This is a genomic window from Streptomyces albiaxialis (genome assembly GCF_039530985.1).
Lineage (GTDB): Bacteria > Actinomycetota > Actinomycetes > Streptomycetales > Streptomycetaceae > Streptomyces > Streptomyces albiaxialis.
In genome coordinates, this window is record NZ_BAAAPE010000013.1 from 549,923 (window position 1) to 665,265 (window position 115,343).

Sequence of the window (115,343 nt, forward strand, 5' to 3'; positions counted from 1 at the left end):
CGTGGCCTTCACCGTCAGCGACACGGGCATCGGCATCGCGCCCGAGCGGCTGGCGCGGATCTTCGAGGCGTTCCAGCAGGGCGACCGCTCCACGCACCGTACGTACGGCGGCACGGGCCTCGGCCTCTCCATCAGCCAGGAGATCGCCACCCTGCTCGGCGGCCGGATCACGGTGGAGAGCGCGCAGGACGAGGGCAGCACCTTCACGTTCACCGTCCCCGCGGCGCTGCCCGAGGGCGGCGGCCTCCCGGATCCGGTCGTGAACGGTGTCCTGGGCAGAGCCGTCCGCGGCGACAGGCCCGCGGAAGCCGGGAACGGCGCCGGAGATGGGCCCCGGGGTGGTTCCGGGGGTGGTCCCGGGGAGCGCGGCGTCGCGAGTCTCGCTCCCTGGCAACAGGGACGGGCGAGCGAGGTACTGTCGGGCGTACGGGTGCTCGTCGTGGACGACGACATCCGCAACGTCTTCGCGCTCACGCACGTGTTGGGCCGCGTCGGCATGTCCGTGCGCTACGCGGAGAACGGCCGCGAGGGCATCGAGACCCTGGTGGCGGACCCCGCCGTGGATCTCGTGCTGATGGACATCATGATGCCGGAGCTGGACGGCTACGAGGCGATCCGTACGCTCCGCGCCGACCCGCGCTTCGCCCATCTGCCCGTCGTCGCGCTCACCGCGCAGGCCATGCCGGGCGACGACGAGCAGTCACTGACCTCCGGGGCGTCCGCGTACGTGCCCAAGCCTGTTGACATCGACCGGCTGCTGGGTACGGTGCTCGCCCTGCTCGATCCACACTCCTCCACGGAGAGGCGATGACCACCGGTATCACCGGCCGTACGGCCCCCCGCGACCTGGACGCCAGCATCCTGCTGGTCGACGACATGGAGGACAATCTCGTCGCGCTGGAGGCGGTGCTCGCCGCGCTCCAGGTGCCCCTGGTGCGCGCGGAATCGGGCGAGGAGGCGATGAAGGCGCTGCTGCGGCAGGACTTCGCCGTCGTCCTTCTGGATGTCCTGATGCCGGGGATGAACGGCTTCGAGACCGCCTCGCACATCAAGCGGCTCGACCAGACCAAGGACATCCCGATCATCTTCCTGACCGGCGCCGAGACGGCGAACGACCCGGGATACGCGTTCCGGGGGTACGCGACGGGGGCGGTGGACTACCTCACCAAGCCCTTCGACCCCTGGGTGCTGCGCACCAAGGTCGCCGTCTTCCTCGAACTGCACCGCAAGAACCGCCAGTTGCAGGAGCTGCTCGACGACGAGCAGCACCGGCTGGACGAGTTCGCGCGGCGCCTGGCGGACGTCGAGCGGCAGCTCGCGGAGGACACGGAGACCGCGGCGCTCGCCGGAAGCATCGCCGAACTGGCCGACGCGCTGCACGAACTGCGCGGCGAGGACCGCTGAGAGTTCCCCGCCGCGCTGGGCGTGCGGCTACTTCTCGCGCGCGCCCTCGTACATCTCCTCGATCAGCCCGGCGAACTCCCGCTCGACCACGGGCCGCTTGAGCTTGAGGCTCGGGGTCAGCTCGCCGTGCTCGATGTCGAGGTCGCGCGGCAGGACGCGGAACTTCTTGATCGTCTGCCACCGCTGGAGCCCGGCGTTCAGCTCCTCGACGTAGCCGTCGATGAGCGAGCGCACCTCCTCGGAGGCCACGACCTCCGCGTACGGCTTGCCCTTGAGGGCCTCCTGCTGCTCCGCCCAGCTCATCAGGGACGGCTCGTCGAGGGCGATGAGCGCGGTGCAGTAGTTCCGGTCGGCGCCGTGGACGAGGATGTTGGAGACGTACGGACAGATCGCCTTGAACTGCCCCTCGACCTCGGTGGGCGCGATGTACTTGCCGCCGGAGGTCTTGATCAGGTCCTTCTTGCGGTCGGTGATCTTGAGGTAGCCGTCGTCGGACAGCTCGCCGATGTCGCCGGTGTGGAACCAGCCGTCCTCCTCCAGGACCTCGGCGGTCTTCTCCGGCAGCCCGTGGTAGCCCTGCATGATGCTGGCGCCGCGCAGCAGGATCTCGCCGTCGTCGGCGATGCGCACCTCGACGCCGGGGAACGGCTTGCCGACGGTGCCCGTGCGGTACGTGTCGTGGCGGTTGGCGAAGCTCGCGGCGGAGCTCTCGGTGAGCCCGTAGGCCTCCAGGACGGGGACTCCGGCGCCGGCGAAGAAGTAGCCCAGGTCGGGCGCGAGCGCGGCGGAGCCGGAGATGCAGCCGACCATGCGGCCGCCGAACGCCTCGCGCAGCTTGCTGTAGACCAGCCGGTCGGCGATGGCGTGCTTCATCTTCAGCCCGGTGGGGGCGACGGGCTCGCCGGTGCGGCGCTGGTTGTCCTGGACGGTCTTCGCGTACTCGCGGGCGACCTCGGCGGCCCACTGGAAGATCTTGTACTTCGCGTTGCCCCCGGCGCGGGCCTTCTGCGCGACGCCGTTGTAGACCTTCTCGAAGATCCGCGGGACGCCGCACATCTTCGTCGGCTGGACGACCGGCAGATTCTCGATGATCTTGTCGATCCGGCCGTCGACGGCCATGACATGGCCGACCTCGATGTGCGCGGAGATCAGCACCTTGCCGAAGACGTGCGCGAGCGGCAGCCACAGGTACTGCACGTCCTCGGGGCCGATCAGCTCGGTCTGCCGGATCGACTTGGCCATGAACGACCAGGCATCGTGCGGCAGCCGTACGCCCTTGGGCTTGCCGGTGGTGCCCGAGGTGTAGATGAGGGTGGCGAGCTGGTCCGCGCGGAGCGCGCGGCAGGTGTCGCGGACGGCGTCCGGGCTCTTCTCCAGGTACGCGGCGCCGCGCCGCTCCAGCTCGGCGAGGCTGAGCGCCCAGCCGTCCCGCGCGTCCTCCTCCGGGACCTCGCCCTCGATCAGCACGACGTGGGCCAGGTCGGGAAGGTCGGCGCGGTGCGCGCGGACCTTGGCGAGCTGCGCCACGTTCTCCGCGAGCAGCACCCGGCTCTCGGAGTCGGAGAGGATGTAGACCGTCTCCTCCTCGTTGGTGCTCGGGTAGACGGTGGTCGTGGCCGCGCCCGCGCACAGGATGCCGAGGTCGCATAGGATCCACTCGACGCGGGTGGCACAGGCGATGCCGACCCGCTCCTCGGGCCGTACGCCCAGGTCCATCAGCCCGGCCGCGATGGCGAACACGCGCTCGGCGGCCTGGCTCCAGGAGTACGAACGCCACTCGTCGGGCCCCTCGCCCGAGGCCGGGGGCACGGGATAGCGGAACGACTCGGCGTCGGGGGTGGCCTCGACGCGTTCCAGGAAGAGCGTCGCCACGGAGGGCGGCCGGTTCTCGATCAGGGACTGTGTGTCGCTCACGCCATCCTCCGGGGCCCGCATCCTGTCTGGTTGACTCAGGCTAATTGACTCACGAGTAACTACTGAGCAGTGATCAGACTAGAGGCCGCAGCCCCCGTACGTAAGGGGCTGCGGCCGGGTCTGTGAAGGGCGTGCCGAACGAGGCGACTACTTCTGCGGCTACTTCTTCGCCTTGGCCTCGCCGGCGCTGTCGTCGGACGAGAGCGCCGCGATGAACGCCTCCTGGGGCACCTCCACGCGCCCCACGACCTTCATCCGCTTCTTGCCTTCCTTCTGCTTCTCCAGCAGCTTCCGCTTACGGGAGATGTCACCGCCGTAGCACTTCGCGAGGACGTCCTTGCGGATGGCGCGGATGGTCTCGCGGGCGATCACGCGGGCGCCGATGGCCGCCTGGATGGGCACCTCGAACTGCTGCCGGGGGATCAGTTCCCGCAGCTTGTTCGCCATCCGCGTCCCGTACGCGTACGCCTTCTCCTTGTGGACGATCGCGGAGAACGCGTCGACCTTGTCGCCCTGGAGCAGGATGTCGACCTTGACCAGGTCGGCGGTCTGCTCGCCCGTCGGCTCGTAGTCCAGCGAGGCGTAGCCGCGGGTCTTGGACTTCAGCGCGTCGAAGAAGTCGAAGACGATCTCGGCGAGCGGCAGCGTGTAGCGCAGCTCGACGCGGTCCTCGGAGAGATAGTCCATCCCGAGCATGCTGCCGCGCCGCCCCTGGCACAGCTCCATGATCGCGCCGATGAACTCGCTGGGCGCGATGAGCGTGGCCTTCACGACCGGCTCGTGCACCGTGTCGATCTTGCCGGTGGGGAACTCGCTGGGGTTGGTCACCAGGTGCTCGGTGCCGTCCTCCATGTCCACGCGGTAGATCACGTTGGGCGCGGTGGCGATCAGGTCGAGGCCGAACTCGCGCTCCAGGCGCTCACGGATGACCTCCAGGTGCAGCAGGCCGAGGAAGCCCACGCGGAAGCCGAAGCCGAGCGCCGCCGAGGTCTCGGGCTCGTACGTCAGCGCCGCGTCGTTGAGCAGCAGCTTGTCGAGCGCGTCGCGCAGCTCGGGGTAGTCCGAGCCGTCGAGCGGATACAGGCCCGAGAAGACCATCGGCTTCGGGTCCTTGTAACCCGGCAGCGGGTTCTCGGCGCCCTTGGAGAGCTGGGTGATCGTGTCGCCGACCTTGGACTGACGGACGTCCTTCACGCCGGTGATCAGATAGCCGACCTCGCCCACGCCCAGGCCGTCGGCCGGGGTCATCTCCGGGGAGTTCGTCCCGATCTCCAGCAGCTCGTGGGTGGCGCCCGTCGACATCATCCGGATGCGCTCGCGCTTGCTGAGCTTGCCGTCGACAACCTTCACGTACGTGACCACGCCCCGGTACGCGTCGTAGACCGAGTCGAAGATCATCGCGCGGGCCGGCGCGTCCGCGACGCCGACCGGCGGCGTGACCTGGCGCACGACCTCGTCGAGCAGCTCCTCGACGCCCTCGCCCGTCTTCGCGGAGACCTTCAGCACGTCCCCGGGCTCGCAGCCGATGAGGTGCGCCAGCTCGGCGGCGAACTTCTCGGGCTGCGCGGCCGGAAGATCGATCTTGTTGAGCACCGGGATGATCGTGAGGTCGTGCTCCATCGCCAGGTACAGATTCGCGAGGGTCTGCGCCTCGATGCCCTGCGCAGCGTCGACCAGCAGGATGCAGCCCTCACAGGCCGCGAGGGAACGCGAGACCTCGTAGGTGAAGTCGACGTGCCCCGGGGTGTCGATCATGTTGAGGATGTGCGGCGTCCCCGCGTCCTCGCTCGGCGCCCACGGCATCCGTACCGCCTGGGACTTGATCGTGATGCCGCGCTCGCGCTCGATGTCCATGCGGTCGAGGTACTGCGCGCGCATCTGCCGCTGCTCGACCACGCCCGTGAGCTGGAGCATCCGGTCAGCAAGCGTCGACTTTCCGTGGTCGATGTGCGCGATGATGCAGAAATTACGGATCAGCGCCGGGTCGGTACGGCTCGGCTCCGGCGCGTTCGAAGGGGTCGCGGGCACGCAGTGTCCTGTCGGGTCTGGTCTGTCGGGTCGGGGCTGTGATGCTGTATGGAGCTGTATGTCGCCCCTCCATCGTCCCATGCGCCGGGGGCGCGGACCGGATTGGGAGGGTGGAAGCCCTGCTGGTAGCCTGGGCGACTGTGCCTTATGGCACTCACCAGGTGCCTCGTCCGTCAGGACGGGGTGCCGAGACGGAAGAATCCCGAACCGTAAAGGCTCATTCGTGGCGAACATCAAGTCCCAGATCAAGCGGATCAAGACCAACGAGAAGGCCCGCCAGCGCAACAAGGCGGTCAAGTCCGAGCTGAAGACCGCGATCCGTCGCACCCGCGAGGCCGTGGCCGCCGGTGACGCGACCAAGGCCGCCGAGGCGCAGAAGGTCGCGGCGAAGAAGCTCGACAAGGCCGCCAGCAAGGGTGTGCTGCACAAGAACAACGCGGCCAACAAGAAGGCGGCGCTCGCCAAGCACGTCGCCTCGCTCAACGGCTGACCTTCCGCTTGCCGCTCCGGCACACCTCCGGCGGGCCCTCTCTCATCCGCCCCGTGCCCGAGCTCGTGATCGACCCGGCACCGCACGCGGCCTGCGTTCGCCACGCGGGTGCGGTGTCCACAGCGTGACCCCGAGACCCCGTCTCCGCCCTTTCCCCAGGGCTGGAGGCGGGGTCTCGGGCATGCGTGGGTACGTTTACTGTCATGTCGCATCCGGGGGAGCATCCGCATTCGGGCCGACCGGACGAGCCGGACCGGCCGGGCCGCCATGGCGGTGGGCCGGACCGTGCCGGTGGGCCGGGGCAGGCCGGGAGGCCGGGGGGTGCCGGTGGACCGGACCATGCCGGGGGGCCGGGAATGGCTGGTCAGCCGGGCCGGACCGGAGGGCCGGAGCCCACCGGGCAGCCGAGCTATCTGGGGCCGCCGCTCCAGCAGGGGCCGCCGCTCCAGCAGGGGCCGCCGGGGCATCCGGGCCAGGCCGGGCAGACCGGGGGGCCGGAGCCCACGGGACAGCCGAGCTACCTGGGGCCGCCCCTTCAGCCAGGTCAGGGGCAGGGTCAGCAGGGGCAGCCGAGTGCCGGGAACCCCTACACACAGCCGCTGGGCCAGGCCGTGGCCGCACCGGGCGGGCCTCAGCAGACGCCGCTCCCCGGAGCGCCGCCGGGCCCCTACGGTCCGTACACCGGCTCCCAGGCGGCGTACGCGCAGGGCTCCCCCGGAACGGTGCCGCTGGCGGCCGTACGCTCGCGCCGGAAGGTGCCCGGCTGGGCCTGGGCGCTCGGCGGAGCGCTGCTCGCCTCGGCCGTGTGGGCCGGGTCCCTGCTGGCGACCGGCGGCTTCGAGGAGAGCGGCTCCGGGGACGGCAAGGCCGACCTCGCCGGATACTCCTTCCCCTCCGACATGTGCGAGCCCTTCGACCGCTCGGCCCTCGCCGCCCGCTACTCGGAGGAGAGCGGCGACCCCACCTCGTACCGCTCGAAGGACCCCGCGCTCTCCTCCGCCTACTGCGGCGTCACGTTGAAGTCCTCGGGCTCGGACACCGCACGCACCTATGTGAACTTCACCGGCGACTGGCACAAGAAGACCGACCCCGAGCCGGAGTTCGCCCCCCGTCTGAAGGCGTACACGGACCGGAGCGACGACACCTCGGTCTACCGGGTCCGGCAGATCGGCGGGATCGGCGACGAGGCGTTCCTGGTCGTGGACAAGTCGCAGGGCGGGGACACCGTGCGCTGGGCCCGGCTCGCCGTACGGGACGGCTGGTTCGAGGGCGCCCTGGAGTGGAGCAACTACGCGTCGGGCCCCAATGACGGGGAGTCGCTCTCCGAGACGGAGCTGCGGACGCTGATGACCACCGACATGAAGGCGACACTGGACGCCCTCAAGAAGTGACGCCGCCCGCACCCGGAGCGCCGGCCCACGGACCGCCCGCGCCACCGCCTCTGCCGCCGTGTCCGCCGCTGCCGCCGCCTCCGGCGTGAGCGGCGGGGCGACGCCCCGGCTCAGCGCGAACGGGCCGCGCCCGCGATCGTGACGACCGCACGCTCCAGCGCGTACTCGGGGTCGCTCGCGGCCCCCTTCACCGCGGCGTCGGCCTCGGCCACGGCACGCAGAGCCGTCGCCACCCCGTCCGCCGACCAGCCCCGCATCTGCTGCCGGACCCGGTCGATCTTCCAGGGCGGCATGCCCAGCTCGCGCGCGAGGTCGCCGGGGCGGGCGCCGCGCGGGGCCGAGGCGAGCTTGCCGATGGAACGGACCCCCTGCGCGAGGGCGCTGGTGATCAGCACGGGCGCGACGCCCGTCGCCAGAGCCCAGCGGAGCGTCTCCAGGGCCTCGGCGGCACGGCCCTCTACCGCGCGGTCGGCCACGGTGAAACTGGAGGCCTCGGCCCTTCCCGTGTAGTACCGCCCGACGACCGCGTCGTCGATCGTGCCCTCCACATCCGCCGTGAGCTGCGCACAGGCGGAGGCCAGCTCGCGCAGGTCGCTGCCGATCGCGTCGACCAGCGCCTGGCACGCCTCCGGCGTCGCGGACCGGCCCAGCGTGCGGAACTCTCCCCGCACGAACGCCAGTCTGTCGGCCGGCTTGGTCATCTTCGGGCACTCGACCTCGCGCGCCCCCGACTTGCGGGCCGCGTCCAGCAGGGCCTTGCCCTTGGCACCACCGGCGTGCACCAGGACCAGGGTGATCTCCTCGGCGGGGGCGCCGAGATACGCCTTCACGTCCTTGACCGTGTCCGCCGACAGGTCCTGCGCGGCCCGCACGACGACGACCTTCCGCTCCGCGAAGAGCGAGGGGCTGGTCAGCTCGGCGAGGGTGCCGGGCTGCAGCTCCCCGGAGGCGAGGTCCCGCACGTCCGTGTCCGCGTCGGCGGCACGGGCCGCGGCGACGACCTGCTGCACGGCACGGTCGATCAGCAGCTCCTCCTGCCCCACCGTCAGGGTCACGGGAGCGAGCGGGTCCTCTGTCGTCTTCTTTCGCGCAGCCATCGCGGTCAAGCATCCCACGCCCCACCGACAGCCCCGCCCGGAGTGGGCCAGCCCCGAGGCGCCCGGCCCCGAGGCGCCCGGTCCCGAGGCGCGCGGTCCCGAGCAGCCGGGCCCCGGGGCGCCCGGCCCCGAGCCGCTCCTCCGGGGCGGAGCGGCCCTGCGAGAATGCCCGGGTGAGCGACGTACGACATGTGCTGGTGCTTCCGGACCGGGACGCGGCGGAAGAGGTGGCGGAGGAGCTGGAGGACCTCCTCGGGCTGGCGGAGGAGCCGCAGCTCGTACGGGAGGCGCTGGCGGGCGAGGACGACGCGGAGGACGCGCAGTGGCTCGTCGTCCTGGAGGACCCCCGCGGCACGTACGACCCCGAGAAGCTCGACGCCCTCGCCGCCACCCACGACGGCTGGCTCGAACGGGACTGACGCGCTCCGGCCGCACTCCGGTCACGCGCCGGGCACGCCCCGTCGACGCGACGGCGACCGCCCGGCGAACTTCCGCTGACGGCGGGGGATTTCGCGCCCGCCGAGCCTGACCGGCTCGTACCTTGACATCTCCCGGACCGGTCATTCGTGCGAGGCCCCTCATGGACTGGCTCAGCCCCGAGAACGTGCTGGCGGCGCTCGGTGTGCTCGCCACCTTCGGGGTGCTCTGGTACGAGCGGCTCATGCCGGGCCAGAAGCGGATCGGCTACCGCGTCCAGATGGACACCCTCATCGACAACGACTCCACCAACGGACGCGGCGCCCAGCGCCTCAGCCTCCTGGAGACGGCGCCCGACATGACCGGCGCCTCGCTGGTCCTGCTGCGCATCGAGAACGACGGCTTCCGCACCGTCGACAACGGCGACTACTTCACCACCCCCGAGGGCGAGCACGCGGGCCTCACGGCCACCTTCCCCGACCGCACTGTCCGCGAGGTCGCCGTCACCGAGCCGAGCCACCACGACCTGCTCCACCACCTCAGCCCGCCCGCCCCCGGCACCAACGGCGCCCCGCCCGACAGCGACAGCCTCGACGCCCCCGACAGCCCCTCCAGTCCTTCCACCCCCGACAATCCCGGGCTGCGCTACGACGGCAACCAGATCTCCATCCCCAAGGTCCCGCTCAACCGGGGCGAGCACTTCAAGCTGCTCGTCCTCCTCACCGGCCCCGGCGTCCGCAGCAAGCCCGAGGTGAGCGGCCGCATCAAGGAGGGGAAGGTCCGGGAGAACCAGAAGAACCCGCGCCCCAGCAACCGCGTCCTCGGCCTCGTCCTGGGCCTCGTGCTCCTCCTCGTCTTCGAACCCATCGGCATCCGCATCTGGGGCGACTCCCCTCCCCCGCCGCGCGGCTGCGCCCAGGGCGCCCTGACGGTCCTGGGCTCCACGGCCTTCGCCCCCGTCATGAAGGACCTCTCCAAGGCCTACGAGAAGGAGTGCCCCGGCGTCGACATCTCCGTGGCCGCGCAGGGCAGCGGCGCCGGGATCCGCGAGCTCCAGCAGGCGGGCGAGGACGCGAAGGGCGACTTCCCCGCGCGCCTCGCGCTCTCCGACGGCCCCAAGCCGGACGGCTACCCGAAGCTCAAGGAGCACAAGACCGCGCTCTCCGTCTTCACCCTCGTCGTCAACGAGAAGGTCAGCCCCCGCCCGCTGAGCCTCGACCGCGCCGACGTCCGCCGCCTCTACGAGGGCAAGGTCACCAACTGGGAGCAGCTCGGCGGCCCCTCCCTCCCCGTCCGCCTCGTCAGCAGGAACGCCGGCTCCGGGACGCGCGGGGTCTTCCAGAGCCGCGTACTGGGACGGCTGGAGCCCGCCTACTCCTCGCGCGACTGCCGCCGCAAGGACTCGCCCGAGGCCCCCGTCATCCGCTGCGAACTGGACAGCACCACCCAGGTGCTGCGCACCGTCCGCCAGGTCCCCGGCGCGATCGGCTACGCCGAACTGCGCTCCGCCTCCCGCGCCGACGGCATCCGCCTCGCCGGACTCGACGGGCACCAGCCGTCCCCGGACGCCGTCCGCAAGGGCGCGTACCCCTTCTGGGAACCCGAGCACGCCTACACCTACGGCTCGCCGCCCTCCAGCTCCCTCACCTCGAAGTTCCTCGACTACATGAACGGCGACACCGGCCGCAACCTCATGGAAAAGCACGGACACCTCCCTTGCGCTCCTCTGGAGAACCAACGCGTCTGCCAACGGACCCCGTGAGGCTCCGCCCCCGGATCCGCACCCCGGAACCTCCGTCAGGCATCAGGGCCCCCTCGCACGCGGGCTGCCCCGCTCCGTGACCACCGCCGGGGAACCGTCGTCCCTCCGCACCAGCGCCAGCGCCCCGTTCTCATCCGTCCGCCCCACCACGGCCCCCGCGTCCCGCAGCGCCCGCAACGTCTGCGGCGACGGATGCCCGTACGGGTTGTCCGCGCCCGCCGATACGAGCGCCACCCGGGGACGCGTCCTGGCGAGCAGCGCCGGGTCCTGGAACCGCGAACCGTGATGCGCCACCTTCAGCACATCGACGGGCGGCAACCCCGGCCAGGCGGCCAGCATCCGCTGCTGCGCGGCCGGTTCGAGATCACCGGCCAGCAGCAGGCTGATCCCCGCCGTGCGGACGAGGAGCGCGACACTCGCATCGTTGGCACCTTCGCCGCTCACGTCCGGGACCCCGGCACCTCGGCCCCCGGAGTCGGGCGGCCACAGCACCTCCCACCGCAGGTCTCCCGCGCGGCGCCGCTCCCCCGCCGCCGCGGTGACCACGGGAACGCGCGCCCGCCGCGCCGTCTCCCGCACGAACCCGGCCTGCCCGGGCGGCTCTTCGAGCGTGGTCGTCTGGATCGCCCCGACCGCCCGGCCCCGCAGCACTCCTGAGAGACCCGCCACATGGTCGGCGTGGAAGTGCGTCAGCACGAGCAACGGGATCTCCCGCACGCCCAGTTCGCGCAGACAACGGTCGGCCTCGGCGGGATCGGGCCCCGCGTCCACCACCACGGCGCCCCCTCCCCCGCCCTCCTTCCCGTCCACGGCCAGCGCGAGGGCGTCGCCCTGCCCGACGTCGCACACCACCAGGCGCCAGCCCGGCGGCGGCCAGCCGGTCAGCGGCCGGACGAGCGGCACGGGCCGCGCCACGGCCAGCACCAGCAGCAGGGCGCACGCGGCACACCACCACGGGCGGTACGGCAGCCTCAGCCGCGCCGCGAGGCCCAGCAGCGTGACCGTGAGCAACGCCAGCAGCGCGGCTCCCGCCCAGGAGCCCGGCCAGTCGATCTCGGCGCCGGGCAGCCGCGCCCCGGTGCGTGCGAGGGTGGCGATCGCCTCGACCGGCCAGCTCGCCAGCCAGGCGAGGGCCTCGGCGAGCGGCATCGCGAACGGCGCCGCGCCCAGCGCCGCGAACCCCAGCACCGTCGCGGGCGCCACCGCGAACTCGGCCAGCAGATTGCAGGGAACGGCCACGAGGCTGACGTGCGCCGCCAGCACCGCCACCACCGGAGCGCACACCATCTGCGCCGCCCCCGCCGCGGCCAACGCCTCCGCGAGCCGCCCCGGAACGCCCCTGCGGCGCAGGGCCTCGCTCCACCGCGGCGCCACCGTCAGCAGCGAACCGGTGGCCAGCACCGACAGCAGGAACCCGAAGTCCCGCGCGAGCCACGGATCGTAGAGCACCAGCGCGAGCACGGCCCCGGCCAGCGCGGGGAGCAGCGAACGCCGTCTGCCCGTGGCGAGCGCGAGCACGGTGATCAGCCCGCATGCCGCCGCACGCAGCACGCTGGGCTCCGGGCGGCACACGACCACGAACGCGAGCGTGAGCAGCGCGCCCAGCACCGCCGTGCTCCGCAGCGGGACCCCCAGCCGAGGCGCCAGCCCACGCCGCTCGACCCGGTGCGCGAGCCCGGGAGGGCCGATGACCAGCACCAACAAGATCGTGAGGTTGGCGCCGCTGACCGCGAGCAGGTGCGTCATATCCGTGGTCCTGAACGCCTCGTCCAGCGCGGGCGACATCCGCGAGGTGTCCCCCACGACCAGGCCCGGCAGCAGGCCCCGGGCGTCGGCGCCGAGCCCGGCGCTCGCGGTGCGCAGTCCGGCCCGCAGCTCTCCGGCGAGGACCTGCGCCGTGCTGGGCCCGGTGACCACGCGGGGCGCCTCCTCGCCCCGTACGCGCAGCACGGCCGCGATGTCCTGACCACCCGGCCCGTCCCGCGCGGGCGGCGCCAGGCGAGCCTCCACCTCGATCCGGGTGGACGGAAGGAGCCGCAGCCAGGAGGCCCGTCCCCGGGCCGTGTCCTTGCCCTCTTCGGCGTGCTGGGTGTCCGTGACGAGGAGCAGCACAGGAGCCCGCTGCACCGTGCCGGCCCCGTCGCCCGTCTTCGTCCGGACCGTCTCGGCGGGGATCACGACGAGGCGCTCGGCCTGCTGTGCTCCGCGCACGCGGGGCCGGGAGAGCCGTGGGTCACCGGTGACCTCGACCTCGGCGGTGGCCTGCCCGAACCGCTCCGCCTGCTGCGGCAGCGGGCCCCTGCGCAGATCCGCCGCGTACAACCCCGCGGCGGCGCCTCCGGCCGCGGCGCACAGCAACGTCACCGCCGCCCCCACCAGCACCGCCCCGTGCCGTCCGCCGCGTCCCCCGGCGCCGTGCGCCCCGACGGGCCCGCCGCGGGCGGCCACGACGAGCAGCGGCACCGCCGTCGCGCAGCACAGGGCCGCTCCGACGGCCGTCACGGTGCCGGAGACCCCGAGCGCGACGGCCGCCGCGCCCCACGCGGCGAGCGCGGGCGGCACGAGCCGCAGGTCCCTGGGCCCGCCCTGCCGGGGATCGGCGGCGCCCAGCGGGCGCGGTGCCGCCGCGTGAACGGCCGCCCTGGTTCTCGCGGGGGTCGCGGGCGCCCCGGGGACCAGGGGCCTTCGGGGAGTCACGGCGTCACCCGGGGCTTCATGTCGGCGAAGCGCTTCTCACCGATCCCGTTGACCTCGCGGAGCTGGTCGATGGAGGTGAACCCGCCGTGCTCGGTGCGGAATTCGATGATGTGCTGGGCCAGCACGGGCCCGACCCCGGGCAGGGTCTCCAACTGCTCCGGCGTCGCGGAGTTCAGACTCACCGGGCCGCCGGACGCCGCCCCGGCCCCGCTCCCGTCCGGGCCCGCCGTGCCGCCCGGCGCCGCCGGGGCCCCCGGACTGGGTGCGGGCATCGCCGCGGCGCCCCCTTTGCCGCGCCCCGCGACGACGATCTGCTCGCCGTCGACGAGGAGCCGGGCCCGGTTCAGCGTGCCGGTGTCGGCGCCCTTCCGCAGTCCGCCCGCCGCGCGCAGGGCGTCGGCGACGCGGGATCCCGACGGCAGCCGGTGCACCCCGGGCTCGCGCACCTTCCCCGCGACGTCGATCACGAGGCGGCGTCCCGGAGCAGCCCCGCCCGCGGCCCCGACCCCGCCTTTGGCCGCCAGGCCCGGCGGCCCCTCTCCGGCGGCCGAGGCGGCGGGCGCGGGCCGGGACCGTTCCGGCGGGGCGACGCTCTGCGGGCGTCCCGCCCAGAAGTGGTGCACCGCGAAGCCGACGGCGATCAGCAGCACGAGCCCCAGCGCCACCAGCGTCTTGAGCTCCATCCCGCATCTCAACTGGAGCCACAACGGGAGCCGTTCCCGCACGGCGAGCCGCGCCCGCTCCCGGGCGGGGAGCCCCGCGCCGGACTCGGCTTCCGGGCTCCGCACTTCCTCACCGCGCGGCGGGCCCGTCTCGGGCGTCCCGTCAGGCTCAGACCTGCGCTCATGCTCCCTCGCCCAGCTCCGCTCGCCCTCGCCTTCCCGGCGCAGCCGGCTCTGCCGCACCGCCTCCCGGGCGGCGGCGATGGCCTCGGCGCGGGGCATGACCTCGGGCGGAGGTGCGCCGAGGGAGGGTGGCGGTCCGGCGAGGAGGGACGCGGCCCTCTCCCCCGGGCCGCCGACGAGGTCCTCGGACCGGCCTCGCCGGGACAGGCGGCGGTGGCGGGCGTCGTGGCGCCCGGGGCCGGTATGCGCGCGGGGTCCGCCCGGGGGACGCGAGGGCGGTCGCCGCCTCGTCCTTGCAGGGGCCCCCGTCCGGGAAGGGGCCCGGGGAGCGGGCTCCGTGGCCAGGTCAGGGGCGGCGGGCTGTGCACGGTGACGTGATCGCGTATTCATGCGGCAGACGCTACGGACGCCCCGCACCCTTCAGTGATCTTGCTCAATTCCCGGGGAAAACCCCGCAGTTGTGGATAACTTCGCCACCCACACGAGGGACAGTGCCCAGCGGTGCCCGCCCTACCGCCGCGAGACCACAGCCCCCAACAGCCCCGGCCCCGTATGCGCCCCGATGACCGCGCCGACCTCGCTCACATGCAGTTCGCGCAGGTCGGGGACCCGCTCGCGGAGCCGTTCGGAGAGCTGTTCCGCGCGCTCGGGCGCGGCGAGATGGTGGACGGCGATGTCCACGGTGGCGTCGCCCGCGTGCTCCACCACGATCTCTTCCAGCCGGGCGATGGCCTTCGACGCCGTCCGCACCTTCTCCAGCAGCCCGATCCTGCCCTCGTCCAGTTCGAGCAGGGGCTTGACCGCGAGCGCCGAGCCGAGCAGCGCCTGGGCGGCGCCGATCCGGCCGCCCCGCCGCAGATAGTCGAGCGTGTCCACGTAGAAGTACGCCGAGGTGCCCTCGGCGCGCTTCTCGGCCGCCGCGACCGCGTCGTCCAGCGAGCCGCCCGCCTCCGCCGTCTCCGCCGCCGCGAGGGCGCAGAAGCCCAGCGCCATGGCGACCACGCCGGTGTCCACGACCCGCACCGGCACGGGCGCCTCGCGCGCGGCCAGCACCGCCGCGTCGTACGTGCCCGAGAACTCCGCCGACAGGTGCAGCGAGACGATCCCGTCCGCGCCGTCCTCCGCCGCCGCGCGGTACGCCTGCGCGAACGTCTCCGGGCTGGGCCGCGAGGTGGTCACCGGCCGCCGCTCCCGCAGGGCCGCCGCCAGGGAGCGGGCCGAGATCTCGGTGCCCTCCTCCAGCGCCTCGTCGCCCAGGACGACGGTCAGCGGCACGGCGTGGATGCGGTGCCGCTCCCGCTGCGCGAGCGGCAGATACGCCGTGGAATCGGTGACGATCGCGACATGAGGGGACACAGGACGGGACATGGGCAGGAGCGTATCCGTGGCGGCGCCGCTCAGGGGGCGCTCCGGGGGTGACGCTTCTCGAAGCCGCCGGGCAGCGGACGCTTCGGCTCCTCCGGCAGGTGCAGGGGCTTGACGCCCTCACCCACGGCGCGTTCGCCCTCGTCCCCGGTGCGCGGCGGCTCGGCGGGCTCCCAGTGGCGCAGCGCGCCCGACTCGATCTCGATCTGCTCGCGCAGCGAGGACAGCTCCTCCGGGTCGGCACGGCGGGCACGGTCCTGCGCGGCGAAGCGGAGCTGGTCGGACGACTCCTTGATCGCCGTCATCCGCTCCCGCGCGTCCGGCAGCCGCTCGGCGACGCGGGCCCGGTCCGGCTCACGCTCCATCAGGACGCGCAGCTCGCGGTCGAGCTGGCGCGCGTGGTCGTGGAGCCTGTCCAGCAGGCCGATGGCCTCCTGGAGCGACGGATCGTCGGAGGCGGCGGTCTCCAGGGCGCGGCGCGTGCTGTCGATGGACGAGCGCAGTTCCAGCCGGACCCGGGCGACCTCGCCGACGGGGCCGGGCTGCATGCTGCGGGCCTTGAGGCTGGTCTCCTCGACCGTGTTCCTGACCTGAGCTCCCGTGCGTTCCACGCCGCGCTTGACCGCGCGGACCGTCCGCACCGTGACGACCGCTCCGAGCACGACGAAGAGCACGAAGAGCACGGCCACCAGGCCGATGACGAATTCCACGGCCGCTCCTTCGTCCGTCCGCGCCGGTTGACGGGACGACGGTCCTGCGACGGCCCGCCGGGTGCCGGTCCGTCTTCCGTCGTCGTTCCGTCCAGCGTAAACGGGCGGGGGCGGTGCAGGGTTCCTCGGAACCCCGACCGCCCCCGCAATCGCCCCGTAAGGGGGCGCCGTCAGGCCGGTACGACGTTCACCAGCTTGGGCGCGCGGACGATGACCTTGCGGATCCCCGCGCCGCCCAGCGCCGCGACGACGGCCGGCTCGGCCAGGGCCTGCGCCTCCAGGTCGGCGTCCGAGATCGACGGGGAGACCTCCAGGCGGGCCTTGACCTTGCCCTTGATCTGGACGACGCAGGTCACGGTCTCGTCCGCCACGTAGGCCGGGTCGGCGACCGGGAAGTCCACGTAGACCACCGAGCTGTCGTGGCCCAGCCTGCGCCACAGCTCCTCGGCGATGTGCGGGGCCAGCGGCGCGATCAGCAGCACCATCCGCTCGGCCACCGAGCGCGGCACCTCGCGCACCTTGGTCACGTGGTTGTTCAGCTCGGTGATCTTCGCGATGGCCGTGTTGAAGCGCATCGCCTCCATGTCCTGGCGGACGCCGTCGATCGCCTTGTGCAGCGCCCGCAGCGTGTCCTCGTCGGGCTCCGCGTCGACGACGGTGACCTCGCCGGTCGCCTCGTCGATCACGTTCCGCCACAGCCGCTGCAGCAGCCGGTACTGGCCGACCACGGCACGCGTGTCCCAGGGGCGCGAGACATCCAGCGGACCCATGGCCATCTCGTACAGCCTCAGGGTGTCCGCGCCGTACTCGGCCGCGATCTCGTCCGGAGTGACCGCGTTCTTCAGGGACTTGCCCATCTTGCCCAGCAGACGGGAGACCGGCTCGCCCTGGTAGAAGTACGCGCCGTCGCGCTCCTCGACCTCGGCGGCCGGTACGGCGATGCCGCGGGCGTCACGGTAGACGTACGCCTGGATCATGCCCTGGTTGTACAGCTTGTGGAACGGCTCGGCCGACGAGATGTGGCCCAGGTCGTGCAGCACCTTGGACCAGAAGCGCGCGTACAGCAGGTGCAGCACGGCGTGCTCGGCACCGCCGACGTACAGGTCGACGCCGCCGGTGGGCTGGCCCTCGCGCGGCCCCATCCAGTACCGCTCGATCTCCGGGTCGACCAGGCGCTCGCTGTTGTGCGGGTCCAGATAGCGCAGCTCGTACCAGCACGAACCCGCCCAGTTGGGCATGGTGTTGGTCTCCCGGCGGAAGCGCCGCGGCCCCTTGCCGTCGCCCAGGTCCAGGGTGACGTGGACCCACTCCTCGTTCCGGGACAGCGGGGTCTCCGGCTCGGTGTCCGCGTCGTCCGGGTCGAAGGTCCGCGGGGAGTAGTCCTCGACCTCCGGCAGCTCCAGGGGCAGCATCGACTCGGGCAGGGCGTGCGCGATGCCGTCCTCGTCGTAGACGATCGGGAAGGGCTCGCCCCAGTAGCGCTGGCGGCTGAACAGCCAGTCGCGCAGCCGGAAGTTGACCGTGCCCTCGCCGATCCCCTTCTCCTCCAGCCACTCCGTGACGCGCTCCTTGGCCTCCGTGACGTTCAGGCCGTCCAGGGAGACGTTGTGGTCGCTGGAGTTGACGATCTTGGCGTCGTACGAGCCGAAGGCGTCCTCCCAGGTGGACGGGTCCAGCCCGCGCCCGTCGGAGGGCTCGACCACGCAGCGCATGGGCAGCTCGAAGGCGCGTGCGAAGGCGAAGTCGCGGGGGTCGTGCGCGGGCACGGCCATGATGGCGCCCGTGCCGTACCCCATCAGCACGTAGTCGGCGATGAAGACCGGCACCCGCTCCTCGCTGACCGGGTTCAGCGCGTACGCGCCGGTGAAGACGCCGGTCTTGTCCTTGGCCTCGGCCTGGCGCTCGACGTCCGACTTGGCGGCGGCCTGCGCGCGGTACGCCGACACGGCCTCCGCCGGGGTCGCGTGACCGCCCGTCCACACCTCGTGGGTGCCCTCCGGCCAGGCCTCCGGCAGGATGCCGTCGACCAGCGGATGCTCGGGGGCCAGCACCATGTAGGTGGCGCCGAACAGGGTGTCCTGGCGGGTGGTGAAGACCTCGACCGCGTCGTCGCCCAGGGGGAAGCGGACCCGGGCGCCTTCGCTCCTGCCGATCCAGTTGCGCTGCTGCAGCTTGATGGCCTCGGGCCAGTCCAGCGCGTCCAGGTCGTTCAGCAGACGGTCGGCGTAGGCCGTGATGCGCATGTTCCACTGGCGCAGGTTCGCCTTGAAGACCGGGAAGTTCCCGCGCTCGGAACGGCCGTCGGCGGTGACCTCCTCGTTGGCCAGCACCGTGCCCAGACCGGGGCTCCAGTTGACCGGCGCGTCCGAGGCGTAGGCCAGGCGGTACTCGCCCAGCAGGTCGGCCCGCTCACGCTCGTCCAGCTCGCTCCAGGGGGCCGTGCCCTTGGGCGTCTCCCGCTCGCCGGACTCGAACTGCTTGACCAGCTCGTCGATCGGACGGGCCTTGTCGGCCTCCGTGTCGTACCAGGAGTTGAAGATCTGCAGGAAGATCCACTGCGTCCACCGGTAGTAGTCCGGGTCGATGGTCGCGAAGGACCTGCGCTGGTCGTGGCCCAGGCCCAGACGGCGCAGTTGCGCCTTCATCTGGACCATGTTGGCCTCGGTGGAGGTACGCGGATGGGTGCCCGTCTGCACGGCGTACTGCTCGGCGGGCAGGCCGAACGCGTCGAAGCCCAGGGTGTGCAGGACGTTGTGCCCGGTCATCCGGTGGAAGCGCGCGAAGGCGTCCGTCGCGATGTACCCCAGCGGGTGCCCGACGTGCAGCCCGGCACCCGACGGGTACGGGAACATGTCCATCACGAACTTCTTGGGCTTCGCGGCCTGCGCGGCGTCGCCGGCCAGGTCGCCGCCGCCGGGGTTCGGCGCCTCGTAGGTACCGTGCTTGTCCCAGAAGTCCTGCCAGCGTGCCTCGATGTCGGCGGCCAGGGCCGCCGTATAGCGATGGGGGGCCGCGGTCTCGGCGGCGGTGGTCTTCTCGCTCATCGTCCTCAAAGCTCCATCGGTCGTCTCTGCCCAGCGGTCGTCAGCGCTCAGGCGCAGCGCTCGAAACGAAAAAACCCCTCGCACAGGAGGGGAGGCCGCGCCGATTCCGACCCCGGTGACAGGGGGTCGGGACTGATCAGCGCGGCCTGCTAAGCAGAAGGCGTACGGCACGCATGCGGTCAGGGTACCGCAAGGCACCGGAGCCCCCTCACGCCGTCCACAGAACGAAAGACGGCACCCCCACCAAGACCGAAAGAGGACACGCCACCAAGACCGAGAGTGGGCACCCCACCCCGATCGAAAGGGGGCACGCCACCAGGGGGTGCGGGTGGCGAAGCCCCCGCCACGCGCGGCGAAGCCGCGCAAGAACAACAAAGGCGACCCGGTCCGCGCTGTCCGCGGACACGAGTCGCCCTCGCGTTTGTGGAGCTAAGGAGAATCGAACTCCTGACCTCTTGCATGCCATGCAAGCGCTCTACCAACTGAGCTATAGCCCCGGGATCTGGTCCGCCGGGGGCTTCCCCGCAGCGGCTTCGCCAACCTTACACGCCTCCACCCACCCGACGCCAAATCCCTTTTCTCTCGCCTTCCGGGCCCCTGACCCTCACCCCCTCCACACCTCACGTATACACTCCGCGTATAGCGTCCGGCTGTGATGATCAAACGGATGCCCACGCACCCCCTCACGCAGATCGCGGACGACAAGTGGACACCGACGGTCCGGGCGAAGCTGCTCACGTGGCCGTACACCATCGCCATCGCGACCTGCGCACTCTCGTTCGCGGCCTTCTGGCTGGCGCAGCGCGCCTCCGGCGTCTCGATGATCGACCTCATGGTCTACCGGGCCGAGGGCTGGGCCGTGCGCAACGGGGACGATCTCTACGCGATGCGGGCCACCGAAGCCGACCTCCCGATGACGTACCCGCCGTTCGCGGGGCTGCTCTTCCTGCCGCTGACCATGGTCGGCGTCGCCGATATGCGCGCCCTGGCCACCCTGGCGAACCTCGTGCTCATGGTGGCCCTGATCCATCTGTCACTACGGCTGGCAGGACGCCCCCTGCGCGTCCCCCGCCCCGCGGCGACGCTCTTCCTGGCCTCCTTCGCCGTCTGGTGCGAGCCGATGTGGACGACCCTCCGGTACGGCCAGATCAATCTGCTCCTCGCCGTCCTCGTCCTGTGGGACCTGTCCCGGGGGCGCGACCACCGGTGGGCGGGCGTGGGGATCGGGATCGCCGCGGGCGTCAAGCTCACGCCCGCGCTCTTCGTGGTCTTCCTCGCCGCGTGCGGGGCCGTACAGGGCTGGCGCGAATGGCGGAGCCGGCGACACGTACGGGGCGTTCGGCGCGGCGTCGGTGCCCCGGACCCGTGGAACCCCTGGCTGCGTCAGGCGTCCGTCGCCACAGGAGCGTTTTTTGGCACCGTTCTGTTCGCCGCCCTACTGCTGCCGCGGGACTCGCTCCATTTCTGGACGGACGTACTTTTCCAGTCCGGAAGGGTGGGCCGGACGGAGAACACCGCCAACCAGTCACTCAGCGGAGTCGTGGCCCGTCTGCTGCACACACCCGAGCCGGGCTGGCCCTGGGCCGTCCTCGCCGCGCTCGTCGCCGTCCTCGGGCTGGCGGCGGCCGTCGCCGCTGCGCTGGCCGGGCGGCGACGGCTGCCCTGCGCACCCGCCTGGGCCGCCCTGGCCTGCGCGGTCACGGCCCTCCTCGTCAGCCCCGTCTCCTGGTCCCACCACTGGGTGTGGTGCGCGCCCATGGTGCTGCTGCTCGGGGCGGAGGCGCACCGGCGGTCCAGCGCGTGCTGGTGGGCGGGTACGGCGGTCACGGGGCTGGTGTTCCTGTCGTACGCCCTCTGGCTGGTGCCCCATGAGTCCGAGGGGCCTCTGTCCGTATCGCCCGAACTCCACCAGGACGGCGGCCAGATGCTCCTCTCGGCCCTCTATCCGCTCGTCAGCACCGCGTTCTTGGCCGTGACGGCCGTACTGGCCGTACGGGCGCTGCGGGGCGAACGGAGTGAACGGGACCTCAGCGGCCGCTGGGTGAAGACGGGTCAGGCCGTGGCGAAGGAATAGAAGCGCTTGAGCGTGCAGTGGGCGTCCAGGAGGCGGCCGTAAATGGGCTCGCCGTCGAGCTCACGGTAGGTCTCGATGGGATCGCCCTTTATGATCAGCGCCCGTGCGCAGTCCTCGCACCAGTACTGGAACGCGGGGTTGACCGGCTCCATGTCGCGCACGATCGGCGTGCCGCTGCCGCACCAGTCGCACTTTCTGCTGTGTGCGCCCATCGCTCACTCAGCTCCAGATGTGGCCGCAAGCCGTGCACACGTAGGAAACTCCTCCATTGTCACCGAGCACTTGGGCGACGTTCGATGAACCGCAGGACGGGCACTCCAGGGCGTCCGGGCGGGCCGACGGGTGTTCCGGCAGGAGTGCGGCCTCCGTGCCGTCCTCGTCGAGGACTCTCGTCGACATCGCACTCGTCCCTCCCCTCTGGCCTTCCCCCTTCCAGCCGTCACGATTCTGCCACGTTCTTCCCCGTGTCCTAAGCCCCGGTCAACGATCCGCGCGAGCTGCTCGCGGGTCCCCGCGCAGGCGCGCGAGGGCCCGCACGGCGCCCGCCAGGCACCCGGCCACCGCCGCGGCCGCCATCGCGCCACAGGTGAGTCCCATCGCGTGCGCGGAGGCGAGCGGGCCGGTCCCCGACTCCGCACGGCCCAGGAACACCGCGCCGAACACCGCCACTCCGACGAGCAGGCCGATCTGCGCCGTCGTCACCAGGAGCCCGCTGGCGTCCGCCGCGTCCTCCTGCCGTACGCGCGCCACGGCACCGGCCAGCACGGGGTTGTACGCCAGGGACATCCCCAGGCCCTCCGTGGCCATCAGGACGTACACCAGCGGGCCGCCGTCCCCGCCGCCCGCGTAGAGCGCGCCGATACCGGCGAGAGAGGCCGCGCCCAGCAGGAAGCCGCCCGGGGACAGCAGGGCGTGCCAGCGCTCCGGGAGCCGCCGCCAGCCCAGCCCGGCCACCGAGAACGCGGCACAGGTCGGCACCATGGTCAGCCCCGCCCGCAGCGCGCTCTGGCCGAGCCCGCCCTGGAGATGCAGCATCAGGACGAAGGTGAACCCTCCGTTGACGGCCATCATCGTCAGGATCCGGAAGACGGCGAGGGGCACGCCCGGGGCGCGCAGCACCCGGGGCGACAGCAGCGGGCTGCCTCCCCTGCGTGACAGCCGCGTCTCGTACAGCGCGAACACGGTGAAGACCACCGCGCACAGCGCCAGCGACACCCAGCCCCACAGCGGCCAGTCCAGCTCCTGTCCGAGGACGACCGGGACGGTGAAGAGCAGCACGGCCGCGGCGAGCAGGAACAGTCCGGGCAGATCGAGCGCACGCGAGGGCGCACGGTCCCCAGCGGCCCGGCCGGCACCCGAGGCCCCGACGGCCCGGTCGGTCCCGCCGGCCCCCGCAGCCCCCGCGGCGTCGCGGCCCCCCAGGACCCGCACCCCGGCCACGAGCAGCAGCACCCCGATCGGCACGTTGATCAGGAAGACGGGCCGCCACCCGGAACCGAACAGGTCGGCGCTGACCAGTGCCCCGCCGACCAACTGCCCCGCGGCGGCGCCCACGCCCAGCACGGCGGCGTACGCCCCCAGCGCGCGGGTGCGGGAGGTCCCGGTGAAGGTGTGCTGGATCAGGCTGAGCACCTGCGGCAGCATCAGCCCGGCGCCCGCGCCCTGCGCCAGGCGGAACGCGATCAACTGGCCCGGCCCCTGGGCGAGTCCGCACGCCAGCGAGGCGACGGTGAAGACCGCGAGCCCGCCCAGGAACATCCGCCCGTGCCCCACCCGCGCCCCGAGCCGCGCGCCGGTGATCAGGAGCACCGAGTACGCGATCGAGTAACCGGCGACGACGAGTTGGAGGAGGGCGCCCGAGGTGTGGAGGTCGGCCCGCAGGTCCGGCGCGGCGACGTTGACGATGAAGGCGTCGAGGACGCCCATGAACTGGCCCGCGAGGACCACCGCGAGGATCCACCCGGGCCGCGCCCGGGCCCGGGCGCGGGGCACGGGCGGCGGACCGGCCGATCCGGACCGACCGGCATCACCGGCCGGGATGTCAGTGGCGTGGGCTCTACTTGAGACAGGGATGTCCGGCGTCACGGAAGGGGTTGAGGTCATGCCGAAGAGCCTGGGCCCGCGCCGGTACGGGTAACGAGAGCCCCCGGATGCTGGTACTGACAGCACCTGGCACCGCGTCACCGCAGCCCTCACGATGAAGGACGTGAGCACCATCACTCGCACCCCCACGAAAACAACGGGCGCCAGAGGCCGTTCGGACCCGCGCCGCCGCACCGAGCTGACCGCCTTTCTCCGCAGCCGCCGCGCCAAGGTCACCCCCGAGGACGTCGGCATGCCCGGAGGCCTGCGCAGACGCACCCCGGGCCTGCGCCGCGAGGAGGTCGCGCAGCTCTCCGGCGTCGGCGTGACCTGGTACACCTGGCTGGAGCAGGGCCGCCCGATCAACGCGAGCGTGCAGGTGCTGGACGCCGTGGCGCGCACCCTCCGGCTCGACACCACCGAGCGCGAGCACCTGTACCACCTGGCGGAGGTGCCGTACGTGCCCGCGCGCCAGGCCGACCCGCAGCACATCGGTCCCGAGGTCGAGTCGATCATCCGGACGCTGGACCCGCTCCCCGCCGCGGTCTACAACGCGAAGTTCGACATCCTCGCCTCCAACACCGCGTACACCCACGTGCTCCCGGGCGCCGACCACCCGGACCCGGCCGAGCGGAACATGCTGTGGCGGCTGTTCGGCTCCGTGCCGCCCTGCTGCTGCGCGATGGTCGACCCCCAGCAGGAGCTGGCCACCGCGGTCGCCACCCTGCGCGGCGGATACGGGCGGCATGTCGGAGAGCCCGCGTGGGAGAGCCTCATCCAGCGCCTGTCGGACGCGAGCCCGGACTTCAAGAGGCTGTGGGCGAGCTGCGACGTCGCCCCGCCGGGAGCCAACCTCAAGATGATGTGGCACGCGGAGGTCGGCGAGCTGTGGCTGACCTCGACCTCGCTGGAGATCAGCAGCGTCCCGGAGGCCCGCATCGTGGTCTACACGCCGTACAGCGAGCACACCGAGGCCCTGCTCGCCAAGCTCCGCACCATAGAGGACCCGATCGTCGGCTGCCCCGACCACGCCCGCCCGCTCTCCGAGATCCGCGCGGAGCGTCGCGCCGGGCGCCGATCATGAGACCCCGCCCAGGAAGCATGAGACCTGGCCCCAGGAAGGGGGTGCGGGTGGCGAAGCCCCCGCCACGCGCGGCGAAGCCGCGCAAGACGACGAGGGCGACCCGGTCTGCGTATTCCGCAGACACAGATCGCCCTCGTACTCGTGGAGCTAAGGAGAATCGAACTCCTGACCTCTTGCATGCCATGCAAGCGCTCTACCAACTGAGCTATAGCCCCAGGCCGGGCGCCGGAGCGCCGCGAACGAGAAGAAGCTTACCCGGTGACCAGGCGAAAGAGGAAATCAGTCGGCTCGCCGCCGATCAGTCGTCGTCGCCGAGCACGGGCTCCGGCAGGCTCCCCGCGTTGTGCTCCAGCAGCCGCCAGCCGCGCATCGTCTCGCCCAGCACCGACCAGGAGCAGTTGGACAGTCCGCCCAGCGCCTCCCAGGTGTGCGGCGCGAGGCCGATCAGCCGGCCGATGGTGGTGCGGATGGTGCCGCCGTGGCTGACGACGACCAGGGTGCCGCCGTCGGGCAGCTTGTCGACGTTGCGCTCGACGACCGGCGCCGCCCGGTCGGCGACCTCGGTCTCCAGCTCGCCGCCGCCCCTACGGACCGGCTCGCCGCGCTTCCACGCCGCGTACTGCTCGCCGAAGCGCTCGACGATCTCCTCGTGCGTCAGGCCCTGCCAGGCGCCCGCGTAGGTCTCCCGCAGCGCCTCGTCGTGCGCGACGTCCAGCCCCGTGAGGGACGCCAGCTCCGCCGCCGTGGCGGCCGTCCGCTTGAGGTCCGAGGCGATGATCGCGTCGGGCCGCAGGGCCGCCAGCAGCCGCGCCGCACGGCGGGCCTGCCCGAGCCCCTCCTCGGTCAGCTCGATGTCCGTCGACCCCTGGAAACGGCGCTCCAGGTTCCATGCCGTCTGCCCGTGCCGCCACAGGACGATCTTGCGGCCCCGGATCTCGCCCGGCGCTCCCGTGTGCCCGTTCAGCTCAGCTCTCCGTCCAGCTCGCCCGCGTGCTCCGCGCCCTTGCCCCGGGTCGCCTTCGCCTCCTCGGGGAGGTCGATCTCCGGGCAGTCCTTCCACAGCCGCTCCAGGGCGTAGAAGACGCGCTCTTCACTGTGCTGGACATGGACGACGATGTCGACGAAGTCCAGCAGCACCCAGCGGCCGTCGCGCTCGCCCTCGCGGCGCGCGGGCTTGGCGCCCAGCTCCTTCAGCAGCCGCTCCTCGATCTCGTCGACGATGCCCTTGACCTGGCGGTCGTTGGGCGCGGAGGCGAGGAGGAAGGCGTCGGTGATGGCGAGCACGTCGCTGACGTCGTAGGCGACGATGTCGTGCGCGAGCTTGTCGGCGGCGGCCTGAGCGGCTGCGTTGATCAGCTCGAGGGAACGGTCCGTGGCGGTCACAGGCAAGGCTTTCGGGTCGGGGACGGAGCCGCGCCCGGGTCGTCCGGGGTCGCGGTCAGCGTGTACGTATCAGTTTCCAGGGTCTCACGCGCCGGGGACACGGCCCTCAGCCTTTGTAGTCCCGGCCGAGCACCACGCTCACGTCCGCGTTCGCCGCGCCCTTGCCCTGGCGCACCGCGGAGGGGACGCCGAGCGTCTTGGCCACCTCCTCGGCCTTCGCCTTCTGCTCCGGCTTGGCGTACGTCACCTGTGTACGGGCGCTCACGGCGCCGGCCGCGCCGCCCTTCACGACCGAGTAGCCGCCGTTGACCAGCGCGACAGAGGCCGCGTCGTCCGCGCCGCGGTCGCCGCTCGCGTTCTTCACGCTCACGCGCAGGGCCGCGCCCGGGTCGGAGTTCTTGACAGTGCCGCCCAGGACGTCCTTGACCATGCCGTCGCTGACCTGCTGGCTGAGCGTGCCGTTCGCGCGTACGGGCAGCACCTGGGTGCGGTACTTCCCGTCCTTGGCGCGGTCGGCCAGCTTGGCGAGGGAGGCGCCCAGCTCGGACTCGGAGAGCGAGGGGTCGGGGATCTGGCCCAGGGACTCGACGGTCTTGGTGGCGCCCTTCGGGTCGCTGGAGAGCTTCTTCAGGGTCGCCTGCATGACCTGTCCGAACCGCGCGAGCTGCTTGCTCTGCGGCTCGGCCGTGCCCCGGTGGGTGGCGTACGCGACGGCGGCCTTGCCGTCGAGGTCCTGCGCCTTGCCCGCCCGTACGAGCGGCTTGTCGCCCTTCTTCTTGCCGGGCACGGTCGCGTCCGTGTCGAGGGCGATGCCGCCGACCAACTCGACCATGTTCTCCAGGAAGGGCGTGTCCAGCCGCCAGGTGCCCTGGATGTGCGAGCCCAGCAGGGTGTCGAGCGCGTCCCGCGTCGGGGAGGCGCCCTCGTCCTCGACGGACTTGCCGAGCGTGGTGGTCGTGCCGTCCTCCGTCGAGACGGCCAGCGAATTCGGGAGCAGCACGGTGTTGCCCTGGCCCGTGCCCTCGTTGTTGACGAGCAGGGCGGTCGAGCTGCCGTCGCCGTTCGTGGACCGGAGGTGGAGGACGATGACGTCCCGCTTCTGCCCGGCCGCGGCGCCCTTGTCCTCCTTGGCGCCGTCCAGTCCGGGCAGCATGCCCGCGTACCAGAGGTAGCCGACGCCGCCCGCGACGACCAGCACGAGCGCCACGACGAGCGCCACGCCCCGGTTACGGCCGCGCCGCTTGGCCTCCTCGCGCCGTTCCGTACGGCTCTCGGAGAACTTCAGCCAGTCGATGACGTCCTCGGAGTCGTCGTCCGGCTCCTCGACGAACGAGAACTGCGCGGTGTGGTACTCACGGTCGTCCCGGGCCGGCGGCGCCTGCCGGCCCTGCGTACCGGCCTCGGGGGCCGCCTGCCGGGGCACCTGGTGACCCGTCGCCGGACCCCACTGCTCCTGCTGCGGCGCCTGGGCCTGCTGCGGGAACCACTCCTGCTGCTGCACCTGCTGCTGAGGAGGCTGCGGCTGCTGCTGCGGCTGCTGCTGGGGCGCCTGAGGCTGCGGCGGCTGCTGCTGTCCGTACGCGTCGAAGCCGTACGCCTGCGGCTGGTCGGAGTAGCCCACATAAGGGTCGTACGCCTGGGGCGCCTGCTGTCCCTGCTGAGGAGGCTGAGGCTGCTGCTGGGGCTGCGCCTGCTGCCCGTACGGGTCGTAGGCACCCTCGTAGGCACCGTCGTAGGTGCCCTCGTACGTGCCGTACGAGGGGTCCTGCCGGTAGACCGGGCGCCCGTACTCGTCGTAGCCGACGATCTCGGGCTGCTGGCCGTACGGATCGTATCCGTAGCCGTCGTTCACGCCTGCGGGTCCTCCTCCCGGTACAGCGCCCGCTTGTTGATGTAGCGCACGACGCCGTCGGGCACCAGATACCAGACCGGGTCTCCGCTCTCCACACGGGCGCGGCAGTCGGTCGAGGAGATCGCCAGGGCGGGGACCTCGACCAGCGAGACGCCGCCGTGGGGCAGTCCGGGATCGGCCAGCGCGTGGCCGGGGCGGGTGACGCCGATGAAGTGGGCGAGCGAGAAGAGCTCTTCCGTGTTGCGCCAGCTCAGGATCTGGGACAGCGCGTCGGCTCCGGTGATGAAGAACAGGTCCGTGTCGGGGTTGAGCGCGGCCAGTTCGCGCAGGGTGTCGATCGTGTACGTCTTGCCGCCGCGGTCGATGTCGATCCTGCTGACGGAGAACTGCGGGTTCGACGCGGTCGCGATGACCGTCATCAGATAGCGGTCCTCGGCGGGCGACACCTTCTTGTGGCTCTTCTGCCACGGCTGCCCGGCCGGGACGAAGACCACCTCGTCGAGGTGGAAGCGCGCGGCGACCTCGCTCGCGGCCACCAGGTGGCCGTGGTGGATGGGGTCGAAGGTCCCGCCCATCACGCCGAGCCGCCGCTTGTCGGTGCCGGGCGCTCCGCTCCCGCCGTACTCTCCCATGCGTGCCGACCCTATCCTCTGTCCGGGCGGGCCGACGGCCCCGACGGGCGTGCGGCCCGCCGCCGCGGCCTCAGCGGTCGCGGTTGAAGCGGGTGGTGATCCACAGCAGCAGGAACAGCGCGAGCAGGGCGCCGCCGCCGGTCAGCAGGGGGTTCAGGCTCTCGTGCGCGCCCTCACCGCCGTGTTCACCGCCGGAGGCGAGGGACATCAGGGCGTGGTGGGCGGTGCCAGTGCTGGGCAGAGTCATCGTCGGCGGAACCTATCCCGTGTGAGGCGGACAGTGGGTCGTACGGGCACATCGTAAGCGTGCGCCCCCGTACGCCTCACGCCGACTCAGCCCAAAAGGAACAGCGCGGACCGGGAACCGGAGCCGAACCGGAGCCAGAACCGGAGCCGGAAGCAGACCCGTCGAGGACGCCGGGGAACGTCAGAGGCCCGTAAGGCGTCCACCCTCTAGGCTGGACAGTCACGTCGAGGAGGGGAACACCATGACAGACGGCACAGGGGGCACCGAGCGGCTTCCGGGCCGCGACAGGCGGCGCTTTCCGGGAATCTCGTCCCGGGCCTACGAGCACCCCGCGGACCGTTCCGCGCTGGTCGCACTGCGCAAGCTGAGCGGGTTCGACACGGTCTTCAAGGCACTGAGCGGGCTGCTGCCCGAGCGCAGCCTGCGACTGCTCTTCCTCTCCGACTCGGTACGGGTTAGCGATCAGCAGTTCGCGCATCTCAACGCCATGCTGCGCGACGCCTGTTACATCCTGGACCTGGAGAAGGTCCCGCCGATGTACGTCAATCAGGACCCGCAGCCCAACGCGATGTGCATCGGCCTGGACGAGCCGATCATCGTGGTCACCACCGGGCTCGTGGAGCTGCTGGACGAGGAGGAGATGCGCGCCGTCGTCGGCCACGAGGTCGGCCACGCGCTCTCGGGCCACGCGGTCTACCGCACGATCCTGCTGTTCCTGACGAACCTGGCGCTGAAGGTCGCGTGGATCCCGCTGGGCAATGTCGCGATCATGGCGATCGTGACGGCGCTGCGCGAGTGGTTCCGCAAGTCGGAGCTGTCGGCCGACCGCGCCGGGCTGCTGGTGGGCCAGGACCTCCAGGCGTCCATGCGCGGCCTGATGAAGCTGGCGGGCGGCAATCACCTGCACGAGATGAACGTCGACTCGTTCCTGGCCCAGGCCGAGGAGTACGAGTCGGGGGGCGACCTGCGCGACTCCGTCCTCAAGATCATGAACGTGCTGCCGCGCTCGCACCCCTTCACCACGGTGCGTGCCGCCGAGCTGAAGAAGTGGGAGGCCAGCCGCGACTACCAGCGGATCATGGACGGCCACTACGCCAAGCGGGAGAACGACAAGGAGACCTCGGTCTCCGACTCGTTCCGCGAGTCCGCGAGCCACTACGCGGACACGGTGAAGAACAGCAAGGACCCGCTGATGGGCCTGGTCCGCGACATCGCGGGCGGCGCCGGGGACATCGGTGGCAAGCTGCGCGACACCTTCACGGGCGGCCGCGGCGGCTCAGGCGGATCCGGTTCCGGACCCGGCTCGGGAGACTCCGGGGGTTCCGGGGGTTCCGGCGGCGGCAGCGCTAACGGGAAGGACGATCCGGGCTCGGCTGAGCGCTAGCCGCCATCACGCCGCACATCGAGGCCATCGACCGGCCCCTGGCGTAGGGGTCGGTCCCGGCCGGACCGTCGTCCTTGGCGCGCTCGCCCGCGAGGAGCGGCTTCAGCGCGTCCGAGGGGTCAGCGGAGCAGGCCATGGGCCCGGCCCGCATCGAGACCTGCCGGACGCTGAGCTGGTGGGTGCGCAGGTCGTCGCGGTCGAAGTGGAAGCGGACCTCGCGCCGCACGGTGAACAGCGAGGCGCCCTTCTCGGCGTGCTTGCCCTTGCCCGCGTCGGTGGGCCGCACCGCGTAGACGAACACGTGGTCGGCGGTGACCTCCAGCGCGTTGGACCCCGCCTCACGGACGGACAGGGTGCCGTTGACCCGGACCTTCGGGTCGGCCAGGGCCGTCTTCGCCGGGTCGAAACGGACCATCCATCCGGTGGCCAGGTGCCGCCCGTCGTTGCGGGGGCTGTCGAGGCTCCTGTCGAACTGGCGCTGCTGTCCCGGGGTCAGCAGGATCCGTACGGGCCGGACCGCGCCGCCGGTGAGCACATCGGGGTCGAGGGAGCTCTCGACCACATAGTCCTTGGCGCCCGTGAGGGCCGCGAGGACCTGGCTCTCGGAGAAGTGCTTGCTGCGCCGTGCGGGCGGCAGCGTGACGCCGTCGGCGCCGGTACGGAACTGGGCCGCCGGGCTGTGCTCGTACAGGTCGGCCGGGGTGGCCCCGGGGACGGCCCCGCGCGGGGCGAGCGGCAGCAGGTCGAGCCGCATGGGCTCGGCGCTGGGCCTGGGCGCCGACTGGTACGGATTGCGTATCCCCATGTAGATCGCCGTGCCGAAGGCTATGACGATCAGCAGGACCAGCACGACGCCCTGCCGGGAGAAGCCGAAGCCGCTCCTGCTGGTGCCGGAATCCGGGCCGGAGGGGGGACGGCTGCGTACGGCCGCGTGCTCCTCGTCGTCCAGCCGCTCCTGGGCGGAGAACTCCTGGAGGCGCGCAGCCTGGATGAACGACTCATCGAACACCAGAGATCGGTAATCGTCCTCGCCGCCTCCGGAACCGCCCTCGGGCTGTCCCTCCGGAGGATCCACTCGCCCGGCCATAGGAACAGGGTAGGACTGCCGGGGCGATCGTAAACGCCCTGGTTCGGGACAACTTCCTCGATTGTTACCTGTCCGCGTCCCGGCTCTCACCGGCCGCAGCGCGCCTGACCGGGCCCGGGGCAGGAGTCCGGGACCTTACGCCGTCAGGGGGGCCGTCGCCGGGCGTCACCGGGCGGGTGTCACCAGGCGTCACCGGACGTCACCGGGGGCCGTCACCAGGCGTGACCGGCACGCGGCACCGGCCGTCGGCGGCCTCAGCCCGAGGGCGGTTCCGCCGAGGCCGTGGGCGCCCCTGTGTCCGCCGAGACCGAGGGCAGCGCCCCCGGCACGCCCGCACCCGCGCCCGAGGCCCCAGAGGGCTCCACGCCCGTCGTCGCCGGGGGCGGCGACGGGTCCTGGCGCTGACTGGCCGCGCCCCGGTAGACGGCGGTGAAGGCGAGGGCCACCATGCCGATGCCCATCACCACCGCCAGCACCCAGGCGATCGGGCGCTGCCAGGTGCCGTGGCCCCGGTACGGGCGGAGGGCGCCGCCGTGTGTCCCGTACGGCCCGCCGAAGCGGCCCCGGGAGCGGCCGTAGGGGCCATACGCTCCGTAGCCGTATCCGTAGTCACTGCCGTGCTCGAACGCAGGGTCGAGTTCCGGCGGGTATCCCGGCGTCCCCGGGCCGTACGCCGGGTCGTATCCGCCCGGGGCCGAGGGCGGTGGCGTGAAGCGGCCGTCGCGGTCCGGGTCGTGCTCCGGGAAGTCCGCGGCGTAGTCGGAGCGGTCGAAGCGGCCCTCTTCGCCGTCGGGGTCGTCAGGATCGTCGGGGTCGAACTCGTCCCCCCGCCCGTATCCGTACCCCTCCTCGAATATGCGGGGCAGCTCGCTCTCGGCGTGCGACTGCGCCGCCGCGAGTATGCGCTCGGTGGCGGTGGGCTCATGGACCTCGGCGGCCCGCACGAAGTCCTCGTCGAGCACCACGGAGGCGAACTCGTCGTCCGCTGCCCCGTGGTCGCGGCTGTCGGGCTCCTCGCCGTCCTGGAACGGCTGACCCCCCACGTCGTCCGGCACGGGTCCAGCGTAGACCTATGCGGTCAATTTGGGCAGGGAGAGCGGGAATTCACTCACGGATATGACCGTCACCTGTGACGACGTACTTCGTGGACGTCAGCTCCGGCAGCCCCATGGGCCCGCGCGCGTGGAGCTTCTGGGTGGAGATCCCGATCTCGGCGCCGAAGCCGAACTGGCCGCCGTCCGTGAAGCGGGTCGAGGCGTTCACCATGACCGCCGTCGAGTCGACGAGCGAGGTGAAGCGGCGCGCCGCCGAGGTGTCGCGGGTGACGATCGCCTCCGTGTGCCCGGACGTCCACTCGCGGATGTGCGCGACGGCGTCGTCCAGGGAGGGCACGACAGCCGCGGCGATGTCGAACGAGAGGTACTCGGTGCCCCAGTCCTCGTCGGTGGCCGGGACGACGTCGGGGCCGGCGGCCTGCCACGCCGCGTCGCCGTGCACCGTGACGCCCGCCTCGCGCAGGGCCTCGACCGCGCGCGGCAGGAACGCCTCGGCGATCCCGGCGTGCACGAGGACCGTCTCCGCGGCGTTGCAGACGCTGGGGCGCTGGGCCTTGGAGTTGACCAGGATGCTCAGGGCCGTGTCGATGTCGGCCTGCTCGTCCACGTACACGTGGCAGTTTCCCGTGCCCGTCTCGATGACCGGGACGGTGGACTCCTCGACCACGGTCTTGATGAGCGAGGCGCCGCCGCGCGGGATCAGCACGTCGACCAGCCCGCGCGCCCGCATCAGCTCCTTGACGCTCTCACGGCTCTCTCCCGGCACCAACTGCACCGCGTCGGCCGGGAGTCCGGCCGCCTCCACCGCGTCCCGCAGAACGGCGACCAGGGCCGTGTTCGAGGCGTACGCGGACGAGGAGCCGCGCAGCAGCACGGCGTTGCCGGACTTCAGGCAGAGCGCGGCGGCGTCCACGGTGACGTTCGGCCGGGCCTCGTAGATGATCCCGACGACGCCGAGGGGGACGCGGACCTGGCGCAGTTCGAGCCCGTTGGGCAGCGTCGAGCCGCGCAGCACCTCGCCGACGGGGTCGGGCAGGGCGACCACGTCGCGCACGTCCGAGGCAATGGCCTCGATCCGCTCGGGGGTGAGCGTGAGCCGGTCCACGATCGCCTCGGGCGTGCCCTCGGCGCGGGCCTTCGCGACGTCCTCCGCGTTGGCCTCCGTGATCTCGGCCGTACGCGCGGTGAGCGCGTCCGCGATCGCGTGCAGCGCCGTGTCGCGCGCGGTGCGCGGAAGGGGGGCGAGCGCCGCCGCTGCCTTCTTGGCGCGGCGGGCCGCCTCGGTGACGGGGGTCTGCGGGGCCTGCGAGGAAGGGGCGTCGCTCATGCCGGGAAGCCTAGCGGCGTCCCGGGGGCGCGCCGTCCGCCGTTCGCATGCTGAACGCGCCGGGCGCCCGGGGAGGGGACGGCACCGAAGAGAGCCATGGGTCAGAACGGGTGCACGCCCACCGGGGTCGCCGGCGGCGGACCGTACCCCTCCGCGATGCGCTGGTGGTACGTCTCGCGCCCGATCACCTCGAGCCCCACGATCTCCCAGGGCGGCAGCTTCGCCGACGCCCGGTGCTCGCCCCACAGCCGCAGCGCGACGGCCGCGGCGTCGTGCAGGTCGCGGGCCTCTTCCCAGTAGCGGATCTCGGCGTGATCGTTGGCATACCGGCTGGTCAGCAGAAAGGGGTGATCGTGGGCGAGCTGCTCCAGCCCCCGCCGGACCTCCTTGAGCGGTGCTTCGTCGCCCGCCACGCTGAGGGTGATGTGCCAGAGCCGGGACTCCGCTTTGCCGTCGGGCTGGGGCGGAGACCCCACGTCGACGCTGGCCAGTCGTCTCACCGGTGGCCTCCTGAAGTGGTGCTCGTGTCGTGCTCGCGTGCCGCTGGTCCCGCGCTGCCGCGGCGGTGGGGGGAGGGCCGCTGCGACAGCCGCTGCAACAAAGTTGACCAGCCCGAGGACGCGCGCGTGGCGGTTTTCCGGAACGTGTCCGTGGAAAGGCTGGTCTTTTTCCGATCTCACCCGCGCGTGACGACCGTCAGGAACACGGGACGACCTGCGCTCCCGTCCCCGCGCGTCAGGCGCGCGTCCCCGCGCGTACCCGTGCGTACGCCCGCGTCAGGCGCGCAGCAGCACCAGGTCGTCCCGGTGCACGACCTCCCGCTCGTACGCCGGGCCCAGCTCGCGGGCCAGCTCGTGCGTGGTGCGGCCGAGCAGCCGCGGCAGCTCCTTCGCGTCGAAGTTGACGAGCCCGCGCGCGACCGCGCGCCCGCCCTCGTCGCGCAGCTCGACCGGGTCGCCCGCGGTGAACTCGCCCTCGACGTGCGCGATCCCGGCGGGCAGCAGCGAGGTGCGGCGCTCGACGACGGCGCGGACGGCGCCCTCGTCCAGGACGAGCGCGCCCAGCGGCGTCGACGCGTGCGCGAGCCACAGCAGCCGCCCGGCGGCGCGCCGCCCGGTCGGGTGGAAGTACGTGCCCGTCGTACGGCCCGCGAGCGCGTCCGCCGCGTGCACCGCGGAGGTCAGCACCACGGGCACGCCCGCGCCCGCGGCGATCCCGGCGGCCTCGACCTTGGTCGCCATGCCGCCCGTGCCGACTCCGGCGCTGCCCGCGCTGCCGATGTCGATGCCCTCCAGCTCGGCGGGGCCGTGCACCTCCTCGATACGGGTGGTGCCAGGGGTGGCCGGATTGCCGTCGTAGAGGCCGTCCACGTCGGAGAGGAGGACCAGCAGGTCGGCGCGGACCAGGTGGGCGACGAGGGCGGCGAGGCGGTCGTTGTCGCCGAAGCGGATCTCGTCCGTGGCGACCGTGTCGTTCTCGTTGACGACCGGGACGGCGCCCATGGCCAGGAGCTGGTCGAGGGTGCGGTACGCGTTGCGGTAGTGGGCGCGGCGGCTGGTGTCGTCGCTGGTGAGCAGGACCTGGCCGACGCGGCGCCCGTAACGGGCGAACGACGCCGTGTAGCGGGCCACCAGCAGCCCCTGGCCCACGCTGGCCGCCGCCTGCTGGCGGGCCAGGTCGCGGGGGCGCTTGGCGAGGCCGAGCGGGGCGAGCCCGGCGGCGATGGCGCCGGAGGAGACGAGCACGATCTCGCGCTCGTCCTGCTCGGCGTGCTTGGCGAGGACGTCGACCAGCGCGTCCACCCGGTCGGCGTCGAGTCCCCCCGCCGCGGTGGTGAGGGAGGAGGAGCCGACCTTGACGACGACCCTGCGGGCCCTGACCACGGCGGGCCGCCCGGTCCCGGCCCCGGCTCCAGGCCCGGTCCCGGACCCGGCTCCGGTCCCGCCCCTGCCGCCCGCACCCGCACCCGCGCTCGCCGCCACGCCCGTGCCCTCCGTCTTCCTTGCCCCTGTCACGCTCCGCAATGTACGGCAGCGCCGCTCCGGGACGCTCGGCGGTTCCGTGCTGTGGACCCGTGAGGATGGTTACCTTTGCCCCTGTACGGCCTGTCTGGTCCGGCTGAAGATTGTCACTGAGCCCGCCCGCGTCATACGGTCAGTGGTCGACCTGGCCACCCCCACAGGCCACCCCCATCTGAACACTTCGACTCTCCATGCCAGGAGCCCAGCCCGTGCCCTCTGCCGGACTATCCTCTCGACGCGCCGTCCAGTTGGCGGCGCTGCTCGCGCTGCTGGTGTTCTACACCGCGCAGCTCGCGGGCGCGCTGCTGCCGAACGTGCCCGTCTTCGTCGGCGCCTCCCTGGCGGGACTCGCGCTCGACATCTATCTCACGCACAAGCAGCCGGGTCTGCTGACCCTGCTGGGCAAGGTGCGGTTCGACGTGACGACCCGGCAGTTGCTCCGCGACATGCTCATCGTCATCGGTCTCGTGCGCATCCCCGACGTCCCGCCGGACATCGAGCGTCCCCTCACTCTGCTGCTGCTCGTCGCCTACGCGGCGCACTTCCTGTGCCAGGCAGTGGCCCAGCTCGTCCGGCGCACCCGCACCCTTCCCGTGGTCACGCGGAACGTGGACACGTCCGGGCTGCGCCTCACCAAGGCCCCGCCGCGGCTGCTGGCCCGCCAGCCCAGCCGCCGCCTGCTGCGCTTCTCCGTGCCCGGCACGGTCGGCCTGATGCTCAGCGCCGGCCTCTCGGAAGCGGAGTGGGGCATCCTCGGCGTCGCCGTGACGCTCGTCCTCTCCCTGGGCGGCGCGTTCTACCTGGGCACCTGGCTGCTCCCGAAGAACCGCCGGTCGAACGACCAGCGCGTGCTGGAGTGGCTCGACGGCTGGCTGGCCGACTACCGGCCGACCGTCGGCATGTACTTCTCCGGCGGCACCACCTCGGCGTACCAGGCGAACATGTGGCTCTCCACCCTCGCCCAGCTCGACGGCAGGCCGCTGATCGTGCTGCGTGAGCGGTTCATGGTGCAGAAGATCGACGCGACGGACATCCCGATCGTCTGCATCCCGAAGGTCGCCGACCTGATGCACCTGGAGCACTCCACGCTGCGGCTCCTGCTGCACCCGGCGAACTCCGGCAAGACCTCGCAGATCCTGCGCATCCCCAGCATCAAGCACGCCTTCACCAACCACGGCGAGAGCGACAAGCTGTCCTCCTGCAACCCGTATGCCAAGGCGTACGACCAGGTGTGGGTGGCCGGACCGGCCGCCCGCGAGCGCTACCAGCTCGCCGAGGTGGGCATCGACGACCGCGACGTGGTCGAGGTCGGCCGCCCGCAGCTCACCCCGATCCGCCCGTACGCGGGCCCGCCGACCGGCCAGTACACGACCGTCCTGTACGCCCCCACGTGGGAGGGCTGGGACGGCAACCCGGGCAACACCTCGATCGTGCTGGCGGGCGAGAACATCGTGCGCGCCCTGCTCGACGACCCGGCCGTGCGGCTGCTGTACAAGCCGCACCCCATGACCGGCTCGGTCGACCCGCGCGCGGGCGAGGCCGACCGGCGCATCCGCGCGATGATCGCCGAGGCGAACGCGGCCCGGAGCGGGGCCCGCCCGGGCGCGGACGTCGCCGCCGAGCTGGAGCGCCGCACGGAAGAGCTGGACCGTACGACCACCACGGCCTTCCGCAAGGGCGCGGACGAGATGGAGCGCATGATGCTCCAGGGCACGCCCGAGCCGGGGCGCGCCCAGCACGTGGAGGAGGCCCTCCGGGCCTGGGAGGACGCCTACTGGGCCTCGTTCCCGGAGTGGGAGCACCAGATCGTCACCGGCCCGCGCCCGGCGATCTTCACCTGCTTCAACCAGGCGGACCTGCTGATCTCCGACGTCTCCTCGGTCGTCTCCGACTACCTGTCGAGCGAGAAGCCGTACGCCGTGGGCAACACGAGCGGCATGAGCGAGGACCAGTTCAAGGAGACCTTCCCGACCGTCCGCGCGGGCATGGTGCTCTCGCCGGACGCGGCGCAGATCCCGGCCCTCCTGGAGTCGGTCCGCCACCCGGAGAAGGACAAGCTCGTCCAGGCCCGCAAGGAGCTGAAGACGCACCTCCTCGGCCCCTCCGAGCCGCCGTCCATGGTCCGCTTCAACGAGGCGGCCCTGAAGCTCGCCGCCGAGGCGGACGCCCGCAACGAGCGCGTCGCCCGCCGCACGGCCGAGATCCCCGGCCAGCGCGAGGCGGACGACGCCGCGGAGGAGGCGGAGCTGGAGCCCAACGCTCCGACCGACCCGGAAGACGCGATGACGGCCTGACGCCGCCCGCCTTTACTGAGGGCCCTGGGGGTTACTCCCCCGGGGCCCTCAGTCGTACGTCCGCGATGAGAGCCTCGAACGCGGATGCGGGGAACGTGAGATGAGGGCTGACGAACGTCCACCGGCACGTGCCGGACCAGTGGTGCGCCTCGACGGTGATCCGCACGCTCGACGGCGTACGGATCGAGGTCTACGACCGCAGCCCGGCCCTGCCGGTACGGCCGTTCGGCGCTGACCTGTGGCGCGAGTCCGGCAGAGGGCTCGCCATGGTCGAACTGGTCACGGCCAAGTGGGACGTGGTCGCCCACGAAGAGGGCAAGACGGTCTGGTGCGAACTACGGGCCTAGCAGGCCCGGCGGCCGACCGCCGTGAGGTCGGTGTCGACCGGGAACGGGACCGAGTGCTTCAGGCGGTCGTGGTGGATGCCGGTCAGGGCGTACGCCCCGGTCGCGGGGTCGCGCTCGTAGAGGTACGCGGCCGTGGCGCCGCCGTTGTTCTCGACGCGCCAGTAGTGCGGGATGCCCGCCGCCGCGTACTTGCGGGGCTTCGTGTCCGGTCGCGGTCCTCCGAGTCCGGCGAGACGGCCTCCACGGCCAGGACGACGTCCTCCGGGAAGTAGTACGTCGACGGGTCCTCGCGCGCGTACGCCTCCGCCGTGACCACGAGCACGTCCGGCTCCGGCGCCTGCCGCTTGCCGAGCTTGACGGTCATCTCGCGGTCGGCGCGCAGCTCCGCAGGGGCCTGTCTGTCCAGCTCGCCCAGGAGACGGTTGATGACGCGGCTGTGCCACCTGCCTCGCCGGGCGGCGAAGACCAGGGCACCGTCGATGAGTTCGGTGTGCGGGGGCATGCCGGTGAGCCGGAGGAAGCCCTCGGCGGTGAACCCTCCCGGGGGCGGGATCACCCACGAGGGCACCGGCTCGACGCCCATGCGAGGACGCTCAGCCCTCGAACGGGTCGAAGTCCCGGTACTCCCCCAGGGCCTCGTCGCGTTCCGCCTCCCGCTCGCGGCGGCGGAGTTCGGCCGGGCGGACCGCGTCCATGCGGTGGTCCTCTCCTCGGCGGCCCAGCATTTCGGCGCCGGTGATCATCGTGGGCTCCCAGTCGAAGACGACCGCGTTGTCCTCGGGGCCGATCGCGACGCCGTCGCCCTCGCGGGCGCCGGCCTTGAGCAGCTCTTCCTCGACGCCGAGGCGGTTGAGGCGGTCGGCGAGATAGCCGACGGCCTCGTCGTTGTTGAAGTCGGTCTGGCGGACCCAGCGTTCGGGCTTCTCGCCGCGGACGCGGAAGAAGCCGTCGTCCTCGCGGGTGACCGTGAATCCCGACTCGTCGACGGCCTTGGGGCGGATGACGACGCGGGTCGACTCCTCGACGGGGCGGGCCGCGCGGGCCTCGTCGACCAGGCGGGCCAGGGCGTACGAGAGGTCCTTGAGGCCCTGGCGGGAGACCGCCGAGACCTCGAAGACGGGGAAGCCCCGCTCCTCCAGGTCGGGCCGGATGATGTCGGCGAGGTCCTTGCCCTCGGGGATGTCCGTCTTGTTGAGGACGACGATGCGGGGGCGGTCGTCCAGGCCGCCGTACTGCTTCAGCTCGTCCTCGATGACGTCCAGGTCGGAGACCGGGTCGCGGTCCGTCTCCAGCGTCGCGCAGTCCAGGACGTGGACGAGGACCGAGCAGCGCTCGACGTGGCGGAGGAACTCCAGGCCCAGGCCCTTGCCCTCGCTGGCGCCGGGGATGAGGCCGGGGACGTCGGCGATCGTGTAGACGGAGCCGCCCGCCGTGACCACACCCAGGTTCGGGACGAGGGTGGTGAAGGGGTAGTCGGCGATCTTCGGCTTCGCGGCGGAGAGGACGGAGATCAGCGAGGACTTGCCCGCGCTCGGGTAGCCGACGAGGGCCACGTCGGCGACCGTCTTCAGCTCCAGGACCACGTCGCGCGTCTCGCCGGGCTCGCCGAGCAGCGCGAAGCCGGGGGCCTTGCGGCGGGCCGAGGCCAGCGCCGCGTTGCCGAGGCCGCCGCGGCCGCCCTGTCCGGCCACGAACGTGGTGCCCGCGCCGACCAGGTCGGCGAGGACCTCGCCCTTGCCGTCGAGCACCACCGTGCCGTCCGGGACGGGCAGGACCAGGTCCTTGCCGTCCTGCCCCGAGCGGTGCCCGCCCTCGCCGGGCTTGCCGTTGGTGGCCTTGCGGTGCGGGCCGTGGTGGTAGTCGAGCAGGGTCGTGACGTCCGGGTCGACGACGAAGATCACGTCGCCGCCACGGCCGCCGTTGCCCCCGTCGGGGCCGCCCAGGGGCTTGAACTTCTCGCGGTGCACGGAGGCGCAGCCGTGGCCCCCGTTGCCCGCGGCGACGTGCAGTTCGACGCGGTCCACGAAGGTGGTCATGACGTGTGCCTCCTGAGATACGAGTGTTTCCTGCGTAACGCGCCGAGGGCGGACCCGCATCCCCACCGTCAGGAAGGGATGCGGCCGTCCGCCCTCGGGATGTGTCTGTCCGGCTGCTTACTCAGCGGCCGGGACGACGTTCACGACCTTGCGGCCGCGGTGGGTGCCGAACTGCACCGCACCGGCGGACAGCGCGAACAGCGTGTCGTCGCCGCCGCGGCCGACGCCCGCGCCCGGGTGGAAGTGGGTGCCGCGCTGGCGGACGAGGATCTCGCCGGCGCTGACGACCTGGCCGCCGAAGCGCTTCACACCGAGGTACTGCGGGTTCGAGTCGCGCCCGTTCCGAGTGGACGATGCGCCCTTCTTGTGTGCCATCTCTCCTCAGTCCTTACTTCTTGGCCGGGGCGGGGATGTCGGTGACCTTCAGCGCCGTGTGGAGCTGACGGTGACCGATACGCTTCTTGTAACCGGTCTTGTTCTTGTACTTCTGGATCCGGATCTTGTCGCCCTTGTGGTGGTCCACCACCTCGGCCTGGACCTTCACGCCCGCCAGGACCCACGGGTCGCTGGTGACCGCGTCGCCGTCGACGACGAGCAGGGTCGAGAGCTCGACGCTGTCGCCGACCTTGCTCTCCGACAGACGGTCAACCTCAATGACGTCGCCGACAGACACCTTCTGCTGGCGCCCGCCGGTGCGCACGATCGCGTACACGCGGAACTCTCTCTCACTCGATTCGGAGCCCCTGATGCCAGCCGCCCGGCCGCGCCGGAACGCGGAACTGATCCGAGAGGATTGAGCGGCCTCTCCCGGCCACGAGGCACGGGAGGGAGTTGCTCAGGAGCGGACGTGTCTACGACGACACGCCGACGGTCAAGGTTACGGGGACCTTGACACGCTGGTCAAACGGGGACGGGCCCGGAGATCGTGAAGTCCCCGGGCCCGACCCCGCTGCCTCAGTCCTCGGCCGAAGCGGTGACGCCCGACAACGGCGGCTGCTCGGCCGCGGCGGTCTTCTTGGCGGCCGCCTTCTTCGTCGTCTTCGCCGCCGTCTTCTTGGCGGTCGCCTTCTTGGCCGTGGCAGTGGCCGTGGCCTTCTTCGCCGTGGTCTTGGCCGCGGCCTTCTTCGCGGTGCTCTTGGCCGTGGCCTTCTTGGCGGCGGTCTTCTTCGCCGTCGCCTTCTTGGCCGCCTTCTTCGCCGGGGCGGGCTCCTCGGCCTCGGCAGGGGCCTCGACAGCGGCCTCGGGCTCCGGGGCCGTCTCCGCGCCCGACGGGGGCCCCGCGGGTGCGGTGGCCTTACGGGTCGCCCTGCGGCGGGTACGCGCGGGCGCGGCCTCCGCCTCGGGAGCGGACTCGGGTGCGGCCTCGGGCTCGGTCTCGGCGGCCGGAGCAGGCTCCGGCTCGGTCTCGGCGGCCGTGACCACCGTGACCGCCGCGTCCTCCGCCGTGGCGGGCGAACCGGCCGGTGCCGTCACCTTGCGCGTCACCCGGCGACGACGGCGCGCGGGCGCGGCCTCCGCCTCGGGCTGGGCCTCCGGCTCGACAGTCGAGGGCACCTCCGCCACGGGCGCGGGCTCGGGGGCGGGCTCCGGCTCCACGACAGGCGCGGGCTCGGGCTCCGGCTCGGCGGCCGGGGCCGGCTGCGGCTCCGCCGCCTCCGCGCCCTTCGGCGACCCGGCGGGCGCGCTGGCCTTGCGGCTGCCCCGGCGGCGCGAACGGCCGCCCCGCGCCGCGGCGGCCTCGGCCTCCGCGGCGCTGCTGTACAGCTCCTCGTCCGGGACGAACTCCACGGGCTCCGCGGACTCGGTCACCGCGGCGGCGGGCTCGGCCACCGGCTCGACGGGGGCCTCGGCAGGCTTCTCCTGGGCCTTCTCCTGGCCCTGGCCGCCCTTGCCCTTCTTCTTGCTCTTCTTGCCGCCGCCCGACGTGGACCCGGCCTGGTCCATGTGGACGATCACGCCGCGCCCGTTGCAGTGGACGCAGGGCTCGGAGAAGGCCTCCAGCAGCCCCTGGCCGACCCGCTTACGGGTCATCTGCACGAGCCCCAGCGAGGTGACCTCGGCGACCTGGTGCTTCGTACGGTCGCGGCCCAGGCACTCCAGCAGGCGGCGCAGCACCAGGTCGCGGTTGGACTCCAGGACCATGTCGATGAAGTCGATCACGATGATGCCGCCGAGGTCGCGCAGCCGGAGCTGGCGCACGATCTCCTCGGCCGCCTCCAGGTTGTTCCTGGTGACCGTCTCCTCCAGGTTGCCGCCCTGGCCGGTGAACTTGCCGGTGTTGACATCGACGACGATCATCGCCTCGGTCCGGTCGATCACCAGCGAGCCGCCGGAGGGCAGCCAGACCTTGCGGTCGAGGGCCTTCGCGAGCTGCTCGTCGATGCGGTACGTCGCGAAGACGTCCACGTCCGACGTCCACTTCTGGAGCCGGTCGGACAGGTCGGGCGCGACGTGCGAGACGTAGCCGTGGATGGTGTCCCAGGCGCCGTCGCCACTGACGATGACCTTGGAGAAGTCCTCGTTGAAGATGTCCCGTACGACGCGGACGGTCATGTCCGGCTCGCCGTAGAGCAGCGTCGGCGCGTTGCCCTTCTGGGCCTTCTTCTGGATGTCCTCCCACTGCGCCTGGAGGCGCTCGACGTCGCGGCGCAGCTCGTCCTCGCTGGCGCCCTCGGCGGCCGTACGGACGATGACTCCGGCGTCCTCGGGGACGACCTTCTTGAGGATCTGCTTCAGGCGCGAGCGCTCGGTGTCGGGCAGCTTGCGGCTGATGCCGGTCATCGAACCCTCGGGCACGTAGACCAGGTAACGGCCCGGGAGCGAGACCTGGCTCGTCAGGCGGGCGCCCTTGTGTCCGATCGGGTCCTTGGTGACCTGGACCAGCACGGACTGGCCGGACTTGAGCGCGGTCTCGATACGGCGCGGGCCGTTGGCCATGCCGAGCGCCTCGAAGTTGACCTCGCCCGCGTACAGCACGGCGTTGCGGCCCTTGCCGATGTCGACGAAGGCGGCCTCCATGGACGGCAGGACGTTCTGCACCTTGCCGAGGTAGACGTTGCCGACGTACGAGGTCGACTGCTCCTTGTTGACGAAGTGCTCCACGAGCACGTCGTCCTCCAGGATGCCGATCTGCGTGCGCTCGCCGTTCTGGCGGACGATCATCTCCCGCTTGACGGCCTCGCGGCGCGCGAGGAACTCGGCCTCGGTGATGATCGGCACCCGGCGGCGGCCCTGCTCACGCCCCTCGCGGCGGCGCTGCTTCTTGGCCTCCAGGCGCGTGGAGCCCTTGATGGCCTGCACCTCGTCGGAGGGCTCGCTGTCCTTCTTCTTGCGGGGCTCGCGGATCTTGACGACGGTGCGCTCGGGGTCGTCGCCGCCGGAGCCCGAACCGGAGCCGGAGCCGGAGCCCTGGCCGCTGTCGCCCTGCGCCTCGCCGTCGCCCGAACGGCGACGACGGCGGCGCCGCCTGCGCGAGCTGCTGCTGGAGCCGCCCGAGCCGGAGCCGGACTCGCCGTCCGCCGCCTCGCCGTCGGCACCGTCCTCGTCACCGGCGGAACGCTCGGCGTCCGCCGTGGTCTCGCCGTCCTCGTCGGTCTCGGCGTCCTCGCCGGAACCCGCGCCCTCGGCGGACTCGGCGTTCTCGCCACGGCGACGGCGGCGGCCGCCCCTGCGGCGGCGGCGCGCGGGACGCTCCCCGGCCTCGCCGGACTCGTCCGAGGCGTCGGACGAGTCGGAGGTCTCGTCGCCCTGCTCGTCGTCGTCGGCGTCCGCTTCCGCGTCGTCGGCTGCCGCTGCGGTGTCCTCGGCGCTCTCCGCGCGACGGCGGCGGCGACGGCGCGACGAGGTGCCGCCCCGCTCCTGGGCGGGCTCGACGGCCTCCGTGGTCTCTGTCTCGGCCTCGGCCTCCGCCTCGGTCTCTTCCTCGTCCTCGGCGGCGGTCTCACCGGCGAGCATCTCGGCGGCGGCGCTCTGCGGGGTCTGGAAGGCGGGCTCGGTGAAGACGGGCGCCTGGAACATCGCCACGGGCGCGGGCGCCTTCCGCTTCCTCGGAGCCGGAGCGGCGTCCTCGGCGGCGGGCGCGGGCGCGGCGGCGGAGGCGGCTGTCTCGGTCTCCTCCGTCTTACGGGTCGCCCGGCGACGGCGGCGCGGAGCCTCGCTCTCGCCCTCGGCCTCGGCGGGCTTTTCGGCCTCGGCGGCCTTCGGGGCCTGGGCGGCCTCCTCGGCGGCGGGCGCGGTGGTCTTACGGGTGGCGCGGCGGCGCGTCCGCGGGGCCGGGCTCTCCTCGGCGGCGGCCTCAGCGGCGGGCTTCTCCGCCTCGGCCACGGGCTTCTCGGCGGGCGCCTCGGCGGCGCTCTCCGTGGCCTCGGCCACGGGCGCGGCGGTCTTACGGGTCGCGCGGCGGCGCGTACGCGGAGCGGCGGTCTCGGCGGGCGCCGGCCCGGCCTCGGGAGCGGGGTCCGCCGCAGGGGCGGCGGTCTCGGCGCTCGCCGACTCCTCCGAACGGGGGGCACCGGCCGGTGCGGTCGCCTTGCGCGTGGCGCGGCGCCGGGTACGGGCGGGCGGCGCGGCCGGGGCCTCCGCCGCCTCCTGGGCGGCCGGGCTCTCCTGCGCGGCTGCGGTCGCCGGGGCCTCCGGGGCCTCCGGCGCGGCGGCGCTCGCCGTCACCGCCGTGCCCTCGGTCGAGGCCGAGACGGCGGGCGGGCCCGCCGGGCGGCTCGCGGCGCGGCGACGGCGCCGGGGCGGCAGGGTGTCGCTGGGCGACGAGCCCGAAGCGGACTGGTCGGACTGGGTGGTCTCCGGAGCCTCTGCGGCTTCCGTGGATTCAGTTGGTTCGAGCATGCGGGCGGTTCTCCCGTCACGCTCCCGGGCGCCGCGCCTCGTGCGAACCCGGGGCGGCCCGCACGAGGTGCGTGGTCCGCTCTCCGGGGCGCGGGCACCGCGCGGGAGCTGTTGTCTCACTCGCCGGTTCCGGTCCTTCTCTGGCCCGGCTACGGCGAAAGTCTGCTGGTCAGTGCGCTCGCCTTCCGCACCGCGACCCGGGTGGCTCCCTGGCGTGCTTCGGCGGCGGCGCTTCCTACGACGGCGGTCCTACGCGGAGCCGCCTCGCACCGTCGCGGCGCTGGAAAGATCTCCCGAGCCTGTGGGCCCTGAGAGAGCGTCGCGGTCAGGCGCGAGCGGGTCGGTCACCGTGCCTGTCTCCTCATCGAGCGGCCCCTGCGCCAGCCTGGTCACCGCTGCGGGGACCGGCGGCGCCAGGCCGGCCGCAGCGCGGAGACCGGACAGGACGTCGTCGGGTCGTACGGCAGGTGTCAGGTGCCGTACTACCAGCCGCAGTATCGCACAGGGAGCGCCGCCGGGCCTATCGCCCCTGGTCGCGGAGGTGCCGTCGACGGCCTCCTCGGCGGGCTCCAGCGAGGTGACGGCGGCGCGCGCGTCGAAGGTGCGGAGCCCCTTCTTCGTCTGCCGCTGGACCTCGACCGTCTCCGCCGCGAGGAAGGTCCCGACCGCCGCGCGGGCCTCTTCGGGGGTGACGCCGTCGAGCCTCAGCTCCCACTCGGAGGCCTGGAGCCGGTCCGTGAAGTCGGAGGTCCCGGCCTCGACCGCGTCGGTGATGTCGAGGCCCGTCGGCATGCACGCGTCGAGCAGGGCGCGCAGCTCCTCCGGGTCCCGGTGACGCGTGAGGGCGATCTCCAGGTACTCGGCCTCGCTGCCGGTGCCGGTGGGGGCGGCGTTGGCGTAGGAGACCTTCGGGTGGGGGGTGAAGCCCGCGGAGTACGCCATGGGCACCTCGGCCCGGCGCAGCGCCCTCTCGAAGGCGCGCTGGAAGTCGCGGTGGCTGGTGAACCGGAGGCGGCCGCGCTTGGTGTAGCGCAGTCGGACGCGCTGCACAGCGGGTGCGGGCGGCGGGCCTTCGGGCTGTCGCTTGCCCAGTGCTTCTCTCCTCGGTGCAAGGGCGGCACCCGGGGAGCTGCCGCCCTTCGTTGACAGGACGTGTACGGAGGCGGAGGTCCGCAGCCGCGGCGCTTCTCGTGCCCGGGGCACGGGACGCGTTGTGCGTTTGTGCGGATGATCCTTCTGCCTAGGGTACGCGGCGGCCCTCCGGCAGCTCCTCCCGCTCCTGGGTTCGGGTGCCGCCGAAGAGGGCACGGCGTATCTCTGCCCGCGTCTCGCGGACCGATGCCCGTACGGACGCGAGAACGGCACGTACCGACCGGGCGGTCTCCCTCGTGGCCTGCGCGATCGGCCTCCAGACGGGGCGGACGACGTGCTGCCAGGTCCACACGAAGGGCGTCACGAACAGCGCCCGGAGCAGCCGTCCGAGGAAGCCGAGGACGGCGCGGGAGACGCGTCCGGCCGCGCGCCAGGCGAAGACGAGACCGGCGCCGGTCTCGCGCGCGACGACCGCGAGGGCTCGTCCGACAGGGGTCAGGACGTAGCGGTGGAGGGCCACGGCGGGGACGACGAAGAGGTACCGGACGAGCCAGGCCAGCGCCGCGCCCACGCCGCGGATCACCGCGACCACGGCGTGTCCCACCGGAGTCAGCACATACCGGTACAGGGCGGCGGCCGGAACGACGAACAGGTACCGGCCGAGCCAGGCCAGCGCCGCGCCCACGCCCCGGACCACCGCGACCACGGCGTGCCCCACCGGAGTCAGCACATACCGGTACAGGGCGGCGGCCGGAACCACGAACAGGTACCGGCCCAGTCGGCCGCAGCCCGAGCCGAGCCCCCGGACGAGGGTGGCGAGCGCGTGCCCGATCGGGGTCAGCACGTGGGCGTACGTCCAGGAGAGCGGGGCGACGACGAGGACGCGGCCGAGCCACGCGAGCCCGGCGCCGAGCCGGCCCAGGAGGGCGCCCGTGCCGCGTCCGGCCGGGGCGAGGACGTACCGCCACAGCGCGACCCAGGGCCAGACGAACAGGGCCTTACCCGTCCACATCAGCGCGAGGCCGGTGCCCCGGGCGACCGGCAGCAGCAGCGTCCGCCCGATCCAGGCGCACGCGCCCCCGATCGCGCGCCCGAACGGCCGCAGCACGGTCCGGTTCAGGGCCCTGCCGCAGACGACGAGCGCGTCCCACACCATCCGCACCGGCAGCACCAGGACGAACATCACGATCCGTACGGGCATCCGGACGGCCGCCACCAGGCACCCCTCGGACTCCCGCGCCGGAGCGGCGCCGTGCCGGGGCCGGTAGGGCTTCGTGAACCCTTCGTGCTGTTCGGGGGTGTGGCTCATGCGTTCAACGACGCGTGTAGTGCGGCGCCGGTTCGGTCACTCCGTGGCGATCCAGTAACGAAGCTTCCGCCCGCGCCGGTCCTCCAGGACGCCGCCGCACCTCTCGATCGCCCTGCGCGAGCCGGTGTTGTCGACGTCGCAGGTGACCAGGGCGGACGCGATGCCCAGCTCGCGCACGTACGGGAGCGAGGCGCGCAGCATGGCGGTGGCGTGCCCCTGGCGGCGGGCCGAGGGCCGTACGTGGTATCCGATGTGCCCGCCCTGCTCGCGCAGGTGCGTGGTGAGCCGGTGGCGGACGCAGAGCTTCCCGAGGTACTCGTCGCCGTCCGCCCACCACCACGTGGTGAAGCCGACCCAGCCCGGGTGCCAGGGCGTCCGCTCGTCCTCGGCGGCCCGCACCCGCTCCAGGTACGCCCGGAAGCCCTCGGCGGTCTCCCAGACCCCGGCGTACTCCTGCAGGTCCTCCGCGACCGTCGTCCGGGTGTCCCCCACGCTCCATCCCTCGTCCGCGAACTCCTTCATCGCGGCGAGGAACGAGGTGTGGAAGACGGCGGCGGGCTCGGCGAGGTCCGGCACCCCGCCAGTGTCGCGAAGCGGCGCCGCGCGGCGCGAGGGGATTTCCGCTACTTGTCGACCACGCTCAGCGGCAGCAGCTTCTTGCCCGTCGGGCCGATCTGGATCTCGGTGTCCATCTGGGGGCAGACCCCGCAGTCGAAGCAGGGGGTCCAGCGGCAGTCCTCGACCTCCGTCTCGTCGAGGGCGTCCTGCCAGTCCTCCCAGAGCCAGTCCTTGTCGAGACCGGAGTCGAGGTGGTCCCAGGGGAGGACCTCCTCGTAGGAGCGCTCGCGGGTGGTGTACCAGTCGACGTCGACGCCCTGCCCGGGCAGCGTCTTCGCGGCGCACTCCATCCACAGGTCGTACGAGAAATACTCGCGCCAGCCGTCGAAGCGGCCACCCCGCTCGTAGACCTCGCGGATGACGGCGCCGACGCGGCGGTCGCCGCGCGAGAGGAGGCCCTCGACGATGCCGGGCTTGCCGTCGTGGTAGCGGAAGCCGATCGAGCGGCCGTACTTCTTGTCGCCGCGGATCTTGTCGCGGAGCTTGGCCAGGCGGGCGTCGGTCTCCTCGGCGGAGAGCTGCGGCGCCCACTGGAACGGGGTGTGCGGCTTGGGGACGAAGCCGCCGATGGAGACGGTGGCCCGGATGTCGTTCGACTTGGCGACCTCGCGGCCCTTGGCGATGACGTTGACCGCCATGTCGCCGATCTGGAGGACGTCCTCGTCGGTCTCGGTGGGCAGGCCGCACATGAAGTAGAGCTTCACCTGCCGCCAGCCGTTGCCGTAGGCCGTCGCGACCGTACGGATCAGGTCCTCCTCCGAGACCATCTTGTTGATGACCTTGCGGATGCGCTCGCTGCCGCCCTCCGGCGCGAAGGTGAGGCCCGAGCGGCGGCCGTTGCGCGTCAGCTCGTTGGCCAGGTCGATGTTGAAGGCGTCCACCCGCGTCGAGGGCAGGGAGAGGCCGACCTTGTCCTCCTCGTACCGGTCGGCGAGGCCCTTGGCGACGTCGCCGATCTCGCTGTGGTCGGCGGAGGAGAGCGAGAGCAGGCCGACCTCTTCGAAGCCGGTGTTCTTCAGGCCCTTGTCGACCATCTCGCCGATGCCGGTGATGCTGCGCTCGCGCACCGGGCGGGTGATCATGCCCGCCTGGCAGAAGCGGCAGCCGCGTGTGCAGCCGCGGAAAATCTCGACCGACATCCGCTCATGGACGGTCTCCGCGAGCGGCACGAGGGGCTGTTTCGGGTACGGCCACTCGTCGAGGTCCATCACCGTGTGCTTGGAGACGCGCCACGGGACGCCGCTGCGGTTGGGGACGACGCGGCCGATACGTCCGTCCGGCAGGTACTCCACGTCGTAGAAGCGCGGGACGTAGACACCGCCGGTCTTCGCGAGGCGCAGCAGCAGTTCGTCCCGGCCGCCCGGACGGCCCTCGTTCTTCCAGGCGCGGATGATCTCGGTGACCTCCAGGACCGCCTGCTCGCCGTCGCCGATGACCGCGACGTCGATGAAGTCCGCGATCGGCTCCGGGTTGAACGCCGCGTGCCCGCCCGCCATCACGATCGGGTGGTCGACGGTGCGGTCCGCGGCCTCCAGCGGGATGCCGGAGAGTTCGAGCGCGGTGAGCAGGTTGGTGTAGCCCAGCTCGGTCGAGAAGGAGACCCCGAACACGTCGAAGGCGCCGACGGGACGGTGCGCGTCCACCGTGAACTGCGGGACCTCGTGCTCCCGCATCAGCTTCTCCAGGTCCGGCCACACGCTGTACGTGCGCTCGGCCAGCACGCCCTCGCGCTCGTTCAGCACCTCGTAGAGGATCATGACGCCCTGGTTGGGCAGCCCCACCTCGTACGCGTCCGGGTACATCAGCGCCCAGCGGACGTCCGTCTCGTCCCACTCCTTGACGGTGGAGTTGAGTTCCCCGCCGACGTACTGGATCGGCTTCTGGACGTGCGGGAGCAGGGCCTCAAGCTGGGGGAAGACCGACTCGACGGGCATCTCGGCGCGCTTTCGTAGGACGTGTGAGGGACAGTCCTCCAGCGTAACGCCCTCCCGCTCACGGGAACGACGCCGCGTCCCGCGTGATCGCCGCCCACAGCCCCGGCAGCGCCGCCTCGCGCTCCGCCGCGATCTCCCGCTCCCGCCCGAACGCCAGCCCGTACGTGAAGGAGGGCTCGCCCGCCGCGTGCGCCTGCCCGGCGAGGTCCTTCAGGGCGAGGCGCGCGACGACGCTGTCCTGGTGGTCGCCGAGCAGCTCCTGCAGCTCGGTCATCCGGGAGGCGAACAGCTTGGCGTCGCGGCCGAAGGCGGGCCGCGCGGCCTCCGCCGCGTACCGCGCGCGCTTGGCACACTTGCGGGCCTCGTGCACAGCGAGGTCCCGGGAGTCTCCGGGCGGCGCGGCGAGGGCCTCGCCGATGTGCGCGGCGAGCCGGTCGTAGTCGCGCCGTACGGCCTTGCGGATCACCTCTTCCGGGGGTTTGGCGGCCGTCTTCTCCCTGAGCGGAGGGTGAGCGGCCAGCCCGTCCAGCGTGGTCAGCAGCTCCAGATAGCGCGCCCCGTCCAGGACTGAGAGCAGATGGCGGCGCGAGCCGGTGCGGCGGGCGTGCGAGAAGGTGCGCAGCCGCCCCGACACCGGGCCGAGCCGCAGCGGGCGCGGCACCTCCGCGAGCCGTTCGGCGAGCCGCGCGGTGAGCACCTCGCGGTCGCGGTCCACGCCCAGTTCGGCGGCGAGCCACTTCAGCTCCTCGCCGACGGGCCGGGTCACGTCCCGGTCGAGCACGGCGCCGTACGAGCGGAAGGCGCTGCGCAGCCTGCGCGTGGCGACCCGCATCCGGTGCACCGAGTCCTCCACGTCGCGCCGCACGGCGGGGTCCAGCTCGACGATCGCGGTGACCTGCGCCCGTACGTACGCCATCACGACATCGGCCGCGGTCGGCACCGGTTCCGGCGCCCCCTTCTTCCCGCGCTGCTTCTTCCCCTTCTTCTCCGCCTTCTTCTCCGCCTTCGGTGCCGTCTCGTCCAGCGCGCGGCGCAGCTTGGACGGGGCGGACGAGCGGCTCAGCCCCGCTCCCCGCAGCCGTACGTCGATCGCGTCCAGCAGCACCGGGTCCTGCCCCTGGCCCAGCTCGGCCTCGATCTCGGTCCACTCGGCGGTCCCGCCGCCGGGCCCGTAGCGCTCGGCCCGCACCTCGTCCACGCCGACCTCGGCGAGCGTGATGCCGTCCTCGCCGCGCAGCTCGCGGACGGTACGGCGCTGGCGCAGCCGCATCACCGGCAGCAGCGGCTCGCCGCGGAGCCGCGAGCGGACGAGCGCGGCCAGCGAGGCGGGCAGCTCGTCGGCCATCGGGGCGTGCACCTCGTCGCGCACGCCGGGGTCCTTGGGGTCGGCGGGCAGCTTCAGGTGCCACCCGGAGTCGTGGCCGCCCATGCGCCGCCGGAGGGTCACATGCCCCCGCGCGAGCCGCTGGTCCTCGGTGTCGTAGTAGGTCGCGTCCAGTTCGAAAGGTTCTTTGTCGACAACTGAGGCCACTCCGGGAAGCCCGCCCAGCTCCGGCACCCCGTCGAGCCGCGCTCCGTCCGCGGCCTCGTACTTCCGCTCGATCTCCCGCACAACGTCCGCCATGTCCGGAACGTAGAACCGCGCCCCGCTCCCGGCAATGGGAACGGGGCGCGGAACACCGAAGGTCAGGCCTTCGGATCAGGCCGTCGGGTCAGGCCTTTATCGGGCGCTGCGTTCTGATCGACTGGAGCAGCCCCACCGCGATCCACACGGCGAACATCGACGTGCCGCCGTAGGAGACGAAGGGCAGCGGAAGACCCGCGACGGGCATGATGCCCAGGCACATCCCGATGTTCTCGAACGCCTGGAAGGCGAACCAGGCCACGACGCCCGCCGCCACGATCGTCCCGTACAGCTCGGTCGACTCCCGGGCGATCCGGCACGCCCGCCAGATCACCACGCCGAGCAGGACGATGATGAGGCCGCCGCCGATGAAGCCCAGCTCCTCGCCCGCGACCGTGAAGACGAAGTCCGTCTGCTGCTCGGGCACGAACTGACCGGTGGTCTGGGTGCCGTCGAAGAGCCCCTTGCCGCCGAGCCCGCCCGAACCGATGGCGATACGGGCCTGGTTGGTGTTGTAGCCGACGCCGGCCGGGTCGAGCGCGGGGTTGGCGAAGGCCGCGAAGCGGTTGATCTGGTACTCGTCGAGCACGCCGAGCGCCCAGATCAGCACCGCGCCGCCCGTACCGGCCAGGATCAGGCCGATGATCCAGCGGTTCGAGGCGCCGGAGGCGAGCAGCACCCCGAGCACCGTGATGACCAGCACCATCACCGAGCCCAGGTCGGGCATCAGCAGGATGACGACGATCGGCAGCGCGGCCATGCCCAGCGCGTGCACCACCGTGCGGTGGTCCGGGTGGTCGCGGTCGCCCGCGTCCACCTTCGCGGCGAGCATCATCGCCATGCCCAGGATCACCGTGATCTTGATGAACTCGGCGGGCTGGATGGTGAAGCCGCCGCCGAGGTTCAGCCAGGCCCGCGAGCCGTTGATCGTCGCACCCAGCGGGGTGAGCACCAGGACGGCGAGGAAGACCGAGACGCCGTAGAGCACCGGCACCGCGCTGCGCAGCCTGCGGTGGCCGAGCCAGACCGTGCCGCCCATCATGGCGACGCCGATCACCAGGAAGATCGTGTGCCGCAGCAGGAAGTAGTGCGGGTCGCCCTGGTTCAGCTCGGTGCGGTTACGGGTCGCGGAGTAGACCAGTATCGAGCCGATGACCGAGAGCGCGAGCCCGGCCAGCAGCATGATCCAGTCGAGCCGCCAGACGACGGAGTCGCGCGCGGTCAGCCGACTCCAGGTGGAGCGCCGCCGCGGGCCGTAGCCGCCGAGCGGATAGGAGTGCGTGCTCAACGACCGTCCTCCTGCTCACGCCTGACCGCCTGCGCCTGCTCCGCGCCCGCCTGCGCGGGGTTCCCGGCGTTCCCGGGCTTCGGCTTCTGCTTGGGCTTCCCGGCCTTCTCGAACGCCTTGTCCTTCTCCGCCTCGATGGCGCCGTCCTTGTCGATCTTCGGCAGCTTCTTCTCCGGCTCGGGCAGCAGCGCCTTCTTCTTGTCGATGCCGCCGTCCTTGCCCACGCCGTATATGGCGTCGTAGATCTTCCGTACGGCCGGACCGGAGGCGCCCGATCCGGTACCACCCTGGGAGATGGTCATGACGACCGTGAAGTCGTCCGTGTACGTCGCGAACCACGAGGTCGTCTGCTTGCCCGCGACCTCCGCCGTACCGGTCTTGGCCCGCATCTTGATCTTGTCCTGCGGCCAGCCCGCGTCCCCGAAGCGCCAGGCGGCCGTGCCGCGCGTGGCCACGCCCTGGAGCGCCTTGTCCATCTGCTTGAGGGTCTTCTTCCCTATGGGCAGCTTGCCGTGCGAGGTGGGCTTGATCTTGTCGACGTGCTTGCCGTCGGCGCTGATCACGGCCTTGCCGAGGGTGGGGTCGTAGAGCGTGCCGCCGTTGCCGAGCGCGCCGTAGATCGTGGCCATCTGGATCGGCGTGACGAGGGTGTCGCCCTGGCCGATCGAGTAGTTGACGCTGTCACCGGCGCGCATCTTCATGCCGGAGACGCAGTTCTCCTTGGCGATCTTGTCCGCGTACGTCTTGGCGTCCTTGGCCTGCTCGCACCAGGCGTCCTTGTTCGCCTTCCAGTAGTCGCGCTTCCACTTGCGGTCGGGCACACGGCCCTCGACCTCGTTCGGCAGGTCCACGCCGGTCTTCTTGCCGAGCCCGAACTGGTGCGCCGTCTTGTAGAACCAGTCCTTGGCGTCCTTCTTCGGCTTGTTGCCGCCGTCCTTCTTCCACTGCTTGTACGCCAGGTCGTAGAAGACGGTGTCGCAGGAGACCTCCAGGGCGCGGCCCAGGTTGATGGTGCCGTACCCCTTCGACTCGAAGTTCTTGAAGACCTGCCCGCCGACGGAGTACGAGGAGCCACAGTTGTAGCCCCCGTTGAAGTCGTAGCCCGCGTTGACCGCGGCGGCCGTGGGGATGACCTTGAAGATCGAGCCGGGCGCGGCGAGGCCCTGGATCGAGCGGTTCAGCAGCGGGTAGTTCGACTTCTTCCCCGTGAGCCGCGCGTACTCCTTGCCGGAGATCCCGCCGACCCACGCGTTCGGGTCGTACTCGGGGTTGGACGCCATCGCGACCACGCGTCCCGTCCGGTTCTCCATCACGACGGCGGCACCCGCGTCGGCCTCGTAGTTCCGCCCGGTGTTCTTGTCGTGCTCCTTACGGGCGGCCTTCATGGCCAGGTCGAGCTGCTTCTCCGTGACCGCCTGGACCCGGGAGTCCATCGAGGTGACGAGATTCCCGCCGGGCTTCGCCTTGTCGCTCTTGGCCCGGCCCATGACCCGGCCGAGGTTGTCCACCTCGTAGCGCGTCACGCCCGAACTGCCGCGCAGCTTGCTGTCGTACGACCGCTCCAGACCGGAACGCCCGATCTCGTCGGAGGGCAGGAACGGCGAGTCGGTGTCCTTCGCCTTCTCGATCTCGTTGTCGGTGACGGGCGAGAGATAGCCCAGCGCCTGCGAGGTGTTCGCGCCGTAGGGCGCGGGATAGCGGCGTACGGCCTGGGGCTCGGCGGTGATGCCGGGGAAGTCCTCGGAGCGCTCGCGGATCTGGAGCGCCTGCTGCGGCTTGGCGTTGTCGGTGACCGGGATCGGCTGGTAGGGCGAGCCGTTCCAGCAGGGCTGCTTCGTCTTCGCGTCGCAGAGGCGGACCTTCTCCTTGACGGTCTTCGCCTTCATGCCGAGCACCTTCGCGAGCCGTTCGAGGACGGCCTTGCCGTCGTCGCCCTGCTTCATCAGCTCGGTGCGGGACGCGGAGACGACGAGCCGGGTCTCGTTGTCGGCGATGGGCACGCCGCGCGAGTCGAGGATCGAGCCGCGCACTGCGGGCTGCACGACCTGCTGGACGTGGTTGCCGGCGGCTTCCTTCTCGTACTCGTCGCCGTTGCGGATCTGGAGATACCACAGCCGCCCGCCGAGTGTGAGCAGGAGCGACATCACCAGGATCTGAATGGCGATCAGCCGGATGTTGACCCGCTGGGTGCGGCCGGTCTCCGGAATATTTGTCACAGCCGCTTGACCCCCTTGATCTTCCCCGCCTTGTTACGGGCCGAGCGGCCCAGCAGAGTGCCGCGCTGGCTGCCGATGCCCGCGCCGTTCTTGCCGCGCCTGCCCCCGAACAGACCGCCGCTCCCGCCGCCCAGCTCCGCACCCGAGGTGAGCCAGCCGTACGTACGGTCGCCGCCGCTCGCGCTGCCGCCGCCCGCTCCGGCGCCGTCGCCCAGCGGGTCCCGCTCCGAGCGCCGCGCCAGCGCCATGATCAGCGGCACGGTGAACGGGGCCAGCAGCAGGTCGTAGATGGTGGCCGTGATCAGCAGCCCGGTGAGGCCGACCTGCCGCGCCGCGGTGTCGCCGACGAGCGCGCCGACCCCCGCGTACAGCAGCGTGGAGCTGATGGCGGCGCTCGCGACGACGAGCATGGGCACGGTCGCCGAGCGGTGCTGGCCGTTCTCCGGCTTGGTGAGGCCCGCCGCGTACCCGATCACGCAGAGCACCAGCGCGTACCGCCCCACCGCGTGGTCGGCCGGCGGGGCGATGTCGGCGAGGAGCCCGGCGGCGAAGCCGACGAGGGCGCCCGCCGTGTGTCCGTAGACCAGGGCGAGGCCGAGGACGACGAGCAGCAGCAGGTCGGGCACGGCGCCGGGGAGCTGGAGCCGGGCCAGGACGGTGACCTGGAAGATGAGCGCGACGACCACCAGCGAGGCCGAGAGCAGAATCCGGTTGAGGATCATCGGGCGACTCCAGTGGCTCCGGGCGAGGGCGTCTGGCCGTTCGTGGGGGCGCCGCTCGGCTGCCCCTCCTCGCGCCGCGCGCCGCTCTCCTTGTCCGCCTTCGGTGTCTTGGTGACGGTCACGGTGGGCGCGGGCTTCGGCTTCTTCGCCTTCAGCACCTCGTCGCGCGGGTCGGTGCGCGGCGGCTCGACGACCACGCCCACGATGTCCAGCTTGGAGAAGCCCACGTACGGGCGGACGCTGACGGTGCGGGTGAGGTCGCCCTTGTGCCGGTTGACCTTGGTGACCTTGCCGACGGGCACGCCGGGCACGAAGGGCTTGTCGGCGCTGGAGCCGAAGGTGACCAGGCGGTCGCCCTTCTTCACCTTGGCCTTGCCGTTCATGAGCTGGACGTTGAGCGCGTTGCCGCCGCGGCCCGTGGCGAAGCCCAGCTCGCTGCTCTTCTCCAGCCGGGTGCCGACGGTGAAGTCCGGGTCGTTGGCGAGCAGCACGGTGGAAGTGGAGGGGCCGACGGTGGTGACGCGGCCGACGAGCCCGTCCCCGTTGAGCACCGTCATGTCCTTGCGGAGGCCGTCGCCGCTGCCCGCGTCGATGGTGACGGTCCAGGAGAAGCCCTGGGCGGCGCCGATCGCGATGACCTGGGCGCCCTTGACGCCGTACCCTCCGGCACCGGCCGTCTTGAGGAGCTTGTCCAGCTCCTTGGCGCGGGCGCGGTTGCGGTCCTTGGAGCCGAGTTCGTGCTTGAGCTGCGCGTTCTCCCGCTCCAGACGGCTGATCCTGTCGTGTCTCTCGCCCGAGTCGCGGACGGCGCCGATCGCGTTGCCGACGGGATCGACCGCCGACGCGACGCCGTTCTCGACAGGTCCCAGGACGGACGCGGCCCCCGACCGCGCACCGTCGAGCGGTGACTGCTCGCCCCCTCTGAGATCCACCGTGATCAGTGCGAACGCGATGGCGATCAACAGGACGAGCAGCAGCCGGCTTTCTCGTGTGTCCCTCACGTGCGGCGGCCGTGCCTTTCTTGGTCGGACCGTGTCGTGTTGTGCGCTCTTGTTCCGTTTTCTGTTGTCCGTGCTGCCCCTGGCGGTGCGTTGCGGGGCACGCCGTCACCGTGGCCCGGCGCGCGGTTCCCCGCGCCCCTGGAGCGGCCCCTCCGGGGCGCCCCGGCTAGCGGCGTGGCTGGGCGTCCAGCACCTGCTGGAGCGCCTCGAATTCCTCGACGCACTTGCCGGAGCCGAGGGCCACCGAGTCGAGCGGGTCCTCCGCGATGTGGATCGGCATGCCGGTCTCGCGGCGCAGCCGTTCGTCGAGCCCGCGCAGCAGGGCGCCGCCGCCGGTGAGCACGATGCCCCGGTCCATCACGTCGCCGGACAGCTCGGGCGGGCACTTGTCGAGGGTGGTCTTGACGGCGTCCACGATCGCGTTGACGGGCTCCTCGATGGCCTTGCGGACCTCGGCGGCCGAGATCACCACCGTCTTGGGCAGGCCGCTGACCAGGTCACGGCCGCGGATCTCGGTGTGCTCGTCCTTGTCGAGCTGGTTGGCCGAGCCGATGGTGATCTTGATGCTCTCGGCGGTGCGCTCACCGAGCAGAAGGCTGTACTCCTTCTTGATGTGCTGGATGATCGCGTTGTCCAGCTCGTCGCCCGCGACGCGGATCGACTGCGCGGTGACGATGCCGCCGAGCGAGATCACGGCGACCTCGGTGGTGCCGCCGCCGATGTCCACGACCATGTTGCCCGTCGCCTCGTGGACCGGGAGGCCCGAGCCGATCGCCGCGGCCATCGGCTCCTCGATGATGTGCACCTGGCGGGCCCCCGCCTGGGTCGACGCCTCGATCACCGCGCGCCGCTCCACCCCGGTGATGCCGGACGGGACGCAGACGACGACGCGCGGACGGGCGAGATACCGCCGCTTGTGGATCTTGAGGATGAAGTAGCGGAGCATGCGCTCGGTGATCTCGAAGTCGGCGATCACGCCGTCCTTCAAGGGGCGCACGGCCACGATGTTGCCAGGGGTCCGGCCGATCATCTTCTTCGCTTCGGCGCCGACCGCGAGGATGCCGCCGGTGTTCGTGTTGATCGCGACGACGGACGGCTCGTTGAGGACGATCCCGCGACCCCTGACGTACACCAGCGTGTTGGCGGTCCCGAGGTCGACAGCCATATCACGGCCGATGAACGACATGTTGGTTGCCATGGATGCGTCTGGCCTTCCAAGTGGGGCGATGGTGTGTGAGGGAACGGCAGGATGTGTGTACGCGCCGACATTGCGGAGCGCGAAGGTTCCATCGTAGACGCGCTTGCTCGAACACGTAGAGACGGTTCCTCCGCCATTGTCAGCGGAACCCCGACCGTCCCCCGTAATGGTGACGTCGTGTCGGAGTGATGGGTTCCCCTGCCCCTCCCTCTCAGCCCCCGTCAGGCGAAGTCAGGGAAGAAGATCTTCAGCTCCCGCGCGGCGGACTCCTCGGAGTCCGAGGCGTGGATGAGGTTCTCACGGACGATCGTGCCGTAGTCGCCGCGGATCGAGCCCGGCGCGGCGGCGATCGGGTCGGTCGGCCCGGCCAGCGCCCGTACGCCCTCGATCACGCGCTCACCCTCGACGACCAGCGCCACGGAGGGGCCGGAGAGCATGAACTCGACCAGCGGCTCGTAGAAGGGACGGCCCTGGTGCTCGGCGTAGTGCGTCTCCAGGGTGGCCTTGTCGAGCGTGCGCAGCTCCAGCGCCGTGATCTTCCAGTCGGCCTTGGCCTCGATACGGCCGATGATCTCGCCGACCAGCCCGCGGCGAACTGCGTCGGGCTTGAGGAGGACGAGGGTGCGCTGGGACATCGTGCGGACTCCTTGACGGTGTGACTCTGCGGTGCGTAGAGGCTACACGGGTGAGAGAGCGCCGGATTACGCAGCGTCCGGCTCAGGCCCGCCCTCGGGGCCGCCCCCGGAATCGGCCTGCGCGGCGAAGCGGGCCTTGGCCTCGTCGATCTTGCGGCCGTAGTGCACCGAGGCCCACCACAGGGCCGCGAAGCAGGCGCCCAGGAAGAACATCGTGGGGACCACGAAGCCGCTGACGATCAGTCCGATCTGCAGGGCCCATCCCAGCTCGACGCCCCCGCGGCGGGTGATCATTCCGCAGAGCAGCACGCACAGCAGCATCGCGATGCCGCAGACCGTCCAGACCGTGGCCTTGGAGAGATCACTCGTCTGCATCGCGACCAGTCCGGCGAAACCGATCACGAAGAACTCGCCGATCAACGTCGACGCGCACAGCGTCCGCATCAGCGCTTGCCTCCCAGCAGCAGCCGGGCCTCGCCGACCGTGAAGACGGAACCCGTGACCAGGACGCCCGCCCCGGCGTACTCCCCCTCCTCCTCGGCGAGGGTGATCGCCTCCTCGATCGCGCTGTCCAGCAGCGGCTCGACCTGCACCCGGTCCTCGCCGAAGACCTCGACCGCGAGGGCGGCCAGCTCGTCGACGTCCATGGCGCGGTGCGTCTGGTGCCGGCTGACGACGACCTCGGCGAAGACCGGTTCGAACGCCTCCAGCAGGCCGCGTACGTCCTTGTCCTTGCTGGGCGCGACCACGCCGACGAGTCGGCTGAAACCGAACGCCTCGCTCACCGCCTCCGCCGTGGCGCGCGCGCCCGCCGGGTTGTGCGCGGCGTCGAGCACGACCGTCGGACTCGTCCGGACGACCTCCAGGCGGCCCGGGGAGGTGACGGAGGCGAAGGCCTCGCGCACCACGTCGATGTCGAGGGTGCGGGCCTGCTGCTGGCCGATGCCGAAGAAGGCCTCGACGGCGGCGAGCGCCACCGCCGCGTTGTGCGCCATGTGCGCGCCGTGGATCGGCAGGAAGATGTTGTCGTACTCGCCGCCGAGGCCCCGCAGGGTGAGCTGCTGGCCGCCGACGGCCAGTTCGCGGGAGACGACGCCGAACTCCATGCCCTCGCGGGCCACGGTCGCGTCGACCTCGACGGCCTTCTTCAGCACGACCGAGGCGGCCTCGACGGGCTGCTGCGCGAGGACGACGGTGGCGTCCGGCTTGATGATCCCGGACTTCTCGACGGCGATCTGCTCGGGCGTATCGCCGAGCCGGTCGGTGTGGTCGAGGGAGATGGGGGTGATCACGGCGACGTTCCCGTCGATCACGTTCGTCGCGTCCCAGGAGCCGCCCATGCCGACCTCGACGACGGCGATGTCGACGGGCGCGTCCGCGAACGACGCGTACGCCATTCCGGTGAGGACCTCGAAGAACGAGAGCCTGTACTCCTGCTGGCCGTCGACCATCTCGACGTACGGCTTGACGTCCTCGTAGATCTCGACGAACTTCTCGGCCGGGACCGGGGCCCCGTCGATGCTGAGGCGCTCGGTGATCGACTGGACGTGCGGCGAGCTGTACCGCCCGACGCGCAGGTCGAAGGCGCCGAGCAGGGCCTCGATCATGCGGGCCGTGGTCGTCTTGCCGTTGGTGCCGGTGATGTGGATCGACGGGTACGTGCGCTGGGGCTCGCCCAGCACGTCCATCAGCGCGGAGATCCGCTTGACCGAGGGCTCCAGCTTGGTCTCGCCCCAGCGGGTCGCCAGCTCGTCCTCGACCGCGCGCAGCGCCGCGTCGACCTCGGGGTCCTCGGGACGCGTGGGCACCACGTCGGGCTGCGGGCCCGCCTGGGCGCGCAGGGTGCGGCTGCCCGCTTCGATGACGGCGAGATCGGGGTCGCGGTCGGTCGCCTCCCCGACGATCTCCTCGAACGGGGAGGGCTCGGGCTCATCGCCCTCGGGCTCGTGGGGCTGGGGCTCGTCGCTCACGTGGACCAGTCTACGTAAGCCCGCCGTTCCGTTCCGGGCGGGCGGGTGGGCCCGCATCTGGCTAGGGTGACCGCGAGAGCAGGGCTCGGGGGGACACTCCGGGGACGCCCCGGGAGGACACCTCGGGGACACCCCGGGACGACGCCCCGAGGACGCCTCGGGGGACAGCTCGCGGTGAGGAGCGTGGCCGTGATCCGGGACCCCTTCCTTCCGTCCGTACCGCCCGCGCACGTACGGGTGCTGCGCGCGGCGCTCCAGGCGGCGCCGCTGGGCGTGCTGTGCCAGGGGACGGACGGCAGGATCGTGGCGGCGAACGACGCGCTCGGCGGAATGTTCGGCCTGGGCCCGGAGTGCGACATCTCGCCGGGCGCCCCCGCGCGCACGGTGCTGGAGGAGATCGCGCGGCGCTATGTGCCGGGCCACCCCGCGGCGCGGACGTCCCCGCGCGACCACGCGCCCCGGATCCGCCGGGTGACCGAGATCCCGCTGCGCGACGGCCGGGTCGTCAACCGGGAGACCGTGCCGCTCCAGGACGGGGACGCGCACGTGGGGTTCCTCTGGACGTACCGCGACGTCACCGAGGCCAAGCGGACCGAGCACGATCTGCGGCGGGACAACGAGGACCTGGAGCGGGTGCTGCGGGAGCGGCGCGAGTTCACCGCGACGGCCTCGCACGAGCTGCGGACCCCGCTCGCCGCCGTCGTCAGCTTCTGCGAGCTGCTGGCCGATCCGGCGAGCGGCACGCTCGACGTCCACCAGCGCGACTTCCTCGCCGCCATCGCCCGCAACGCCGAGCACATGCGCCAGGTCATCACCCGGCTGCTGCCCGCCTCCGGCGCCCCGGGCGGGGCCGCGGGGCCGCACGGGCTGGAGCTGGGCGAGGTGCGGGTGCCGCGGCTGCTGGACCACGCGCTGGCCGCCCGGACGGCGGCGATGGAGGAGGCCGGGGTCTTCCTCACGGTGCGCTGCGCCGACGGGCCCCCGCTGCGCGGGGACGAGCACCTGCTGGAGCGTGTGGTGACGAACCTGCTGGGCAACGCCGCGAAGTACACGGCGGCCGGCGGCGACGTACGGCTGACGGCCGCGCCGCGCGGCGCCGCCTGGGAGATCGAGGTCGCGGACACCGGGATCGGCGTCCCCGAGGAGTCCCGGAACGCGATCTTCCAGACCTTCGCGCGGGCGCCCAACGCCGAGCGCGGCGGCTATCCGGGCAGCGGCATCGGGCTCGCCGTCAGCCACGACATCGTCCGGCTGCACGGCGGGACGCTCACCGTCGGCGGCACGGAGGGCGAGGGCGCGGTCTTCCGGCTCCGGCTGCCGCTGGCGGGGCCGGACGGCGGGGAGCGGGCCGCGTGAGCGGGGCCCGGGTCCTGGTCGTCGAGGACGAGCCCGATCTGCGGCTCGCCCTCACCACGCTGCTGGGCCGCGCCGGGTACGAGGTGACGGCGGCGGCCGACGGGCGCGAGGGGCTGCGGCTCCTCTTCGGGGCGCGCCCCGCGCTGATGGTCCTGGACATCGGGCTGCCGGGGCTGAACGGCTGGGAGGTCCTGGACCGTACGCGCGACATGACCGACGTGCCCGTGCTGATGCTGACGGCCCACGGCTCCGAGGCCGACCGGGTGCGGGGGCTGCGCGCGGGCGCGGACGACTATCTGCCCAAGCCCTTCGGGAACGAGGAGCTGCTCGCCCGGATCGAGGCCCTGCTGCGGCGCCGCACGCGCGACGTGGGCGTGGGCGGCGACCTGGACGGCACGGCCGACGCGGAGGCGGCCGGTCTCGTGCTGGTGCCCGAACGGCGTTCGGCGGTGTGGCAGGGCGCCGAGGTGCGGCTGAGCGAGATCGAGTTCCGGCTGCTGCGGACGCTCGTACGGAACCGGGGGCGGATCGTCACCACCGAGCAGCTCCTCGACTCGGTGTGGGACGACCCGACGGGGACGGGCAGGGAGCGGGTGAAGTTCGCCGTGCTGCGGCTGCGCCGCAAGCTCCGCGAGGCCGGCGGCGGGCCCGAGGACCCCGGGGACCCGCTGGAGGCCGTACGGGGCACGGGGTACCGCTTCCGGCCTCCGGAGGACTGACCACGGGGCCGGGAATCGCAACCGTCCCGCTACCGGAGCGCACCGGTCCGCGCGACCGTCGCCCCCGACCCTGGCCGCTGTACGCCGCCCGCGCACAGCCCAGGAGCCCCGATGCCCGCCCCCTCCCCCCTGTCCCACGGCCACAGCCACGCCCACCGTCCCGGCCCCGGTCACGGTCCCGGCCACGGCTCCGGCCACGGCACGGCCGTCGTGCTCGGCACCCGTCCCGAGCTGGTCAAGGTCACCGAGCTGCTGCGGCTGCTCGGCCCGGAGGCCCGGCTGATCCACACGGGGCAGCACTACGACGAGGAGATGTCGGGCCGCTTCCTGACCGAGCTGGGGCTGCCGGAGCCGACGTTCCTGCACGGCGTCGGCGGCAGGCCGCGCGCCGGGCAGCTCGCCGCCGGGCTGGAGCAGCTCGACGCGCTGTTCGCCGCCGCTCCCCCGGCCTCCGTCGTCGTCCAGGGCGACACCAACGCCGCGCTCGCCGGGGCGCTCGCCGCCAACGCGCGCGGCATCCGGCTCGTGCACGTCGAGGCGGGGCTGCGCAGCCACGACCGGGCGATGCCCGAGGAGCACAACCGGGTCCTGATCGACTCCGTGGCCGATGTGCTGTGCGCCCCGACCGAGGCGAACCGGGCGGCGCTGCGCGCCGAGGGCGTCCCGGACGAGCGGATCGAGGTCACCGGCAACACGGTCGTCGAGGCCGTGCGCCACCACCTGCCGTCGCCGTCCGAGCGGGCCGCGCTCCGCGCCCGCCACGGCCTCGCCCCCGACCACTACGTGCTGGCCACCCTGCACCGCCCCGAGAACACCGACGACACCGGCGCCCTGCGCGCCACCCTCGCCGAACTGGGCGCGCTCGCCGCCGCCGGTACGCCCGTGCTACTCCCCCTCCATCCGCGTACCCGCGCCCGTATCGACGCGGCCGGGCTCGCTCCGCTGCTCGCCGGGCTGACGGTCACCGGGCCGCTCGGCTACGGCGCGTTCCTGGGCCTCGCGCGCGACGCCGCGCTCCTCGTCTCCGACTCGGGCGGCGTGCAGGAGGAGGTCACGGTGCTGGGCCGGCCGCTGGTCGTCGTCCGCCGCTCGACCGAACGGCCCGAGGCCCTGCGGGACTTCGCCGAGCTGGTGCGGCCGGGCGCGGCGGTGGGCGAGGCCGCGCGCCGCCGCCTCGCCGAGGGCGCGCCGGGGCTGCGCCGCCTCGCCGCGCTGCCCAGCCCGTTCGGGGACGGGCGCGCCTCGGAGCGGATCGCCGCGCTGCTGGCGCCCGCCAGCCCCGCGCCCGCCGCGCCCGCCACTCCCGCGTACGCCCCCGCCGCCTGACCGTCCCGCCCCTCTCCCCGGAAGGAGCCTTCGTGCTCGTCGTCCTCCCCCTCGTCCTGCTGGGCTGCTTCCTGGTCCACTGGGTGACCGTCCTGCGCGCGCTCGCGCGGCGGCGGCCCGCGGCGCCGGGCGACCCCGCCGCGTTCGACTGGCACTTCTTCGTGCCGTGCCGCGACGAGGAAGCCGTCATCGGCACGACCGTCGCCCGCCTGCGCGAGGACTTCCCCGACGCCCATGTGTGGGTGATCGACGACGACAGCGACGACCGTACGGGCGAGATCGTCGCGGCCCTCGCCGCCCGCGATCCGCGCGTACGGGTCGTGGGCCGCCGCCGTCCGCACGCGCGGCAGGGCAAGGGCGCGGCGCTCAACGCGGCCTACGCGGAGCTGAACCGGTTCCTGCCGGAGGACACCGACCGTACGCGGGTGATCGTCTGCGTCGTGGACGCGGACGGGCAGCTCGACCCGGGCGCGTTCGGGCCCGTCTCCGGCCCTTCCGGCTTCGGCGACGACGACATCGGCGGCGTCCAGGTGAACGTACGGATGCGGAACGTCGACGGGCCGCACCCCCACCGGCCGGGGCGGCTGCTGGTGCGGGCGCAGGACATGGAGTTCGCCGTCGCCTGCTCGGGCACCCAGGCGCTGCGCGCCCGCTCGGGCTCGGCCGGACTCGGCGGCAACGGGCAGTTCACCCGGCTCTCCGCGCTCGACCGCATCGCGGCGGCCGAGCGCCACCCCTGGCAGGGCGGCGCGCTGCTGGAGGACTACGAACTCGGCCTGCACATGCTGCTGAACGGCTACCGCACCACGCACCTGGCCGACACCTGGGTCACGCAGGAGGGCCTGCCGCACCCGCGCAGGCTGCTCGCCCAGCGCACCCGCTGGGCGCAGGGCAACCTCTCCTGCGCCCGCTACGCGCCGCGCGTCCTGTCCTCCCGGCACTTCTCGGGCGCGGCCGTGCTGGAGGCGCTCTACACCTTCGTCCAGCCGCTCGCGCATCTGCTGGCGCTCGCGGTGGCCGCGACGGCCGCCGTGCTGACCGGCGTCACCGTGAGCGCGTACGGCTGGGCGCCGGTGGGCGAACGGGCCGCCGCCGTCTGGCCGTTGCTCGCCGTGCTGGCACTGGTCTCGGTGCTGCCGTTCCTGGGCTGGGGCGTGCTCTACCGGCGTACGTACGCGCCCGCGCGCTCCCGGCTGACGGGGCTCGGCTGGGGCCTGGCGCTGTGGCTGTACGCCTACCACCTGTTCCCGGCGTCTGTACGCGCGCTCGTGCGTGCCGTGCGGGGGCGGGGTGGCTGGGCCAAGACCCGCCGCAACGCGGAGCGTTCACCAGCGGGACCGGTCGCGCTCGACCACTGAGACCACTGACGCCACTGAGACCACTGAGACCACTGAGACCTCAAGGAGAGACACGAACATGTACGGAAACGCACTCGGCACCCCCGCACTCGCCGCCGGCGGCGGCTCGCTGGCCGCGACCGGCGCGGGCCTCGGCCCCGTCGGCATCCTCACGCTCGCGGCCGTGGCGGCCGCGCTCGTGACGGCGGGCCTCTTCCTGCGGCGGCGCGCACAGCGCCGCTGAACGCGGGAAGAGGCCCGCCGTCACGAGCGGAAGGGCTCAGCCCAGCTTCTCGATCTGCCCCTTGAGCCGCTCGATGTCGGCCTCCGCCGCCGACTTCCGGGTGCGGATCTTGTCGACGACGTGGTCGGGGGCCTTCGCGAGGAACGCCTCGTTCCCGAGCTTCGCCGTCGTCTGCTTCAGCTCCTTCTCGGCCGCCGCGAGGTCCTTCGCGAGGCGCTTGCGCTCGGCCTCGACGTCGATCGCGCCGGAGAGGTCCAGCGCGACGGTGGCGCCCACGACGGGCAGCGAGGCCGTGGCCTGGAAGCCGTCCCCGGCGGGCTGGAGGCGCAGGAGCTGGCGGATGGGCTCCTCGTGCGCCGCGAGCGGCGTCCCGTCCAGGTCGAGCCGGGCCGGGACCTTCTGTCCTGGCTGGAGGCCCTGGTCGGCGCGGAAGCGGCGGACCTCGGTGACGGCCTGCTGGACGGCGGCCAGCTCGGCCTCGGCCTCCGCGTCACGGAAACCGGAGTCCGACGGCCACTCGGCGACCACGACGGACTCCCCGCCGGTCAGCGTCGTCCACAGCGTCTCGGTGACGAAGGGGACGACCGGGTGCAGCAGGCGCAGCATGACGTCGAGGACCTCGCCCAGGACGCGGCCCGAGACCTCCGCCGGGCGTCCGCCCGCGAAGAAGGTGGTCTTGGACAGCTCGACGTACCAGTCGAAGACCTCGTCCCACGCGAAGTGGCGCAGGGCGTCGGAGAGCTTCGCGAACTGGTAGTCCTCGTAGTACGCGTCGACCTCGGCGACCGTCGCGTTGAGCCGGGAGAGGATCCAGCGGTCGGTGGCCGACATCTCGGACGGGTCCGGCAGCGGGCCCTCGACCGTGGCGCCGTTCATCAGCGCGAAACGCGTGGCGTTCCAGATCTTGTTGGCGAAGTTGCGGGACGCCTTGACCCAGTCCTCGCCGATCGGGACGTCGGTGCCGGGGTTGGCGCCGGACGCCAGGGTGTAGCGCAGGGCGTCCGACCCGTAGGCGTCCATCCAGTCGAGGGGGTCGACGACGTTCCCGAACGACTTCGACATCTTCTTGCCGTGCTCGTCGCGGACGAGACCGGTGAGCTGGATGGTGTGGAACGGGACCTCGTCCATGACGTACGTCCCGAACATCATCATCCGGGCGACCCAGAAGAAGATGATGTCGTAGCCCGTGACCAGGACGTCCGTCGGATAGAACTTCGCGAGGTCCGGCGTCTCGTCGGGCCAGCCCAGCGTGGAGAACGGCCACAGGCCCGAGGAGAACCAGGTGTCCAGGACGTCGGGGTCCTGGGTCCAGCCCTCGCCGCCCGGCGGCTCCTCGTCGGGGCCGACGCAGACGACCTCGCCGCCCGGCCCGTACCAGACCGGGATGCGGTGGCCCCACCAGAGCTGGCGGGAGATCGTCCAGTCGTGCATGTTGTCGACCCAGTCGAAGTAGCGGGACGACATGTCGGCGGGGTGGATCTTCGTACGCCCGTCGCGGACGGCGTCGCCCGCGGCCTGCGCCAGGGGCGCGACCTTGACCCACCACTGCATGGACAGCCGCGGCTCGATGGTCGTCTTGCAGCGGGAGCAGTGGCCGACGCTGTGCTTGTACGGCCGCTTCTCCTCCAGGATCCGGCCCTGCTCGCGCAGCGCGGCGACGATCGCCGAGCGCGCCTCGAAGCGGTCCAGGCCCTCGAAGGGGCCGGGGACGGTGATCACGCCGCGCTCGTCCATGACCGTGATCATGGGCAGGTCGTGGCGGCGGCCGATCTCGAAGTCGTTGGGATCGTGGGCCGGGGTGACCTTGACCTGGCCGGTGCCGAACTCGGGGTCGACGTGGCTGTCGGCGACGACGGGGATGGTGCGGTCGGTCAGCGGCAGCTTGATCTGCTTACCGATCAGGTGCCGGTACCGCGGGTCGTCCGGGTGGACGGCGACGGCGGTGTCGCCCAGCATCGTCTCGGCGCGGGTCGTCGCGACGACGACCGTCTCCTCACCCTCGCCGTACTGGAGCTGGACCAGCTCGCCGTCGTCCTCCTGGTACTCGACCTCGATGTCGGAGATCGCGGTGAGGCAGCGCGGGCACCAGTTGATGATCCGCTCGGCGCGGTAGATCAGCCCGTCGTCGTACATCTTCTTGAAGACGGTCTGGACGGCGCGCGAGAGGCCCTCGTCCATGGTGAAGCGCTCGCGGCTCCAGTCGACGCCGTCGCCGAGGCGGCGCATCTGGCCGAGGATCTTCCCCCCGTACTCCTCCTTCCACTGCCACACGCGGCGGACGAACTCGTCCCGGCCGAGGTCCTGGCGGGACTTGCCCTCCTCGGCGAGCTGCTGCTCGACCTTGTTCTGCGTGGCGATGCCCGCGTGGTCCATGCCGGGCAGCCACAGCGCCTCGTACCCCTGCATCCGCTTGCGGCGGGTGAGGGCGTCCATCAGCGTGTGCTGGAAGGCGTGGCCGAGGTGCAGGGACCCGGTGACGTTCGGCGGGGGGATGACGATCGTGTACGGGGTCTTCTCGCTCTTGGCGTCGGCCTCGAAATAGCCCCGCTCTACCCAGCGCTCGTACAGCTTCCCCTCTACCTCGGCCGGCGTGTACTGGGTCGGCAGATCTGCGGGGGACTCTGGGCGCTGAGTGTTCTCGGTCACGACGGCCAGTGTACGGGCGTCAATGTCCCGTTCTCGAATCGGTTTGGGGACCGATGCGGCGCTCACGCACGGGATCCGTCAAGATGTGACGAGCGTATTCACGCGTGCACCTGGCATGCGTTCACGGAGGGAATCGCCGCGCACGGAACTCTCCGCCCTGGCGGGCGGGTACGTACGGTCCGGGAGCGGGGTGTCCGAGCAAGGAGTTCTGATGAGCAACGACCAGCCCGGTCCGTACGGGCAGCAGCCCCCGCAGCCGGGACCGTACGGCCAGCAGCCCGGGCCCTACGGCCAGCCTCAGCAGGGGCCTCAGCCCGGCGGCCCGAACCCCTATGCCGGAGCGCAGGGCGGCCAGGGCCAGCAGCCCGGTTACGGATACCCGCAGCAGGGCGGCCAGCCCGGCCCGTACGGCCAGCAGCCGCCGCCCGGTCCCTACGGGCAGCAGCAGCCCGGCATGCCGATGCCCCCGCAGGGCGGCGGCGGCAACAAGGGCAAGACGATCGGCATCGTCGTCGCCGCGGTCGTCGCGGTCGCGGCGGTCGTGGGCGGGGTCCTCCTCTTCACCGGCGACGACGGCGACGACGGCAAGGGCGGCAAGAAGGGCGGCGGGAACGTCGCGGCGGACGACGGCAAGAAGTACAAGCTGACGACCCCGGCGACGGTCGCGGAGGAGTACAAGAAGGACACCTCCTCGGGCGCCTCCGCCTTCGGCGGCAACGACGCCGACAAGCTCGCCTCGTTCGGCGTCGAGGACCCGACGTCGGTCAACGCCGCGTACAAGTCCGGCACCGGCGAGATCGCCAAGCAGCTCCACTTCGGCGGCGCCTACGGCAAGATCTCCGACCCGGACAAGGTCGTCGACGTCGCGTTCGCGGCGCTGGCCAAGGAGGCCGTCAAGGACCCGAACACGGGCGGCGGCGGCAAGGCCGAGCTGGAGGGCTCCCCCCAGGAGGTCGACGCGCCGGGCCTGGACGGGGGCGCGGTCCTCAAGTGCCAGAACATCAAGTTCACCGCCGCGCCCGGGAACTCCGCGGGCGTCGACAACTTCAAGGTCCCGTTCTGCATGTGGGGCGACACCAGCACGATCGGCTTCGTGATGGTCGCCGACCCGGCCGCCGTCCTCACCGGCAAGAACATGTCGATCGACGAGGCGGGCGCGACCACCGCGAAGGTCCGCTCGGATTCCCGGGTGGAAATCAAGTAACTCCGGGGTCACAGAAAAACCACAGTTGGAAGCGCCCGGCGGGTACCCGCCGGGCGCTTCCATTTCCGCTCGTAGCCGGACATCCCACCCTCATTTCTTCACGATCTCGCACCCGGCGGGCTGCGATTTCGCTCCCGTGGGGACGGCGTCTCGCGTCATGGGAGAGGATGTGCGGCGCGCATTCAAGCATTTGTTCACGGAGGGGAAGCGCCACCATGAGTGACAACCAGCCCGGGCCCTACGGCCAGCAGCCCGGCCCGTACGGGCAGCAGCCCCAGCAGCCGGGCCCGTACGGCCAGCAGCAGCCGCAGTACGGTGGCGCACCGGGGCAGCCCGGCTACGGCTACCCGCAACAGGGCGGCCAGCCCGGCGGATACCAGCAGCAGCCCCCGCCCCCGCAGCAGGGCTACGGCTACCCGCAGCAGGGCCAGCAGCCCGGCGGGTACCAGCAGCAGGGCCAGCAGCCGTACGGCCAGCCCGGACAGCCCGGCATGCCGATGCCCCCGCAGGGCAGCGGCAGCAGCAAGGGCAAGACGATAGGCATCGTCGTCGGCGCCCTGGCCGTCGTCGGCGCCATCATCGGCGGCGTCCTGCTCTTCACGGGCGGCGACGACGACGGCGGCTCGACGGTCGCGGACGACGGCAAGAAGTACAAGCTGATCACCCCGGCCACGGTCGCGGGCAGCTTCCAGAAGAGCCCGAGCGGCGGTGGCGGCGGCTTCGACTCCGAGGCCAAGAGCGACTTCGAGGAGTTCGGCGTCAAGAACATCAAGGACGTCAACGCCGCGTACAAGTCCGGCTCGGGCATGAGCGCGAAGCAGCTCCAGTTCGCCGGCGTCTACGGCGACGTCGACGACCCGGAGAAGGTCCTGGACGCCGCCTTCGGCAAGATGGCCGAGGAGGCCTCGAAGGACAGCGGCAAGACCAAGCTCGAAGGCAGCCCGGAGAAGGTCAGCCCCGCGGGCGCCGACGACGCGGTCATGAAGTGCCAGAACGCCTCGACGGAGGCCAGCCCCGGCAAGACCGTCAAGATCCCGTTCTGCATGTGGGCCGACCACAGCACCGTCGGCACCGTCATGTCGGTGGACCTGGCGGCGGCCATGACCGGCAAGAGCGCCCCGATCTCCGAGGCCGCCGAGACGACCGGCAAGGTCCGCAAGGACACCCGGGTCGAGATCAAGTAATCGCGTACGGCCCATGGGAAGGCGCTCGGCGGTGTTCCGCCGGGCGCCGTTCTCGTCACCAGACGGCAGAGAGGACACGTCAGCATGAGCCAGCCACACGCCGGGCCGGGGATGCCTCCGCCCGCGCCGGCCGTCCAGCCGCCCGGCGGCGGTGGGGGCAGGGGGAAGACGGTCGGGATCGTCGTCGGGGCCCTTGTGGTCGTCGGGGCCGTCGTGGGCGGCCTCTTCGCGTCCGGCGTCGTGGGCGGCGGTGACGACGCCTCGTACAAGCTCACGGCGCCCAGGACGGTCGCCGGGGACTACACGCTCAAGGGCAAGCCGAAGAAGGGCAAGAGTGGTGAGGTGTTCACCAAGGACGGTCCCGGGGGCGGCAAGAGGATTCCGGGGCTGAAGGCGGACGGCGACCTCACGGCGCAGTACCGGGCGGGCACCAAGCAGCTCCAGCTCGGCGGGGCCTACGGCGAGGTGGACGACCCGAAGGCGGGCGTCGACTGGCTCTTCGAGCAGATGCAGAAGGAGTTCGCGCCGATAGGCAAGCCCACGGGGAAGCCGAAGGAGTACAGCCCCTCCGGCTTCGACGGCGACTCCCTCAAGTGCCAGGAGTTCAAGGTGGACACCCTGAGCATGAAGATCTGCGTCTGGGGCGACTCCAGCACGATCGGCGCCGTCTCGATGGCCGACATGTCCGGTGGCCTCTCCGTCGGGAAGGCGGCGGAGCTGGCGGCCCAGGTCCGTTCCGACGCACGGGTGAAGGCCTGAGCGAGGGCGTAGCCGGACACGAGACCGAAGACGAGACAGGCCCCGCACCCGTTCTTCCGGGTGCGGGGCCTTCTCATGGACTTCTCATGGCCTTTCGGGCCTTCGGACGCGCTACGCGCTCTTCTCGTGGCGCTGGCCCGGCTGTTCGGTGCCGCGGGCGCGCGGGACGAGGGTCGGGTTCACATTGGAGTGCACGGCCTCCTCCGTGATGACGACGCGCTCGACGTCCTTGCGGGACGGCACCTCGTACATCACCGACTGGAGGACCTCCTCCATGATGGCGCGCAGGCCGCGCGCGCCGGTGCCGCGCAGGATCGCCTGGTCGGCGATGGCCTCCAGCGCGGGACGGTCGAAGTCCAGCTCCACACCGTCGAGTTCGAAGAGCCTTTGGTACTGCTTCACCAGCGCGTTCCTCGGCTCCATCAGGATCTGGAGCAGGGCCTCGCGGTCGAGGTTGTGGACGCTGGTGATCACGGGGAGGCGGCCGATGAACTCCGGGATCATCCCGAACTTCACGAGGTCCTCCGGCATGACCTCCTCGAACTGGTTGCTCGCCTCGATCTCGCGCTTGGAGCGGATGTCGGCGCCGAAGCCGATGCCCTTGGCCCCGGCCCGCGACTCGATGATCTTCTCCAGGCCCGCGAAGGCGCCGCCCACGATGAACAGCACGTTCGTCGTGTCGATCTGGATGAACTCCTGGTGCGGGTGCTTGCGCCCGCCCTGCGGCGGCACCGAGGCCGTGGTGCCCTCCAGGATCTTGAGCAGTGCCTGCTGCACGCCCTCACCGGAGACGTCACGCGTGATCGACGGGTTCTCGCTCTTGCGGGCGACCTTGTCGATCTCGTCGATGTAGATGATGCCGGTCTCGGCCTTCTTGACGTCGTAGTCCGCGGCCTGGATCAGCTTCAGGAGGATGTTCTCGACGTCCTCGCCGACGTATCCCGCCTCCGTGAGCGCCGTCGCGTCGGCGATCGCGAACGGCACGTTCAGCATCCGGGCGAGCGTCTGCGCGAGCAGCGTCTTGCCGGAGCCGGTGGGGCCGAGCAGCAGGATGTTGGACTTGGCCAGCTCGATGCCGTCGTCCCGGCCCTGGCCGGTGGCGTTCTCCCCGGCCTGGACGCGCTTGTAGTGGTTGTAGACCGCGACGGAGAGAGCCTTCTTCGCGGCCTCCTGGCCCACGACGTAGCTCTCCAGGAACTCGTAGATCTCACGCGGCTTGGGCAGTTCGTCCCAGCGCACCTCGGAGGACTCCGCGAGCTCCTCCTCGATGATCTCGTTGCAGAGATCGATGCACTCGTCGCAGATGTACACACCTGGTCCCGCGATGAGCTTCTTCACCTGCTTCTGGCTCTTGCCGCAGAACGAGCACTTGAGCAGATCGCCGCCATCACCGATGCGTGCCACGAGGAGCTTCCCCTTCGCCTGGGATCCGCGGGTAGGTGCGGACCGAGGTACGTGCTCTCCGACGGTACCTTGCCCGGCCGCCGGAATGGGCCCCCCTTGGACGGACCGTCTGATCCTGCCCGGTCGGTCCAAGGGGGTGCGGGAACTTGTGCGGGATCCCGGAAGGAATCCGGCCGGAGGCCGTCAGACTCCGACCGAGGACTTACGGGTGGTCACGATCTGGTCGATCAGCCCGTACTCCAGGGACTCCTCAGCGGTGAGGATCTTGTCGCGCTCGATGTCGGACGAGATGGTCTCCCGGTCCTTGGTCGAGTGCTGCGCGAGCATGTCCTCGAGCTGGTCACGCATGCGCTGGATCTCGTTCGCCGCGATCTCCAGGTCGGAGACCTGGCCGCGGCCGGTCTCGCTGTACGGCTGGTGGATCAGGATGCGCGCGTTCGGCAGGGCCATCCGCTTGCCGGGGGTACCGGCGGCGAGCAGCACGGCCGCGGCGGACGCCGCCTGACCCATGCAGACCGTCTGGATGTCGGGCTTCACGAACTGCATCGTGTCGTAGATGGCGGTCAGCGCGGTGAAGGAGCCGCCGGGCGAATTGATGTAGATCGAGATGTCCCGGTCGGGGTCCATCGACTCCAGGCACAGGAGCTGCGCCATGACGTCGTTGGCCGAGGCGTCGTCGATCTGCACGCCGAGGAAGATCACGCGCTCCTCGAAGAGCTTCGCGTACGGGTCGTACTCGCGCACGCCCTGCGAGGTGCGCTCGACGAAGCGCGGGATGACGTAGCGGGACTCGGCGGTGGGGCCCGTGTAGAGCCCGGAACCTGAGGAGTTGAGGGAGGTCATCGGAAGGTTCTCCTGGAGAGGGGCTGGCTGCGGACGGCGAGCGGGGTCGGCGGGGCTCACGCGCCCGTCCCGCCGCCGCCGGGGAGCTGCGCCGCGGAGCCGTAGACCTCGTCGATCAGGCCGTACTCCTTGGCTTCCTCGGCGGAGAACCAGCGGTCACGGTCGGCGTCACGGGTCCACTGCTCGACGCTCTGCCCGCTGTGCGCGGCCGACAGCTCGGACATCTTCTTCTTGGTCCGCAGGAGCTGCTCCGCGTGGATCTTGATGTCCGTCGCCGAGCCCGCGAGGCCCGCGGACGGCTGGTGGATCAGGATCTCGGCGTTCGGCAGCGCGAAACGCTTGCCGGGGGTGCCCGCGGTGAGCAGGAACTGCCCCATCGAGGCGGCCAGGCCCATGGCGATCGTCACCACGTCGTTCTTGATGTACTGCATGGTGTCGTAGATCGCCATGCCCGCCGTGATCGAACCGCCCGGGCTGTTGATGTAAAGGAAGATGTCCTTGTCCGGGTCGGCCGCGAGGAGCAAGAGCTGCGCGGTGATCTTGTTGGCGATCTCGTCGTCCACCGGCTGGCCGAGGAAGATGATCCGCTCGTTGAGCAGCCGGTTGTAGACCTGGTCGCCGAGGCCACCACCGAAGTTGGGCTCAGCGGCGGCGGAAGGCATCGGAAGCGTCACGTGTCCACCTGCTCGTATCCGGACGGCTGCCCGGGGGCCCGCCGTCACTGGGGTCTTCGTCTACTGGGACCCTAACGCGCACGTTGCCGGAGGCCATCCCGCGTAGAGAGCTGTTCGCTGTGAGCGCAGGTAGCCCCGCCGGGAACCGGACGGGGCTCGCACCCTCACGGAGGGACGCTCCCCTCTCCGGCCCACGGACGCGCCCCTGGCGGGGCGAAGGGCCCCCGGAAGCGTGTTCCGGGGGCCCTTCGTGGGTGCGAGGGAAGATCAGGCGTCTTCCTTCTTGGCCTCGTCCTTGGCCTCGTCCTTGGTCTCGGCCTCGGCGTCAGCCGACTCGGTCGAGGTCTCGTCGGACTCGGCGTTCTCGGACTCGTCCTCGTCGTCGAGGTCGACGACCTCGCCGTTGGTGTCCTTGACCGTGGCGGACTCGACGACGGTCGCCAGCGCCTTGCCGCGGGCGACCTCGCCCACGAGCATCGGCACCTGGCCGCCCTCGACGACGGCCTGGGCGAACTGGTCGGGGCTCATGCCGGAGGACTGGGCGCGGCGCATGAGGTGCTCGGTGAGCTCCTCCTGGCTGACGTTCAGCTTCTCCTTGTTCACCAGCTCGTCCAGGACGAACTGGGTGCGGATGCCCTTCTCGGCCTGCTCCTTCAGCTCGGCCTCGAAGTCCTCCTCGGTCTTGTCCTGCATCTTCAGGTACGACGCGAGGTCCAGGCCGAGCTGGCCGAGCTGGTGGTTGACCAGGTTGTGCTTGCGGGTCTCGACCTCGTCCTGGAGGAGCTTCTCCGGGACCGGGACCTCGATGAGCTCCAGGAGGGCGTCGAGCACCTTCTCCTGGGCCTGGGTCGCCTGGTCGTACTTCTTCTGCTCGGCGAGGCGCTTGCGGCTGTCCTCGCGCATCTCCTCCAGCGTGTCGAACTCGCTGGCCATCTGGGCGAACTCGTCGTCCAGCTCGGGGAGTTCGCGCGCGGAGACGGTCTCGACGGTGACCGTGACCTCGGCCTCCTGGCCCGCGGCGGAGCCGCCCTTCAGCTCGGAGGTGAAGGTCGCGGTGCCGCCGGCCTCCAGGCCGGTGACGGCGTCGTCGATGCCGTCCAGCAGCTCGCCGGAGCCGATGGTGTAGTCGACGCCCTGGGCGACGCCGTCCTCCAGGACCTCGCCGTCGACCTTGGCCTCCAGGTCGACCTTCACGACGTCGCCCTCGGCGGCGGCGCGCTCGACGACGGAGGTCGAGGCGAAGCGCTCGCGGAGCTGCTCGACGGCCTTGTCCACATCCTCGTCGGCGACCTCGGCGGCGTCGACCTCGACCTCGATGCCGGAGTAGTCCGGGATCTCGATCTCGGGGCGGATGTCGACCTCGGCGGTGAAGGCCAGCAGCTCGTTGTCCTTCAGCTCGGTGATGTCCACCTCGGGCTGGCCGAGCGGGTTGAGCTCGCCCTCCTCGACGGCGGACTGGTACAGCTTCGGCAGTGCGTCGTTCACGGCCTCTTCGAGGACGGCGCCGCGGCCGAAGCGCTGGTCGATCACTCGCGCAGGGATCTTGCCCTTACGGAAGCCAGGCACCGTGACCTGCTGGTTGATCTTCTTGTACGCCGCGTCGAGGCTGTCCTTGAGCTCCTCGAAGGGCACCTCGACTGTGAGCCGAACCCGGGTCGGGTTCAGGGTCTCCACGGCGCTCTTCACGGTCGGTCTCCTTGGGGCTGGCTTCTTGGGGGTTGATCTTGAGGGCGCCCCGTATGCGGACCATCGAGCATCGTGATCAGCAGCTTCAGCAGCGCGATCACGAGAATGCGGACACGGCACAGGCACGCGCGTCTCTCATAGTACGTGGTCGGGGTGGCCGGATTCGAACCGACGACCTTCCGCTCCCAAAGCGGACGCGCTACCAAGCTGCGCCACACCCCGTCGGTGCGACACGTAGAGTACATGCCGTACGATGCAGTCCGTGCCGCTCCGGACCTGCTGGATGTCCATTCGACGTCCCGCCGGATCGGGTGCGGTCGCCACGCGGGCGTAGCTCAATGGTAGAGCCCTGGTCTTCCAAACCAGCTACGCGGGTTCGATTCCCGTCGCCCGCTCTCCGCACCGGCGAAGGCCCGGTCCCCTCGGGGGCCGGGCCTTCGCCGCGCTCAGAAGCTGATCGAGTTGATCGAGTCGGCGAGCGAGCTGAGGAAGCGATTTATCGACGGGGCCATGCCCGTGGACGCGAGGAAGAAGCCGAAGAGCACGGCGACGATCGCGGGGCCTCCCTTGAGGGAGCCGTTGCGGATCAGCATCACCAGGATGACTGCCAACAGCAGCACTACGGACAGTGAAATGGCCACAACTGCTCACACCCTCGTGGTCGGAACGCCTCACCCGCCCTGGGGGTCTGCCAGCGCTGCCACACCCCCGCGCCCACCCATCGTGCCACCAACTCCGGGCCGGGTGGACCCGGGTGACGCATCATCGGGGGAACCTCAGGGGCGATGACAACAGAGAGTGGCGACCGGAGCGTCCGGGATAGACTCGCCGCCGGGTGACCACCGGTCAGCGGCCGGGTATACGTCCCTCATTCGGCCAGAAATTCGGCCTGATCAATGCGCCATACAGGAGACGTGCACCTGGTGCATTAGTTTCGGCACCCGGTGCCGCGAACGGAAGTGAATTCACGGAAGGGAACCGGGATTTGTGGCCTCGGTCACATGCGTCCCAGACTTCCGCCAATAGGACATTCCTCAGGCGTCCCACGCGGCGCATATGCCCCGTTTAAGCGGGACATAGCGCCCGAAATCGAACATTCCTCGCAAGGAAAGCCAACTCCCTTCCGCCGTGCGGGGAATAGGAAGCGGAGTACCGGGAAGACGTGCGGCGGCAGGAATTTACGACCCCGAGGTTTAGCCGCTATGGTGCGGCAGATGTTGCACGCTGGTTATGAGCGGGCGCCGCTCCCCCCGGTCCGCCAGGAGCCCCCCACCTCCGACACACCGCCTGTGGCGCAGAAGCCGCCAGCGCCGGCGGAGAAGAAGCCAGTAGCCAAGAAGCGTGACCCCTTCTTCGACAACGCGAAGTACCTCACCATCGTGCTCGTCGGCATCGGGCACGCCTGGGACCCGCTGCGCGACGACAGCCGCACGGCCGAGGCGCTGTACTTCGTGATGTACACGTTCCACATGCCGGCGTTCATCATCATCTCCGGCTATCTGTCCCGGAGTTTCGAGGGCAAGCCGAACCAGGTGAAGCGCCTGATCACCGGCGTGGTCGTCCCCTACCTCGCCATCCAGTTCGGTTACACGTACTTCATGCGCTGGGCCAACGACGACCCGGACCGCGACTTCCACTTCCAGGAGCCCGGGTTCGCGCTCTGGTTCCTGGTGGCCCTCTTCCTGTGGCGGCTCACCACCCCCATCTGGAAGAGCCTGCGCTGGCCGATGCCGGTCGCGCTGGGGATCGCGGTGGCCGCGAGCGTCACGCCGTCCATCGGCGGCGACCTCAACCTGATGCGCGTCGCGCAGTTCCTCCCCTTCTTCGTGCTCGGGCTCCAGCTCCGTCCGCACCACTTCCAGCTCGTCAAGCGCAAGCAGATGCGGTACATCGCGGTGCCCGTCACGCTGTTCACCTGCGTCTTCGCCTACTGGGCCGTGCCCAGGATGTCCAAGGCCTGGTTCCTGCACGACAAGGCCGCCGCCGACATGGGCGTCCCCTCCTGGGTCGGCGCGGTGATGTACCTCGCGATCTTCGGCTGCGGCCTGGTGATGACCGCGTGCTTCCTCTCCTGGGTGCCGCGCCGCCACATGTGGTTCACGGTGCTGGGCGCCGGGACGCTCTACGCGTACCTGCTGCACATCTTCTTCATCCAGGGCTCGCGCCAGTTCGACTGGTACGAGATGGACTGGGTCGACCACCCGCTCAGCCGGGTCGCCATCACGGTGCTCGCCGGGATCATGATGACCGTGCTGTGCACGCCGCTGGTCACCAAGCTCTTCCGGTTCGTCATCGAGCCGAAGATGGAGTGGTTCTTCAAGCGGGACGCCGCGGCGATGGCCCGGCAGCGGGAGTCCGTGCCCGCGCAGGGGCAGGGCACCGGGCGGCGGCCCGTCTCGCACCGCCGCCCCAAGTGAGCCGTTGAACGTGTGACACGGAGGCTGTGAGCCCCGGGGGACTCACAGCCCGAGCACCAGCCGGGCGACCATGAAGTAGATGACCAGGCCGGTCGCGTCGACCAGCGTCGTGACCATCGGGGCGGAGACCACGGCCGGGTCGATGCGCAGGCGCTTGGCGAGCAGCGGCATCGTGCCGCCGACGGTCGCCGCCCAGGCACAGATGATCACCAGCGTGACGCCGACGACCAGGGCGATGTCCGGGCCGACGAAGACCGAGCCCACCCCGATGCCGAGCGCCGCCAGCAGCAGCCCCAGGACCAGCCCGACGCGGCACTCGCGCCAGATGACCGCGAGCAGGTCCGAGCCGCGCACCTCGCCGACCGCGAGCGCGCGCACGGCGGCCGTCGCCGCCTGCGCGCCCGTGTTGCCGCCCGTGCCGATGAGCAGCGGGATGAACATCGCGAGCTGGGTGACCTGTTCGAGCGTTCCCTCGAAGGCCTGGGTCACGCTCACCGTCAGCGTCGCCGCCAGCAGCAGGAGCAGCAGCCACACCACGCGGTAGCGGGCGAGCTGCCAGACGGAGGCGGCCATGTAGTGGCCCTCCCAGGGCGCCGAGCCCGACTGGCGCGCGACGTCCTCGGTGTCGGCGGCCTCGATGACCTCGACCGCGTCGTCGATCGTCAGCAGCCCGACGAGCCGGTCCTCGCTGTCCACCACGGGCAGGTCGAGCACGTTCGTCTCGCGCATCAGCCGCGCCGCGTCCTCCGCCGGGTCGGTCGCCTGCGCGCGGGGCGCCTCGGTGACGACCAGGTCGGCGACCGTACGGTCCGGCTCGCTCAGCACCAGTTCGCGCAGCTCGACGATGCCGGTGAGGCGGCGGCCCGAGTCGACGACCGGCAGCGTGTAGACGGTCTCGGCGTCGGCGCCCCGGGCCCGTACGCGCGCGAGGGCCTGCTCGACGGTGAGGTGCTGGTTGAGCGGGACCGTCTCGGGCGTCATGTAGCGCCCGACGGAGCCCTCGGGGTAGCCGAGCAGGGCCGCGGTCACGCGGCGCTCGCGCGCGCTGAGGCCCGCGAGGACGCGCTGGGCGATCTTCGCGGGGGCCTCGCGCAGCATCCGGACGCGGTCGTCGGGGTCCATGCCCTCGACGACCTCGGCGAACGCGGTGTCCCGCAGGCCCATGAGGATGGCCTGCTGGTCGACCGGTTCCAGTTCCTCGAACACCGAGATCGCCTGGTCCTTGGGCAGTAGCCGGAAGGCGATCACGGCGTCGACGTTGTCCATACGGGCGAGTTCGTCCGCGACCAGGTGCGGCTGGCGGCCGTCCAGCCAGCGCTGCGCGCCGGTCAGGTCGTGGTTCTCCAGGGCGTCCTGCAGCCCCGTGGGCAGCTCGTCGGGAAGCTGGGCTTGCGTCATGGCAGGGGTCCTCGTCAGCGGTGGGGAGGGTGGCTCACACGCACGGGTACGTACGCGCCGTCGCCCACCGATGAGGGGTCCGCCTACGGAGAAGGGGCTACGGCGTCCGCGTACCGGGGTGGTCGACTAGGAGGCTCGCTGCGCATCGCTGACCACCTCCCAGGTCTCTCCGTCGCCTTCGCTGTCGCCGTCGCGACAAACCGCGGGTCAGGATACCGGGTTCCCCTTACGTGCCTGTTTCACCCCTTCCCCTCGCCCTTCCCGTCGCCGTTCCCTTCGCCCCTCCCCCTCACCCGGTCCCGCCCGGCGCGCGCAGGGCGTTGCGGGCGGGAAGGGTGGTGGCGAGGAGGGCCAGCGCGAGGATCGACCCGGCGAAGGCGGCGTACAGCGCCGGGGGGATGTACGGGGCGGCGCCGAACAGGCCGTCGATCATGGGAACGAGCGTGACGAGGGCGATCCCCGTGCCCAGGCCGATGCCGGAGAGGGCCACCACGACGGCCTCCCAGTGCACCATGCGGAGCACCTGGCGGCGGGTCGAGCCGATGAGCCGCAGGGTGCCCAGCTCGCGGCGGCGCTCGGCGATCGTCATCACGAGGGTGTTGGCGGCGGCGACCGCGGCGAAGCCCGCGAGGACGGCGGCCATGGTCCTGTTGCCCCAGGCGTTGACCGCGCGGTCCCTGTCCTGGGCCTGCGCGTAGCTCTCGCGGTCGGCGACCTCACCGAGGGCGGAGAGCGAGCGCGCCACGGCGGCGCCGTCCGCGCCGCGCGCCTCGCGGACCAGCACCTCGGTGTCGTACGCCGAGGTCACGTGGCCCTCCAGCGCCGCGCGGGGCAGGGTGACCGCCGGGAGGCCCGTACCGCGGGCGTAGACGGCGGCGATCTTCGGGCGGGCCCTGGTGCCGTCGGGGAGGCGGATGCTGACGCGGTCGCCCGGGCGGGCGTCCGCGCCCTCGGCGAGGAGCCGGTCGAGGGCGACGGTGCCCGCGCGGAGCCCGTCGAGGGAGCCCTCGCGCACGTCGAGGTCCTGGACGCGGGCGAGGTCGCGGCCCGGGGCGCCGACGCCCTGGGTCTCGGCGGACTGGAGGAGGGTCTCGCCGCCGGAGCGGACCTTGACCAGGACCTGGGTGCGCAGGATGCCGACGGCCTCGGAGACGCCGGGCGCCGCGGCGGCGCGGGCGGCGGCCGTCGTGGGCAGGCCGGTGTCGCCGCCGCTGACGATGTGGTCGGCGCGCATCCCCTCGCGCTGCTGGATCTCGGTCTGCCGGTCCTGGCTGGTCTGGAGGAAGACCAGCGTCGAGCAGAAGGCCATGGCGAGCACCACGGGCGTGACCGCGGAGGCCAGCCGGCGGGCGTGCGCCCAGGAGTTGGCGGCGGCCAGCTCCGAGGAGGCCGAGCCGGCGCGCAGCGGCAGGCCGAGGAGCCAGGAGCAGGCCTTGGCGAGGTACTGCCCGAGCAGCGCGACGGCGAGCATCAGGCACATCACGACGCCGAGGGCGAGGTTCGCGGCGTCCTCGCCGCCCTCGGTCGCGGCGAGGCGGGCCAGCAGGACGCCGCCGACGAGTGCGCCCGCGCCGAGGACCGTACGGACGACGCCGGGCCGGAAGCGTTCGACGGCGGACTCGGCCAGGGCCTGGCCCGGCCTGATCTTCGAGGGGCGGCGGGCGGCCAGGTACCCGGCGAGCAGCGCGGTGACGACGACGGTGCCCGCGGAGATCCAGACCGGGGTCATGGTCGTCCGCAGTTCGAGGGTGCCGGGGACGGCGCCGCGCGAGCGCAGTTCGCCGAACCACCAGCGGGCGAGGGCGAGTCCGGGCAGGCAGCCGAGGAGCCCGGCGAGGGGCGCGACGAACAGGGCCTCGGTGGCGAGGGAGCGGCGGATCTGGCGCGGGGTCGCGCCGATCGCGCGCAGCAGCGCGAACTCGCGGCGGCGCTGCGCGACGGAGAGCGCGACGGTGCCCGAGGCGGTGAAGACGGCGGTCAGCGCGGCGATGCCGCCGAAGGAGAAGCCGAGGGCCTCCAGGGTCTCCTTCGCGTAGCCGATGTCGGAGCCCTCGGCCTCGCCGCGCCCGTCGCCCGTACGGACCGAGGCGCCGGTCGTCGCGGTGGCCTTGCCGAACGCCTTGTCGTCCTTGAGGGCCCGCGCGACGTCCGCCGCCGGGGTGCCGCGCGCGGGGAGGACGGCGAGGGCGTCGGCCTTGCCGGGGTGCCCGGCCAGGGCCATGGCCTGCCGGTCGGTGAACCAGACGGCGGGTCCTTCGGCGCCGCTCCCCCGCCCGGCGGCGACGCCGGAGACGCGGACCTTCCGCTCGCCGTGCGGGGTGGTGAGGGCGATCCGGTCGCCGGGGGCGGCGCGCAGCCGTTCGGCGGTGGCGGCGTCGAGGACCGCGTCCCCCGCCGTACGGGGCGCGGAGCCGTCGGTGATCCGGGCGCCGGTGAAGGCGTGCGAGCCCCAGCCGTGCGCGGTGAGGCCGGTGCCGCCGTGGCGGAGCCGGAAGGTGACGTCGGGCACGGCACGGGCGACGCCGTCGACGGCGCGGGCCGCGCGCACCGTGGCCGCCGCGTCGAGGCGGGCGGTCCCGGGCAGCAGGTCGCCCGCGTCGGAACGGTCCTCGCCCTTGCCGGTGATCAGGTGCGCGTACTGGTCGGCGGTGACGACGACGGGGGCCTGCGCGTAACGCTCGGGCGGGGCGGAGGCGCGCAGTCCGGTCTCGGCGAGGTAGCCGCAGGCGGAGATGATCATCGCGGCCATGAGGAGCGCGACGAAGGTCCCCGCGAACGAGGCGGGCTTGAACCGGACGGCCGCGCGGGCGAGGCCGTTGGGGACGAAGGAACGGCGGGTCGGTTTCACGCGGCGGCTCGCTCGGCGCTGTGCGGGGCCCCCGGGGCGGTCCCCGTGGCCCCGGCTCCCATGGCTCCCGTGCGCGAGGTGCCGAGCGTTCTCATGCGGGCCGCGATCGGCTCGGCCGCGGCGGACGTCCCCTGGGGGCCCTGGCGCTCCAGGCGGTCGGCGAGGACGCCGTCGGCGAGGAAGAGCACGCGGTCGGCCCAGGCGGCGGCCGCCGGGTCGTGGGTGACCATGACGACGGTGGCGCCGAGGCCGTCGACCGCGTGCCGCAGCAGGGCCAGCACCTCGGCGGCCGTGGTGGTGTCGAGGGCGCCCGTCGGCTCGTCCGCGAAGATCACGTCGGGCGCGGTGACGAGCGCGCGGGCGAGGGCGACGCGCTGCTGCTGGCCGCCGGACATCTCCCCGGGGCGGCGCCTGCCGTACTCCCCCAGCCCGACCTGGCCCAGCACCTCGGCCGCGCGCCGCCGGTCGGGGCGGCGTCCGGCGAGCCGCAGCGGCAGCAGCACGTTCTGCTCGACGGTGAGCGAGGGCAGCAGGTTGAAGTGCTGGAAGACGAAGCCGAGGCGGGTGCGGCGCAGGGCGGTGAGCTTGTTCTCGCTGAGCGAGGTGATCTCGGTGCCGCCGAGCCGTACGACGCCGCCGGTGGGCCGGTCGAGCCCGGCGGCGCACTGGAGGAACGTCGACTTGCCGGAGCCCGAGGGGCCCATGACGGCCGTGAAGCTGCCGTGCGGGAGGGCGAGGTCGATGCCGCGGAGGGCGTGCACGGCACCGCGCGCGCGGCCGTAGCGGCGCGTGACGCCCCGCAGCTCCACGGCGCACGGCGTCTGCGCGTACGCCTGCGCGTGCGCCGCTTTCACGGCGCCTTTCGTGTCCTCGCGCTTCGAGCGCAGCCGCATGGGTGAGTCCGCCCTTCCAGTGCCGGCCGTGTGCCGGGATCCGCTGACGTCCTCGAACGTACGGAGCGGGGGGCGGTGCGGACCATGACGGCTGCCGCCGGATCCGGGGTGGGGAAAACCCCCGACCCCCTGGTCAGATGCGGGTCAGCCGCGGGCGGCAGGAGGGGCGGCCGGAGGGGCGGCCGGGGTCAGTCGCGGCAGATGAGGAGCAGCGCCCGGTCGTCGTTGACATCGCGCGCGACGGACTCGATCAGGTGCCAGGCGGCGCCGTGGAAGCTGGAGGCCACATAGCGGTCGGCCTCGCCGGTGAGCCGGTCCATGCCCTCGGTGAGGTCCCGTTCGGCCGTCTCGACCAGCCCGTCGGTGAAGAGCATCAGGACGTCGCCGCGGCGCAGCGTGCCCTTGGCGGGGTCGAACTGGGCGCCGTCGTAGACCCCGAGGAGCGGGCCCTCCGCCGCCTTCTCCTCCCACTTGCCGCTGCCCGCGTTGAGCTGCATCGCGGGCACGTGGCCCGCGGACAGCAGCTCGTAGTCCCCGCTGTCGAGGTCCAGGACGAGGTGGACGGAGGTGGCGAAGCCCTCTTCCCAGGACTGGCGCAGCAGATAGCCGTTGGCGGCGGGCAGGAAGGCGTGCGGGGGCAGCGAGCCGAGCAGCCCGCCGAAGGCGCCGGAGAGCAGCAGGGCGCGCGATGCGGCGTCCATGCCCTTGCCGGAGACGTCGGTGAGGACGACCTCCAGGGTGCGGTTGTTGGGGCCCGTGCGCGCGGCGACGACGAAGTCGCCCGAAAACGACTGCCCGCCCGCGGGCCGCAGCGCCATCTCGCGGTGCCAGCCGGCGGGCAGCTTGGGCAGCTTGCTCTGGACGCGGATGCGCTCGCGCAGGTCGAAGAGCATGGTGCCGCCGCGCCGCCAGGGCACCCCGACGCGGCTGCGGAACTGGGCGACGAGCAGCCCGGACAGCCCGGCCGCCGCGACGACCAGGATGGTGCCGGGGGTGACGCGGGCCGCCCCGTCCTCGTACGGGCCGAGCATCACGGACTCGACCATCAGCGCGATGGCGGAGGCCGCGTAGAGCGCGAGCAGGCTGGCGGGCCGCAGCAGCAGCCCGCCCGCGATGATCGGCAGGACGAGGGCCTCCGGCGCGCACCACAGCGGGGTGACCACGGTGGCGCAGGTGAGCGCGGGGACGGTGAGCAGCAGCCCGGCGAAGGCCACCCAGTCGGAGGCGCCGCCGCGGAAGTAGTCGACGGCGGACCGGCGCAGGTTTGTGCGGACCCGGTGCAGCGCCTTGTGCGCGTGGAGCAACCGGGCCGTCAGGGGTGAGGGTCCCGCGCGGCGTTCCGCCATGCCCCGGGACCTTATCCACCCGTTCGGTGGCGCGTCGATTCCCGGCACGCCGTCCGGCCACGGCAGGCCGTGCAGACGCACGTGCAGCCGCTCGCGCACCGCCGGAAATACGTTCGCCGGGCCGCGAGTGCGCTGGTAGGCATGGATGTATGACAACCGAACTCCGGGCGCTCCGCCCTGTCGAGTGGGACGCCTGGTACGACAATTTGCTGAGAACGTTCAGCGTGGTGGAGGCCGCCGGAGAGCGGGATCTGTACCGCGAGTTGACGGAGACCGACCGCGGGCTCGGTGTGTGGGACGGGGACCAGCCCGTCGCCACCGCCGGGCTGTTCTCGTTCCGGATGACCGTTCCCGGCGGGGCCCTCGTGCCGTCGGCGGGCGTCACGATGGTGAGCGTGGCCCCGACGCACCGGCGGCGCGGGCTCCTGCGCGCCCTGATGCGGCGGCAGTTGGACGACGTGCGGGAGAACGGCGAGCCGCTGGCGGTCCTGACCGCCTCCGAGCCGGAGATCTACGGCCGGTTCGGATACGGCCTGGCGTCACGCGAGATGGGCGCCACGATCGACCTCGGCAGGGTCTCGCTGGACGTCCCCGAGGGCGCGGACGACATCCGGCTGCGGCTGACGCACGACCCGGCGTCGGTGAGCGAGGCCTGCGAGGAGCTGTACGGGCGCCTGGTCCCGCTCCGCCCGGGCATGCTCGAACGGCGGCCCGGCTGGGAGCGGTTGCCGCTCCTCGACCCGGAGGCCAAGCGCGAGGGCGCGAGCCCCCTGCGCTGCGTGACGGCGGAGCGGAACGGCGAACTGGTGGGGTACGCGCGCTACGCCGTCAAGCCCGCCTGGGACGACCACGAGGTGCCGCGGGCGACCGTGCTGCTGCGCGACCTGGAGGCCGTGGACCCGGCCGCGCACGGCGCCCTGTGGCGCTACCTCTTCTCCCTGGACCTCGCCTCGACGCTGCGGCTGACGGCCCGGCCGCTCGACGACCCGTGGCTGCACATGGTCAGCAACCCCCGCCGGTGCGCGCCGTACTGGAACGACGGGCTGTTCGTACGGCCCGTGGACGTGGGCGCGGCGCTGGCGGCGCGGACGTACGCGGCGCCGGTGGACGTCGTGTTCGAGGTGGAGGACGCCTTCTGCCCGTGGAACACGGGGCGTTGGCGGCTGTCGGGGGACGCGAAGGGCGCGCAGTGCGCGCCGACGCGGGACGCCGCGGACCTCGCGCTGACCGTGCGGGAGCTGGGCGCCGCGTACCTGGGCGGCGTTCCGCTGAGCGCGCTGGCGGGGGCGGGCCGGGTGCGGGAGCTGCGGACCGGCGGGGGCGCGCTGCGGGAGGCGTCCACGGCGTTCCGGAGCGATGTGGAGCCGTGGCTGCCGCACGGCTTCTGAGTTCTGAGGGTGCCCGTCACCTCTTCTGGCACCCCGGGCACCAGAAGAGGTTGCGGGCCGCGAGTTCCGCCGTCCGCACCTCCGTGCCGCACAGGTGGCACGGCTGGTCGGCGCGCCGGTAGACGTAGACCTCGCCGCCGTGATCGTCCACGCGCGGCGGGCGGCCCATGGCCTCGGGCGTGTGCTCGGGCCGTACGGTGTCGATCCGCCCCGTCCGTACGCCCTCGCGCATCAGGGTGACCAGGTCGGACCAGATCGCGTCCCATTCGGCGCGGGTCAGATCGCGGCCCGCGCGGTACGGGTCGATGCCGTGCCGGAAGAGGACCTCGGCGCGGTAGACGTTGCCGACCCCGGCGACGATCTTCTGGTCCATGAGCAGCGCGGCGACGGTCGTCCGGCTGCGGGAGATCCGCGCCCAGGCCGCCTCCGGGTCGGAGGCGGGGCGCAGCGGGTCGGGGCCGAGGCGGGCGTGGACGGCGTCCTTCTCGCCGTCCGTGATCAGCTCGCAGCGGGTGGGGCCGCGCAGGTCCGCGTGGTCCTCCGGGGTCGCGAGCCGCAGGCGGACCTGGCCGACGGGGGCCGCGCCCGGGCCCGGGCCGAAGCGGAACGTGCCGTAGAGGCCGAGGTGGACGTGGACCCAGCCGGTGGGGCCGAAGCCGAGGAAGAGGTGCTTGCCGTGGGCCTCCGTGCCGGTCAGCTCCTGCTTGTCGAGCAGGGCGGCCCCGTCGGCGAACTTGCCCTGTGGGCTCGTCGCCCGGACCCGGCGGCCCTCGAACCGCTGCTCGCATTCACCGGCGAGCCGGTGCAGTGTGTGACCCTCGGGCACCTTTGCTCCTCCTCTCACATGCGGTTGCCCGGCATCGGGGGCTGCGCTTGCCCACCCTGCGCCCCTGGCGCAGACTGCCCGAGCTTCGCGCAAGAGCCAGGGGCGCGAAGCACGGCAAGCGGCAGCCCCTGCCCGCCCCCGGTCAGTCCTGGGGGTGGTGGGGCGGGATGGGAGGGAGGTCGCCGGTGTCCTCGTAGGCGGCCAGCATGGCGATGCGACGGACGTGACGGGGACCGTCGGAGAACGGCGTCTTCAGGAACGTGTCGACGAACGACACCGCCTCCTCCGTGGTGTGCATACGGGCGCCGACGCTGACGACGTTGGCGTCGTTGTGCTCGCGGGCCAGCGCCGCCGTCTCCTCGCTCCAGGCGAGGGCGCAGCGGACGCCCTTCACCTTGTTCGCGGCCATCTGCTCGCCGTTGCCGGAGCCGCCGATGACGATGCCGAGGGCGCCGTCGTCCGCGGCCGTACGCTCGGCGGCGCGGAGGCAGAACGGGGGGTAGTCGTCATCCGCGTCGTAGATGTGGGGGCCGCAGTCCACGGGCTCGTGGCCCGCGGACTTCAGCCATTCGACGAGGTGGTTCTTGAGTTCGTAACCGGCATGATCGGAGCCGAGGTACACGCGCATGCCGGCGAGTCTATGACGGCCCCGGCCCGGCCCGGACGCCGCCTCAGTCGCGGCGGCCGGCGAGCTTCCAGGCGGCGGGCAGCGCGCCCATGGCCAGCGCGGCCTTCAGCGCGTCGCCGACGAGGAAGGGCACGAGCCCGGCGGCGACGGCCTCGCTCAGCGACATCCCGGTGGCCAGGGCCAGGTACGGGACGCCGATCGCATAGGTGACGGCCATGCCGGCGGCCATGGTCCCCGCCGTGCGCAGCGCGCCGCGGTCGCCGCCGCGGCGGGCGAGGGAGCCGACGACGGTGGCGGCGAGCAGCATGCCCAGCACGTAGCCGAAGGACGGCATCCCGAAGCCGGAGGTGCCCTCGGCGAACCAGGGCATGCCCGCCATGCCCGCGAGCGCGTAGAGCGCCAGGGAGAGGAAGCCGCGGCGGGCGCCGAGGCCGACGCCGACGAGGAGCGCGGCGAAGGTCTGCCCGGTGACGGGCACGGGCGAGCCGGGGACGGGCACCGAGATCTGCGCCGCGAGGCCGGTGAGGGCCGCGCCGCCGGCGACGAGAGCTATCTCACGCGCGCGGGCGCGTGCGGTGCTGCCGCCGGCGGGCAGCAGGTCGGCGAGCACGGCTCCGGGTCGGGGCGTTACGGCGGCGGAAGTGAGGGCACTCATCAGGGCGACTCCGTCCATGGGCGGTCGTGGGGCGGTCGTTCGGACCGTTCGACGCTAGCCGACGGCGGGCGGGGTGAGGCCGTGAGCTTGGTGACAAAATCGGCGCCCGGACCTTGAGGGAAGCCATAATTCCGACTGTGCCGGGTGAGTGGGAAGCTCCGATCATGTCCGTATCGCGGAATGCGGTGCACGATTATTGAAGTCCCGGGGGCGGCTGCCGAGACTGATGCGAGCACAACAACCTCACGTCCCCGCACCGACCCCTCAGAAACGGCTCCCTCATGACGCGTACCGAGTCCTCCGACGCGCCGCCGCCCCCGTCCGTCCAGGATTCCCCGGGTTCACCGGACTCCCCGGACTCCCCCGACGGCTCCGGGCAGCGGGCGCTCTCGCACGGCCTCAAGCAACGCCATCTGTCCATGATCGCCCTCGGCGGGGTGATCGGGGCCGGGCTCTTCGTGGGCTCGGGTGCCGGGATCGCCGCCGCCGGTCCCTCGATCGTGCTCGCCTACGCGGCCTCCGGGCTGCTGGTGATGCTCGTGATGCGGATGCTCGGCGAGATGTCGGCGGCGCGCCCGGCCTCGGGCTCGTTCTCCGTGCACGCGGAGCGGGCGATGGGCCCGTGGGCGGGGTTCACGGCGGGCTGGATCTACTGGACGCTGCTGTGCGTCGCGATCGCGACCGAGGCGACGGCCGCCGCGAAGATCATGACCGGCTGGCTGCCCGACACCTCGTCGTGGATGTGGGTCGCGCTGTTCATGCTGGTCTTCTGCGCCACGAACCTCGCCTCGGTGCGCAACTTCGGCGAGTACGAGTTCTGGTTCGCCACCCTCAAGGTCGTCGCGATCATCGCCTTCCTGGCGCTCGGGATACTGGCCATCGCCGGGGTGCTGCCGGACACGGACGCGCCGGGCTCCGCGAACCTCACGGGTGAGGGCGGCTTCTTCCCCGCGGGGACGGACGGCCTGATCGTCGGGCTCCTCGCCTCCGTGTTCGCCTTCGGCGGGCTGGAGACGGTCACCATCGCGGCGGCCGAGTCCGAGAAGCCGGTGTCGGGCGTCGCGAAGGCGGTCCGTACGGCGGTCTGGCGCATCGCGATCTTCTACGTCGGCTCGATGCTGGTGATCGTCACGCTGATCCCCTGGGACGACAAGTCGGTGCTGGACGGCCCGTACGCCGCGGTGCTCGACCACATCGGCATCCCCGCGGCGGCCCAGATCATGAACGTCGTGGTGCTGATCGCCCTGCTCTCCGCGATGAACGCGAACATCTACGGCGCCTCCCGCATGTCGTACTCCCTCGTCGAGCGCGGCGAGGGCCCGGCCTTCCTCAACCGGGTGAGCGCCGCGGGCGTGCCCCGGTACGCGGTGATCGCCTCGTCCTTCTTCGGCTTCGTCGCGGTGCTGCTGAACTTCCTCTGGGAGGACACGGTCTTCCGGTGGCTGCTGAACATGGTGGGCGCCGCCACGCTCGTGGTCTGGGGCTTCATCGCGGTCTCGCAGCTCATCACGCGCCGCAAGCTGGAGCGCGAGGCACCCGAGAAGCTCGTGGTGCGCATGTGGCTCTTCCCGGGCCTGACCATCGTGGCGCTGGCGGGCATCGCCGCTGTGCTGCTGCTGATGCTGCGCGAGGGCGACACCCGCACGCAGCTCGCGTTCACGGCCGGGCTGACGGTGGTGCTCGCCGTCGCGGGCTTCGTACGGCAGCGCGCGAAGCAGAGCGCGAGTGCGGGCGCGAAGCAGGGCTGACGCGGTGTCACAGGGCCCCGCGTCCTAGGTCGAATGGACGAGCGGAGCAGTCCCCTTCCACGGGGGCTGCTCCGCTTTTTCGTGTGCAGTTGCTGCTACCTTCTTCTTGCAAGTAATGTGCAATAAGCGTGAGCGAAGGGTGAGAGCGCATGGCCATCTACACCTTGCCGGAGCTGCCGTACGACTACTCCTCACTGGAGCCGGTCATCAGCGGCGAGATCATCGAGCTGCACCACGACAAGCACCACGCGGCATACGTGAAGGGGGCGAACGACACCCTCGAACAGCTCGAAGAGGCCCGTGACAAGGACGCGTGGGGCAACATCAACGGGCTGGAGAAGAACCTCGCCTTCCACCTGTCCGGGCACATCCTGCACACCATCTACTGGCAGAACATGACCGGTGACGGCGGCGGCGAGCCCCTGGACAAGGACGGCACGGGCGAGCTGGCGGACGCCATCGCCGAGTCCTTCGGCTCCTTCGCCAAGTTCAAGGCCCAGCTCTCGAAGGCCGCGGCCACCACGCAGGGTTCCGGCTGGGGCGTCCTCGCGTACGAGCCGGTGACCGGCCGCCTCATCGTCGAGCAGGTCTACGACCACCAGGGCAACGTGGGCCAGGGCTCGGTCCCGATCCTGGTCTTCGACGCCTGGGAGCACGCCTTCTACCTGCAGTACCGGAACCAGAAGGTCGACTTCGTCGAGGCCATGTGGCGCGTCGTGAACTGGCAGGACGTCTCCCGGCGTTACAACGCCGCCAAGGAGCGCGCGAACAACCTGCTGCTGGCCCCGTAGTCCCGCCGACTCCCGCTCCTCGTGATCGTCTTCTCACCCTTCACGGCGGGCGGGCAAGGAGAGGGGGCCCTGTGTGGACGTGACACACAGGGCCCCCTCGGTCGTTCCCGGCAGCTCGCGGCGGGCGTCAGTCGGAGATCGGTCCGTCGGAGATCGGTCAGTCGAAGATGGGGTCCTTGTCGCGGGTGCGCTTGATCTCGAAGAAGCCCGGCGTCGAGGCCACCAGCAGCGTGCCGTCCCACAGCTTCGCCGCCGCCTCGCCCTTGGGCGCGGGGGTGACCACGGGCCCGAAGAAGGCGATCCGCTCGCCCTCGGGGCCCGGCACGGCGATCACGGGGGTGCCGACGTCCTGGCCGACCAGGTCGATGCCCTCCTTGTGGGAGGCACGCACCGCCTCGTCGTACTCCTCGCTCTCCGCGACGTCGGCGAGGCTCCTGGGGAGGCCCGCCTCCTCCAGCGCGGCCTCGATGACGTCCCGCCCGCGGCCCTCGCCGCGGTTGTGGGTACGGGTGCCGAGCGCCGTGTAGAGCGGGCCGAGGACCTCGCTGCCGTACTTCTGCTCGGCCGCGACGCAGACGCGCACCGCGCCCCACGCCTTCAGGTTGAACTCCCGGTACCAGTCGGGCAGCTCGTCCAGCTTGTTCTCGTTGAGGACGGAGAGGCTCATGACGTGCCAGCGGACCTCCACCGGCCGGACCTTCTCCACCTCCAGCATCCAGCGCGATGTCAGCCAGGCCCACGGGCACGCGGGGTCGAACCAGAAGTCAGCGGGCGTCTTTTCCGACACGGTCTCTCCTCGTACGGGCGGGGCTGATCCGGCCCCGCCAACAATAGGCACCTTGGGCGGGGCAACGCGGCCGGACAGGGGCGCATTCCCCGATGTGTCGCACCACCGCCCCGTGCGATCCTGATCGACGTCGTTCACGACGCGGGACGACCCGACGACCCGGTCGAAGCAGAGAAGAGGGAGCCGCGCTGTGCCCGGAGAGAACCTGACCCGCGAGGAGGCCCGGCAGCGGGCCGGACTGCTGACGGTCCACGGGTACGAGGTGGCCCTGGACCTGCGGTCCGCGACCGCGCCGCCACCCGCCGAGGGTCCGCGCACGTTCCGCTCCACCACCACCGTCCGCTTCGACTGCGCGGAGGAGGGCGCCACCAGCTTCGCCGACCTGATCGCGCCCCACGTCCACTCCGTCAGCCTCAACGGCGAGTCCCTCCGGGTCGAGGAGGTCTTCGACGGCACCCGCGTCACGCTCCCCGGGCTGCGCGCGACGAACGAGCTGACGATCGACGCCCAGTGCGCCTACAGCCGTACGGGCGAGGGCCTGCACCACTTCCTCGACCCCGAGGACGGCGAGACGTACCTCTACACCCAGTACGAACCGGCGGACGCGCGCCGGGTCTTCGCCAACTTCGAGCAGCCCGACCTCAAGGCCCCCTTCGACTTCACCGTGACCGCGCCCGCGCGCTGGACGGTGCTCAGCAACGGGGCGCGGGAGGGCGAGCCGCGCCTCCTGGACGACGGCTCCGCCATCTGGCGCTTCGCGCGCACCCGCCCCATCTCGACGTACATCACGGCGGTCGTCGCGGGCCCGTACCACTACGTGACCGACACCTACCGGCGCACGTTCGAGGACGGCACCGAGCTGGAGGTGCCGCTGGGCGCGCTGTGCCGCAAGGGGCTGGCGAAGCACTTCGACGCGGACGACATCTTCACCGTCACCAAGCAGGGCCTGGACTTCTTCCACGACCACTTCGACTTCCCGTACCCCTTCGGGAAGTACGACCAGGCGTTCGTGCCCGAGTACAACATCGGCGCCATGGAGAACCCGGGCTGCGTCACCTTCCGCGAGGAGTTCGTCTTCCGCGGCAAGGTCACCCAGGCGTCCTACGAGGGCCGGGCCAACGTCATCCTGCACGAGATGGCCCACATGTGGTTCGGCGACCTGGTCACCATGGAGTGGTGGGACGACCTGTGGCTCAAGGAGTCCTTCGCGGACTTCATGGGCGCCTTCGCGCTCGTCGGCGCCACCCGCTTCACCGACGGCTGGATCACCTTCGCGAACCGCCGCAAGTCCTGGGCGTACCGCGCCGACCAGCTCCCCTCCACCCACCCCGTCACGGCCGACATCCGGGACCTGGAGGACGCCAAGCTCAACTTCGACGGGATCACGTACGCCAAGGGCGCCTCCGTCCTCAAGCAGCTCGTCGCCTACGTCGGCCAGGACGCCTTCCTGGAGGGCGCCCGCCGCTACTTCAAGCGCCACGCCTGGGGCAACACCCGGCTGGAGGACCTGCTGTCCGTCCTGGAGGAGACCTCCGGGCGCGACATGGGCGAGTGGGCGAAGGCCTGGCTCCAGACGGCGGGCGTGAACACGCTGACGCCTCAGCTCACCTACGACGAGCAGGGCCGCGTCACCGAACTCGCCGTCCTCCAGGAGGCGTCGGCCTCGCACCCCGAGCTGCGCCCGCACCGCGTCGCCGTCGGCCTCTACCGGCGCGACCCGGCCGCCGGGACCCTGGAGCGGTACGCGCGCGCCGAGGTGGACGTCGCGGGTGCCCGTACGCCCGTGCCGGAGCTGGTCGGCACCGAGCGGCCCGATCTGGTGCTGGTCAACGACGAGGACCTCACGTACTGCAAGATCCGCTTCGACGAGGTCTCCCTGGCGACCCTGCGCGAGCACCTGGGCGAGATCACCGACCCCCTGGCCCGCGCCGTGTGCTGGTCCGCGGTCTGGAACCTGACCCGGGACGGGCTGATGCCCGCGCGGGACTTCATCGGCCTGGTGCTGCGGTTCGCGGGCGCGGAGAGCGAGATCGGCGTCCTGCAGATGCTGCACGCGCAGACCAGGCTCGCCCTCGACATGTACGCGGCGCCCGCGTGGCGCGAGGAGGGCGCGCGGCAGCTCTCCGAGGGCGCGGTCTCCGAGCTGCGCCGCGCCGAGCCGGGCAGCGGGCACCAGCTCGCCTGGGCGCGCTTCCTCTCCTCGGTCGCGGGCGGCGAGCAGGAGCTGCGCCTGCTGGAGGGCCTGCTGGCCGGTACGGGACGCATCGACGGGCTCGACGTCGACCAGGAGCTGCGCTGGACGTTCCTGGAGACGCTGGCCGCCGAGGGCGTCGCGGACGAGGACGCGCTGCGCGCCGAGCTGTCCCGCGACGACACGGCCTCCGGCAAGCGGCACCAGGTCCGCTGCCTGGCCGCGCGCCCGTCGGCCGCGGTCAAGGCGCAGGCGTGGGCCTCGGTCGTCGAGACCGACACGCTCTCCAACGCGCTCGTGGAGGCGACGATCAGCGGCTTCACCCAGCCGGGGACCGCGCAGCGGGACCTGACCGCGCCTTACGCGGAGCGGTACTTCGAGGTCATCGAGTCGATCTGGGAGAGCCGCTCGATCGAGATCGGCATGGCGATCGTGCGGGGCCTGTACCCGGCGCTCCAGACCGAGCAGGCGACCCTCGACGCGACGGACGCCTGGCTGACCTCGCACGAGTCGGCCCCGCCGGCCCTGCGCCGCCTCGTCCTGGAGTCCCGCGACGACCTGGCAAGGGCCCTGACCGCCCAGAGGGCGGACGCGAGGGCCGTCTGACCGCGCCGCGCAGCTTCCCGCGCCCCTGAACCGCCCCTCCGGGGCGCGGTTCAGGGGCGCGAGCGCGTGAGAGGGCAACGACCAGGGGCGCGGGGAACTGCGCGAGCGGGCACAGCGGAGCCGCGGGCGGCAGCGGCGGGCAAGGGGCTACCCGGAAGCCGCAGCCACACAGGCGGCCCCGGAAGTCGGCCGTCAGGCCGGGAGGCCTCCGGGCTCAGGAAGGGTCAGGCCACGAAGGGGAGGGCCGCGCCCTCGCGGCGGGTGTGGAGCCAGCGACGGTACGCCTCACTGCTCCAGGCCACCTCCTCGTACGCCGCCCGCAGGTCACCGAAGACGCCCTCGCCCTCCGCGCCGAGCCCCCACCCCGCCCGGAAGGCGACCATCAGCCGTACGCCCAGGGGGTCACCCCGCAGTGGCCTTATGGCCATGCCGGGCCGGGGGCGGGACGTGGGCTGGCAGGGGGTGACGACCTCTCCGGCCGCGACGAGGTCGGCGGCGGTCAGATAGTCCCCGTAGACGACCCGGGGGTCGAGCCCGGCCTCGGAGAAGACGCGGCGCAGCCCGTCCCAGTCGCCGTCGACGGTCGGGTCGACCATCCACTGGTCGTCGGCGAGATCCGCGAGGGTCGGCGCGGAGCGCGCCGCCGCGGGATGGGTGGCGGGCAGCGCCACGAACTGGGGCTCGCGGTGCACGAGGACGCGCAGCTCGACCCCGTCGGGCACCCGCAGCGGCGAGCCCTCGACCTCGTGCACGAAGGCCGTGTCGAGCTGGTTGGAGGCGACCATCCGCAGCAGGGTGTTGGCGGAGACGTCGGTCTGGAACGTGATGTCCGTGTCCGGCAGCCGCGCGTGCAGGCGGCGCAGCCAGCCGGGGACAGCCCTGCTGCCCGTACTGCCGAGCCGGAGCCGCGCGTCTCCCCCGGCCGCGCCCCGGCCCGCCGCGTCCCGCGCCTCGGTGACCAGCGTGGTCATCTGGGCGACGATCGGCCGGGCGCGCGTGAGGACCGTACGGCCCAGGGGGGTCGGTCTGCTTCCGGTCCGCTCGCGGGAGAAGAGCTGGCCGCCGATGGCCTGCTCGATGCGGCGGAGCTGGGTGGTCAGGGACGGTTGCGTCATGCCCAGTTGGCGGGCTGCCTTGTGCACGCTGCCCGTATCGGCGATCGCACACAGCGCACGAAGGTGCCTCACTTCGAGCTCCACAGGCGGGAGCATAACGGCGCTCCCGCACGCCACACCAGATATCACGGTGCCGCGAACGTCCGGCACGCATCGGGTGATTGCACGGCCCTATCGCCACTTGGCATCATCCCGGCGGCGTCCGCCCTCGCACAGACTCTCCGTCAGCAGGATTCCATCCGGAGGGACCGGCACCGCCCCCCACCCGCACCACCCCCACATCGCGGACGCCGGCCCCGCACGAGAGGGAGACCCCCCATGAGATACCGCAAGACGGCTCTGTCGGCGACTGTCGGCCTCGGAATGGCCGTGGGCCTGGGCCTGGGCGCCGTGCCCGCCTCGGCGACCTCGGCGGACGCCACCCAGGGTGCCGCGGAGAAGGCGACGGTCCAGGGCTACACCGGCGAGAGCCAGAAGGCCAACGAGGAGTTCTTCAAGGCGGTCGTCAAGGACGCCCTGAAGAAGCAGGCGGCGAAGCCGGGCATCCAGGAAGTCACCGTCACGTACGACGCCAGCAGCGCCCCGAAGTTCAAGAGCCAGATAGCCAACAGCACGTCCGTCTGGAACTCGGCGGTGAAGAACGTCCAGCTCAAGGAGGGCAGCGGCGGCACGTTCGACTACCGCGAGGGCAACGACCCGCGTGGCTCCTACGCCTCGACGGACGGCCACGGGAACGGCTACATCTTCCTCGACTACGCGCAGAACGAGGAGTACGACTCCAACCGCGTCGTCGCGCACGAGACCGGCCACGTGCTCGGCCTGCCTGACCACTACGAGGGTCCGTGCGAGGAGCTGATGTCCGGCGGCGGCCCCGGCCCGTCGTGCACCAATGACAAGCCGAACGCCGAGGAGAGCGCTCAGGTCGAGCAGCTCTGGGCGAACGGCGTGGCGAACGTCGCCTTCGACAAGGTGGCGTTCGGCAAGTAGGCAGCGCCCGCACACCGCCTTCCCGCACGTCGGCCCCCCGGACGCGAACCCGGGGGGCCGATGCGCGTCCGGGCGGCGCGGGCCCGGACGCGGGAACTCAGCGGGCGGCGGCCTCGTCCGCCTTCTGGGCGTTGAGCGCCCGCTCAACGCCCGCGCGGGACTCGGTCACCAGGCGGCGCAGCGCGGCGCCCGGCTCGGCGGAGGCCAGCCAGGCGTCGGTGGCGTCGAGGGTGTCCTGCGAGACCTGGAGCGCCGGGTAGAAGCCGAGGGCGATCTGCTGCGCCATCTCGTGGCTGCGCTTCTCCCAGATGTCCTTGACGACCGCGAAGTACTTCTCCGTGTACGGAGCGAGCAGGTCGCGCTGGTCGGTCTGGATGAAGCCGCCGATGACGGCCTCCTGCACCGCGTTGGGCAGGGTGTCGCTCTCGACGGCCGCGGCCCACGCCTCGGCCTTGGCCTCGGCGGTCGGGCGCGCGGCGCGGGCCGAGGCCGCGTGCCGCTCGCCCGCGGAGGTCGCGTCGCGCTCCAGCTCGGCGGCGATCTCCGGCTCGTCCGCGCGGCCCGTGGCGGCGAGCCGCCCGAGCAGGGCCCAGCGCAGGTCGGTGTCGACGGCGAGGCCCTCGATCGTCTCGCTGCCGTCGAGCAGCCCGGCCAGCAGGTCGAGCTGCGCGTCCGTACGGGCGGCGGACGCGAGGGCGCGGGCCCAGGCGAGCTGGTGGTCACTGCCGGGCTCGGCGGCGCGGAGCTGCTCCAGGGTGGCGTCGGCCCAGCGGGCGAGGCCCGTCTCGCGCCACGCGGGCGCCGCGTACAGGTCGAGGGCGAGCTTGACCTGCCGCTGGAGGGACTGGACGACGCCGATGTCGGACTCCTTGCCGACGCCCGAGAGCACCAGGTCGAGGTAGTCGCGCGCGGGCATCTCGGCGTCCCGGGTCATGTCCCAGGCGGAGGCCCAGCACAGGGCGCGGGGCAGCGAGTCGGCGAAGTCGCCCAGGTGCCGCGTGACGACGGCGAGGGACTCGGCGTCGAGGCGGACCTTGGCGTAGGTGAGGTCGCCGTCGTTGAGCAGCACCACGTCCGGGCGCTTGCGGCCCGCGGGGACCGGCACCTCGGTCAGCTCGCCGTCGACGTCCAGCTCGATCCGGTCCGTACGGACGAGCTTGCCGTTCCCGTCGAGGTCGTAGAAGCCGACGGCGAGGCGGTGCGGGCGCAGCGTGGGCTGCCCGGTGGCGCCCGCGGGGAGGGCCGGGGCCTCCTGGCGGATGGCGAAGGAGGTGAGCGTGCCGTCGTCGGCGGTGGTGATCTCGGGCCGCAGGACGTTGATGCCCGCGGTCTCCAGCCACGCCTTGGACCAGGTCTTCAGGTCGCGGCCCGAGGTCTCCTCCAGGGCGCCGAGGAGGTCGGAGAGGCGGGTGTTGCCCCACTCGTGGCGCTTGAAGTAGGCGCGGACGCCCTGGAAGAACTCGTCCATGCCGACGTAGGCGACGAGCTGCTTGAGGACGGAGGCGCCCTTGGCGTAGGTGATGCCGTCGAAGTTGACCAGCACGTCGTCCAGGTCGCGGATGTCCGCCATGATCGGGTGCGTGGAGGGGAGCTGGTCCTGGCGGTAGGCCCAGGTCTTCATCTGGTTGGCGAAGCTGGTGAAGGCGTCGGGCCAGCGGCTGCCGGGGGCGTAGGCCTGGCAGGCGATGGAGGTGTAGGTGGCGAACGACTCGTTCAGCCACAGGTCGTTCCACCACTCCATGGTGACCAGGTCGCCGAACCACATGTGGGCCAGCTCGTGCAGGATGGTCTCGGCCCGCGCCTCGTAGGCCGCGTCGGTGACCTTCGAGCGGAAGACGTACTGGTCGCGGATGGTGACCGCGCCCGCGTTCTCCATCGCGCCCGCGTTGAACTCGGGGACGAAGAGCTGGTCGTACTTCTCGAAGGGGTACGGGTAGTCGAACTTCTCCTGGAACCAGTCGAAGCCCTGCCGGGTGACCTCGAAGATCGCGTCGGCGTCGAGGTACTCCGCGAGCGAGGGGCGGCAGTAGATCGCGAGCGGCACGCTGCGGCCGTCGCCCTCCCAGGAGCTGTGCACCGCGTGGTACGGACCCGCGACCAGGGCCGTGATGTAGGTGGAGATGCGGGGCGTCGGGGCGAAGCTCCACTCGTTGTCCCGCGGCTCGGGCGTCGGGGAGTTCGAGATGACCGTCCAGCCCTCGGGCGCGGTCACGGTGAAGCGGAAGGTCGCCTTCAGGTCGGGCTGCTCGAAGCTCGCGAAGACGCGGCGCGCGTCCGGGACCTCGAACTGGGTGTAGAGGTACGCCTGCTGGTCGACCGGGTCGACGAAGCGGTGCAGGCCCTCGCCCGTGTTGGTGTACGCGCAGTCGGCGACGACCAGCAGCTCGTTACGGCCCGCCGCCAGGCCGTCGAGGGCGATGCGGGAGTCCGCGAAGACGCTCGCCGGGTCGCGCCGCTCGCCGTTCAGGACGATCTCGTGGACCGCCGGGGCGACCAGGTCGATGAAGGTGGCCGCGCCGGCCTCGGCGGAGTCGAAGACCACCGTGGTCACGGAGCGGAAGGTGCCGCCCTCCTGCGCCCCGCTCAGGTCGAGCTGGATCTCGTACGAGTCCACGCTGAGCAGCCGTGCCCGCTCCTGGGCCTCTTCGCGCGTCAGATTCGTGCCAGGCACTTTGGTGATCTCCCCACTCTCGCGGCTCTCGTCGGTGCTGGCCGGTTCCAGCGTCCCCGCCCATCCTTCCATCCCCGGGTTGTGCTGCCCGGCGGCCACCGTTCCTGAGCCGTTCAGGCCAGGGTCACCCGCGCTGCCAAACCTCCTGGAGGGAGGGGTTCCACCCTCCCGACCAGCGCCGGGAGACCGGAGACCGGGAGACACCAGGAGAGCGCATGCACTCTGGACCCGACCGCCGTACCGTCCTCGCCGCCGCGGGGACGACAGCAGCCGCCGTCGCCCTCGGCGGGACCCTCGATCTCTTCGACACTCCCCCGGGCCCCGCGCCGCGGGGGAACGGGCACGCGGGCACGCCCCGCACCACCCACGCGTACGCGGCGGAGCCCGCCGCCCCCTCCGCGCCCCCGGCCGCCGCCGGGCCGCCGCGCGGCGGGACCACGCTCTCGGCCGTCTCGGTGCCGACGGGCGAGGGCCCGTACCGCCGGCTTGCCGCCGGGGCGCCGTGGAAGCGGGTCGTGCGCACCGAGCTGGCGCGCGCGGGCGCGCGCCGGGCCGACCGGCGCACCCCGCTGGCCGGGTTCGTGCAGTTCACGGACCTGCACCTGGTGGACGTGCAGCATCCGCTGCGCTACGAGTATCTGCGCGCGCAGACCGCGAGCGCCTGGCGCCCGCAGGAGGCGCTGTCGGTGGCGGGCGCGGTCTCGCTCGTCGAGCGGGTCAACGCGCTGGCGGGCGGCCCCGCGACGGGGATGCCGCTCTCCTTCGTGATCACCACCGGCGACAACACGGACAACAACTCGCGGGCCGAGCTGGAGTGGTTCCTCACGGCCATGAGCGGCGGCCGGATCACCCCGAACACGGGCGACGCGCGGGCGTACGAGGGCGTGCAGGACAGCGGCCTGCGCACGTACTGGCAGCCGGACTCGGCGCTGCGGGACGCCGACAAGGAGCGCGGCTTCCCGCGAATAGAGGGCTTCCTGCGGGCCGCGCTGCGCGGGGTGACGAGCCCGGGGCTCGCGCTGCCCTGGTACGCGACCGTGGGCAACCACGACGCGCTGCCGGGCGGCTGCTACGCCTCGGCGAACCGCTTCCTCGCCGAGTTCGCGGTGGGCGGCAGGAAGCTGCTGGACCTCCCCGAGGCCGAGGGGGCGCGGATGTGGAAGGCGGTGCGCAAGGGGCTCGACCCCAAGGGCGAGCACTTCGCCGAGCTGCTGCGCTCCCAGCGGCGCCGGATGCGCTCGGTCACCCCGGACCCCGGCCGCGCGCCGGTCACGCCGGAGGCGTACGTACGGGCGCTGCGCGACCCCCGCTGGCGCGGCAAGGGGCCGCGGGGCCACGGCTACACGGAGAACCACCTCGACCGGGGACAGCTCCACTACGCGTTCCGGGTCTCCGACGACGTGATGGGCTTCAGCCTCGACACCACCCGCAGGGACGGGCACTACGAGGGCCACGTCTCGGACCGCCAACTGCGCTGGCTGGAGCGGCAGCTCGCCCGGCACCGCGACAGCTACGCGCTCGTCTTCAGCCACCACACCAGCACGACCACCCCCGAGGGCGGCGACAAGCTCCTGTCCCTGCTGAAGGACACCCCGCACGTGGTGGCGTGGATCAACGGCCACAGCCACCGCAACCGGATCACCCCGCACGGCTCCCTGTGGGAGATCAGCACCGCGTCCCACATCGACTTCCCCCAGCTCGCCCGCACGGTCGAGCTGGTCGACAACGGAGACGGCACGCTCTCCCTCCTGACGACCCTGATCGAGTCGGCGGCACCTTCCCGCACGGACTTCACGGACCTCTCCCAGACAGGCCTCGCGTCTCTGTACCGGGAACTGTCGTTCAACGCCCCGGGAGCGCGAACGGACCTGGCCGGGACCCCGGAGGACAGGAACGTCGAACTCCTCCTCCGGAAGCCATAGCGCCCCGAAGGGGCGCGGGGAACTGCGCGAGCGGCCACGGCGCGGTCGCGCCCGGCAACGCACGGCAAGGGGCAGCCCCTTAGCCGGGTTGAGGGGCGAGCAGCTCAAGACAGGCCCGTACCGAAGGACTGTCCCGAGCGGCACGCCACGCCGCGCGGACCTCGCGCCGGAGCCCCGGGCGTACGGGCACGAACCGTACGCCCGGCGGGCACGGGCGCTGCGCCATCCTCGGCACGAGCGCGAGCGTCAAGTCGCGGGCGACGAAGGCGAGCTGGGTGGCGTACTCGGTGACGGGATAGCGCACGTCCGGCTCCAGCCCGTGCGCCCGCAGGGCCTGCACCAGGGCCTCGTACGGCTCGGTGCCCGCCGGACAGGCCGTCCAGACCTCGCCCTCCAGCTCGGCCAGGCCGATGCTCGCCCGGTCGGCGAGCGGATGCCGCGCGGAGAGCGCCACGTCGACGTCCTCCACGACGAGCGTCCGTACGGCCAGCCCCTCGGGCAGCGGCATCGGGCGGCTGTCCCAGCTCTCGACGAGCACGAGGTCCAGCTCGCCCGCGAGGAGGCGGGGCACCATGTCGACGGCCTCCCCGTCGACCACGGTCGGGACGAGCCGGGGGTGGGCCTCGGTGAGGGCCTCCAGCACATCGGGCAGCAGGGCCCGCAGGGAGCTGCCGACGCCGCCGAGGCGGAGCGGGCCGAGGATCTCGTCGCCCAGGTCGGCGAGGTCGGACTCGGCGTCCGAGAGCTGCGCGACGACCCGCGCCGCGTGCCCGGCGAGGACGCGGCCCGCGTGGGTGAGCCGCACGCCCCTGCCGTGCGGCTCCAGCAGGGTGTGCCCGGCCTCGCGCTCCAGCTTGGCGAGCTGCTGGGAGACGCCGGAGGGCGTGATGTGCAGGGCGCGCGCGGCGCGCGCGAGGGAGCCGTGGGTGGCGACGGCGTCGAGGGCACGGAGCCGGTCGAGACTGAACACACAAGCAATGCTAATGAGTATTGGACATGAATCATTGCTTTTGCTTGTGAGTCCCAGGCGGCACAGTGGTTGGCATGGCCACGGAGGAGATCGGGAAGCAGACACGGAAGCCCACCCCCGCACCCGTCCCCCTGGCGGACCGCAGCCCCGTGCTGCTCGCCGTGACGGGCTCGGTCTGCATCTCGGCCTCGGCGATGTTCGTGAAGCTCTCCGGGGTGAACGCGGGCACGGCGGCGTTCCTGCGCTGCGCCCTCGCCCTGGTCGCGCTGCTCCCGTTCGCGCTCGCGGAGCGGCGGCGGTACGGGCCGCGCCCGCTGCGGTTCCAGGCGCTGGACTTCGCCGCCGGGGCCCTGCTCGGCATCGACTTCGTCTTCTGGGTCGCCAGCATCCGCGACGTCGGCTCCTCGATCGCCACCGTGCTGCTCAACCTCCAGGTCGCCGTCTTCCCGCTGCTGGCGCTCGTCTTCTCCCGTACGCGCCCCGGCGCGCGCTACTGGCGCACGCTGCCCGTGATGCTGCTGGGCGTCGCCCTCGCCTCGGGCGCGATCGGCCACCCCGAGCCGGGCAGCGACCCGGTCTCCGGCGTGGCCTACGGCGCGACGGCGGGCGTCGCCTTCGCCGGGTACCTCTTCCTGACCCGGCTCGGCGCCGGACAGAGCCACGTCGTCCACCCCGTGTGCGTCTCGACGCTCGCCGCCGGGATCACCTCGGGGCTGCTGGGCTCGCTGTGGACGGGCGTCGACCTCACGCCGGGCTGGGGGCCGTTGGGCTGGCTCGCGGTGATGGCGCTCTTCGGACAGGTGCTGGCGCTGATCCTCATCGGCCCCGCGCTGGCCCGGCTGGCGCCCGTGACGAGCGCCGCGCTGCTGCTCCTCCAGCCGGTCGTGGCCCTCTTCCTCGGCGTCGCCTTCGTGGGCGAACGGCCCACGGTGACCCAGTTCGCCGGGTGCGCCCTGGTGATCGCCGCCGTGTGGCGCACGAGTCGTACTGATCACTAAGGTGGCGGTCGATGCCGCTGTTCCGCCCCGCGCTCACCGCTCTCGTCGCCTTCGTCAGCGTGCTCGCGCTGTCCGTCACCGCCTCCTCGGCGGCCGACGGCGGCCACGCCCGCGCTCACGAGGCGATGCGCGCCGCGGTCGAACGCGACGGCGTGCCCGGCGTGCTGGGCGAGGCGGACGACGGCGCGGGACGGTGGACGGGCACGGCCGGCGTCGCCGACCTGCGCACCCATCGCGCGCGGCTGCCGCAGGACCGCTTCCGCATCGGCAGCCTCACCAAGCCGTTCGTCGCGACCGTGCTGCTCCAGCTCGAAGCCGAGGGCCGGGTGCGGCTGGACGACCCGGTGGGCCGGTGGCTGGACGGCCTGCCGCTGGGCCCGTACGGCACGGCCTTCGGCGACCAGGCACACGTGCTCACGATCCGTCATCTCCTCGGCCACACCAGCGGCATCGCGGACTACACGACCGTCCCGGCGTTCCGCGCCCGGAACTTCGGCACCGGCTTCCTCTCCGGGCGTACGCGCACGCACACGCCCCGCGCGCTGGCCACGGCCGCGCTCCAGCGCCCCCGCCTCTTCGCGCCGGGCGACGGCTGGAGCTACTCCAACACCAACTACGTCCTCGCCGGGATGATCGTCGAGCGCGTGACGGGCCGTCCGTACGCGCGGGAGATCGAGCGCCGCGTCCTCCGCCCCCTGGGGCTGCGCGACACCTCGCTGCCCGGCACCTCGGCGCGCGTGCCGGGCCCGCACGGGCGCGCGTACTCGCGGCTGACCGGCCACGGCCCCCGCCCCCGGGCGTACGACGTGACGGCGCTCAACCCCTCGCTCGCCGGGGCCTCCGGCGAGATGATCTCCTCCACCCGCGACCTGACGCGCTACGTACGGGGGTTGCTGAAGGGCGAGCTGCTGCCGCCGCGGCAGCTCGACGAGATGAAGGACACCGTGCCCGCCGGGCAGGCCGACCGCTACGGGCTCGGGCTGACCTCGCGGGCGCTCTCCTGCGGCATCACGGTCTGGGGCCACGAGGGGGCCATCCACGGCTCGCGCTCGGCCGTCTTCGCCACGGAGGACGGCACACACGCCGCGGCGTTCAACGTCAACGCCGACTGGTCCGCCGGTACGAGGGACCTGGTCGAGGCCGAATTCTGCGACTAGCCCCTTCTCCGGGTGCCCGGAGAGCTTCCCCGGGCACGGGCTGCCCCTTGCCGTGCGTCGCGGGCTGCCCCGCTGCGTCGTGGCTGGTCGCGCAGTCCGCGACGCACGGGAAGGGGCACCCTCTGCTCGGCTCACGGCGCAACGGCTAACGCGGAAGCACCGTCACCGCCGCGGACGGGCCGCGTTCGGCCGAGGTCATCAGGGCGGTTCGGACGACGGCGGCCTGCTGTTCCAGGGCGTCCCGCAGCTTTCTCGGGGTGACGTGGACGACGGTGATGCCGAGCCGCTCCAGGTTCTCCCGCTTGCGCGCGTGCTCCGACCACGCGGCACCGTCGTACTCGCCCTCCTCGGCCGCGCGCGGGGCGCGGGTGTCCAGCTCCACGGCCACCGCGTGGTCGGGCCAGAACGCGTCCACGGAGCCCAGCCAGGGGCCGCCCGGCAGCCGCAGCTCGACGTTCCAGCAGGGGTCGGGCAGCCCGTACCGGACGATCATGTCGTACAGCAGCCCCTCGGAGAGCGCGCGGCCCTCGGCGAGCAGCGCCTCGACGGCGTCCACGACGTGCGGCCGGCCGAGCAGCCGCGCCCGGGTCAGCTCGCGCACGACGGACTGCGCCTCGCAGTGCCCGCCCCGCACCGACTCGGTCAGCAGGCGGCGCACGGCCACCGCGTCCGTGACGACGGAGACCGCGTCGGCCAGGGCGCGCGGCACGGGCGCCACGGGCAGCCCGGTGATCTCCACGGGCTCGGGGAGGCCGTGCCCCCGGACGATGCGGGCCCATCCGGCGGAGCGGGGGCGGCGGCCGCGCGGGACGAGCACGTCGATGCGGTCGAGCGCGCGCAGCGAGGGCGCGGCGGCGAAGTGGTGCAGGGCCAGCGCGGCGAGGCCCGTGATCATCGCGTCGCAGGGCTCGGGGGTGCCGGACGGCGGTCGGCGGCCGCCCTGCGAGGGGACGCGCTCGCCCGCGCCGTACAGCAGCGCCGCACGGAGCCGTTCCTCGCTGGTGGGGACGGAGCGGTGGAGCACGCAGACGCCGGGGAGCAGCATCTGCCAGGGCCCGCCCGGGCCGCAGCGCTCGTGCGCGGTGGCGGCGGTGACGCCGTGCTCGTACAGCGCGCGGACGGTCATCACGCTGGGGTTGGCGTCGGAGAGGTGGCTCAGGGGGCGGGGCGAGAGCGGAGCGTTGTGGTGCGTCATGCTTCCGCGATTCCCCCGCGGCGGCCCCGTGGCCACGCCTGTGACAGGGCTGTCGGTGAATCAGGACAGCCCTGTGCTCAAGTCGTCGGCTAGCTGCTCTTCTTGCGCGACTTGTCACCGGCCATGACGAGACCGGCGATCACCAGGAAGAGCACGACGGGCGCGGCGACGTAGAGACCGAGGGTCTCCATGATGCTGAGGCCGGGGCCCGGGTCGTCGCCGTCGTCGCGGGTGAGCGCGAAGGCGGGGGACGACAGCAGCATCATCAGCGTCGCGCCGGCGGTGACCGTTCCGGCGCGCAGGGCGTTCTTGTTGACCTTGTTGCTCACAGGGTCAACATATCGGACGGGTGAACGACCCGCGCGCCGGGGTGGCCGCTGGGCGTGCGCTACCGCCCGGCCGCCGTGCTGAGGTGCAGGGTCACGGGCCGCAGCCGGGGCTTCGCACGGCTCTCCTGGACCTTCACCCGCACGGCGTCCGCCGTCACGGGCGCGTCCAGCGCGAGGATGCGCCGGTGACCGACGGTCGTGCCGTGGGCGATCTCCTTCCAGGTGCCGCCCGTTCTGGCCTCGACGGCGAACTTCTCGACGCGCTGCCCCTTACGGATGTCCTCGCTGACGCCGACCCGGTCGAACGTGTACGGGCCGGGGCCGCGCTTGCGCAGGTCGGTGCCGTAGATTCCGCGCACGGACTTCCCGAAGGCCGTCAGCTCGGCCATGTCGGCGTCGTCGATACGGCCGTTCTTCGCGGGCGGCACGTTGAGCAGCAGCGAGGCGTTGCGGCCGACGCTCTTCTCGTAGAGGGAGAGCAGTTCGGCGGCCGTCTTGGGCTTCTGCTCGGGGTGGTGGTACCAGCCGGGGCGGTTGGAGACGTCGGCCTCGGCCGGGTACCACTGGAGGTACTTCACGGACGGGTCGAGGATCTTCTCGCGGGAGCCGATGTCGGGGTCCGTGGAGTCGTTGGGCAGCGGCGCGTGGGTGGTCCACGGGTCGACGGTGTGCGGGGTGACGCTCCACTCGCTCTCGCGTGCGACGCCCTTCTCGTTGCCGACCCAGCGCACGCCCTGCGGCCCGCCGAAGACCGGGGTGTCGGGGGCGAGCTTCTCGAAGAACCCGAACCACTCGGCGTGCCCGTACTTCTGGGTGATCCCGGCGTCGCGCCAGGGGTTGGCGCCGTCGAGCCACAGCTCGTCGACGGGGCCGTACTCGGTCATGACCTCGTAGACCTGGTTGAGGTAGTACGCGTCGTAGTCGTTGACCTTGACCTTGAAGCTGGGGAGCTTGCCGCTGCGCACGTCGTCGGCCCGGTCGTCGCCGGGGACGAGGGTGGGGATGGTGCGCTCCCGCGGCTCGCTGCCGTTGCCGTACCGGCCGTGACCCCGGGGCGGGCCGCCGTCCTCCAGCGCGGTGCGCTCGACCGTCGTCAGCTCCTCGCCCGCGTCCTGCTTGGCCTCGATCTCCGCCAGCCACTTCTTGTGCCAGGCGTGCGGGAGTTCGGCGCCGTCGGCGGGCGAGAGATAGACGCCGACCTTGAGGCCCGCCTTGTGCGCGGCCTTCACGTACGGGCCGAGGATGTCCTTCTTCCAGGGCGTGTTCTTGACGGAGTGCTCGGTGTAGCGGCTCGGCCAGAGCGCGAAGCCGTCGTGGTGCTTGGCGGTGAGCATGACCTGCTCGGCGCCCGCCGCCTTGTACGCGCGCATCCACTGGTCGAAGTCGATGTTCTTCGGCGCGAACCGCGACCGGTCCTCGGCGCCCGAGCCCCACTCGCGGTTGGTGAAGGTGTTCATGCCGAAGTGCGTGAACGCGGTGACCTCGCGCCCCTGCCAGGCGTACTGGCCCTTGGTCGGCACGATGTTGGCGGCCTTCTCGATCACCCGTTCCGGGGTGTCGCACTCCTCGATCCGCATCTGGGACGCGGGTCTGACGGGCTCGTCGCAGCCGGTCTTCTGCTGCGCGTGCGCCTGGAGCGGGATCAGCGCGGTGGCGGCGGCGAGGGCGACCGCCAGCAGCAGTCGGGGGTGCCGTCCGGGATGCCGTGCGTTTCTCGCCATGGCTCCTCCCATATTGGTCGGATGTCTCGCGGGGACGCACGGCATCGTTGCGCAAGTCAGGCCACCTGGGAAGAGAGTGAACAGCGAGAGATCCCATCTTTACCGGGTGCCGAGCGCCTCCCGGAGCGCCGCGAAGAGGTCACGGGCGCGGGGCGAGGCGGTGAAGGCCTCCAGCGTCATCGGCGCCCCCTCCGCGTCCGCCAACGGCAGCTTCCAGTTGGGGTACTCCGCGCCGGTCGTCCCCGGCACGTTCTGCGCGCGGCGGTCGCCCACCGCGTCCGGCAGCCAGACGCCGACCATCCGCGCGGGCGTGCGCGCCAGGAACCGGTAGACGGCCCTGACCTCGCCCTCCTCGTCGCCGACGCCCTCGGGGAGCAGCTCCAGGCGGCGGAGGAACGAGAGCCAGGTCTCCAGCTCGGCCGAGGCCGCGGCGCGCTCGGCGGCCGACGGGCGGTCCAGCAGGCCCAGGCGCTCGCGCAGGGCGACGTCCTCGCCGGTCAGGCGGGCCGCCGTGCTCGGCAGGTCGTGCGTGGTGGCCGTGGCCAGACAGTCGGCACGCCACTCCTCCGGCGCGAGGGGGCGGGGCTCGCGCGCCCCTCCGGTGGCGCCGGTCTCCTCCCCGTACGCCCGCTCGAACCAGAGCACCGAGGTCCCCAGCACGCGCCGCTCCGCCAGGGCCTCGCGCACGCCCGGCTCGACGGTGCCCAGGTCCTCGCCGATGACGGCGGCGCCCGCGCGGTACGCCTCCAGGGCGAGCACGCCGTGCATGGCCTCGGTGTCGTAGCGGACGTACGCGCCCTCGGTCGGCGGGCGGCCCTCGGGGACCCACCACAGCCGCGAGTGGCCCATCACATGGTCGACGCGCAGCGCGCCCGCGTGCCGGAACTGGCCAGCGAGCACCTCGCGGTACGGCGCGTACCCCGAGGCGGCGAGCGCCTTCGGGTTCCACGGGGGCAGGCCCCAGTCCTGGCCGCGCGCGTTGAACGCGTCGGGCGGAGCACCCACCGTGATGCCCTCGGCGAACGCGTCCCGCCGCGCCCATACGTCGGCGCCGCTCGGGTCGACGCCCACCGCCAGGTCGTGCACGAGCCCGACCGTCATCCCCGCGCCGCGCGCGGCGCGCTGGGCCTCGGCGAGCTGGGTGTCGGTGAGCCAGGCGAGCCAGCAGTGGAAGTCGACGCGCTCGATCTGCTCGCGCCGCGCGCGGGACGTACGCGCGGAGCGCGGGTCGTCCAGGCCCGGGGGCCAGGAGCGCCAGTCGGAGCCGTGCAGCTCCGCGAACACGTTCCAGGTCGCGTGGTCCTCCAACGCCTGGCCGCGCGCGGCGAGGAAGTCGCAGTAGGCGGCGCGGCGGCCGGGGCCGAGCGGGACCCCGCGCACGAGTTCGAGCGCCTTGCGCTTGAGGTCCCAGACGGCGTCGCGGTCGATGTGGGCGTCCTTGCGCAGCACGGCCTCACGGAGCGCGGCGGCGCGGGTCAGCAGCGCGTCGGCCCGTACGCGGTCTGCCCGGTCCAGGTACGCGTACTCGGGCACGGCCTCGACCCGCAGGTGCACCGGGTCGGGGAAGCAGCGCGACGAGGGGCGGTAGGGCGAGGGGTCCGTGGGCCTGCCGGCGGTGGAGGGGACGGCGCTGTGCAGCGGATTGAGCTGCACGAAGTCGGCGCCGAGCGAGCGCCCGGCCCAGGAGGCCAGCTCGGCCAGGTCGCCGAGGTCGCCCATGCCCCAGGAGCGGGCGGAGAGCAGGGAATAGAGCTGCACCAGCAGCCCGAGGGAGCGGCCCGCGGCGGCGCGCCCGCGCGGGACGGGCAGCCGGTCGGGGGCGACGATCAGGGTGGCATGCGCGGCACGCCCGTCGGGCACGTGCGCGCGCAGGGTGTGCACGCCGAGCGGCAGCTCCGTGCCGGGGCCCCAGTCGAGGGCGGCGCCGTCCTCGGTGACGACGCGCAGGACGGTGCCCTCGGGGAGCGAGGCGAACAGGGGCGGGGACGGGGGCGGTGCCCGCCGCCCGGTGCGTAACTCGCCCGCGCGTAACTCTCGCGCACGTGGCTCCCGCGACTCCCGGGCGCGTGGCTCTCCCGCGCGCAGCACGACCGTGGGAGGCAGCGGAACGCCGCCGACGCCGCTGTCCCACGTGTGCCGCTCCAGGGCCTCTCGGACCGCGCGGGGCGTGGAGGCGTCCACGCCGAGCGCCGCGAGCACGGCGACGACCGTCTCCTCGGGCACCTCGACCGTACGGCCGGGCGCGGGCTCGTAGGAGACGGAGACCCCGTGCGCGGCGGCGAGCCGCGCGAGGCGGCTCATCAGATGTCCGAGGGCTCCGTGCCGAACGCGGCACCGGAGGGCTCGCTGGTCAGCGGGGCCTCGGCGAGCGGGGGCTCACTGGTCAGAGGGGTGGCGTCGGCGAGTGGGGGCTCGCTGGTCAGGGGGGCTTCGACACAGCCGCAGGAGCACGAGCCGTCGAGTCCGGAGTCGGGCACGGACACCTCGGACAGGGCTACCGGCTCGTGCGACCGTTTGGAGTGGACCCGCTGGCTGGGCAGCGGGGAGAGGGCGGACATCAGGAGTTCAGCGGACGCGGCCACGGGGGCCTCCGTTCGTTGACGTGTGAAGGGCCGGACACGAATCGCCCTACCCAGTCGGCACGCGCGCAGACGTGTCTGAAGGAGGAACGTGGGCCAGGTCACGTCCGTTCCCGCAGGCGATTTGCCGACGGAAGGGCCCGAGCGGCGGAGATACGGCGCTCCCGCGGGGCTCTGGACGCCAGTATTTGCGCCGCCGCTCTCCCGTCGGCGGGGCCGAAAGGCCCGCGCGGCGGACGGGCCCCTGCTCCTAGAATCTGGGCTCGTACGCGCCGCCCGGCCGGGCCCGTTCCGTTTGTGGCACACCTGTGGCACTCCGCGGTGCCGTACGGGGGACGCGCGCGCCTAGGGTGCTGACGTGCCGACACCTCCGGTGTGCCGGAGGCGGGGAGCGGACAAGGGGAGGAAGCGGTGAGCACAGCGGCGCGCGGCGACGGCGCTCCGGGAACGATCCCGGACCGGCCCTCCGGCCCAGCCTCAGGACCGACCACGCCCCCGCCGCCCGGCCCGCCCACGTGCCCGACTCCCGGCACGGCCTCCGAACCGGCCACCGGCCGGGCCCCCGGTACCGCCACCGGTCCCGTCTTCGGCCCGGCCACCGGCACGGCTCCGGGGGCGGCCACTCGGCCGGCGTCCGGCCGGGGTTCCGGGTCGGGCACCGGCATGGCCGCCACCGGCATCGGCATGGCCCCCGGCCCCGGTGCCGGATCGGTGCCCCGGTGGGGCCGGGTCGGGGCGGTGGCTGTGACGGCGGCGTTCGTCGGGGGGCTTCTCGGCGGGGCGCCCGCGGCGCACGCGGCGCCGCCGCCGGAGCCCGAGGGGCCCGCCGCGGGCTCGCCCGACGACGACGGCCGCTCCGAGCAGGGGCTGCCGCCCGTGTGGCCGCGCCCCCAGTCGATGCGCGAGCGCGGGCCGTTCGTGGAGGCGGGGCGGGAGGCCGTCCTCGTCGCCGACGAGGAGGCGGACGCGGCGGCGCTGGAGGTGGTCCGCGGGGCGCTGCGCGACGCGGGCGTGCGCCGGGTCCACCAGATACGCCCCGGGCGCCCGCTGCCCGGGCGCGGGCTGGTCGTCAGGGTCGGCACGGAGTCCGCTCAGAGCGCGCTGCGGGCGCTGCCCGCCCCCGCACGCGGCGATCTCCCCTCCGGCGGCTACCGGCTGGCGACGGGCACGCACGGCGACCGGGAGACCGTGGCGCTCGAAGGGGCGGGCGAGGACGGCCTGTTCCACGCCGCGCAGACCCTCCGTCAGCTCGTCACCGACGACGCCCGCGGCCGGGGCTTCCCCGGCGTGGCCGTACGCGACTGGCCCGCCGCGCCCGTACGCGGCACCACCGAGGGCTTCTACGGGCAGCCGTGGACGCACGGCGACCGGCTGGCCCAGATCGACTTCCTGGGGCGCACCAAGCAGAACCGCTTCCTGTACGCGCCGGGCGACGACCCGTACCGGGGCGCGGCGCGCTGGCGCGACCCCTACCCCGCGGCGCAGCGGGCCGACTTCCGCGAGCTGGCCGAGCGCGCGAAGCGCAACCACGTGACGCTCGGCTGGGCCGTCTCGCCCGGCCAGGGCTTCTGCTTCTCCTCCGGTGACGACCGCAGGGCGCTGCTGCGCAAGGTGGACGCCATGAAGGCGCTGGGCTTCGGCGCGTTCCAGGTCCGCTTCGAGGACGTCAGCTACAGCGAATGGCACTGCGACGACGACGCGGACACCTACGGCTCGGGCCCCGAGGCGGCGGCCAAGGCGCAGGCGGAGCTGGCCAACGCGCTGGCGGAGCATCTCGCGAAGCGGCATCCGGACGCCGAGGCGCTCTCCGTGGTGCCGACGGAGTTCTACCAGAAGGGCAGCACGGACTACCGCGCGGCGCTCGCGGGCGCGCTCGACGACCGCGTCCAGGTCGCCTGGAGCGGGGTGGGCGTGGTGCCGCGCACCATCACCGGGTCCGAACTGACGCGCACGCGCGCCGCGTTCCCCCGGCACCCGCTCGTCACCCTGGACAACTACCCGGTGAACGACTACGCGCAGGACCGCCTCTTCCTCGGCCCGTACCGGGGCCGCGACCCGGCGGTCGCCTCCGGCTCGGCCGCGCTGCTCACCAACGCGATGGAGCAGCCCACGGCCTCCCGCATCCCGCTGTTCACCGCCGCCGACTACGCCTGGAACCCCAAGGGGTACCGTCCGGAGGCCTCCTGGCGCGCCGCCGTCGAGGAGGCCGCCGGGGGACGGCAGGCCGACCCGGAGACGCGGGCCGCCGTCCACGCGCTGGCGGGGAACGACGCGTCGTCGCTGCTCGGCGGCGAGGAGTCCGCGTATCTGCGCCCGCTGACCGACGCGTTCTGGACGGCGTACGAGGGCGGCGCGGGCCCCGGCCTGGACCGCGCGGCGCGGAAGCTGCGGGCCGCCTTCGGCACGATGCGCACGGCGGGCGAGAACGTGCCGCCGGGCCTGGCCCGGGAAGTGCGCCCCTGGCTGCGCGAGTTGGGCCGCCTGGGCGAGGCGGGCGAGCGCTCCGTGGACATGCTGGTCGCGCAGGCGCGCGGGGACGGCGCGCGGGCGTGGACGGCCGAGATGGACGTGCGGCGGCTGCGGGAGGAGAGCCGCAAGAGCGACGCCACGGTCGGCAAGGGCGTCCTCGCCGACTTCGCCGACCAGGCCCTGCGCGCCTCGGACGAGTGGACGGGGCTCTCCTCGGGCGACAAGAAGCGGGGCAAGAAGCCGGGGAAGCCGCTGCGCGAGGAGGGGTCCGCGCGCGCCGACGCGTCCCGGGGCGCCCCGGACGCCCGTACGGGCCAGGAGGCGCCCCGGAACGAGGAGGACCGCGCCCAGGGCACCCAGGACGGCAAGGCCCCCAAGGACGAGAAGAAGGAGCGCCCGGCCGGGCGCTCCCTCCCGGTGCGGGGCGGCCCCGACGCGCTGCCCGGCTCGCCCGTGTCGGCGGCGGCGGACGGCGACCCGTCCACGGCGTACCGGGCGGCGGGCGCGCCCGCCACGCGCCACTTCGCGCCGGACAGCCCGCCCATGCTCGTACCGCCCGCGCGGGCGGACACCGCGTCCGACCGGGCCGGGCGCGCCCCGTCCGCGCTCTCCGTCACGCTGCCCTCGCGGCGCCCGCTGGACGCGGTCACCGTGCGCACGGGCCCGCACTCGGGCACCCGGGCGCGCGTGGAGGCCCATGTGCCGGGCCGGGGCTGGCAGCGCCTCGGGGCGCTCTCCGACAGCGGCTTCACCCAGCTCCGGGGGCGCGGCGCGCACGCCGACGCGCTGCGGCTGGTGTGGTCGGACCGCTCGGCCGCGCCCGTGGTCCACGAGGTCACGCCCTGGTACGGGGACGGCCCGGAGACCCAGCTCACGCTCCCCCGCCCGACGGTCGACGCGGCCATCGGCGGCGGGGCCGTCCGGACGCACGTACGCCTGACGGGGCACCGCCCGTCCGACGCGCGGGGACGGGTCACGGCGGACGCGCCCCGCGGCTTCACCGTGCGCACCCCGCTGCGCACCACCGTGCGCCGCGGCAGCACGGTGGACGTGCCGGTGCGGATCGCGGTGGACGACGCGGTGAAGCCGGGCACGTACCGGATCCCGGTCTCCTTCGGCGGGGAGCGGGCCACGCTCACGGTGCGGGCCTTCCCGCGCACCTCGGGCCCCGACCTCGCACGCCGCGCGACGGCCAGGTCGTCGGCGGACGAGACGAAGGACTTCCCGGCCTCGGCGGTCAACGACGGGAAGCGCGGGACCCGCTGGTCCTCGCCCGCGCGGGACGGCGAGTGGGTGCAGCTCCGGCTGGCCGCGCCGGCCCGGGTCGGGCGGACCGTGCTGACCTGGCAGGACGCCTACGCGAAGCGGTACCGCGTCCAGGTCTCGCCCGACGGCAGGCGGTGGCGCACGGCGGCGACCGTACGGGACGGGCGGGGCGGCCGGGAGTCGGTCCGCATGGACGCGCCGGAGGACACCCGCTACGTGCGCATCCAGGGCGACGCGCGCGCGACGGAGTTCGGCTACTCGCTCTACTCGATCGAGGTCTACGCGGTGGACGAGGACGAGCGCTCCGCGCGCGGCACCGACGGCGGGCGCGGCGCGAACGCCCACCGCGCGGACCGCCCCGAGAAGGGCAGGCACGCGCGGCGTTAGGCGTGAGCCCCGGCCCCCGGCCCCTCGCGGGGCGGCGCCGCTCCGGACAACGACAACGCCCGGATCTCAGGCAGTGGATCTGCCGTCGATCCGGGCGAGGTCGTCGTCCGCGCCGTATGGCTGGAGGTAGGGCAGCCAGCGCGGGTCCCGGTGTCCCGTGCCGATGATCCTCCAGGCCAGTCCGGAGGGCGGCGCGGGTTGGTGGCGCAACCGCCAGCCCAGCTCCGCGACATGGCGGTCCGCCTTCACATGGTTGCAGCGGCGGCAGGCCGCCACGACGTTCTCCCAGGCGTGCTGTCCCCCGCGGCTGCGCGGAATGACGTGATCGACGCTGGTTGCGACGCCACCGCAGTACGCGCACCTGCCGCCGTCCCTGGCGAAGAGCGCGCGGCGGGTGAGGGGAACGGCTCCGCGAAAGGGCACGCGCACGAAGCGCTTGAGGCGGACGACGCTCGGAGCGGGTATGACGCGGGTCGCGCTGTGCATCAGGGCGCCGGAATCCTCCAGGCTGATCGCCTTCTCGTTGAGGACCAGAATGAGCGCGCGGCGTAGCGGTACGACGCCGAGCGGCTCGTACGACGCGTTGAGGACCAGGACATGCGGCACGGTGCCTCCTTGTACGTCGGCGGCGCGTGGCTCGCGCCGGGACGATCTCCCCTCAGTGTGTCTCCTGCCCTGGTGACTGCGCCACCACGACCGGCCAACCTTCAGGGCGTGTTTTCAACCACACCGACTGCATCCCCCGTGAGAACTCCCTCCTCCCTCGAACAGATGGGCTCATACTGCTCGATGGCCCCAATCGTGAAGGCCCTGCGCCGTTAGTGTGTTCACCGCGTCCGCGCGTACCCCGCGAACGTGTCTCGCACGGAAGGTCCCACCTGTGTACTGGCTGATCAGCGCCGCCACCCCGTCGCCCGACGGGCCGCAGACCCCGCGCTCCCTCAAGGACGCCCAGGACACCGCGGGAGAGGCAGCGGGATGGCTGGAGGAGAACTGGGCGGACTGGCTCGCCGCCGGTCTGCGCATCATCTTCATCATCGTGGTCGCCGTCGTGCTGCGCTACGTCATCCGTCGCGCGATCACCAAGCTCATAACCAGGATGAACCGCCGTGCGGAGATCGTGGACAGCGGCAACGCGCTGCGCGGTCTCCTCGTCAA

General features: G+C 72.4%; 92 protein-coding genes and 4 tRNA genes (2 of these 96 running past the window's edge). 31 read left to right on the plus strand and 65 right to left on the minus strand.

All coding sequences use genetic code 11. From position 1 onward, the window contains the following. Together ABD343_RS26125 and ABD343_RS26130 are read left to right on the plus strand one after the other, a co-directional pair. On the plus strand, positions 1 to 811 hold the final stretch of the coding sequence (locus ABD343_RS26125) for an ATP-binding protein (RefSeq protein WP_425578297.1). The gene continues 1,487 nt to the left of window position 1, outside the view; the window shows 811 of its 2,298 coding nt (coding positions 1,488-2,298); the start codon falls outside the window, past its left edge; its stop codon occupies positions 809 to 811. Beyond that, positions 808 to 1,404, plus strand: coding sequence for a response regulator (locus tag ABD343_RS26130; RefSeq protein WP_344531777.1), 597 nt, complete (start codon positions 808 to 810; stop codon positions 1,402 to 1,404). Before ABD343_RS26125 ends, ABD343_RS26130 begins: the two co-directional genes overlap by 4 nt. Before the next feature lie 27 nt (positions 1,405 to 1,431). On the opposite strand, the gene ABD343_RS26135 is transcribed toward ABD343_RS26130, so the two are convergent. Both ABD343_RS26135 and lepA read right to left on the minus strand, forming a co-directional pair. Continuing rightward, entirely contained in the window at positions 1,432 to 3,318 is a 1,887-nt protein-coding gene (locus ABD343_RS26135; RefSeq protein ID WP_344531778.1) for an AMP-dependent synthetase/ligase, read from the minus strand. 159 nt (positions 3,319 to 3,477) lie between these two features. Further along, entirely contained in the window at positions 3,478 to 5,346 is a 1,869-nt protein-coding gene (gene lepA / locus ABD343_RS26140) for a translation elongation factor 4 (protein WP_344531779.1), read from the minus strand. 223 nt (positions 5,347 to 5,569) lie between these two features. Here lepA and rpsT point away from each other — a divergent pair, with 223 nt between their 5' ends. Both rpsT and ABD343_RS26150 read left to right on the plus strand, forming a co-directional pair. Continuing rightward, entirely contained in the window at positions 5,570 to 5,836 is a 267-nt protein-coding gene (gene rpsT / locus ABD343_RS26145; RefSeq protein WP_344531780.1) for a 30S ribosomal protein S20, read from the plus strand. Between the two features lie 356 nt (positions 5,837 to 6,192). Continuing rightward, positions 6,193 to 7,227 (plus strand): collagen-like domain-containing protein, encoded by a 1,035-nt coding sequence (locus ABD343_RS26150; RefSeq protein ID WP_344531781.1) that lies wholly within the window; start codon positions 6,193 to 6,195, stop codon positions 7,225 to 7,227. Positions 7,228 to 7,337: 110 nt separating this feature from the next. Here the strand turns inward: ABD343_RS26150 and holA are convergent, their stop codons facing one another. Continuing rightward, on the minus strand, positions 7,338 to 8,324 hold the full coding sequence (gene holA, locus ABD343_RS26155; protein WP_344531782.1) for a DNA polymerase III subunit delta: 987 nt from the start codon (positions 8,322 to 8,324) through the stop codon (positions 7,338 to 7,340). 173 nt (positions 8,325 to 8,497) lie between these two features. On the opposite strand from holA, the gene ABD343_RS26160 reads away from it, so the two are divergent. Both ABD343_RS26160 and ABD343_RS26165 read left to right on the plus strand, forming a co-directional pair. After that, complete coding sequence (locus ABD343_RS26160; RefSeq protein ID WP_344531783.1) at positions 8,498 to 8,743, plus strand: hypothetical protein; 246 nt, start codon at positions 8,498 to 8,500, stop codon at positions 8,741 to 8,743. A gap of 161 nt (positions 8,744 to 8,904) precedes the next feature. Then, the gene (locus ABD343_RS26165; protein WP_344531784.1) at positions 8,905 to 10,503 is read left to right on the plus strand and encodes a PstS family phosphate ABC transporter substrate-binding protein; all 1,599 of its coding nucleotides are present in this window, start codon (positions 8,905 to 8,907) and stop codon (positions 10,501 to 10,503) included. A gap of 42 nt (positions 10,504 to 10,545) precedes the next feature. Here the strand turns inward: ABD343_RS26165 and ABD343_RS26170 are convergent, their stop codons facing one another. The 6 genes from ABD343_RS26170 to ABD343_RS26195 all read right to left on the minus strand — a co-directional run bounded on the left by ABD343_RS26170 (position 10,546) and on the right by ABD343_RS26195 (position 19,661). After that, positions 10,546 to 13,200, minus strand: coding sequence for a ComEC/Rec2 family competence protein (locus ABD343_RS26170; protein WP_344531785.1), 2,655 nt, complete (start codon positions 13,198 to 13,200; stop codon positions 10,546 to 10,548). Then, positions 13,197 to 14,144 carry a ComEA family DNA-binding protein gene (locus tag ABD343_RS26175; RefSeq protein ID WP_344531786.1) on the minus strand — a complete coding sequence of 316 codons (948 nt, stop codon included), beginning with the start codon at positions 14,142 to 14,144 and terminating at the stop codon, positions 13,197 to 13,199. The genes ABD343_RS26170 and ABD343_RS26175 overlap by 4 nt, the downstream gene beginning before the upstream one ends. 411 nt (positions 14,145 to 14,555) lie before the next feature. Next, entirely contained in the window at positions 14,556 to 15,401 is an 846-nt protein-coding gene (locus tag ABD343_RS26180) for a DegV family protein (RefSeq protein WP_344532247.1), read from the minus strand. Positions 15,402 to 15,442: 41 nt separating this feature from the next. Beyond that, positions 15,443 to 16,120: a hypothetical protein gene (locus tag ABD343_RS26185; protein ID WP_344531787.1), complete on the minus strand. Its 678-nt coding sequence runs from the start codon at positions 16,118 to 16,120 to the stop codon at positions 15,443 to 15,445. A gap of 170 nt (positions 16,121 to 16,290) precedes the next feature. Continuing rightward, the gene (gene leuS / locus ABD343_RS26190; protein WP_344531788.1) at positions 16,291 to 19,164 is read right to left on the minus strand and encodes a leucine--tRNA ligase; all 2,874 of its coding nucleotides are present in this window, start codon (positions 19,162 to 19,164) and stop codon (positions 16,291 to 16,293) included. A gap of 424 nt (positions 19,165 to 19,588) precedes the next feature. Next, positions 19,589 to 19,661: transfer RNA gene (locus ABD343_RS26195), tRNA-Ala, on the minus strand. A gap of 170 nt (positions 19,662 to 19,831) precedes the next feature. Here ABD343_RS26195 and ABD343_RS26200 point away from each other — a divergent pair. Next, on the plus strand, positions 19,832 to 21,238 hold the full coding sequence (locus ABD343_RS26200) for a glycosyltransferase 87 family protein (protein WP_344531789.1): 1,407 nt from the start codon (positions 19,832 to 19,834) through the stop codon (positions 21,236 to 21,238). On the opposite strand, the gene ABD343_RS26205 is transcribed toward ABD343_RS26200, so the two are convergent. From ABD343_RS26205 to ABD343_RS26215, 3 genes are all read right to left on the minus strand, one after another. After that, on the minus strand, positions 21,217 to 21,450 hold the full coding sequence (locus ABD343_RS26205; RefSeq protein ID WP_344531790.1) for a hypothetical protein: 234 nt from the start codon (positions 21,448 to 21,450) through the stop codon (positions 21,217 to 21,219). The two genes, ABD343_RS26200 and ABD343_RS26205, sit on opposite strands and share 22 nt — an antisense overlap. 7 nt (positions 21,451 to 21,457) lie before the next feature. Further along, positions 21,458 to 21,637: a hypothetical protein gene (locus ABD343_RS26210; protein WP_344531791.1), complete on the minus strand. Its 180-nt coding sequence runs from the start codon at positions 21,635 to 21,637 to the stop codon at positions 21,458 to 21,460. 81 nt (positions 21,638 to 21,718) lie between these two features. Continuing rightward, positions 21,719 to 23,341: an MFS transporter gene (locus tag ABD343_RS26215; protein WP_344531792.1), complete on the minus strand. Its 1,623-nt coding sequence runs from the start codon at positions 23,339 to 23,341 to the stop codon at positions 21,719 to 21,721. A 94-nt stretch (positions 23,342 to 23,435) separates the two neighbouring features. Here ABD343_RS26215 and ABD343_RS26220 point away from each other — a divergent pair, with 94 nt between their 5' ends. Then, a complete protein-coding gene (locus ABD343_RS26220) occupies positions 23,436 to 24,404 on the plus strand; it encodes a helix-turn-helix transcriptional regulator (protein WP_425578272.1) in 969 nt (322 codons plus the stop codon). Positions 24,405 to 24,546: 142 nt separating this feature from the next. Here ABD343_RS26220 and ABD343_RS26225 read toward each other — a convergent pair. From ABD343_RS26225 to ABD343_RS26250, 6 genes are all read right to left on the minus strand, one after another. Beyond that, positions 24,547 to 24,619, minus strand: a tRNA-Ala gene (locus ABD343_RS26225). Positions 24,620 to 24,702: 83 nt separating this feature from the next. Continuing rightward, the gene (locus ABD343_RS26230) at positions 24,703 to 25,338 is read right to left on the minus strand and encodes a histidine phosphatase family protein (RefSeq protein WP_344532249.1); all 636 of its coding nucleotides are present in this window, start codon (positions 25,336 to 25,338) and stop codon (positions 24,703 to 24,705) included. 26 nt (positions 25,339 to 25,364) lie between these two features. After that, entirely contained in the window at positions 25,365 to 25,787 is a 423-nt protein-coding gene (gene rsfS / locus ABD343_RS26235) for a ribosome silencing factor (protein WP_344531793.1), read from the minus strand. A 106-nt stretch (positions 25,788 to 25,893) separates the two neighbouring features. Beyond that, positions 25,894 to 27,639 carry an LCP family protein gene (locus ABD343_RS26240; RefSeq protein WP_344531794.1) on the minus strand — a complete coding sequence of 582 codons (1,746 nt, stop codon included), beginning with the start codon at positions 27,637 to 27,639 and terminating at the stop codon, positions 25,894 to 25,896. Then, positions 27,636 to 28,271 (minus strand): nicotinate-nucleotide adenylyltransferase, encoded by a 636-nt coding sequence (gene nadD, locus ABD343_RS26245; protein WP_344531795.1) that lies wholly within the window; start codon positions 28,269 to 28,271, stop codon positions 27,636 to 27,638. Before nadD ends, ABD343_RS26240 begins: the two co-directional genes overlap by 4 nt. A 70-nt stretch (positions 28,272 to 28,341) precedes the next feature. Continuing rightward, positions 28,342 to 28,518 (minus strand): hypothetical protein, encoded by a 177-nt coding sequence (locus ABD343_RS26250; protein ID WP_344531796.1) that lies wholly within the window; start codon positions 28,516 to 28,518, stop codon positions 28,342 to 28,344. 241 nt (positions 28,519 to 28,759) lie between these two features. Here ABD343_RS26250 and ABD343_RS26255 point away from each other — a divergent pair, with 241 nt between their 5' ends. Then, on the plus strand, positions 28,760 to 29,902 hold the full coding sequence (locus tag ABD343_RS26255) for a M48 family metallopeptidase (RefSeq protein ID WP_344531797.1): 1,143 nt from the start codon (positions 28,760 to 28,762) through the stop codon (positions 29,900 to 29,902). On the opposite strand, the gene ABD343_RS26260 is transcribed toward ABD343_RS26255, so the two are convergent. From ABD343_RS26260 to proB, 5 genes are all read right to left on the minus strand, one after another. Next, positions 29,865 to 30,989: an SCO2583 family membrane protein gene (locus ABD343_RS26260; RefSeq protein ID WP_344531798.1), complete on the minus strand. Its 1,125-nt coding sequence runs from the start codon at positions 30,987 to 30,989 to the stop codon at positions 29,865 to 29,867. The two genes, ABD343_RS26255 and ABD343_RS26260, sit on opposite strands and share 38 nt — an antisense overlap. Positions 30,990 to 31,243: 254 nt before the next feature. Further along, positions 31,244 to 32,044, minus strand: a complete 801-nt coding sequence (locus ABD343_RS26265) for an SCO2584 family spore wall biosynthesis protein (protein WP_344531799.1) — start codon at positions 32,042 to 32,044, stop codon at positions 31,244 to 31,246. A gap of 49 nt (positions 32,045 to 32,093) precedes the next feature. Then, a complete protein-coding gene (locus ABD343_RS26270; protein WP_344531800.1) occupies positions 32,094 to 33,371 on the minus strand; it encodes a glutamate-5-semialdehyde dehydrogenase in 1,278 nt (425 codons plus the stop codon). 101 nt (positions 33,372 to 33,472) lie between these two features. Beyond that, entirely contained in the window at positions 33,473 to 33,871 is a 399-nt protein-coding gene (locus ABD343_RS26275) for a hypothetical protein (RefSeq protein ID WP_425578273.1), read from the minus strand. Between the two features lie 276 nt (positions 33,872 to 34,147). Then, positions 34,148 to 35,254 (minus strand): glutamate 5-kinase, encoded by a 1,107-nt coding sequence (gene proB, locus ABD343_RS26280; RefSeq protein ID WP_344532251.1) that lies wholly within the window; start codon positions 35,252 to 35,254, stop codon positions 34,148 to 34,150. Between the two features lie 347 nt (positions 35,255 to 35,601). Between proB and ABD343_RS26285 the strand changes: the two genes are divergently transcribed. Next, the gene (locus ABD343_RS26285; RefSeq protein WP_344532252.1) at positions 35,602 to 37,686 is read left to right on the plus strand and encodes a hypothetical protein; all 2,085 of its coding nucleotides are present in this window, start codon (positions 35,602 to 35,604) and stop codon (positions 37,684 to 37,686) included. 128 nt (positions 37,687 to 37,814) lie between these two features. Next, positions 37,815 to 38,033: an ATP-binding protein gene (locus ABD343_RS26290; protein WP_344531801.1), complete on the plus strand. Its 219-nt coding sequence runs from the start codon at positions 37,815 to 37,817 to the stop codon at positions 38,031 to 38,033. 82 nt (positions 38,034 to 38,115) lie between these two features. On the opposite strand, the gene ABD343_RS26295 is transcribed toward ABD343_RS26290, so the two are convergent. The 18 genes from ABD343_RS26295 to folC all read right to left on the minus strand — a co-directional run bounded on the left by ABD343_RS26295 (position 38,116) and on the right by folC (position 60,515). Further along, positions 38,116 to 38,616, minus strand: coding sequence for a Uma2 family endonuclease (locus ABD343_RS26295; RefSeq protein ID WP_344531802.1), 501 nt, complete (start codon positions 38,614 to 38,616; stop codon positions 38,116 to 38,118). Between the two features lie 10 nt (positions 38,617 to 38,626). Further along, entirely contained in the window at positions 38,627 to 40,069 is a 1,443-nt protein-coding gene (gene obgE, locus ABD343_RS26300; RefSeq protein ID WP_344531803.1) for a GTPase ObgE, read from the minus strand. A 117-nt stretch (positions 40,070 to 40,186) separates the two neighbouring features. Beyond that, positions 40,187 to 40,444 (minus strand): 50S ribosomal protein L27, encoded by a 258-nt coding sequence (rpmA, locus tag ABD343_RS26305; RefSeq protein ID WP_344531804.1) that lies wholly within the window; start codon positions 40,442 to 40,444, stop codon positions 40,187 to 40,189. A gap of 13 nt (positions 40,445 to 40,457) precedes the next feature. Continuing rightward, on the minus strand, positions 40,458 to 40,781 hold the full coding sequence (gene rplU / locus ABD343_RS26310) for a 50S ribosomal protein L21 (RefSeq protein ID WP_344531805.1): 324 nt from the start codon (positions 40,779 to 40,781) through the stop codon (positions 40,458 to 40,460). A gap of 242 nt (positions 40,782 to 41,023) precedes the next feature. Further along, positions 41,024 to 44,908, minus strand: a complete 3,885-nt coding sequence (locus ABD343_RS26315; RefSeq protein WP_344531806.1) for an Rne/Rng family ribonuclease — start codon at positions 44,906 to 44,908, stop codon at positions 41,024 to 41,026. A gap of 249 nt (positions 44,909 to 45,157) precedes the next feature. After that, positions 45,158 to 45,958, minus strand: a complete 801-nt coding sequence (locus tag ABD343_RS26320; protein WP_344531807.1) for a TIGR03936 family radical SAM-associated protein — start codon at positions 45,956 to 45,958, stop codon at positions 45,158 to 45,160. Between the two features lie 190 nt (positions 45,959 to 46,148). Further along, the gene (locus ABD343_RS26325; protein ID WP_344531808.1) at positions 46,149 to 47,309 is read right to left on the minus strand and encodes a hypothetical protein; all 1,161 of its coding nucleotides are present in this window, start codon (positions 47,307 to 47,309) and stop codon (positions 46,149 to 46,151) included. A gap of 36 nt (positions 47,310 to 47,345) precedes the next feature. Beyond that, complete coding sequence (locus ABD343_RS26330; RefSeq protein ID WP_344531809.1) at positions 47,346 to 47,885, minus strand: GNAT family N-acetyltransferase; 540 nt, start codon at positions 47,883 to 47,885, stop codon at positions 47,346 to 47,348. Positions 47,886 to 47,932: 47 nt separating this feature from the next. Beyond that, positions 47,933 to 49,861: a TIGR03960 family B12-binding radical SAM protein gene (locus ABD343_RS26335; protein ID WP_344531810.1), complete on the minus strand. Its 1,929-nt coding sequence runs from the start codon at positions 49,859 to 49,861 to the stop codon at positions 47,933 to 47,935. Between the two features lie 58 nt (positions 49,862 to 49,919). Continuing rightward, a complete protein-coding gene (locus ABD343_RS26340) occupies positions 49,920 to 51,485 on the minus strand; it encodes a CYTH and CHAD domain-containing protein (protein WP_344531811.1) in 1,566 nt (521 codons plus the stop codon). A gap of 88 nt (positions 51,486 to 51,573) precedes the next feature. Then, positions 51,574 to 52,773: a rod shape-determining protein RodA gene (gene rodA, locus ABD343_RS26345; protein WP_344531812.1), complete on the minus strand. Its 1,200-nt coding sequence runs from the start codon at positions 52,771 to 52,773 to the stop codon at positions 51,574 to 51,576. Then, on the minus strand, positions 52,770 to 54,989 hold the full coding sequence (gene mrdA / locus ABD343_RS26350; protein WP_344531813.1) for a penicillin-binding protein 2: 2,220 nt from the start codon (positions 54,987 to 54,989) through the stop codon (positions 52,770 to 52,772). Before mrdA ends, rodA begins: the two co-directional genes overlap by 4 nt. Next, positions 54,986 to 55,711: a rod shape-determining protein MreD gene (gene mreD, locus ABD343_RS26355; RefSeq protein ID WP_344531814.1), complete on the minus strand. Its 726-nt coding sequence runs from the start codon at positions 55,709 to 55,711 to the stop codon at positions 54,986 to 54,988. Before mreD ends, mrdA begins: the two co-directional genes overlap by 4 nt. Further along, a complete protein-coding gene (mreC, locus tag ABD343_RS26360) occupies positions 55,708 to 56,712 on the minus strand; it encodes a rod shape-determining protein MreC (protein ID WP_344531815.1) in 1,005 nt (334 codons plus the stop codon). Before mreC ends, mreD begins: the two co-directional genes overlap by 4 nt. 166 nt (positions 56,713 to 56,878) lie before the next feature. Then, complete coding sequence (locus tag ABD343_RS26365) at positions 56,879 to 57,898, minus strand: rod shape-determining protein (protein WP_344532253.1); 1,020 nt, start codon at positions 57,896 to 57,898, stop codon at positions 56,879 to 56,881. A 233-nt stretch (positions 57,899 to 58,131) separates the two neighbouring features. After that, positions 58,132 to 58,545, minus strand: coding sequence for a nucleoside-diphosphate kinase (gene ndk / locus ABD343_RS26370; RefSeq protein WP_344531816.1), 414 nt, complete (start codon positions 58,543 to 58,545; stop codon positions 58,132 to 58,134). A gap of 66 nt (positions 58,546 to 58,611) precedes the next feature. Beyond that, entirely contained in the window at positions 58,612 to 58,989 is a 378-nt protein-coding gene (locus ABD343_RS26375) for a DUF4233 domain-containing protein (protein WP_344531817.1), read from the minus strand. Further along, complete coding sequence (gene folC / locus ABD343_RS26380) at positions 58,989 to 60,515, minus strand: bifunctional tetrahydrofolate synthase/dihydrofolate synthase (protein ID WP_344531818.1); 1,527 nt, start codon at positions 60,513 to 60,515, stop codon at positions 58,989 to 58,991. Before folC ends, ABD343_RS26375 begins: the two co-directional genes overlap by 1 nt. Positions 60,516 to 60,704: 189 nt before the next feature. Between folC and ABD343_RS26385 the strand changes: the two genes are divergently transcribed. From ABD343_RS26385 to ABD343_RS26405, 5 genes are all read left to right on the plus strand, one after another. Continuing rightward, a complete protein-coding gene (locus ABD343_RS26385) occupies positions 60,705 to 61,871 on the plus strand; it encodes a PAS domain-containing sensor histidine kinase (protein WP_344531819.1) in 1,167 nt (388 codons plus the stop codon). Then, the gene (locus ABD343_RS26390; protein ID WP_344531820.1) at positions 61,868 to 62,590 is read left to right on the plus strand and encodes a response regulator transcription factor; all 723 of its coding nucleotides are present in this window, start codon (positions 61,868 to 61,870) and stop codon (positions 62,588 to 62,590) included. Before ABD343_RS26385 ends, ABD343_RS26390 begins: the two co-directional genes overlap by 4 nt. Before the next feature lie 111 nt (positions 62,591 to 62,701). After that, complete coding sequence (gene wecB, locus ABD343_RS26395; RefSeq protein WP_344531821.1) at positions 62,702 to 63,916, plus strand: non-hydrolyzing UDP-N-acetylglucosamine 2-epimerase; 1,215 nt, start codon at positions 62,702 to 62,704, stop codon at positions 63,914 to 63,916. A 32-nt stretch (positions 63,917 to 63,948) separates the two neighbouring features. Beyond that, positions 63,949 to 65,274, plus strand: a complete 1,326-nt coding sequence (locus tag ABD343_RS26400) for an XrtP-associated glycosyltransferase (protein ID WP_344531822.1) — start codon at positions 63,949 to 63,951, stop codon at positions 65,272 to 65,274. A gap of 58 nt (positions 65,275 to 65,332) precedes the next feature. Further along, positions 65,333 to 65,497, plus strand: coding sequence for a hypothetical protein (locus tag ABD343_RS26405; RefSeq protein WP_344531823.1), 165 nt, complete (start codon positions 65,333 to 65,335; stop codon positions 65,495 to 65,497). 36 nt (positions 65,498 to 65,533) lie between these two features. On the opposite strand, the gene ABD343_RS26410 is transcribed toward ABD343_RS26405, so the two are convergent. After that, positions 65,534 to 68,143 (minus strand): valine--tRNA ligase, encoded by a 2,610-nt coding sequence (locus ABD343_RS26410; protein WP_344531824.1) that lies wholly within the window; start codon positions 68,141 to 68,143, stop codon positions 65,534 to 65,536. Positions 68,144 to 68,354: 211 nt separating this feature from the next. Between ABD343_RS26410 and ABD343_RS26415 the strand changes: the two genes are divergently transcribed. From ABD343_RS26415 to ABD343_RS26425, 3 genes are all read left to right on the plus strand, one after another. Then, positions 68,355 to 69,347, plus strand: coding sequence for a hypothetical protein (locus ABD343_RS26415; protein WP_344531825.1), 993 nt, complete (start codon positions 68,355 to 68,357; stop codon positions 69,345 to 69,347). Positions 69,348 to 69,562: 215 nt separating this feature from the next. Next, the gene (locus ABD343_RS26420) at positions 69,563 to 70,531 is read left to right on the plus strand and encodes a hypothetical protein (RefSeq protein WP_344531826.1); all 969 of its coding nucleotides are present in this window, start codon (positions 69,563 to 69,565) and stop codon (positions 70,529 to 70,531) included. A gap of 84 nt (positions 70,532 to 70,615) precedes the next feature. After that, positions 70,616 to 71,290 carry a hypothetical protein gene (locus ABD343_RS26425; protein WP_344531827.1) on the plus strand — a complete coding sequence of 225 codons (675 nt, stop codon included), beginning with the start codon at positions 70,616 to 70,618 and terminating at the stop codon, positions 71,288 to 71,290. A 111-nt stretch (positions 71,291 to 71,401) separates the two neighbouring features. On the opposite strand, the gene clpX is transcribed toward ABD343_RS26425, so the two are convergent. The 5 genes from clpX to ABD343_RS26450 form a co-directional block, all read right to left on the minus strand. Continuing rightward, a complete protein-coding gene (gene clpX / locus ABD343_RS26430) occupies positions 71,402 to 72,694 on the minus strand; it encodes an ATP-dependent Clp protease ATP-binding subunit ClpX (protein ID WP_344531828.1) in 1,293 nt (430 codons plus the stop codon). Between the two features lie 183 nt (positions 72,695 to 72,877). Next, the gene (locus tag ABD343_RS26435) at positions 72,878 to 73,537 is read right to left on the minus strand and encodes an ATP-dependent Clp protease proteolytic subunit (protein WP_344531829.1); all 660 of its coding nucleotides are present in this window, start codon (positions 73,535 to 73,537) and stop codon (positions 72,878 to 72,880) included. Between the two features lie 56 nt (positions 73,538 to 73,593). Beyond that, positions 73,594 to 74,199, minus strand: a complete 606-nt coding sequence (locus tag ABD343_RS26440) for an ATP-dependent Clp protease proteolytic subunit (RefSeq protein ID WP_344532254.1) — start codon at positions 74,197 to 74,199, stop codon at positions 73,594 to 73,596. A gap of 279 nt (positions 74,200 to 74,478) precedes the next feature. Then, positions 74,479 to 75,897, minus strand: a complete 1,419-nt coding sequence (tig, locus tag ABD343_RS26445) for a trigger factor (RefSeq protein ID WP_344531830.1) — start codon at positions 75,895 to 75,897, stop codon at positions 74,479 to 74,481. Between the two features lie 145 nt (positions 75,898 to 76,042). Further along, positions 76,043 to 76,119, minus strand: a tRNA-Pro gene (locus tag ABD343_RS26450). Positions 76,120 to 76,221: 102 nt separating this feature from the next. Between ABD343_RS26450 and ABD343_RS26455 the strand changes: the two genes are divergently transcribed. After that, a tRNA-Gly gene (locus ABD343_RS26455) sits at positions 76,222 to 76,292 on the plus strand. 51 nt (positions 76,293 to 76,343) lie between these two features. Here ABD343_RS26455 and ABD343_RS26460 read toward each other — a convergent pair. Continuing rightward, positions 76,344 to 76,538, minus strand: a complete 195-nt coding sequence (locus ABD343_RS26460) for a hypothetical protein (protein WP_344531831.1) — start codon at positions 76,536 to 76,538, stop codon at positions 76,344 to 76,346. 561 nt (positions 76,539 to 77,099) lie between these two features. Between ABD343_RS26460 and ABD343_RS26465 the strand changes: the two genes are divergently transcribed. Further along, the gene (locus ABD343_RS26465; RefSeq protein ID WP_344531832.1) at positions 77,100 to 78,314 is read left to right on the plus strand and encodes an acyltransferase family protein; all 1,215 of its coding nucleotides are present in this window, start codon (positions 77,100 to 77,102) and stop codon (positions 78,312 to 78,314) included. A gap of 42 nt (positions 78,315 to 78,356) precedes the next feature. Here ABD343_RS26465 and mgtE read toward each other — a convergent pair whose 3' ends face one another. From mgtE to ABD343_RS26485, 4 genes are all read right to left on the minus strand, one after another. Beyond that, positions 78,357 to 79,712 carry a magnesium transporter gene (mgtE, locus tag ABD343_RS26470; protein WP_344531833.1) on the minus strand — a complete coding sequence of 452 codons (1,356 nt, stop codon included), beginning with the start codon at positions 79,710 to 79,712 and terminating at the stop codon, positions 78,357 to 78,359. A 289-nt stretch (positions 79,713 to 80,001) separates the two neighbouring features. Then, complete coding sequence (locus tag ABD343_RS26475) at positions 80,002 to 82,560, minus strand: ABC transporter permease (RefSeq protein ID WP_344531834.1); 2,559 nt, start codon at positions 82,558 to 82,560, stop codon at positions 80,002 to 80,004. Then, complete coding sequence (locus ABD343_RS26480) at positions 82,557 to 83,453, minus strand: ABC transporter ATP-binding protein (RefSeq protein WP_344531835.1); 897 nt, start codon at positions 83,451 to 83,453, stop codon at positions 82,557 to 82,559. The genes ABD343_RS26475 and ABD343_RS26480 overlap by 4 nt, the downstream gene beginning before the upstream one ends. Before the next feature lie 188 nt (positions 83,454 to 83,641). Next, the gene (locus ABD343_RS26485; RefSeq protein ID WP_344531836.1) at positions 83,642 to 84,799 is read right to left on the minus strand and encodes a SpoIIE family protein phosphatase; all 1,158 of its coding nucleotides are present in this window, start codon (positions 84,797 to 84,799) and stop codon (positions 83,642 to 83,644) included. 149 nt (positions 84,800 to 84,948) lie between these two features. On the opposite strand from ABD343_RS26485, the gene ABD343_RS26490 reads away from it, so the two are divergent. Further along, positions 84,949 to 86,187 carry a GNAT family N-acetyltransferase gene (locus tag ABD343_RS26490; RefSeq protein WP_344531837.1) on the plus strand — a complete coding sequence of 413 codons (1,239 nt, stop codon included), beginning with the start codon at positions 84,949 to 84,951 and terminating at the stop codon, positions 86,185 to 86,187. A 16-nt stretch (positions 86,188 to 86,203) separates the two neighbouring features. Here ABD343_RS26490 and ABD343_RS26495 read toward each other — a convergent pair whose 3' ends face one another. The 3 genes from ABD343_RS26495 to ABD343_RS26505 form a co-directional block, all read right to left on the minus strand. Then, positions 86,204 to 87,013 carry an Fpg/Nei family DNA glycosylase gene (locus tag ABD343_RS26495; RefSeq protein WP_344531838.1) on the minus strand — a complete coding sequence of 270 codons (810 nt, stop codon included), beginning with the start codon at positions 87,011 to 87,013 and terminating at the stop codon, positions 86,204 to 86,206. A gap of 142 nt (positions 87,014 to 87,155) precedes the next feature. After that, positions 87,156 to 87,641 carry a ribose-5-phosphate isomerase gene (locus ABD343_RS26500; protein WP_344531839.1) on the minus strand — a complete coding sequence of 162 codons (486 nt, stop codon included), beginning with the start codon at positions 87,639 to 87,641 and terminating at the stop codon, positions 87,156 to 87,158. Between the two features lie 43 nt (positions 87,642 to 87,684). Further along, a complete protein-coding gene (locus ABD343_RS26505) occupies positions 87,685 to 88,296 on the minus strand; it encodes a biotin transporter BioY (RefSeq protein ID WP_344531840.1) in 612 nt (203 codons plus the stop codon). Positions 88,297 to 88,577: 281 nt separating this feature from the next. Between ABD343_RS26505 and ABD343_RS26510 the strand changes: the two genes are divergently transcribed. Both ABD343_RS26510 and ABD343_RS26515 read left to right on the plus strand, forming a co-directional pair. Further along, positions 88,578 to 90,044, plus strand: a complete 1,467-nt coding sequence (locus tag ABD343_RS26510; RefSeq protein ID WP_344531841.1) for an amino acid permease — start codon at positions 88,578 to 88,580, stop codon at positions 90,042 to 90,044. A 149-nt stretch (positions 90,045 to 90,193) separates the two neighbouring features. Then, positions 90,194 to 90,835 (plus strand): superoxide dismutase, encoded by a 642-nt coding sequence (locus ABD343_RS26515; protein WP_344531842.1) that lies wholly within the window; start codon positions 90,194 to 90,196, stop codon positions 90,833 to 90,835. A 157-nt stretch (positions 90,836 to 90,992) separates the two neighbouring features. On the opposite strand, the gene ABD343_RS26520 is transcribed toward ABD343_RS26515, so the two are convergent. Continuing rightward, positions 90,993 to 91,622 (minus strand): mycothiol-dependent nitroreductase Rv2466c family protein, encoded by a 630-nt coding sequence (locus ABD343_RS26520; protein ID WP_344531843.1) that lies wholly within the window; start codon positions 91,620 to 91,622, stop codon positions 90,993 to 90,995. A 190-nt stretch (positions 91,623 to 91,812) separates the two neighbouring features. Here ABD343_RS26520 and pepN (ABD343_RS26525) point away from each other — a divergent pair, with 190 nt between their 5' ends. After that, positions 91,813 to 94,419, plus strand: coding sequence for an aminopeptidase N (gene pepN, locus ABD343_RS26525; protein WP_344531844.1), 2,607 nt, complete (start codon positions 91,813 to 91,815; stop codon positions 94,417 to 94,419). 224 nt (positions 94,420 to 94,643) lie between these two features. On the opposite strand, the gene ABD343_RS26530 is transcribed toward pepN (ABD343_RS26525), so the two are convergent. Continuing rightward, the gene (locus tag ABD343_RS26530) at positions 94,644 to 95,630 is read right to left on the minus strand and encodes a LysR family transcriptional regulator (RefSeq protein ID WP_344531845.1); all 987 of its coding nucleotides are present in this window, start codon (positions 95,628 to 95,630) and stop codon (positions 94,644 to 94,646) included. A 222-nt stretch (positions 95,631 to 95,852) separates the two neighbouring features. On the opposite strand from ABD343_RS26530, the gene snpA reads away from it, so the two are divergent. Beyond that, positions 95,853 to 96,521, plus strand: a complete 669-nt coding sequence (snpA, locus tag ABD343_RS26535; RefSeq protein WP_344531846.1) for a snapalysin — start codon at positions 95,853 to 95,855, stop codon at positions 96,519 to 96,521. Between the two features lie 97 nt (positions 96,522 to 96,618). On the opposite strand, the gene pepN (ABD343_RS26540) is transcribed toward snpA, so the two are convergent. Next, a complete protein-coding gene (gene pepN / locus ABD343_RS26540; RefSeq protein ID WP_344531847.1) occupies positions 96,619 to 99,192 on the minus strand; it encodes an aminopeptidase N in 2,574 nt (857 codons plus the stop codon). A gap of 215 nt (positions 99,193 to 99,407) precedes the next feature. Here pepN (ABD343_RS26540) and ABD343_RS26545 point away from each other — a divergent pair, with 215 nt between their 5' ends. After that, positions 99,408 to 101,114 (plus strand): TIGR03767 family metallophosphoesterase, encoded by a 1,707-nt coding sequence (locus ABD343_RS26545; RefSeq protein WP_344531848.1) that lies wholly within the window; start codon positions 99,408 to 99,410, stop codon positions 101,112 to 101,114. A 79-nt stretch (positions 101,115 to 101,193) separates the two neighbouring features. Here ABD343_RS26545 and ABD343_RS26550 read toward each other — a convergent pair whose 3' ends face one another. Next, a complete protein-coding gene (locus ABD343_RS26550; RefSeq protein ID WP_344531849.1) occupies positions 101,194 to 102,084 on the minus strand; it encodes a LysR family transcriptional regulator in 891 nt (296 codons plus the stop codon). Positions 102,085 to 102,158: 74 nt separating this feature from the next. Here ABD343_RS26550 and ABD343_RS26555 point away from each other — a divergent pair, with 74 nt between their 5' ends. Together ABD343_RS26555 and ABD343_RS26560 are read left to right on the plus strand one after the other, a co-directional pair. After that, positions 102,159 to 103,082, plus strand: a complete 924-nt coding sequence (locus ABD343_RS26555) for a DMT family transporter (RefSeq protein WP_344531850.1) — start codon at positions 102,159 to 102,161, stop codon at positions 103,080 to 103,082. 11 nt (positions 103,083 to 103,093) lie between these two features. After that, entirely contained in the window at positions 103,094 to 104,239 is a 1,146-nt protein-coding gene (locus ABD343_RS26560) for a serine hydrolase domain-containing protein (RefSeq protein ID WP_344531851.1), read from the plus strand. Between the two features lie 145 nt (positions 104,240 to 104,384). Here ABD343_RS26560 and ABD343_RS26565 read toward each other — a convergent pair whose 3' ends face one another. The 5 genes from ABD343_RS26565 to ABD343_RS26585 all read right to left on the minus strand — a co-directional run bounded on the left by ABD343_RS26565 (position 104,385) and on the right by ABD343_RS26585 (position 110,066). Continuing rightward, positions 104,385 to 105,434, minus strand: coding sequence for a hypothetical protein (locus ABD343_RS26565; protein ID WP_344531852.1), 1,050 nt, complete (start codon positions 105,432 to 105,434; stop codon positions 104,385 to 104,387). Positions 105,435 to 105,523: 89 nt separating this feature from the next. Continuing rightward, the gene (locus ABD343_RS26570) at positions 105,524 to 105,763 is read right to left on the minus strand and encodes a hypothetical protein (RefSeq protein WP_344531853.1); all 240 of its coding nucleotides are present in this window, start codon (positions 105,761 to 105,763) and stop codon (positions 105,524 to 105,526) included. A gap of 59 nt (positions 105,764 to 105,822) precedes the next feature. Beyond that, the gene (locus ABD343_RS26575; protein ID WP_344531854.1) at positions 105,823 to 107,484 is read right to left on the minus strand and encodes an alpha-L-fucosidase; all 1,662 of its coding nucleotides are present in this window, start codon (positions 107,482 to 107,484) and stop codon (positions 105,823 to 105,825) included. A 99-nt stretch (positions 107,485 to 107,583) separates the two neighbouring features. Then, on the minus strand, positions 107,584 to 109,785 hold the full coding sequence (gene malQ, locus ABD343_RS26580) for a 4-alpha-glucanotransferase (RefSeq protein WP_344531855.1): 2,202 nt from the start codon (positions 109,783 to 109,785) through the stop codon (positions 107,584 to 107,586). Next, a complete protein-coding gene (locus ABD343_RS26585) occupies positions 109,785 to 110,066 on the minus strand; it encodes a hypothetical protein (protein ID WP_344531856.1) in 282 nt (93 codons plus the stop codon). Before ABD343_RS26585 ends, malQ begins: the two co-directional genes overlap by 1 nt. A 660-nt stretch (positions 110,067 to 110,726) precedes the next feature. Between ABD343_RS26585 and ABD343_RS26590 the strand changes: the two genes are divergently transcribed. Continuing rightward, the gene (locus tag ABD343_RS26590; RefSeq protein ID WP_425578274.1) at positions 110,727 to 114,185 is read left to right on the plus strand and encodes a beta-N-acetylglucosaminidase domain-containing protein; all 3,459 of its coding nucleotides are present in this window, start codon (positions 110,727 to 110,729) and stop codon (positions 114,183 to 114,185) included. Positions 114,186 to 114,251: 66 nt separating this feature from the next. Here ABD343_RS26590 and ABD343_RS26595 read toward each other — a convergent pair whose 3' ends face one another. Next, on the minus strand, positions 114,252 to 114,791 hold the full coding sequence (locus tag ABD343_RS26595) for an HNH endonuclease (protein WP_344531857.1): 540 nt from the start codon (positions 114,789 to 114,791) through the stop codon (positions 114,252 to 114,254). A 274-nt stretch (positions 114,792 to 115,065) separates the two neighbouring features. Here ABD343_RS26595 and ABD343_RS26600 point away from each other — a divergent pair, with 274 nt between their 5' ends. Beyond that, on the plus strand, positions 115,066 to 115,343 hold the start of the coding sequence (locus ABD343_RS26600; protein WP_344531858.1) for a mechanosensitive ion channel family protein. The gene runs 742 nt beyond the window's last position; the window shows 278 of its 1,020 coding nt (coding positions 1-278); the start codon lies at positions 115,066 to 115,068; the stop codon falls past the right edge of the window.

Bases quoted from the DNA above. Each gene is read 5' to 3' on its own strand.
- ABD343_RS26175 (WP_344531786.1), bottom strand. From the start codon at position 14,144: ATGCCCCGCGCCGAGGCCATCGCCGCCGCCCGGGAGGCGGTGCGGCAG.
- ABD343_RS26440 (WP_344532254.1), bottom strand. From the start codon at position 74,199: ATGCCTTCCGCCGCCGCTGAGCCCAACTTCGGTGGTGGCCTCGGCGAC.
- mgtE (WP_344531833.1), bottom strand. From the start codon at position 79,712: ATGACGCAAGCCCAGCTTCCCGACGAGCTGCCCACGGGGCTGCAGGAC.
- ABD343_RS26435 (WP_344531829.1), bottom strand. From the start codon at position 73,537: ATGACCTCCCTCAACTCCTCAGGTTCCGGGCTCTACACGGGCCCCACC.
- ABD343_RS26325 (WP_344531808.1), bottom strand. From the start codon at position 47,309: ATGAGCCACACCCCCGAACAGCACGAAGGGTTCACGAAGCCCTACCGG.
- ABD343_RS26515 (WP_344531842.1), top strand. From the start codon at position 90,194: ATGGCCATCTACACCTTGCCGGAGCTGCCGTACGACTACTCCTCACTG.
- ABD343_RS26560 (WP_344531851.1), top strand. From the start codon at position 103,094: ATGCCGCTGTTCCGCCCCGCGCTCACCGCTCTCGTCGCCTTCGTCAGC.
- ABD343_RS26530 (WP_344531845.1), bottom strand. From the start codon at position 95,630: ATGCTCCCGCCTGTGGAGCTCGAAGTGAGGCACCTTCGTGCGCTGTGT.
- ABD343_RS26365 (WP_344532253.1), bottom strand. From the start codon at position 57,898: ATGTCGTTCATCGGCCGTGATATGGCTGTCGACCTCGGGACCGCCAAC.
- ABD343_RS26490 (WP_344531837.1), top strand. From the start codon at position 84,949: ATGACAACCGAACTCCGGGCGCTCCGCCCTGTCGAGTGGGACGCCTGG.
- ABD343_RS26505 (WP_344531840.1), bottom strand. From the start codon at position 88,296: ATGAGTGCCCTCACTTCCGCCGCCGTAACGCCCCGACCCGGAGCCGTG.
- ABD343_RS26270 (WP_344531800.1), bottom strand. From the start codon at position 33,371: ATGAGCGACGCCCCTTCCTCGCAGGCCCCGCAGACCCCCGTCACCGAG.
- ABD343_RS26555 (WP_344531850.1), top strand. From the start codon at position 102,159: ATGGCCACGGAGGAGATCGGGAAGCAGACACGGAAGCCCACCCCCGCA.
- ABD343_RS26250 (WP_344531796.1), bottom strand. From the start codon at position 28,518: ATGACTCTGCCCAGCACTGGCACCGCCCACCACGCCCTGATGTCCCTC.
- ndk (WP_344531816.1), bottom strand. From the start codon at position 58,545: ATGTCCCAGCGCACCCTCGTCCTCCTCAAGCCCGACGCAGTTCGCCGC.
- ABD343_RS26465 (WP_344531832.1), top strand. From the start codon at position 77,100: ATGGTGCGGCAGATGTTGCACGCTGGTTATGAGCGGGCGCCGCTCCCC.
- ABD343_RS26205 (WP_344531790.1), bottom strand. From the start codon at position 21,450: ATGGGCGCACACAGCAGAAAGTGCGACTGGTGCGGCAGCGGCACGCCG.
- ABD343_RS26260 (WP_344531798.1), bottom strand. From the start codon at position 30,989: ATGGCCGGGCGAGTGGATCCTCCGGAGGGACAGCCCGAGGGCGGTTCC.
- ABD343_RS26575 (WP_344531854.1), bottom strand. From the start codon at position 107,484: ATGGCGAGAAACGCACGGCATCCCGGACGGCACCCCCGACTGCTGCTG.
- ABD343_RS26590 (WP_425578274.1), top strand. From the start codon at position 110,727: ATGGCCGCCACCGGCATCGGCATGGCCCCCGGCCCCGGTGCCGGATCG.
- wecB (WP_344531821.1), top strand. From the start codon at position 62,702: ATGCCCGCCCCCTCCCCCCTGTCCCACGGCCACAGCCACGCCCACCGT.
- ABD343_RS26340 (WP_344531811.1), bottom strand. From the start codon at position 51,485: ATGGCGGACGTTGTGCGGGAGATCGAGCGGAAGTACGAGGCCGCGGAC.
- ABD343_RS26150 (WP_344531781.1), top strand. From the start codon at position 6,193: ATGGCTGGTCAGCCGGGCCGGACCGGAGGGCCGGAGCCCACCGGGCAG.
- obgE (WP_344531803.1), bottom strand. From the start codon at position 40,069: ATGACCACCTTCGTGGACCGCGTCGAACTGCACGTCGCCGCGGGCAAC.
- ABD343_RS26510 (WP_344531841.1), top strand. From the start codon at position 88,578: ATGACGCGTACCGAGTCCTCCGACGCGCCGCCGCCCCCGTCCGTCCAG.
- ABD343_RS26165 (WP_344531784.1), top strand. From the start codon at position 8,905: ATGGACTGGCTCAGCCCCGAGAACGTGCTGGCGGCGCTCGGTGTGCTC.
- leuS (WP_344531788.1), bottom strand. From the start codon at position 19,164: ATGAGCGAGAAGACCACCGCCGCCGAGACCGCGGCCCCCCATCGCTAT.
- ABD343_RS26485 (WP_344531836.1), bottom strand. From the start codon at position 84,799: ATGGCGGAACGCCGCGCGGGACCCTCACCCCTGACGGCCCGGTTGCTC.
- malQ (WP_344531855.1), bottom strand. From the start codon at position 109,785: ATGAGCCGCCTCGCGCGGCTCGCCGCCGCGCACGGGGTCTCCGTCTCC.
- ABD343_RS26565 (WP_344531852.1), bottom strand. From the start codon at position 105,434: ATGACGCACCACAACGCTCCGCTCTCGCCCCGCCCCCTGAGCCACCTC.
- snpA (WP_344531846.1), top strand. From the start codon at position 95,853: ATGAGATACCGCAAGACGGCTCTGTCGGCGACTGTCGGCCTCGGAATG.
- ABD343_RS26405 (WP_344531823.1), top strand. From the start codon at position 65,333: ATGTACGGAAACGCACTCGGCACCCCCGCACTCGCCGCCGGCGGCGGC.
- ABD343_RS26315 (WP_344531806.1), bottom strand. From the start codon at position 44,908: ATGCTCGAACCAACTGAATCCACGGAAGCCGCAGAGGCTCCGGAGACC.
- ABD343_RS26200 (WP_344531789.1), top strand. From the start codon at position 19,832: ATGCCCACGCACCCCCTCACGCAGATCGCGGACGACAAGTGGACACCG.
- ABD343_RS26425 (WP_344531827.1), top strand. From the start codon at position 70,616: ATGAGCCAGCCACACGCCGGGCCGGGGATGCCTCCGCCCGCGCCGGCC.
- ABD343_RS26215 (WP_344531792.1), bottom strand. From the start codon at position 23,341: ATGACCTCAACCCCTTCCGTGACGCCGGACATCCCTGTCTCAAGTAGA.
- ABD343_RS26375 (WP_344531817.1), bottom strand. From the start codon at position 58,989: ATGCGGACGCTGTGCGCGTCGACGTTGATCGGCGAGTTCTTCGTGATC.
- ABD343_RS26500 (WP_344531839.1), bottom strand. From the start codon at position 87,641: ATGCGCGTGTACCTCGGCTCCGATCATGCCGGTTACGAACTCAAGAAC.
- ABD343_RS26220 (WP_425578272.1), top strand. From the start codon at position 23,436: ATGAAGGACGTGAGCACCATCACTCGCACCCCCACGAAAACAACGGGC.
- ABD343_RS26545 (WP_344531848.1), top strand. From the start codon at position 99,408: ATGCACTCTGGACCCGACCGCCGTACCGTCCTCGCCGCCGCGGGGACG.
- ABD343_RS26480 (WP_344531835.1), bottom strand. From the start codon at position 83,453: ATGCGGCTGCGCTCGAAGCGCGAGGACACGAAAGGCGCCGTGAAAGCG.
- ABD343_RS26210 (WP_344531791.1), bottom strand. From the start codon at position 21,637: ATGTCGACGAGAGTCCTCGACGAGGACGGCACGGAGGCCGCACTCCTG.
- ABD343_RS26295 (WP_344531802.1), bottom strand. From the start codon at position 38,616: ATGGGCGTCGAGCCGGTGCCCTCGTGGGTGATCCCGCCCCCGGGAGGG.
- ABD343_RS26130 (WP_344531777.1), top strand. From the start codon at position 808: ATGACCACCGGTATCACCGGCCGTACGGCCCCCCGCGACCTGGACGCC.
- ABD343_RS26415 (WP_344531825.1), top strand. From the start codon at position 68,355: ATGAGCAACGACCAGCCCGGTCCGTACGGGCAGCAGCCCCCGCAGCCG.
- ABD343_RS26335 (WP_344531810.1), bottom strand. From the start codon at position 49,861: ATGCCCGTCGAGTCGGTCTTCCCCCAGCTTGAGGCCCTGCTCCCGCAC.
- nadD (WP_344531795.1), bottom strand. From the start codon at position 28,271: ATGGGAGAGTACGGCGGGAGCGGAGCGCCCGGCACCGACAAGCGGCGG.
- mreD (WP_344531814.1), bottom strand. From the start codon at position 55,711: ATGATCCTCAACCGGATTCTGCTCTCGGCCTCGCTGGTGGTCGTCGCG.
- ABD343_RS26420 (WP_344531826.1), top strand. From the start codon at position 69,563: ATGAGTGACAACCAGCCCGGGCCCTACGGCCAGCAGCCCGGCCCGTAC.
- rpmA (WP_344531804.1), bottom strand. From the start codon at position 40,444: ATGGCACACAAGAAGGGCGCATCGTCCACTCGGAACGGGCGCGACTCG.
- holA (WP_344531782.1), bottom strand. From the start codon at position 8,324: ATGGCTGCGCGAAAGAAGACGACAGAGGACCCGCTCGCTCCCGTGACC.
- ABD343_RS26255 (WP_344531797.1), top strand. From the start codon at position 28,760: ATGACAGACGGCACAGGGGGCACCGAGCGGCTTCCGGGCCGCGACAGG.